The organism is Labrenzia sp. 5N (assembly GCF_012395805.1).
GTDB classification, from domain to species: Bacteria; Pseudomonadota; Alphaproteobacteria; order Rhizobiales; family Stappiaceae; genus Roseibium; species Roseibium algicola.
This window is the reverse complement of the sequence record NZ_JAAZTM010000014.1, coordinates 55,702-171,044: the sequence shown is the minus strand read 5'-3', so window position 1 is coordinate 171,044 and position 115,343 is coordinate 55,702. Positions and strand designations below refer to the sequence as shown.

General features: G+C 59.6%; 89 protein-coding genes and 1 tRNA gene (2 of these 90 only partly in view). 51 read left to right on the top strand and 39 right to left on the bottom strand.

The genetic code is table 11. The features are described 5' to 3' along the window. Nucleotides 1-786 carry the 3' portion of an S-methyl-5-thioribose-1-phosphate isomerase gene (gene mtnA / locus HEP89_RS14340; protein ID WP_075284768.1) on the top strand. Its footprint begins 321 nt before the window's first position, so 786 of the gene's 1,107 nt are visible here — the last part of the coding sequence; the start codon falls outside the window, past its left edge; its stop codon occupies nt 784-786. 58 nt (nt 787-844) lie between these two features. Here the strand turns inward: mtnA and HEP89_RS14335 are convergent, their stop codons facing one another. Continuing rightward, nucleotides 845-1,456: a GNAT family N-acetyltransferase gene (locus HEP89_RS14335; RefSeq protein WP_168692331.1), complete on the bottom strand. Its 612-nt coding sequence runs from the start codon at nt 1,454-1,456 to the stop codon at nt 845-847. Between the two features lie 144 nt (nt 1,457-1,600). Between HEP89_RS14335 and HEP89_RS14330 the strand changes: the two genes are divergently transcribed. Together HEP89_RS14330 and HEP89_RS14325 are read left to right on the top strand one after the other, a co-directional pair. Beyond that, entirely contained in the window at nt 1,601-1,876 is a 276-nt protein-coding gene (locus tag HEP89_RS14330) for a hypothetical protein (RefSeq protein ID WP_062487580.1), read from the top strand. 148 nt (nt 1,877-2,024) lie between these two features. Further along, entirely contained in the window at nt 2,025-2,300 is a 276-nt protein-coding gene (locus HEP89_RS14325; protein WP_168692330.1) for a flagellar biosynthesis protein, read from the top strand. A 67-nt stretch (nt 2,301-2,367) separates the two neighbouring features. Here the strand turns inward: HEP89_RS14325 and flhA are convergent, their stop codons facing one another. From flhA to HEP89_RS14280, 9 genes are all read right to left on the bottom strand, one after another. Beyond that, nucleotides 2,368-4,545 (bottom strand): flagellar biosynthesis protein FlhA, encoded by a 2,178-nt coding sequence (flhA, locus tag HEP89_RS14320; RefSeq protein ID WP_152509845.1) that lies wholly within the window; start codon nt 4,543-4,545, stop codon nt 2,368-2,370. 77 nt (nt 4,546-4,622) lie between these two features. Beyond that, entirely contained in the window at nt 4,623-5,975 is a 1,353-nt protein-coding gene (locus tag HEP89_RS14315) for a sigma-54 dependent transcriptional regulator (protein ID WP_055655957.1), read from the bottom strand. A 12-nt stretch (nt 5,976-5,987) separates the two neighbouring features. Next, nucleotides 5,988-6,323, bottom strand: a complete 336-nt coding sequence (gene fliN, locus HEP89_RS14310; RefSeq protein ID WP_022998153.1) for a flagellar motor switch protein FliN — start codon at nt 6,321-6,323, stop codon at nt 5,988-5,990. Then, nucleotides 6,320-7,012: a FliH/SctL family protein gene (locus HEP89_RS14305; RefSeq protein WP_209014710.1), complete on the bottom strand. Its 693-nt coding sequence runs from the start codon at nt 7,010-7,012 to the stop codon at nt 6,320-6,322. The genes fliN and HEP89_RS14305 overlap by 4 nt, the downstream gene beginning before the upstream one ends. A gap of 38 nt (nt 7,013-7,050) precedes the next feature. Next, nucleotides 7,051-8,097 carry a flagellar motor switch protein FliG gene (gene fliG, locus HEP89_RS14300; RefSeq protein ID WP_022998155.1) on the bottom strand — a complete coding sequence of 349 codons (1,047 nt, stop codon included), beginning with the start codon at nt 8,095-8,097 and terminating at the stop codon, nt 7,051-7,053. A 2-nt stretch (nt 8,098-8,099) separates the two neighbouring features. Next, nucleotides 8,100-9,713, bottom strand: coding sequence for a flagellar basal-body MS-ring/collar protein FliF (gene fliF, locus HEP89_RS14295; RefSeq protein ID WP_031268276.1), 1,614 nt, complete (start codon nt 9,711-9,713; stop codon nt 8,100-8,102). A gap of 310 nt (nt 9,714-10,023) precedes the next feature. Continuing rightward, nucleotides 10,024-10,299, bottom strand: coding sequence for a DUF1153 domain-containing protein (locus HEP89_RS14290; protein ID WP_022998157.1), 276 nt, complete (start codon nt 10,297-10,299; stop codon nt 10,024-10,026). Between the two features lie 381 nt (nt 10,300-10,680). Continuing rightward, nucleotides 10,681-11,340: a flagellar hook capping FlgD N-terminal domain-containing protein gene (locus HEP89_RS14285; RefSeq protein ID WP_152505750.1), complete on the bottom strand. Its 660-nt coding sequence runs from the start codon at nt 11,338-11,340 to the stop codon at nt 10,681-10,683. Between the two features lie 31 nt (nt 11,341-11,371). Continuing rightward, nucleotides 11,372-13,492 carry a flagellar hook-length control protein FliK gene (locus tag HEP89_RS14280; RefSeq protein WP_168692328.1) on the bottom strand — a complete coding sequence of 707 codons (2,121 nt, stop codon included), beginning with the start codon at nt 13,490-13,492 and terminating at the stop codon, nt 11,372-11,374. 308 nt (nt 13,493-13,800) lie between these two features. Here HEP89_RS14280 and mnmA point away from each other — a divergent pair, with 308 nt between their 5' ends. After that, nucleotides 13,801-14,979 (top strand): tRNA 2-thiouridine(34) synthase MnmA, encoded by a 1,179-nt coding sequence (mnmA, locus tag HEP89_RS14275; RefSeq protein WP_035909942.1) that lies wholly within the window; start codon nt 13,801-13,803, stop codon nt 14,977-14,979. 114 nt (nt 14,980-15,093) lie between these two features. Further along, nucleotides 15,094-15,170: transfer RNA gene (locus HEP89_RS14270), tRNA-Met, on the top strand. Nucleotides 15,171-16,108: 938 nt separating this feature from the next. On the opposite strand, the gene HEP89_RS14265 is transcribed toward HEP89_RS14270, so the two are convergent. Next, on the bottom strand, nt 16,109-17,800 hold the full coding sequence (locus HEP89_RS14265; protein WP_168692327.1) for a CHAT domain-containing protein: 1,692 nt from the start codon (nt 17,798-17,800) through the stop codon (nt 16,109-16,111). Beyond that, nucleotides 17,800-18,717, bottom strand: a complete 918-nt coding sequence (locus HEP89_RS14260) for an HTH domain-containing protein (protein ID WP_168692326.1) — start codon at nt 18,715-18,717, stop codon at nt 17,800-17,802. The genes HEP89_RS14265 and HEP89_RS14260 overlap by 1 nt, the downstream gene beginning before the upstream one ends. Nucleotides 18,718-19,197: 480 nt before the next feature. Between HEP89_RS14260 and HEP89_RS14255 the strand changes: the two genes are divergently transcribed. Both HEP89_RS14255 and HEP89_RS14250 read left to right on the top strand, forming a co-directional pair. Further along, nucleotides 19,198-20,394, top strand: a complete 1,197-nt coding sequence (locus HEP89_RS14255) for a mandelate racemase/muconate lactonizing enzyme family protein (protein ID WP_168692325.1) — start codon at nt 19,198-19,200, stop codon at nt 20,392-20,394. A gap of 348 nt (nt 20,395-20,742) precedes the next feature. Further along, the gene (locus tag HEP89_RS14250) at nt 20,743-22,269 is read left to right on the top strand and encodes a phospholipase D family protein (RefSeq protein ID WP_168692324.1); all 1,527 of its coding nucleotides are present in this window, start codon (nt 20,743-20,745) and stop codon (nt 22,267-22,269) included. A 93-nt stretch (nt 22,270-22,362) separates the two neighbouring features. Here the strand turns inward: HEP89_RS14250 and HEP89_RS14245 are convergent, their stop codons facing one another. Further along, complete coding sequence (locus HEP89_RS14245; RefSeq protein WP_168692323.1) at nt 22,363-23,049, bottom strand: FadR/GntR family transcriptional regulator; 687 nt, start codon at nt 23,047-23,049, stop codon at nt 22,363-22,365. A 173-nt stretch (nt 23,050-23,222) separates the two neighbouring features. On the opposite strand from HEP89_RS14245, the gene HEP89_RS14240 reads away from it, so the two are divergent. The 6 genes from HEP89_RS14240 (at nt 23,223) to HEP89_RS14215 (ending at nt 28,852) form a co-directional block, all read left to right on the top strand. Then, complete coding sequence (locus HEP89_RS14240; protein WP_168692322.1) at nt 23,223-24,017, top strand: ABC transporter substrate-binding protein; 795 nt, start codon at nt 23,223-23,225, stop codon at nt 24,015-24,017. Nucleotides 24,018-24,089: 72 nt separating this feature from the next. Then, nucleotides 24,090-24,761, top strand: coding sequence for an amino acid ABC transporter permease (locus HEP89_RS14235; RefSeq protein WP_168692321.1), 672 nt, complete (start codon nt 24,090-24,092; stop codon nt 24,759-24,761). Beyond that, the gene (locus HEP89_RS14230; RefSeq protein ID WP_152505740.1) at nt 24,761-25,498 is read left to right on the top strand and encodes an amino acid ABC transporter ATP-binding protein; all 738 of its coding nucleotides are present in this window, start codon (nt 24,761-24,763) and stop codon (nt 25,496-25,498) included. Before HEP89_RS14235 ends, HEP89_RS14230 begins: the two co-directional genes overlap by 1 nt. 27 nt (nt 25,499-25,525) lie before the next feature. Further along, the gene (locus tag HEP89_RS14225) at nt 25,526-26,809 is read left to right on the top strand and encodes a cysteine desulfurase-like protein (protein WP_168692320.1); all 1,284 of its coding nucleotides are present in this window, start codon (nt 25,526-25,528) and stop codon (nt 26,807-26,809) included. Further along, on the top strand, nt 26,806-28,233 hold the full coding sequence (gene hydA / locus HEP89_RS14220) for a dihydropyrimidinase (RefSeq protein WP_168692319.1): 1,428 nt from the start codon (nt 26,806-26,808) through the stop codon (nt 28,231-28,233). Before HEP89_RS14225 ends, hydA begins: the two co-directional genes overlap by 4 nt. 31 nt (nt 28,234-28,264) lie before the next feature. After that, entirely contained in the window at nt 28,265-28,852 is a 588-nt protein-coding gene (locus HEP89_RS14215; RefSeq protein ID WP_168692318.1) for a hypothetical protein, read from the top strand. Between the two features lie 2 nt (nt 28,853-28,854). Here HEP89_RS14215 and HEP89_RS14210 read toward each other — a convergent pair whose 3' ends face one another. Beyond that, a complete protein-coding gene (locus HEP89_RS14210; RefSeq protein ID WP_168692317.1) occupies nt 28,855-29,532 on the bottom strand; it encodes an SDR family oxidoreductase in 678 nt (225 codons plus the stop codon). A 50-nt stretch (nt 29,533-29,582) separates the two neighbouring features. Next, nucleotides 29,583-29,759: a hypothetical protein gene (locus HEP89_RS14205; protein WP_023003345.1), complete on the bottom strand. Its 177-nt coding sequence runs from the start codon at nt 29,757-29,759 to the stop codon at nt 29,583-29,585. Between the two features lie 245 nt (nt 29,760-30,004). Between HEP89_RS14205 and HEP89_RS14200 the strand changes: the two genes are divergently transcribed. From HEP89_RS14200 to HEP89_RS14185, 4 genes are all read left to right on the top strand, one after another. Further along, nucleotides 30,005-31,318, top strand: coding sequence for a hypothetical protein (locus HEP89_RS14200; protein WP_168692316.1), 1,314 nt, complete (start codon nt 30,005-30,007; stop codon nt 31,316-31,318). 17 nt (nt 31,319-31,335) lie between these two features. Continuing rightward, a complete protein-coding gene (locus HEP89_RS14195) occupies nt 31,336-32,172 on the top strand; it encodes a hypothetical protein (RefSeq protein WP_152509825.1) in 837 nt (278 codons plus the stop codon). Then, a complete protein-coding gene (locus tag HEP89_RS14190) occupies nt 32,169-33,068 on the top strand; it encodes a hypothetical protein (RefSeq protein WP_062487545.1) in 900 nt (299 codons plus the stop codon). The genes HEP89_RS14195 and HEP89_RS14190 overlap by 4 nt, the downstream gene beginning before the upstream one ends. A 150-nt stretch (nt 33,069-33,218) precedes the next feature. After that, nucleotides 33,219-33,452 carry a hypothetical protein gene (locus tag HEP89_RS14185; RefSeq protein WP_168692435.1) on the top strand — a complete coding sequence of 78 codons (234 nt, stop codon included), beginning with the start codon at nt 33,219-33,221 and terminating at the stop codon, nt 33,450-33,452. Between the two features lie 146 nt (nt 33,453-33,598). On the opposite strand, the gene HEP89_RS14180 is transcribed toward HEP89_RS14185, so the two are convergent. Continuing rightward, entirely contained in the window at nt 33,599-34,066 is a 468-nt protein-coding gene (locus tag HEP89_RS14180) for an ABZJ_00895 family protein (protein ID WP_168692315.1), read from the bottom strand. Nucleotides 34,067-34,415: 349 nt separating this feature from the next. Here HEP89_RS14180 and galE point away from each other — a divergent pair, with 349 nt between their 5' ends. Next, nucleotides 34,416-35,444: a UDP-glucose 4-epimerase GalE gene (galE, locus tag HEP89_RS14175; protein ID WP_023003336.1), complete on the top strand. Its 1,029-nt coding sequence runs from the start codon at nt 34,416-34,418 to the stop codon at nt 35,442-35,444. Nucleotides 35,445-35,520: 76 nt separating this feature from the next. Here galE and HEP89_RS14170 read toward each other — a convergent pair whose 3' ends face one another. The 14 genes from HEP89_RS14170 to HEP89_RS14105 form a co-directional block, all read right to left on the bottom strand. Next, nucleotides 35,521-36,312 carry a glycoside hydrolase family 16 protein gene (locus tag HEP89_RS14170; RefSeq protein WP_286201052.1) on the bottom strand — a complete coding sequence of 264 codons (792 nt, stop codon included), beginning with the start codon at nt 36,310-36,312 and terminating at the stop codon, nt 35,521-35,523. Between the two features lie 33 nt (nt 36,313-36,345). After that, nucleotides 36,346-37,689, bottom strand: a complete 1,344-nt coding sequence (locus HEP89_RS14165) for a polysaccharide pyruvyl transferase family protein (protein ID WP_062487535.1) — start codon at nt 37,687-37,689, stop codon at nt 36,346-36,348. A gap of 41 nt (nt 37,690-37,730) precedes the next feature. Beyond that, on the bottom strand, nt 37,731-40,532 hold the full coding sequence (locus HEP89_RS14160) for a glycosyltransferase (RefSeq protein WP_168692313.1): 2,802 nt from the start codon (nt 40,530-40,532) through the stop codon (nt 37,731-37,733). A 6-nt stretch (nt 40,533-40,538) separates the two neighbouring features. Continuing rightward, nucleotides 40,539-42,068, bottom strand: coding sequence for a DUF6212 domain-containing protein (locus HEP89_RS14155; protein ID WP_077291995.1), 1,530 nt, complete (start codon nt 42,066-42,068; stop codon nt 40,539-40,541). A gap of 234 nt (nt 42,069-42,302) precedes the next feature. Next, nucleotides 42,303-43,490, bottom strand: coding sequence for a polysaccharide pyruvyl transferase family protein (locus tag HEP89_RS14150; RefSeq protein ID WP_031270444.1), 1,188 nt, complete (start codon nt 43,488-43,490; stop codon nt 42,303-42,305). 19 nt (nt 43,491-43,509) lie between these two features. Continuing rightward, entirely contained in the window at nt 43,510-44,847 is a 1,338-nt protein-coding gene (locus HEP89_RS14145) for a glycosyltransferase family 4 protein (RefSeq protein WP_168692312.1), read from the bottom strand. Next, entirely contained in the window at nt 44,844-47,105 is a 2,262-nt protein-coding gene (locus HEP89_RS14140; RefSeq protein WP_168692311.1) for a hypothetical protein, read from the bottom strand. The genes HEP89_RS14145 and HEP89_RS14140 overlap by 4 nt, the downstream gene beginning before the upstream one ends. A 6-nt stretch (nt 47,106-47,111) precedes the next feature. After that, nucleotides 47,112-47,906, bottom strand: coding sequence for a hypothetical protein (locus tag HEP89_RS14135; protein ID WP_145903541.1), 795 nt, complete (start codon nt 47,904-47,906; stop codon nt 47,112-47,114). Between the two features lie 10 nt (nt 47,907-47,916). Next, nucleotides 47,917-49,173, bottom strand: a complete 1,257-nt coding sequence (locus tag HEP89_RS14130; RefSeq protein WP_197923220.1) for a glycosyltransferase family 4 protein — start codon at nt 49,171-49,173, stop codon at nt 47,917-47,919. Then, nucleotides 49,173-50,012: a class I SAM-dependent methyltransferase gene (locus HEP89_RS14125; protein ID WP_168692310.1), complete on the bottom strand. Its 840-nt coding sequence runs from the start codon at nt 50,010-50,012 to the stop codon at nt 49,173-49,175. The genes HEP89_RS14130 and HEP89_RS14125 overlap by 1 nt, the downstream gene beginning before the upstream one ends. Further along, nucleotides 50,009-52,219 carry a glycosyltransferase family 2 protein gene (locus tag HEP89_RS14120; RefSeq protein WP_168692309.1) on the bottom strand — a complete coding sequence of 737 codons (2,211 nt, stop codon included), beginning with the start codon at nt 52,217-52,219 and terminating at the stop codon, nt 50,009-50,011. Before HEP89_RS14120 ends, HEP89_RS14125 begins: the two co-directional genes overlap by 4 nt. Nucleotides 52,220-52,318: 99 nt before the next feature. Beyond that, nucleotides 52,319-52,921 (bottom strand): calcium-binding protein, encoded by a 603-nt coding sequence (locus HEP89_RS14115; RefSeq protein ID WP_023003324.1) that lies wholly within the window; start codon nt 52,919-52,921, stop codon nt 52,319-52,321. Between the two features lie 534 nt (nt 52,922-53,455). Further along, nucleotides 53,456-54,850: an HlyD family type I secretion periplasmic adaptor subunit gene (locus HEP89_RS14110; RefSeq protein ID WP_209014708.1), complete on the bottom strand. Its 1,395-nt coding sequence runs from the start codon at nt 54,848-54,850 to the stop codon at nt 53,456-53,458. After that, nucleotides 54,847-56,595: a type I secretion system permease/ATPase gene (locus HEP89_RS14105; protein WP_023003322.1), complete on the bottom strand. Its 1,749-nt coding sequence runs from the start codon at nt 56,593-56,595 to the stop codon at nt 54,847-54,849. The genes HEP89_RS14110 and HEP89_RS14105 overlap by 4 nt, the downstream gene beginning before the upstream one ends. Nucleotides 56,596-57,035: 440 nt before the next feature. On the opposite strand from HEP89_RS14105, the gene HEP89_RS14100 reads away from it, so the two are divergent. The 3 genes from HEP89_RS14100 to rfbA are packed head-to-tail and all read left to right on the top strand — an operon-like array spanning nt 57,036 to nt 59,665. Beyond that, on the top strand, nt 57,036-57,470 hold the full coding sequence (locus tag HEP89_RS14100) for a MarR family transcriptional regulator (RefSeq protein ID WP_228148025.1): 435 nt from the start codon (nt 57,036-57,038) through the stop codon (nt 57,468-57,470). Between the two features lie 15 nt (nt 57,471-57,485). Next, on the top strand, nt 57,486-58,760 hold the full coding sequence (locus tag HEP89_RS14095) for a glycosyltransferase (RefSeq protein WP_168692308.1): 1,275 nt from the start codon (nt 57,486-57,488) through the stop codon (nt 58,758-58,760). Continuing rightward, entirely contained in the window at nt 58,757-59,665 is a 909-nt protein-coding gene (rfbA, locus tag HEP89_RS14090; RefSeq protein ID WP_168692307.1) for a glucose-1-phosphate thymidylyltransferase RfbA, read from the top strand. Before HEP89_RS14095 ends, rfbA begins: the two co-directional genes overlap by 4 nt. A 6-nt stretch (nt 59,666-59,671) precedes the next feature. Here rfbA and HEP89_RS14085 read toward each other — a convergent pair whose 3' ends face one another. Further along, a complete protein-coding gene (locus tag HEP89_RS14085; protein WP_168692306.1) occupies nt 59,672-61,441 on the bottom strand; it encodes a ShlB/FhaC/HecB family hemolysin secretion/activation protein in 1,770 nt (589 codons plus the stop codon). A 6-nt stretch (nt 61,442-61,447) separates the two neighbouring features. Then, complete coding sequence (locus tag HEP89_RS14080; protein WP_168692305.1) at nt 61,448-66,835, bottom strand: filamentous hemagglutinin N-terminal domain-containing protein; 5,388 nt, start codon at nt 66,833-66,835, stop codon at nt 61,448-61,450. A gap of 171 nt (nt 66,836-67,006) precedes the next feature. Between HEP89_RS14080 and HEP89_RS14075 the strand changes: the two genes are divergently transcribed. The 14 genes from HEP89_RS14075 (at nt 67,007) to HEP89_RS14010 (ending at nt 87,948) form a co-directional block, all read left to right on the top strand. Next, entirely contained in the window at nt 67,007-68,521 is a 1,515-nt protein-coding gene (locus HEP89_RS14075) for an ATP-binding protein (RefSeq protein ID WP_168692304.1), read from the top strand. Then, nucleotides 68,518-69,213 (top strand): response regulator transcription factor, encoded by a 696-nt coding sequence (locus HEP89_RS14070; protein WP_152505720.1) that lies wholly within the window; start codon nt 68,518-68,520, stop codon nt 69,211-69,213. Before HEP89_RS14075 ends, HEP89_RS14070 begins: the two co-directional genes overlap by 4 nt. A gap of 163 nt (nt 69,214-69,376) precedes the next feature. Next, a complete protein-coding gene (locus HEP89_RS14065) occupies nt 69,377-70,639 on the top strand; it encodes an ABC transporter substrate-binding protein (RefSeq protein WP_168692303.1) in 1,263 nt (420 codons plus the stop codon). Beyond that, a complete protein-coding gene (locus tag HEP89_RS14060) occupies nt 70,632-72,677 on the top strand; it encodes an ATP-binding protein (RefSeq protein ID WP_168692302.1) in 2,046 nt (681 codons plus the stop codon). The genes HEP89_RS14065 and HEP89_RS14060 overlap by 8 nt, the downstream gene beginning before the upstream one ends. Further along, nucleotides 72,661-73,998, top strand: a complete 1,338-nt coding sequence (locus tag HEP89_RS14055; RefSeq protein ID WP_209014706.1) for a sigma-54 dependent transcriptional regulator — start codon at nt 72,661-72,663, stop codon at nt 73,996-73,998. Before HEP89_RS14060 ends, HEP89_RS14055 begins: the two co-directional genes overlap by 17 nt. A gap of 149 nt (nt 73,999-74,147) precedes the next feature. Then, nucleotides 74,148-75,470 carry an extracellular solute-binding protein gene (locus tag HEP89_RS14050; protein WP_023003311.1) on the top strand — a complete coding sequence of 441 codons (1,323 nt, stop codon included), beginning with the start codon at nt 74,148-74,150 and terminating at the stop codon, nt 75,468-75,470. 86 nt (nt 75,471-75,556) lie between these two features. Beyond that, the gene (locus tag HEP89_RS14045; protein ID WP_055656025.1) at nt 75,557-77,293 is read left to right on the top strand and encodes an iron ABC transporter permease; all 1,737 of its coding nucleotides are present in this window, start codon (nt 75,557-75,559) and stop codon (nt 77,291-77,293) included. A gap of 27 nt (nt 77,294-77,320) precedes the next feature. Beyond that, nucleotides 77,321-78,379, top strand: coding sequence for an ABC transporter ATP-binding protein (locus HEP89_RS14040; RefSeq protein ID WP_023003308.1), 1,059 nt, complete (start codon nt 77,321-77,323; stop codon nt 78,377-78,379). 488 nt (nt 78,380-78,867) lie between these two features. Further along, nucleotides 78,868-81,252, top strand: a complete 2,385-nt coding sequence (locus HEP89_RS14035) for a methyl-accepting chemotaxis protein (RefSeq protein WP_168692301.1) — start codon at nt 78,868-78,870, stop codon at nt 81,250-81,252. Between the two features lie 111 nt (nt 81,253-81,363). After that, the gene (locus tag HEP89_RS14030; protein WP_077291979.1) at nt 81,364-81,942 is read left to right on the top strand and encodes a histidine phosphatase family protein; all 579 of its coding nucleotides are present in this window, start codon (nt 81,364-81,366) and stop codon (nt 81,940-81,942) included. Nucleotides 81,943-82,148: 206 nt separating this feature from the next. Further along, on the top strand, nt 82,149-83,561 hold the full coding sequence (locus tag HEP89_RS14025; RefSeq protein ID WP_168692300.1) for a caspase domain-containing protein: 1,413 nt from the start codon (nt 82,149-82,151) through the stop codon (nt 83,559-83,561). Between the two features lie 47 nt (nt 83,562-83,608). Next, nucleotides 83,609-84,175 (top strand): hypothetical protein, encoded by a 567-nt coding sequence (locus tag HEP89_RS14020; RefSeq protein ID WP_023003297.1) that lies wholly within the window; start codon nt 83,609-83,611, stop codon nt 84,173-84,175. 111 nt (nt 84,176-84,286) lie between these two features. Then, a complete protein-coding gene (locus HEP89_RS14015; protein WP_168692299.1) occupies nt 84,287-84,952 on the top strand; it encodes a hypothetical protein in 666 nt (221 codons plus the stop codon). 434 nt (nt 84,953-85,386) lie between these two features. Beyond that, nucleotides 85,387-87,948: an FAD-dependent oxidoreductase gene (locus HEP89_RS14010; protein WP_168692298.1), complete on the top strand. Its 2,562-nt coding sequence runs from the start codon at nt 85,387-85,389 to the stop codon at nt 87,946-87,948. A gap of 135 nt (nt 87,949-88,083) precedes the next feature. Here the strand turns inward: HEP89_RS14010 and HEP89_RS14005 are convergent, their stop codons facing one another. The 5 genes from HEP89_RS14005 to HEP89_RS13985 all read right to left on the bottom strand — a co-directional run bounded on the left by HEP89_RS14005 (nt 88,084) and on the right by HEP89_RS13985 (nt 93,893). Then, nucleotides 88,084-89,319, bottom strand: coding sequence for a Tm-1-like ATP-binding domain-containing protein (locus HEP89_RS14005; RefSeq protein WP_168692297.1), 1,236 nt, complete (start codon nt 89,317-89,319; stop codon nt 88,084-88,086). A gap of 8 nt (nt 89,320-89,327) precedes the next feature. After that, the gene (locus tag HEP89_RS14000; RefSeq protein ID WP_168692296.1) at nt 89,328-90,815 is read right to left on the bottom strand and encodes an aldehyde dehydrogenase; all 1,488 of its coding nucleotides are present in this window, start codon (nt 90,813-90,815) and stop codon (nt 89,328-89,330) included. An 8-nt stretch (nt 90,816-90,823) separates the two neighbouring features. Then, entirely contained in the window at nt 90,824-92,344 is a 1,521-nt protein-coding gene (locus tag HEP89_RS13995) for a tripartite tricarboxylate transporter permease (RefSeq protein WP_168692295.1), read from the bottom strand. A gap of 7 nt (nt 92,345-92,351) precedes the next feature. Then, on the bottom strand, nt 92,352-92,891 hold the full coding sequence (locus HEP89_RS13990) for a tripartite tricarboxylate transporter TctB family protein (protein ID WP_077291971.1): 540 nt from the start codon (nt 92,889-92,891) through the stop codon (nt 92,352-92,354). Nucleotides 92,892-92,957: 66 nt separating this feature from the next. Then, entirely contained in the window at nt 92,958-93,893 is a 936-nt protein-coding gene (locus HEP89_RS13985) for a tripartite tricarboxylate transporter substrate binding protein (protein WP_031270417.1), read from the bottom strand. Between the two features lie 269 nt (nt 93,894-94,162). Between HEP89_RS13985 and HEP89_RS13980 the strand changes: the two genes are divergently transcribed. The 8 genes from HEP89_RS13980 (at nt 94,163) to HEP89_RS13945 (ending at nt 106,401) form a co-directional block, all read left to right on the top strand. Further along, a complete protein-coding gene (locus tag HEP89_RS13980) occupies nt 94,163-94,948 on the top strand; it encodes an IclR family transcriptional regulator (RefSeq protein WP_075282357.1) in 786 nt (261 codons plus the stop codon). Next, complete coding sequence (locus tag HEP89_RS13975) at nt 94,938-95,618, top strand: HAD-IA family hydrolase (protein ID WP_077291970.1); 681 nt, start codon at nt 94,938-94,940, stop codon at nt 95,616-95,618. Before HEP89_RS13980 ends, HEP89_RS13975 begins: the two co-directional genes overlap by 11 nt. Further along, the gene (locus HEP89_RS13970) at nt 95,615-96,970 is read left to right on the top strand and encodes an aminotransferase class III-fold pyridoxal phosphate-dependent enzyme (protein ID WP_077291969.1); all 1,356 of its coding nucleotides are present in this window, start codon (nt 95,615-95,617) and stop codon (nt 96,968-96,970) included. The genes HEP89_RS13975 and HEP89_RS13970 overlap by 4 nt, the downstream gene beginning before the upstream one ends. An 842-nt stretch (nt 96,971-97,812) precedes the next feature. Continuing rightward, nucleotides 97,813-98,955 (top strand): LuxR C-terminal-related transcriptional regulator, encoded by a 1,143-nt coding sequence (locus HEP89_RS13965; protein ID WP_062487478.1) that lies wholly within the window; start codon nt 97,813-97,815, stop codon nt 98,953-98,955. A gap of 25 nt (nt 98,956-98,980) precedes the next feature. After that, entirely contained in the window at nt 98,981-101,236 is a 2,256-nt protein-coding gene (gene bcsA, locus HEP89_RS13960; protein ID WP_168692294.1) for a UDP-forming cellulose synthase catalytic subunit, read from the top strand. A gap of 11 nt (nt 101,237-101,247) precedes the next feature. Next, nucleotides 101,248-103,530 carry a cellulose biosynthesis cyclic di-GMP-binding regulatory protein BcsB gene (locus tag HEP89_RS13955; RefSeq protein ID WP_168692293.1) on the top strand — a complete coding sequence of 761 codons (2,283 nt, stop codon included), beginning with the start codon at nt 101,248-101,250 and terminating at the stop codon, nt 103,528-103,530. A 1-nt stretch (nt 103,531) separates the two neighbouring features. After that, nucleotides 103,532-104,629, top strand: coding sequence for a glycosyl hydrolase family 8 (locus tag HEP89_RS13950; protein ID WP_168692292.1), 1,098 nt, complete (start codon nt 103,532-103,534; stop codon nt 104,627-104,629). Next, a complete protein-coding gene (locus tag HEP89_RS13945; RefSeq protein ID WP_145903543.1) occupies nt 104,608-106,401 on the top strand; it encodes a hypothetical protein in 1,794 nt (597 codons plus the stop codon). The genes HEP89_RS13950 and HEP89_RS13945 overlap by 22 nt, the downstream gene beginning before the upstream one ends. A gap of 175 nt (nt 106,402-106,576) precedes the next feature. On the opposite strand, the gene hpaR is transcribed toward HEP89_RS13945, so the two are convergent. Further along, nucleotides 106,577-107,029, bottom strand: coding sequence for a homoprotocatechuate degradation operon regulator HpaR (gene hpaR, locus HEP89_RS13940; protein ID WP_023003267.1), 453 nt, complete (start codon nt 107,027-107,029; stop codon nt 106,577-106,579). A 102-nt stretch (nt 107,030-107,131) separates the two neighbouring features. Here hpaR and HEP89_RS13935 point away from each other — a divergent pair, with 102 nt between their 5' ends. The 8 genes from HEP89_RS13935 to HEP89_RS13900 are packed head-to-tail and all read left to right on the top strand — an operon-like array spanning nt 107,132 to nt 114,832. Then, nucleotides 107,132-107,518, top strand: a complete 387-nt coding sequence (locus HEP89_RS13935; protein WP_168692291.1) for a 5-carboxymethyl-2-hydroxymuconate Delta-isomerase — start codon at nt 107,132-107,134, stop codon at nt 107,516-107,518. 3 nt (nt 107,519-107,521) lie between these two features. Continuing rightward, entirely contained in the window at nt 107,522-109,033 is a 1,512-nt protein-coding gene (gene hpaE / locus HEP89_RS13930) for a 5-carboxymethyl-2-hydroxymuconate semialdehyde dehydrogenase (protein WP_168692290.1), read from the top strand. A gap of 41 nt (nt 109,034-109,074) precedes the next feature. Further along, nucleotides 109,075-109,929 carry a 3,4-dihydroxyphenylacetate 2,3-dioxygenase gene (gene hpaD / locus HEP89_RS13925; protein WP_168692289.1) on the top strand — a complete coding sequence of 285 codons (855 nt, stop codon included), beginning with the start codon at nt 109,075-109,077 and terminating at the stop codon, nt 109,927-109,929. 20 nt (nt 109,930-109,949) lie between these two features. After that, nucleotides 109,950-110,930, top strand: coding sequence for a 3,4-dihydroxyphenylacetate 2,3-dioxygenase (hpaD, locus tag HEP89_RS13920; protein WP_023003263.1), 981 nt, complete (start codon nt 109,950-109,952; stop codon nt 110,928-110,930). A gap of 29 nt (nt 110,931-110,959) precedes the next feature. Further along, on the top strand, nt 110,960-112,378 hold the full coding sequence (locus HEP89_RS13915) for a pyridoxal-dependent decarboxylase (RefSeq protein ID WP_077291963.1): 1,419 nt from the start codon (nt 110,960-110,962) through the stop codon (nt 112,376-112,378). After that, a complete protein-coding gene (locus HEP89_RS13910) occupies nt 112,375-113,229 on the top strand; it encodes a fumarylacetoacetate hydrolase family protein (RefSeq protein WP_077291962.1) in 855 nt (284 codons plus the stop codon). Before HEP89_RS13915 ends, HEP89_RS13910 begins: the two co-directional genes overlap by 4 nt. Further along, nucleotides 113,226-114,032, top strand: coding sequence for a 2-oxo-hept-4-ene-1,7-dioate hydratase (gene hpaH / locus HEP89_RS13905; protein WP_209014695.1), 807 nt, complete (start codon nt 113,226-113,228; stop codon nt 114,030-114,032). The genes HEP89_RS13910 and hpaH overlap by 4 nt, the downstream gene beginning before the upstream one ends. An 11-nt stretch (nt 114,033-114,043) precedes the next feature. Continuing rightward, nucleotides 114,044-114,832 (top strand): HpcH/HpaI aldolase/citrate lyase family protein, encoded by a 789-nt coding sequence (locus HEP89_RS13900; RefSeq protein ID WP_077291961.1) that lies wholly within the window; start codon nt 114,044-114,046, stop codon nt 114,830-114,832. Between the two features lie 353 nt (nt 114,833-115,185). Here the strand turns inward: HEP89_RS13900 and HEP89_RS13895 are convergent, their stop codons facing one another. Continuing rightward, nucleotides 115,186-115,343, bottom strand: partial view of a L,D-transpeptidase gene (locus tag HEP89_RS13895; protein WP_023003258.1) — the final stretch only. Its footprint extends 505 nt past the window's final position; only the last 158 of its 663 coding nucleotides appear in the window; its start codon lies off the right edge, out of view; it ends in the stop codon at nt 115,186-115,188.

Here is a 115,343-nt window from a genome sequence, read left to right as displayed (position 1 = left end):
GTCCGGCTGGCACCTGAAATCCGCGAGGAAGCTGCCTTCAAGCTGGCCAATGACATCTGCGACGAGGACATCGCCATCAACATGGCCATCGGCATGCACGGGATGGAGCTGATTGCCGCGATCTCGCGGCTGAAACGCGCCGGTGAGCCGGTCAACATCCTCACCCATTGCAATGCCGGCTGGCTGGCCACCGTCGACTGGGGCACTGCGACAGCGCCGATCTACATGTCCCATGACGGCGGCATTCCCGTTCATGTCTGGGTCGATGAAACCCGACCGCGCAATCAAGGGGCTTTCCTGACCGCCTGGGAGCTCGGTCAGCATGGTGTCCCGCACACCGTGATTGTCGACAATGCCGGCGGACACCTGATGCAGCATGGCGAAGTTGATATCGTGATCACCGGAACGGACCGCACCACGGCCACCGGTGATGTCTGTAACAAGATCGGTACTTATCTGAAGGCACTGGCAGCAAAGGACAACAGTGTGCCCTTCTACGTCGCGCTGCCGTCACCGACCATCGACTTTTCCCTGTCGGACGGTATCCGGCAGATCCCGATCGAGGAACGCGGCGGCGAAGAAGTCAGCCGCATCACCGGCCGCACCAGCGCCGGCGAGATCGAGACGGTGGACATCGTTGCGGACGGATCTCCTGTCGGAAATCCGGCCTTCGACGTCACCCCTGCCCGTCTCGTGACCGGCCTCATCACCGAGCGCGGCGTGCTGGAGGCAAACCGCAAGGCCATTGCAGATGCCTTTCCGGAGCGGGTTCGGGCAAGTGCCTAGACGGGTGCGCTTGCGAGCGGGCAGCCCCATTCCTTCGAGATCGCGCTGAAGCGCGTCCTCACTCGATCACAGGCACATGCGGGGCGCGCTTGCGCCCGAGAAGTCCTTGCAGACGCGGGTCTTCGGCAACTTCGATAGCGCGCTTGTAGGGTTTGAAACCGCAGGCCTGGTAAAAGATCAGCGCCTGCGGGCTGTCGCCGGTGCAGGTGTGCACCCAGAGCCGTTTCGTTTCCGGGCGTGACCAGACGATGTCCAGCGCCTGGGCCATCAGCCAGCGGCCAAGTCCGCCACCGATCGCGCCGGGGACCAGACCGAAATAGGAAAGTTCAGGCTCTTCCGAGTTGGCAAAATCCAGCTCCAGCGTACCGACCGGCTTGCCATCGATGATCGGCAGGTAGTTCTCGCGGGCAGGCTCGGCGAGCAACTGCTCCAGCGTCTTGTCGTCATGAACCAGCCGGCCAAACCAGATCCAGTCTTCACCGACCTCCCGGAAAAGCTTGCGATAGCTGTCGAGATCCGGCGTCTGCCACCGCTGCAATGTCACGTCGCTGCGTGATGGCGCAATAGGCTGTTCAGGTGCCTGAAGCATTTCCAGGAACGTGACCACGAAGGCAACCTTGCCCTCCGGAATATCCGTGTAGCCATCGAGGTTAAGCGCTTGCGTCGACATGAAAACTCCAGAATCTCGCGTGTTTTTCCGGGCTTAACAGCTGGAACGTTTGTCGCCAAGCCGCCCTGTGCTTATTGCGCTGATTTAAGGGCTTGTTAACCATCTTCGCACACAGTCTGTTCAGATCTCCAGGAAGGAGCTGCCATGGCAAAGGTCGGAAACTACGTCCAGCGGGACTACCACAAAACTTTCAGCACGAAGCGGCAGTCAACCTGGTCTGACTACAACAAGGCCTGGAACGGGCGCCGTCAGGCGTCGTCGCAGAAAATGCAGCAGCTTCGGAACCTGGCATCCACCTTCGCGACCATCAATACGCAGGCAGCTCAGACGAACACCCTGTTTGTCATGCAGAACCAAGGCCGACTGGGTGGTTATGCGAACCAGACCGCCGCGATGGCCCGCATCAATGTGCTCGTCTAAAAATCCTGGATGAACCGCCGGGCAAACGCCTGGGCCGATGATATTTTCTCAAGAAAAATTACGTAGCGTTTTCCGGAGAAACGCGCGTTAAGAGCTTGTTCATTCCTTCGGGAGCTATGCTGTTTCAGTCTTTTGAAAAGGCAAACGCATGGCCAAGGTCAGCAACTACTTCCAACGAGATTATTCCAAACGTTTCAGCTCCAATCGCAAGGTGTCCCTGGCCGACTACAACAAGGCCTGGACAAAGCGGCGTCAGTCAGCCGCAAAGCGTATCGACCAGCTGAATAACCTCGCTTACGTGATGCAATCGATCAACACGCAGGCCTCCCAGGCCAATTCGCTGTTTGTCCTGCAAAACCAGGGCCGGCTGGGCACATACGCCAGTCAGACCGCCGCCATGGCCAGGATTAACGTGGTCGTCTAGCACACCGGGCATGACATCAGCGGGTGCTCAACAGAGCCTTGTTGAACGCGCTGATGATTGCCCCGCCTCAGATCGAACCGATTGTCTTGAGCTTGATCCGCGGGTGCACTTCCGCCTGGCTCATGATCGTCGTATGGGCGCGGAAACGCTCGACGATGGAGCGAACGAACGGCCTGGTCTGCGGGGATGTCAGCAACACGGGAACCTCGCCCTGCTGCGCAGCCTGCTCAAACGCATCGCGGACCCTGCCGACGAATTCCTGCAGCTTGCTGGGTTGCATCGCAAGCTGGCGGTCGTCCCCCTCGCCGATGATGGATTCCAGGAAAGCCTGCTCCCATTGCGGCGACAGCGCGATCAGCGGCAGATAGCCACCGGGCGCCAGATTGGCGGCGCAGATCTGCCTGCCAAGACGGGTGCGCACGTGCTCGGCAATGGTGTCCGTATTGCGGGTCATGCCGGTTGCTTCGGACACGCCTTCCAGAATGGTTCCGAGATCGCGAACCGAAATCCGCTCGCCCAGGAGGGTTTGCAGCACGCGCTGGACACCGGACACGGTGATCTGCGACGGGATAAGGTCCTCAACCAGCTTGGCCTGCTCGCCCTTCAGCTCCTTGAGCAGCTTCTGCACGTCGCCATAGGTCAGCAGTTCGCTGATGTTGGCCTTGATCGTCTCGGTCAGATGCGTGGACAGAACGGTTGCCGGATCCACCACGGTGTAGCCGCGCAGGGAAGCATCCTCGCGGTACTGGGCCTCCACCCAGGTTGCCGGCAAGCCGAACGTCGGTTCCGTGGTGTGCGTGCCCGGCAGCTTGACCTGCCCACCTGCCGGATCCATGACCATGAAGTGGTTCGGGTAAAGCACGCCGCGGCCGGCTTCGACTTCCTTCACCTTGATGACGTAATCGTTCGCGCCAAGCTGAATGTTGTCGAGGATGCGCACCGGCGGCATGATCACGCCCATGTCGCCCGCGATCTGGCGGCGCAATGCCTTGATCTGCTCGGTCAGAACATCGTTGTCGCCCGTTGCCTTGCCGTTGATCAGCGGCAACAGGGCATAGCCGAGCTCGATCCGCAGTTCGTCCATCTTCAGGGCGTCGGTAATCGGCGGTTCTGGCGGCGGCTTAGGCGCGTCTTCCACGGCCTTGACCATCTCGGCCTTTGCCGCGGCCTTCTTCTTCTTCGACCCGACGGAAAAGGCCAGGTAACCGGCAAGACCTGCAAGACCGAAGAACGGGACCATGGGCATGCCCGGAAGCAGCGCCAGGATCACCATAACCGCGGCCGACATGCCGAGCGCCTTCGGATAGCCGGTGAACTGGCTGGTCAGCGCCTTGTCGGCAGCGCCATGCACACCTGCCTTGGAAACAAGAAGGCCGGCCGCCGTGGAAACGATCAGTGCCGGGATCTGGGAGACAAGGCCATCGCCGATGGTCAGCAGCGTGTAGTTGTTGGCGGCCTCGGTAAAGGTCAGCTCCATCTGTGCAACACCGATGAAGATGCCGCCGAGAATGTTGATGAAGGTGATCAGAAGGCCGGCAATGGCGTCGCCGCGCACGAATTTGGACGCACCGTCCATGGCCCCGAAGAAGGCGCTTTCGTCTTCGAGCGCCTTGCGGCGAGACTTGGCTTCGGCTTCGTCGATGAGGCCTGCGGACAGATCCGCATCGATCGCCATCTGCTTGCCCGGCATGGCGTCCAGGGTAAAGCGTGCCGCGACTTCCGCGATACGGCCGGAACCCTTGGTGATGACGACAAAGTTCACGATCACCAGGATTGCGAAGACGATGATCCCGATGACGAAGTTCCCGCCCATGACGAGATTGCCGAAGGACTGGATGACGTTGCCCGCTGCCGCAGTGCCTTCATGCCCGTTTGCCAGGATAAGCCGGGTGGAGGAGATATTGAGACCCAGCCGCAGCATGGTCGCAATCAGCAGAACCGTCGGGAAGGACGAGAATTCCAGCGGCCGCTGGATGAACAGGCCCGTCATGAGGATCATGACGGAAAAGATGATCGAGACCGCCAGGAACGTATCCAGCATCATCGGCGGCATCGGCAGGATCAGGAGCGTCAGGATGACGAGAATGCCGGTCGCCAGACCGACGTCACCCCGGCGCAGGGTATCTACAATCTCCTGAAGGACGGGGAAACCTGCAAGACCGGTGGCCGCGGCGGGCGCAGCCGTCTGCTGCTCCGCTGCGGGGCCTTCCGGTCTGCGCTGTTCGCCTGCTGCCGTGTCCGACATGTGTGGTCTGATTTCCTGTAACCGCCGCCCGGGTCAATCAACGGGCGTGGCCTTCGTTATGGTTCCTGCCGGTGCGTTCAGGCCCGGGCTTCGCCCGGTCCCGGAACGCTTATTCCTTCATCGGTATATTGATTCAGCTTGTTGCGCAGCGTCCGGATTGAAATACCCAGAATTTTTGCAGCATGTGTCCGGTTGCCCAGGCAATGATCCAGCGTGTCGAGAATGAGATCACGCTCGACATCGGCAACCGTGCGTCCGACGAAGGATCGCGTCACGGCTTCTGCCGTCTGTGCCGCCCGCTCCGCAGCGCCCTTGGAGACGCTCAGCGGCGTGCCGTCCGGCATGCGGATCGCCTCGACGCCGATTTCACCACCCGAGGCCAGCAGCACCGCGCGGTGCATGGTGTTTTCCAGTTCGCGCACGTTACCCGGCCACGGATTGGACATCAGCGCCTGACGAGCTTCGACGGACAATGGCCGAACCGGCACACCGTTGGCTTCCGAGTAGTGCTTGATGAAGAACAGGGCGAGTTCCATGATGTCCGCCGGCCGCTCGCGAAGAGCCGGCAGCTTCAGGTTCACCACATTGAGGCGGAACAGAAGATCTTCGCGGAAATGGCCCTGACGCACGCTTTCGGCAAGATCCCGGTTGGACGTTGCCAGAATGCGGATGTTGACCGGAACCGGGCGCGTGCCGCCGACGCGGTCGATCACACGCTCCTGAATGGCGCGCAGGAGCTTGGCCTGCAGGCGAACGTCCATTTCCGAAATTTCATCAAGCAGCAGCGTGCCGCCATCGGCTTCCTCGAACTTGCCGATCCGACGGGCAACGGCGCCGGTGAAGGCGCCCTTCTCGTGGCCGAAGAGTTCGGATTCCAGAAGATGTTCGGGAATGGCCGCGCAGTTGATCGAGATAAACGGCTTCGAGGCCCGGTTCGAGCATTTGTGCACATGGCGGGCAATGACTTCCTTACCCGTGCCGGATTCACCGGTGATCAGCACCGAAGCGTCAGATGGCGCGACCTGTTCGGCAAGCTTGACCACCGATGCCATGGCATCGTCCCGGTAGATCAGGTCGCCGCGTTCCTGGGCAACAGCCGCCAGAACGGCTGCGATCAGCTCCGGATCGGGCGGCAGCGGGATATATTCCTTCGCGCCTGCCCGAATGGCAGACACCGCTGCCTGTGCATCCGTTTCCACGCCGCAGGCCACCACCGGCACATGCACGCGTTCGTTCTGGAGTTTCTGGATCAGCCCGGCAATGTCGAGATGAACCTCGACCATCAGGAGGTCCGCTCCGCGCCCGGACCGAAGCACCCTAAGGGCACCTTCGATATCGTCCGCATGGGTGACCTGGGCCCCGCCCTGCATCGCGATCTTGGAAGCCGTCGTCAGCTGACCGCCGAGCGTTCCGACAATTAACAGCCGCATCCGTTACTTTCCCTATCGATCCGTCTTGATGATTTCAGTCATGGTCACGCCGAGCTTGTCTTCCACCAGGACGACTTCGCCGCGGGCGACCAGCCGGTCGTTCACATAGATATCGATGGCTTCCCCCACCTTCCGGTCGAGTTCCAGAACCGTTCCGGATGCCAGTTTCAACAGGTCCGAGACATGCATTCTGGAATGCCCCAGAACGGCGGAAATGCGCACAGGAACATCGAACACGGCCTCAAGGTCAGCCGCGGATTGCGGTACATGCATTTCGCCATCGTCGAGCCGGCGCTGCGGCGCCTCGAGCTCGTCGAGCGGGATATTGTGATCTTGCTCGTCGCTCATGCCTCAGTTTCCTTTTCCGCCGACGTGTCGGAGGTTTTGCCGCGTCTTTCCGCGCTGCGCCCTCGCAGGTAGGAACGAATGCTGGCATCGATTTCGGCTTCGATCGCCTTGCGGTCGCGTCTGATGCCGCCGTCGGCCCACTCGATATGGCAATCGCCGCGGCCGATTTCCGGCTCGCCGAGGATGACCAGCCGCCCTTCGAAGCCCTTTTCGTGAATGATCGGATCCACCTGGGCCTTCAGCGCCTCGACATCCTTCTCGGCGATGCGGATGACGAGATGCGGCGCCTTGCGCAGCGGTCCCAGGCATTCTGACACCAAAGCCACCGTCTCGGCCAGCGGCTGACGTGCGATCAAATGGGCACACAGACGCCTGGCCACAAGAAAAGCGAGACTGATGGCATCTTTCTCACGTTCCGCCACCTGCCCGTCCAGGGTCTCCAGCACCCGCGAAACCGCCCCGGCCAGATGATTGACTTCCGCCGTCAGCAAGGTCTCCTGCTTGGTCTGCAGGTCCTGAAGCGCCTTCACCCGGCCTTCCTCGAAGGCCTGAGCCCTTGCCTTCTTGAGCAATTCCTCATGCTGGGCGACCGGAATCATCGGTATCTCCGGCTCGACGGGAGCGACCTCTTCCGGCTCTTCAGGCTCGGAAAAGTCGACGTTGAACAGAAATTTCGATGGGTTGGTCATGCGTCCCATTCTGCTGTAAGTGCCTGTCGTTTGCCGCATCAGTAGATAATTTCATCCTCGCCCTTGGACTTGGAGATCATGATCTCGCCCTTGGCTGCCAGGTCCTTGGCCTTGTTCACCATGCCAGTCTGCGCTTCGTCCACGTCACGCAACCGCACGGGTCCGAGCGCATCCATGTCGTCCTGCAGAAGCTTTGCGGCGCGCGACGACATGTTGCCGAAGAAGAATTCCCTTGCCGTATCCGTGGAGCCCTTGAGTGCAATGGCCAGGGCGTCCTTTTCGACGTGCCTGAGCAATGTCTGTGCACTGGCTGCGTCCAGCTTCAACAGATCGTCGAAGGTGAACATCAGGGTCTTGATGCGGTCGGCAGCTTCCCGGTTGTCCTCTTCCAGGGCTGCCAGGAAGCGGGCTTCGGTCTGCCGATCGAAATTGTTGAAGATCTCCGCCATCATCTCGTGGCTGTCGCGCCGCGAGGTGTTGGTGAGGTTCGACATGAATTCCACGCGCAGCGTCTGCTCCACCTTCTCCAGAACTTCCTTCTGTACGGCATCCATGCGCAGCATGCGGCTGACCACTTCCAGCGCCAGCTCCTCCGGCAGAATGCCCAGCACCCGTGCCGCGTGGTCGGAATTGATCTTCGACAGCACCACCGCGACCGTCTGCGGATATTCGTTCTTCAGATAGTTGGCGAGAACGTTCTCCTGCACGTTGGAGAGCTTCTCCCACATGTTACGCCCGGCCGGACCGCGGATTTCCTCCATGATGATGGAGACCTTCTCGCCCGGCAGGAAGCTGGCCAGCAGCCGCTCGGTCGCATCGACGTTCCCTGTCAGTGATCCCTTGGAACTGACGCGGCGCACGAAATCCTTGAACAGGTTCTCCAGCATGTTCGGCGTGACCGGACCGAGGTTGGCCATCGCAGCCGAAACCTGGCGCACCTCGATCTCGTCAAGCTTTGCCCAGATCGGCGCGCCATGGGACTCGCCAAGCGCGAGAAGCAGAACGGCTGCCCGTTCCGCTCCCTTCAGCTCGCGCTCTTCTTCGTCCGCGCTGACCTGCAGCTGTTTCTGGAGTTGATCGCTCACCGTCAGGCCGCCTGTTCATCCAGCCAACCGCGAACGATGGTCACCGCTTCGGTCGGATGGTCCTTGATCATGTCGCCTACCTTGGCAATCGAGCTTGCCTGCATGGCCCCTTCCTGCTTGGCCTGTTCCAGCCATTCGATCACGAATTCGTCTTCAGCCGATTCTTCTTGTGGCACTTCCGTCTCCACTACCAGCGTCCCATCCGGACCGATCATCAGCTCCTGAGGTTGCTTTTCTTCCGGTGTCACGATGCGGCGCAGCAGCGGGCGAACCACGAAGAGCAGCAGCATCACGGCGATCAGGAACAGCACACCCAGCTCGGCAAAACGAATGATGTCGTTGCGGGTGAAATCGAACAGGCTGTCACTTTCAGCCAGCAGGTCGTCCTGCGGCGGCAGGGCGAACTGCAGGTTCACGACTTCCACAACGTCGCCCCGCTCGGCATCGAAACCGACTGCGGAGCGCACCAGAACAGCGATCCGGTCCAGAGTTTCCTGGGCGCGCGGTGTATAGGTGCTGCCGCCATTGCCGTCCGGCTGGTAGGTGCCGTCAACCAGCACCGCAACGGACAGACGCTTGATCTTGCCAGCTTCGACAACTTCGGTCCGGGTCGAGTGGGAAATCTCGTAGTTGACGATTTCCTCGGTAATGGACGACGTGTCGCGCTCTGCCTGCCCCTGACCAGCATCGGCGTTCGGAAGCTGGTTGGCAACAGTAACCTGCCCGTTCCGGGACACGGCGGAAGAAGCTTCTTCCTTGGACTGGGTCGAACGCACCACCTGCCCGTCCGGATCGAAGGTCTCGGTGGTCTCCGTCAGGCGATTATAGTCGACTTCCGCGTTGACGCGAACCCGTGCCCGTCCAGGGCCGACGACGGAGTTCAGAATTTCCTCGATCTGGTTGCGCAGCCGGCCTTCGACCTCGACAGTCCGCTCCTGCAGCGAATTCGTCATCAGGCCGTCTTCGTCGTTGCCCGCGCCGGAAGCCAGCAGACGGCCACTTTCGTCGACAATCGAGACACGGTCCGGCTCAAGTCCGTCAACCGCGGTGGCAACCAGATGCTGGACAGCGCGGATTTCGCCCGGGCCGAGGGCACCACGAACGTTCAGCACGATGGACGCTGACGGCGGACGACGGTCTCTCTGGAACAGCTGGCGCTCCGGGATAACCAGGTGAACGCGGGCGGCACGGATGCGGTCGAGGGAGCCGATCGTGCGCGACAGCTCGCCTTCCATGGCGCGCAGGTGATTGATGTTCTGAACGAAGCTGGTGGCGCCAAGAGTGTCTGAACGGTCGAAGATCTCGTAGCCGATAGAGCCGCCGGTCGGCAGGCCTTCAGCGGCAAGCTGCATGCGCAGGCGGGCGACCTGCTCGTTCGGAACCAGAATGGAGGCACCCTGACGGGCGATCTCGAATTGCACGCCCTGGCTTTCCAGCTGGGAAACGATCGATGCGGAATCCTCAAGGGTCAACTCGTTGTAGAGTGTCGTCATCTGGGGTGCCGTCACCCGAAAGATGATGAAGGCGAAGACGCCGACGAGGATGGCGGCAACTGCCCCCATTGCAGCAATGCGTGCCGCCCCCAAGGTTCTGATGAATTCTACAAGTCCGTTCACGAATGCCCGCCCGCATTTGAAACATGCCCCTGCCGTTATTATTGGAGTCGGCTGGGCACGCCACACCTTCGATGGGCAAAATTTGCCGCCCAGGTGGTTAACAAGTGGTTAACAAAACCTTTCCGATAGGGGCGGATCGGCGGGTTTCCGCCATTTCGATTAATGCAAACTGCAACTGAGGTGGGGAAAAACTGCCTACCTCATTAATTTTTGGATAAGTTCCGTACGGACAGCAAGACAAATAAAAAGGCCGGCAGTGCCGACCTTTTGATTGCGCCCCACCGGCGCATTGCAGAAACCGTGTTCCGGGTCAATTTCGATATTGCTGGACCCGGGTCGCTCGAAGCCCGGCAAGACCGTGCTTTTCAATCGAGCTTTGCCAGGAGAGGAACTCCTCAACTGTCAGAGTGTATCTCTGGCACGCTTCTTCAAGGGACAACAAGCCACCGCGAACTGCGGCAACCACCTCTGCCTTGCGGCGGATGACCCACCGCTTTGTCGAAGTCGGAGGCAGGTCCGCAATGGTAAGCGGGCTCCCGTCCGGTCCGATGACATATTTTACACGCGAACGAATGTGTTCGGTCATTGTACTCTCACACTAACCATGACCAAGGCTGATTTGAGACTACAAGATGACGCTTAACAAACGCCTAAAGCAAAATTGTGTTTTTATTAACTATAAAATCTAAATTTAGTGAATGATATTTAGGATTTCGCAAAGATAAAGGGTCCAATTCTAAATAGTATTATATGAAATCGTTAACCATATTTACCTGACCGTGCAATTTGCAAGGCAATTCGATTAACCTGAAAATTGCATCCCTCCTCCGGCCACACTTCATTCTTGTTTTTTGTGCCGGCAAATGTCCCGCTGATTACCCTCATCCCCTTGAAACATCGAGAAAACGCGAAAAACCGCCCCGGAGCCCTCCGGAGCGGTTTTCAAAAAATGTGAATGTGTGGCTGATCAGGACGGCCGGGCGACCGATACCACGGAACTGACCGGAAACTCCTGGCTGCCAACCTTCAGCACCGCTTCGCCGCTCGACCAGTCCACGCTGTCGACGATGCCCGATACGGTCGTCTTGACGGTTTCCGGCCGGCTGGAGGCGTCCTTAACATCGAAGGAGATGGTGTAGAGCCCGTTCACGGCCTGCTGGCCGGAATCAGTCTGCCCGTTCCAGTAGAAGGTGCCGTCGCCTGCTGCCAGCTCGATGTCACCGCTATAGACGATGGAACCGCTGGTATTGCGGATCTCGAAGGTGCCAGTCGCATCTTCCGCCACATTATAGCTCCAGCTGGCCTGACTGCCTGACAGGGTCGTCGTGGAAGCATCAGCAGTCACTTCATTGCCGATATAGCTGACGTAACTCATGCTCTGGTTGCTCGTCAGCGAGGCAATGATTTCTTCAAGGTTCTGGTTCTGCTTGATGGCCTGCTCGACGCTCGAATACTGAACCAGCTGATTGGTGTATTCGGCCGAGTCCAGCGGATCCAGCGGATCCTGGTTCTGGATCTGCGTCGTCAGGATGCTCAGGAACAGTTCGTAATCGGCGATGAGGCCGGCCTGGCTGGTTGCCGAGCCGGTCTGCGACGATGCAGAGGAAGTTGGAGAAACGGTTGTCATTTTTTCACTCCTGAGGCAGCAACTCGCCCCGTTACACTTTCATGTCCAGGCCGCCGCGCTGTTCCGCGATGGTCATTCTGACAATGTCTTCAAGCATCGGATCGGCTTCCGCGGAAACCGTGCCTCCGCCACCACTCGAGGCCGGCTGATGTCCATCCCCTCCCTGTTCGGAGCCGAACTGCTGGCCGCCGTCCTGTCTCAGGGAGAATTGCAGGTTGTCTGAATCCGGGTTGAGCCCTGCCGCTTCCAGCGCGCGCTCCAGGCCGCGCTGATCACGAAGGAACATGTCCAGCGTCTCCGGCCGGTCGACACGCAGATGGGCCTGGACCTTGCCATCATGAGAAACCTTCATCTCAACCTCGACTCGGCCGAGCTCCGGCGGGTCGAAACGCATCTGGAAACGGGTCTGACCATCCTTCAGATTGCGTGCAATCTCGGCGGCCACCTGGGTAGCCACCTGGCCGGACTGGCTCTGGCTCGGCATCTGCAGGCTCTCGGTCCGCATTGCCCCTGCCAGATCGCCGCCGCGTACCGTTGCCGCACCGAACTCGCCGGAAATGCTGGTGTGCTGCAATTCAGCAGGCATATCCGCTTCGTCAGCCGCAATATTCGACAGCGCCGCAGCAGCGACAGGACCAGCCAGGGCCGCGCCACGCGGCTCAGGTCCCGTTTGCTCCGCGCCCTTGGCAGCAGGTCCGGCAGCAGCATCTTGCGTATTGCCTGCCCCCTGCGGACCAGACGCTTCACCCGTGACCGGCTTGACGAGACCCGTACCTTCCTCGGCAACAGGCTCACCAGCCAGCAACTGTTCAGACGACACCGGCTGCGGCGTTGCCTGAACCGGCTGCTGAACAGGAACGGCACCCGCATTCACGGCGGCAGCAACCTGCGTGGTGGCCGCACTCATCGCGGTTCCTGCCTGTGCGCTCGCCTCACCCGTTTGCGTGTTCGCCGTTACCGGCTGGGCTGACGTCTCACCATCCACTACGGGTGCGGCAGGCACTGCAGGAACCTGCGTGCCTTCAGATGCCGCAACAGCCTTGGCGACAGCCGAGACAGACGCAGCAACAGTTCCGGCAGGCGTTGCCGCGGCGACCTGGAGACCAGGCGCTTCACCAGCCCCCTGCCCCGGCGCTTGGCCGCCAACCACCGCGCCGGCCAGCACGCTTGCCTGGACAGGCAACGTCACGGTCGGCTGCTGGCCGGCTGGCTGAGCAGCGGGCGTTACCGACGCCCGAAATTCTTTCGGCAGCTCGCTCTGCCAACGGCGCTCTGTCGTGACAGGCGCTGGCCGGGCAACTGCCGCCTGCACCTCCGCCGCTGTAGCAGGTGTTGCCTGCCCGGCCGCTTCAGGCTGCGCAGCACCTGCCTCAACACCGTTCAGCGCGCCGGCAAAGCTCGGTGCCGTAGCCGGTGCAGAACCTCCGGAGTCCGTACCGGCTCCGGCATCTGCCGCGGGAACAGGCGCAGCCCCGCTCGCGGCACCAGCGGCAGGCACCGCTGGAACGTTGCCTGCAAGACCTGCGCCTCCAGAAAGAGCTGCACCGGACGCACCTGCATCGGCAGAGGCAGGCGTGGTAGCCGCGCCTTCGCCAGCAGGAGCCGGAACAACAGGTGCAACAGGAGCGACCGGCGCAAATTCTGCAACCAGGGCAACGTCGGCGGTTTGCGCTGCCTCATCTCCTTCAGAGGGAAGCAGACCCTGATCCGTATCACCGGGTTGCCCCGCGTTGAGCGGCGGAGTGCCGGCCACGATATCGCCGGAAAGAAGAGGATCGGTAACCGGGACCGTCGGATCCACCGCAACGGCGGGTGCAAGTTCGCCTGTCACCACGGAGGTCTGGATCTGCGCGGCAACCGCCCCCGACTTCACCGGATCGGCCGCCCGGCCGGCCTTGGTGGAAACCACGGCACTGACCTGACCCTTGTCTTGCCCTGCGCTCTTCGCAGCGCCCTGCCCCGAGATCGAGCTCAGCTCGTCGGCAAATCCGTTTGCCTTGCCCCCAACAGAGGAAGCAGCCGCACCTGCAGAAGCCTGCCCGCCAGCAAGTGCGCTGCCCGCACCCGCTGCCAGCGCCCCGGCAGAAACATCCGTTGTCAGTCCAAATGGCAGCACGCTTGCCCCCAGATCCCGGCCCGCACCGGCGGGCATATTTCGTCACCGGAATAGAAAGCAAACATCGGGCCAAACGTTAAACCCTGTCAGAACCTTTGATTTTGCTCATCTTTTTCAAAGACGACGCGAAACCACCTCGGGTTTCGGGCGGCAAGCTTTGCCGGTCCGGCAAAGCGTGCCTGCCATGCGGGGGAAGCAATTGGCAGCCGCTCTCCTTATCTGTATAGTGCCGCCAACTTTGAATAGGGCCCTTGATCGCCGCCCGCCCGGCAGGGCGTGGAAGGCTCGGGACGGACAACCGCCCCGCCTGCGCGATCGGCCAAAAACTTCTGGAAGTACACTGGATGCGAAACAGTCTGGATCTGCCCGGCCGCCCGGAAGACACTCGCGTTGTCGTCGCCATGTCCGGCGGGGTCGACAGCTCGGTCGTGGCCGCCCTCATGAAGGCCGAAGGCTACGACGTCATCGGCGTCACCCTGCAGCTTTATGATCACGGCGCCGCCGTCAGCAAGGCAAAGTCCTGCTGCGCGGGCGTCGACATTCATGATGCCCGCCGCGCGGCCGAAACCATCGGCATTCCCCATTACGTGCTGGATTATGAAAGCCGGTTCAAGGAACAGGTCATGGACCGTTTCGCCGACAGCTACATCGCCGGCGAAACCCCGATCCCTTGCGTCTCCTGCAACCAGACGGTCAAGTTCACCGATCTCCTCAAGACCGCGAAGGATCTTGGCGCCGATGCACTGGCGACCGGCCACTATGTCCGCTCCGCCCAGCAGGGCAACAAGCGCGCACTTTTCCGCCCGGCCGATCTTGACCGCGACCAGAGCTATTTCCTGTTCGCCACCACGCAGGACCAGCTCGATTTCATCCGCTTTCCGCTTGGCGGCATGCCCAAGTCGAAGGTGCGTGAGCTTGCAGCCGAATTCGGCCTGACCGTCGCCAACAAGCCGGACAGCCAGGACATCTGCTTCGTGCCCAACGGCGATTATGCCGAGGTCATCCGCAAGCTGCGCCCCAATGCGGCCGAACCGGGCCAGATCGTCCATATGGACGGTCGCGTGCTGGGTGAGCATGACGGCATCATCCACTACACCATCGGCCAGCGCCGCGGCCTTGGCGTTGCCACGGGCGATCCGCTCTATGTGGTGCGCCTCGACCCGGACGAGCGCCGTGTCGTCGTCGGCCCGCGCGAGGCACTGGCGACCCGCACCATCCTGCTGCGCGAAATGAACTGGATCGGCGATCAGCCGCTGGACGAAGGCGACGAGATCGAGCTCTTCGCCAAGGTCCGCTCCACCCGCCCGCCGGCACCTGCCACCTTGCGCATCCTGAACGGCAAGGCGTTCGTGGATCTTGCCAACGGCGAAACCGGCGTCGCCCCGGGCCAGGCCTGCGTCTTCTTTGACACGGATGACGAAACAGCCCGTGTTCTGGGCGGTGGCTGGATCCACAAGACCGAACGCACGGGCGACTGGGCGATCGATTTTCCACAGGTCAAAGCCCCGGTTTCCGCGGCCTGAGGCCAGACAAAAAACTTTGCGGCCGGACGCCAATTCAACGCTTGACGCCCGCCCGCCGCCTCACTATAAGCACCCCACGTCGCGCGGGCCACCCAGGCCCGGATCGCACGGGATGGCGGAGTAGCTCAGCCGGTTAGAGCAGCGGAATCATAATCCGCGTGTCGGGGGTTCGAGTCCCTCCTCCGCTACCAACATCTTGCAACGAAATCCCCGTACCTAGTCGCAGCATGATCGCAGGCTAACTCTGCTTGCGGCCAGCAAGAGCGCGAAAGCAATTTCTCAGCTACTTGTGGTCAGGCATCGCAGCCAACGGCTCGGTTTCAACACCCGCCGAATTGATCACGACCCAATTTTTCACCAAGGACCACAAACGTCCTGGGTGGGACCGACTGGAGACGGTTTGTTCATGATGGTGATCCGATCACGAATAACTGACATTCATCGGCCCTAGTTGTGGTGACGCTTCCGGCGCAAAGCTGCCATTGGACGTGTGCTCAATCAATGGCAGCATCGCGCCCTCATGTCGGTCGTTTAAGTTTGCGAGCGCTATACCCGAAAGCGGACGACCACTTTAGGTGGGCAGCGTCAACTAAACCATCCACTGCTCAAGGGAGACTTACGCCAAATCAGCAATACTCAGTCGCTATTCCGGATGTAATCGCGGTCCCAGCCCTTACCGCGCTCGATGCCGCGTAGCAGTCCCATCTGAAATGGGGTTCGACCAGCTCGCGTTGCGGGTTGGGCGGGAATAGCAGGCATCGCCACAGCGCTTCCTCGCACCGCGCGAAAGCCTTGTCGGAAACCCTCGCTAAAATCTGTGTCGTCGACCATGTTGATTTGTCCACTAGCGCTACGGTCTACTAAAGAGCCTTAGCCTGCCAGACAGTTACCCGCTGAGCAAGTAACCAGGATAGAGCTTTGCTGGATGCCCAGACTCTGGCAATTAGCACAGCCCACAATGTGTCGCAGCTCCCCGTATTGGTGGTGCAACGGTATAACCAAAGTTCCTGAATGCGGACAATCAGGGGAGCATGTCACAGACACTGCAATGCGGTTGCGGAGCTGTCGGCCCGCCCGTGGAAGGCTGAACTGAACAGCAGTCGTTTCCAAGGCGATTCTTCAAGCGTACTCACCCTGCTGAGATAATAGTGTATTTTTGAGCTTCTTTTTTTTGTCCGTTTAAGGCGAGGTCGTTCTTCGCTAAATCGAAGGACCTGCGGACGGTTTCCCCGTGCGCGAGGGCCCGATAGAATGCTCGAGTAAACAGGATCGCGGCGGTGTCACCAATCGATACATCGCACCCGATCACCGCCTCGACATGTGGCGCGACGAGTTTAGATACAGAGTCCGAGAAGCAAGCGTTGAGCACCACGCATTTGATCGTAGGCATCAACTCGATGAGATCCGCAATCGCCTCACCCGCAACTTCAACGGCGTTTCCTGATAGATCCTCAAAAATCAGCATGCCGGTGTCGCCGTGCCCACTAAAGTGTAACACCTCCGGCTTTGCGTTGAGGACCTCGCGCTGTAGTTGGTCGGTGCGGATCGCCCATGCATGTTCAACGTTGACCGCGATCTTGGCGTCGCGCACTAGGGCAAGCTGCTCCTTGAGATCGCTTGCCTCTTGGTCAATTTTCAGGCGCGCCTCATCCAAGGGGTTGGCTGCGAGGAACAGAACCTTCATTGGTGGCGCCTTTTTCAATATTTCGTTTGATTTCTGAAACATCGTGGTGAGGTCCGAGGGAGTACCGAACAGATCACCCATCCCACTCGTGCGGTCCAAACCTTTGATCTTTCCATACAGTTCTTTCCCTTCTGCACCAAGTAGGACTCTTTCGGTGAGCTTCGGATCCGCCTCGACGATCTCCAGGGCCTTCTCAAAATAGGGAGAGCAATCGTCCGAGAAACGGGCGAAATGCTCCGCGACCAGAGCGAGGACATCCGGATTTTCCTCGACGTCGTACCAATTAATCGTCAAGTCTTCGAGACCCTCATAGTAGGTGCGGACAAGACCTTTTGCCAAACCGATCCTCGCCTCGTGCGAGGCGTTGAAAGTACCATCATGAATGATTTGATGACGCGCTTTCAGATCGTTCTCACGCTCTGCAGCGAGTTGCAGTAGTTTCGCTTGAACGTTGGTCGGCTGGGCTTCGATGGTGTCGAAGGGTATACCTAAGTCAGCCAAGCTTAGGCGCTTGTTCTCCATGACCGACCAGACGCTATATTGTCGTACGATGCGATCATCATGCTGCCCTAGTTGTCTAACGATGGTACCGTTTGAATGGCGGGGATGGAGAAGGTTTTGGATGTCCTTATTCAGCCCCACGACGAGCAAGGCGAGCTTCAGGACTTCCTTATCCGACTTGTCGATGTCGATGGTAAGTCCCGAAAGGTCCAGCCTACGGACGTCCGTCGTCTGCATCGCGGCGAGGATACGGATGGATGGGTCCACGACGGACAATTCGGGCACGGCTTCGAGACTGCCTCGGTACATGTGAGAAAGGGCGGCAACCGCCGCTGCGACAATCTCTGGTTTCTCTTCGTACTGCTTCATGGCAGCGGCAACGTACCGGCTGCTACCCTGGAGCGTCCCAAGTCTCGCCAGCGCGTTTAGGCACCATCGCACGACCTTAGGGTCACCGTCGCTAAGGACGATGCCGTTAATGGTCTTCTCGAACGAATTCTTGCCCTCGGCGTTTAACTTGTCGCCCTGTCGATACCTGTGCGACAGGTCCTGAAGGGCGGCTTTCCTGCGCCTTGCGTCGCCATTTTCGATCTCGAACTTAAGGAAGGCAGTTCGGCCTGGAGAAATGATCGCCACTAGCGAACGCAAACCTCGTCGAGAGCGTCTAGGGTCGCCTTCGTCCAAGGCTCGAAGTCGTCGATGTCGTTCGGTGGAACCCTTAAGTCGAGCCAACGGGGATCATTGAGGGACAGGCGCCGCGTCGTCGGCTCGAACCAGGTCGGGCATGTCCAATCCATGACGATCAAAAGCACCTCCTGCTCATCGTCACGACGCACCCGCATCGCGAAGCGCGGCTCCGGATCGGGAAGCTTCTCGCCGTGAACGGCCACTGCTGAAATGTCCAGGTCGGACAAAATGGCGCCGAGTGCGTTCTCCTTAGCGCCGTAATCGCCATCAGAGAATAGCGTGCAGTCAAAGAAGCTGACGACACCTGGAAAGCCGATGGTGCGCTTATTTGCGAAAGTGTCCGCGTCGCTACGGTATCGCCCAGTCCGATACGAAAGGACCTCCGTGCCGCGCCGAACGACAGAGAAGGTCCACACAACGAGCGCCCCGTCGGTCTCTTTCCGCGATTGCAGGTAATGGAGGGCGTTGCAAGACTCGGCTTTTCTGACGAAGTCGTGCCAATCAGACAGTAATCTCTTCCCGTATTCGGCGACGAAATCCGCGTCCACGGCCAGAAAAGGGGCGATGTACAGGTCGCGTGTCCGACGCCTAGCTTCGAACTTCTCCTTGTACTTGCTTGGGATGGTGGGGTCGCTCACGAGCTCGTTGAGGAAAAAGTAGCCAGGTTCTGTACGGAAGAACGCGGAATATTGACTGTGCAGAACGTCCTCACTGAGGCGCGCACCGAGCGTTTTCACCTGCGTTTTGCCGTAGAGGTGCTTCGGAACAATCGCAGCTGCATATGCTGCCTCTAGGATGCCAGCGGCGGTCATTGGCCGTCGCGACGCCCTAAGAACCCGTTGAGCAATTTCAAGGTAGGAATCCATGGACCCTCCCGTCGGAGACTTTAAGTACGGACGCTACACTCCCAATGAGTATGTAGCAAGAATATGTCAAGGAAGACTCAACGCGGGGTATCAGAGAAGGTCCGCGCATCCGGCTACCGAATTATTGAGATCGGAAGCTGTAGATCGTTCTCAGCAGAGCGAATGGCAGCAATAGCTAGCCACCAGCCAAAACCCGTCAGTCTCCTTCCGGCCCCGTTTCAGACATTTGTTCCGTCCGCAGCAAATGTCCACTTCCCGCCCTCAATAGACCCACACTCGTCCATAACTAACGGCAGCTTAGCAATTCAGGCCGAAATGCCGCCTCTATAGAGACTACCCCGCCGCCCAATTGGACTCTGAAAATTGTCAAATTGGATATGTTGGCCAGACCAATTCCTTTCTAGCGTTCACGCAACAGCCGACTGTTCTCCTGATGCTCCTGGATCCTTCAGGCAGCGCCCCCTTTTTAATGGACCGAACATGCAAGTGCTTGACCGCGTTGAACTCTACCTTGTGAAATCACCCCTGCCCGCGCCACATGCGCCGTCGTGGATTCCTGGAACGATCCGGACCCATGTCTCCATGTGCATCGTCCGGTTCATCACCGATGACGGTGTTGAAGGATGGAGCGGGTTTCCGGCTGCGGGGCGCGAGCGCGCCGGGCTGGGCGACCTCTTGGCGGGTCTGTTTCTCGGCCAGGATGCAGGCGATATCGAAAGGCTTTCCGAGCGCATCCAGATCATGGCGGCGGGCGGCAATTTCAACTGGTGGCTTGAGCCTGCCTTCTGGGACATCAAGGCCAAGAGCGCGGGCCTGCCGCTCTACAAGCTGCTTGGCGGAACGGATGACCGCATCAGGCTTTATGCCTCATCCGGCGAGCTTCGGGCCCCGGGCGCGCGGCGCGAGGAAGCCGAAGCCCGGCTTGCCGAAGGGTTCGACACGATGAAAATTCGTGTCCATGACTTCGATGAGGCCGTTGATATCGACCATATTTCCGATATCGCCCGTCACATGCAGGGACGGATGAGGATCTCGGTCGACTGCAATCAGGCCTTCCGCCTGACGCAGAACGGCGATGCACCGCTCTGGTCGCTGGAGCGGGCCAGGCGCTTTGTCGATGCCGCCGCGGATGTCGGCCTTGCCTGGGTGGAAGAACCGCTGTTTGGCGAATGGCACGAGGAAATCGCCAGACTGACCACCTATTCGCGCGTTCCTGTCGCCGGTGGCGAACTTCATGTCATGGGCTACAGGGAACTGGCGCGGATGATGAAGATGGGCTGCTACAATATCTTCCAGCCCGATGCCATGTGGGCCGGCGGGATTACACAGTGCCTCAAGGTTGCCGCGCTGTGCAGACAAAAAGGCATCAGGTTCACGCCGCATTGCTGGTCGAACGGCTTCGGTTTCATTGCAAATGCGCATGTCTTTGCCGCCAGCGGCTTTGCCGGTGAGGAGCTGTTTGAATATCCGATCTCACCACCGGGCTGGACACCGGAAGGCCGCGACCAGATCTTCTTGCAGCCGTTCCTGCACGAAAACGGCTGGTTTGCCATGCCGCAGACACCTGGCCTCGGCTTCGAGATCAATCAGGAAACCCTTGAGAAATACGGGCAGTGTTTCTTCAAGGCCAGCCGCAACTCCACGCACTGGATGCCTGAAGCGCTGCCTGCTCCTTAAAGGTCTCCCCCACGTCTGGCGTGCGCCGTTCACGCGATCTTCGCCCCGAAGGCACAGGACAGGTTTCTGCCACCTCGGTGAGGGAAACCTCCCGCGCGGAAGCATCAATCCGAACCGTGCGTCTTTGCATGTCATGTCCCGAGGCGCACAGGAAAAAGAAGCACTGCGCGGCAGGCGCCCGAGCGCGCCTGTCAATCTGCACAATGGACCGGCGTGCAGGCATGAAGTAACAATTCTGGGTAGAGTTTGCCGATAGCCCCGGTCCTTGCCTCAGTCACCAAGGTCGATCCTTGATCGCCGGGCGGGAACGGGGGCCCTTGGCAACCTGTGTCCGTCATGCGGGGAACGATGCGAAGCTGGGCCTGCCTTCTCTGTCTTGCAACGCTGCTTCTGGCAGCCTGTTCGACGCTGAACACAGACTATCCGCGCGTCGAGACGAGTGCCTTTACGGCCTATCGCAGCACCTATCTGGGCCGCCTGTTCCGGGCCGCGGAAAAAAGCCATCCGGGCAGATCGGGTGTCTCGCTGGTCACGACAGGGCGCAACGCCTTTGCCATCCGGGTGGCCATGACGGAGCTCGCCGAGCACAGCCTCGATCTGCAATACTACATCTGGGATGCGGACCAGAGTGGGCGCATCCTCGCGCAGGCCCTTTTGCGCAGCGCGGATCGCGGTGTGCGCGTCCGTCTTCTCATCGACGATATCAACGTCAACGGACGCGATGAAATCCTCGCCAGTCTGGACGCCCATCCGAATATCGAGATCCGGTTGTTCAACCCCTTCGTGAGCCGGTCCTCGCGGGTCTTCAACCTGATCGGTGACTTCGACCGCCTGAACCACCGCATGCACAACAAGCTGATGATCGCCGACAATGCGGTTGCGCTTCTCGGCGGGCGCAATATCGGCGACCACTATTTCGACGTCTCCGAGGAATCCAACTATCGCGACCTGGACATTGCAGCGGTCGGCCCGGTGGTGCGGGATGCCTCGAGCGTCTTTGATTATTTCTGGAACAGGGACTGGTCGGTGCCTGTCGCAGCCAGCGTCAACCGGACCTTTGGCGAAACCGACCTGAAAGCGGCCCGGGTGAAACTGGAAGAGACCATCGACACCGAAGGATATCCCTATCCTTTCCGCCAGAGGGTCACTGCCGTCCGCCAGTCGATGTCGGCGCTTACAAGGCAACTGGTCTGGGCACCGGCCTTTGTCGTCTGGGACGATCCGGCCGATTTCATCGCGGGAAAAAGCGGCGGCAAGATCCTCAAGGCACTTGCCGGCAAGGTGGACGGGCTCAAACGCGAACTACTGATGGAAAACGCCTATTTCGTTCCGACGCAGGCAGGTGCGGACAAGCTGAAGCAGCTTACGGCGCGCGGCGTGAAGGTTCGCGTTCTCACCAACTCGCTCAGTTCAAACGATGTGGTTGCGGTTCACGCCGGCTATTCGAAATACCGCGCGGAACTTCTGGAAGCCGGCATAGAGCTGCATGAAGTCAGGGCCGATTCCGCCAGGGTCCAGCAAACGCTTTTTTCGACAGACTCCAAGGCCGGACTGCACACCAAGGCCGCGGTCTTCGACGGAGCCTCGATTTTCGTCGGCAGTTTCAATCTGGATCCACGATCAGCCAACCTCAATACGGAGATCGGCCTCTACGTGGAAAGCCCCGAACTTGCCCGCAGGCTGACAGTTTTCCTGAATGAAGGCGTTTCGCTGAAAAACAGCTACCGGCTCGAACTGGACGACAACGGCAGGATCGTCTGGAAGAGTGAAGAAGATGGCGAGTTCGTCACCTTCACCTCGGACCCGGGATCGACACTGGGCCAGCGCTTCACCTCAGGCATCATCGCAACGCTTCCCGTCGAAGGCCAGTTGTAGGCTGGTGGAAAGGGTTAGCAGGCTCCTCTCCGCCAACCGCCCCCGCCCCCAGCGTTCCGATACAAGCTGGAAACGACGACGGCGCTTCGCACGTCAAGCGATCTCGAACCCGGCACACAGCGCGGTGTTGGCGACATGGCTGCGCATTGCGGTTCGGGCGGCTTCCGCGTCGCCCTTGCGCAGTTCGGCAACGATGACCCGGTGCTCAGCCAGCGAGGCCCGCATGCGCAGCGGATCCGTGATCGGGATCGGCTGGCGCTGGGTTTCCGTCAGAAGTTTCCGGACCTGATCGTAAAGGCCCGCGATCATGCGGTTCCTGCACCGCCGGGCAATCAGGTCGTGAAACTCCAGATCGGCATCCACGTTGCTGAGAAAATCGCGATTGGACCAGGCCTGTTCCATCAGGTCGGTCAGTTGCGAGAGTCGGTCGAGATCTTCCTCCGACAGTCGCCCCGCTGCATGAGCCGCAATCTCACCTTCAAGGACAAGCCGGGTCTCGAAAACTTCCCTTAGGGAATGTTCCTCGGCGAACTTCCAGTCCGACATGGTCTTGCCCGAACCGGTGCCGACGACAAACGTGCCCCTGCCCGCTTCCGTCTTGATCAGGCCGATGGTTTCAAGGGTCAGCAGGGCTTCGCGCAATGAGGCCCTGCTGACACCGAACTCCTCCGACATTTCCCGCTGCGAAGGGATCTTCTCCCCGCTCTTGAGCGCTCCGCTGAGGATCATCTCCTGAAGCTTGCGGGCGATGCTCTGCGGAACCGGCGTGCGTGTAATCATTGTGTCTTTCATGGTTCGTACGGCGCGTGTGCCGTTCTGCCTTTCTTTTAGCCCGCCGAAACGCGATCAGCATCATTTTAACGCTTGCATCCCGTTTGATCGATCTGTTTACTGGTCTAACTGGTCAGACCAGTCATACCAGTTAGACCAAGAATAATCACCAGGGGAATAAAATGTCTCTTCACTCCTTCATCAAAACGGCTGCAACCGTAGGCTTGCTCACGTTTTCCTCCATGACCACCGCCATGGCCGCAGACCTGACAGTCGGCGCCAACATCGGCAACGTTCCGTGGGAATTCCAGGATGAGTCGGGCAAGACCGTCGGTTTTGAAATCGATCTTGCAACCGAGGTCGCAAACAGGCTCGGAAAATCGATCGAGTTTGAAAACATCCCGTTCAACGGGCTGTTTTCCGCAGTCCAGTCGGGCCGGATCGACATGGCGGTGTCCTCGATCACCATCACCAAGAAGCGTCTGGAATCGGTCACTTTCGCCCAGCCTTACTATGACAGTGACCAGTCCCTCACCGTTACCGCCGACAGTGGCCTGAAATCGGTTGCCGACATGAAAGGCAAGGTCATCGGTGTCGACACGGGCTCTACCGGCGACATCTGGGCCACCGAAAATCAGGAGAAATACGGCTTTGGTGAAATCCGCCGCTACGAAGGCCTGGCCCCGGCCATGCTCGACCTGACGGCGGGCCGCATCAACGGCTACATTAGCGACATCCCGGCGCTGCTTTATTACACCAAGGACAAGCCGAACCTTGCGGTCGTCGAACGCATCACCACCGGCGAACAGTACTCCATGATGTTTGCCAAGGACGCGGAACTGGCAAGCCAGGTGAACGACGTCCTGTCCGAACTGAAGAAGGAAGGCGTCGTGGCTGACTTGCACGAGAAATGGTTCGGCTCTCGCGCCGAAGAAACCACCTCGACAGTCACCATCCTCGACATGCCCAAGCTGTAAGCAAAGCACGCGCGGGCCGCCTTCGGGAGGGCCCGCGCCTTCCCTGATTCCAGCCATTCTTCCGGACTTTTCATGGACCTCTTCGAAACGTTCTTCAACGTTCCGGTCTTCATCCGAACGTTTCCGCTCCTCATGAGCGGCCTTGTCGTAACCTTGCAAATCGGGGCAACCAGTATCGTTGCCGGCCTTGTTCTCGGGCTTTGCCTTTCCCTTGTGCGCATGTACGGCTCCCCCTGGATACGTGTACCGGCCGCCATCTATATCGACATCTTCCGGTCGATCCCGCTGCTCGTACTCCTGATTGTCGTCTACTACGCCCTTCCATTCGTCGGCATCAGACTGTCACCATTCCTGTCCGCCACGCTCGCGCTGACGCTCGTGTCCGGCGCCTATACCGCAGAAATCTTTCGGGCGGGCATTCAGGCGATTCCCGCCGGACAGTTTGAAGCCTCGCGCGCACTTGGCCTGTCCTACAAGGACATGATGGTCGACGTCGTGCTGCCGCAGGCCATCAAGATCGTTATCCCGCCACTGACGAACAACTGCATCAACGTGATGAAGGACACCGCATTGGCCTCCGTCGTTGCCATGCCGGACCTTCTCAAGCAGGCAACCCAGGCCCAGGCCCTTGCCGCCAACCCCACGCCCCTGATCGGCGCTGCCATTATCTATCTCGCGTTCCTGTGGCCCCTGGTTGCCCTGGTCTCGCGCTTTGAAAACCGGCTCGGGCGGAGGAGTGCGTGATGCGAAACATCATCGAAATAGAGAACGTTACCAAGCACTACGGCGCCTTTGCCGCGCTCAGCGACATAGACCTGGCGATCGGCGAAGGCGAGGTTGTCTGTGTCATCGGCCCGTCCGGGTCCGGCAAATCCACGCTGATCCGGTGCATCAACCTTCTGGAGAGCTATTCCGACAAGGGCAGCATTCGGGTCGACGGCATTCCGGTGCAGCCCGGACCGACACTGGGCCAGGTCCGCGCGGAAGTCGGCATGGTGTTCCAGTCGTTCAATCTTTTCCCACACATGAGCGTCCTGAAGAATGTGATGCTGGCCCCCATGCGCGTGCGCAGGACACCGGCTGCGGAGGCTGCCGCGAAGGCTCGCGAACTCCTGGCCCGCGTCGGCATTGCCGAACAGGCAGACAAGTTTCCCGGCCAACTGTCCGGCGGTCAGCAGCAACGTGTTGCAATTGCCCGCGCACTGGCAATGGAACCCAAGGTGCTCCTGTTCGATGAACCGACCTCGGCGCTCGATCCGGAAATGGTGGGCGAAGTTCTCGACGTCATGCGCCAGCTTGCCGGAACCGGCGTGACCATGGTCGTGGTCACCCATGAAATGGGCTTTGCCCGCCAGGTGGCCGACAGGGTGATCTTCATGGATGGCGGCAGGATCGTGGAAACCGGAACGCCGGCGCAGATTTTCGACACCCCGAAAGAACAAAGAACCCGCAATTTTCTAAGCGCGGTCCTCAACCACTGAAATTTACTGCCTTTGCTGGAGCCAACCATGCCAAACAATGCACAACTGGACATCGCCTGGGTCCGGGATCAATTTCCGGGACTGAAATCGGACTGGGTCTTTTTCGACAATGCCGGCGGATCTCAGATCCTCAACCAGGCAGTCGAGCGAATCAAACAGTTCCTGCTCGAAAAAAACGTTCAGATCGGCGGTAGCTACGAAGTTTCGAAGGCCGCGGCGGCAGCCCTCCTGGAAGCGCGCAAGGCCGGTCAGCTTCTGGTCAACGCCTCCCGTCCCGAAGAGATCGTCTTCGGCCATTCCACCACCGTGCTGATGCAGAACCTTGTCGAATCCATGCGCCGCCAATTGGCGCCGGGGGACGAGGTGATCGTGACCAACGCGGACCATGAATCCAATATCGGCCCCTGGCTGCGGCTCGAGGAATTCGGCATCAAGGTGATCTTCTGGCAGCTCGACAAGGACAGCCTGACCCTGCACCTGGATGATCTCGGCAAACTGATGAACGAACGCACCAGGCTCGTTGCGGTCCACCACGTTTCCAACATCCTGGGTGAAGTCAATCCCGTTCGCGAAATCGCCGATTATGTGCATCACAGAGGTGCCAGACTGTGCGTCGACGCGGTCGCCTATGCGCCGCACCGGGCGATCGACGTGCAGGAACTGAACGTCGATTACTACATCTTCAGCCTGTACAAGACCTTTGGCCCGCACATCGCGATGATGTACGGCAAATACGACCACCTTCTGGAGCTGGACACGCTCTACCACTATTTTTACGGCAAGGACAAAGTCCCGGGAAAACTGGAAGCAGGCAATCCGAATTATGAACTTGCCTATTCGCTGACAGCCATCACTGCCTATCTGCAGGAACTCGGGAAACGATGCGGAGCCCCTGCCTCGTCCGATCCGCGCGCCCTGATCGAGACCGCCTTTTCTGCCATCGCGGCGCAAGAGATTGCCTTGACCAAGCGCTTTCTCGACTGGGCGAAGCAACACCCGGACATCACGATTGTGGGGCGTGACACGGTTGGAAACGGCAACAGGATAGCGACCATCAGCTTCACGGCAAAAGGCTGGGCGCCGGAGGCACTGTGCCGAAAGATCGACGAATACCATGTTGCGATCCGCCATGGTGACTTCCATTCCCGGCGCCTGATCGAAGACCTCGGGCTGGCCGAAGCCGGAGGCGTCGTGCGCCTGTCCATGGTCCATTACAACACGCTTGAAGAAGTCGATCGCCTGACCAACGCCCTGGATGAAACCCTCGGTCAAAAAGCGTCCGGAACAGCACCTGTGAAAGCATCGGCATGACGGCACATTCCTTCGACACAGTGGTGCGCGGTGGCACCATCGTCACCGCAGCCGATGTCTATCAGGCAGACATCGGCATTACGGATGGCAAGATCGTGGCAATCGGGCGTGATCTGCAGGAAGCGGCCACGACCATCGACGCGACCGGCTTGCTCGTGATGCCGGGCGGCATCGACAGTCACGTCCATATCGCCCAGCCGTCAGGCGAAGGCATTGTCATGGCGGACGATTTCGAAAGCGGAACAAGGTCGGCGCTTCTTGGCGGGAACACGACAGTAATGCCTTTCTGCCTTCAGCAGAAAGGCGACACCCTGCGCGAGGCGTTGAAGGGATATCATGCCCTTGCGGAGGGCAACTGTTTCACCGACATCAGTTTTCACATGATCGTCTCCGACCCGACGCCCCATGTGCTTGGCCAGGAAATGCCGGCGCTTGCGGAAGAAGGCTATACGTCGATCAAGGTGTTCATGACCTACGAAGGCCTGCGCCTTCGCGATGACGAGATCCTGGCCACGCTGGACGCGGCCAAACGCTCCAGACAGGTCGTGCTGGTTCATTGCGAAAACGAAGATGCCATCCGCTATCTGATCGGACGGCGTGAAGCAGATGGCGACACCGCCCCGTACCACCACGCCACGTCTCGCCCGATCGCGGCAGAGCGAGAGGCAACACACCGGGCCCTGTCTCTGGCCGAAATCGTCGATACCCCGATCGTCATCGTCCATGTTTCGAACCGCGAAGCGATGGAGGAAATCTCGCGCGCAAGGCTGAGAGGCCAGAAGATCGCCGGTGAAACCTGCCCGCAATATCTCGTTCTGACGGCAGACGATCTGGATCTTGAGGATTTCGAGGGTGCGAAATTCGTCTGCTCGCCTCCTCCCAGAGACAAAGAAAGCCAGGACGCCTGCTGGTCCGGTCTGGAAAACGGCGTGTTCGACCTTTATTCTTCCGACCACTGCCCGTTCCGATTTGACGACCCTGGCGGCAAGAAGACCGAGAAGGGAATGCAGTCCTTCAGATGGATCCCGAACGGCATTCCGGGCGTTGCGACCAGACTGCCGATATTGTTCTCCGAAGGCGTCAAGACCGGCCGGATCGACCTCAACCGATTCGTTGCGCTGACGTCCACCAACCACGCCAAGCTGTATGGTCTCTATCCGCAGAAAGGCACCATCGCGGTCGGTTCGGATGCCGATCTGACCCTGTGGGATCCGGAACTCAGGAAAACCATCACCAACGACGACCTCGGCCATGGCGCCGACTACACGCCTTACGAAGGCATGGAGGTGACCGGATGGCCCGTGAAGGTTCTTCTGCGCGGCGACCTGGTGATGGAAAAAGGTGTGCCCGTTCTTGGCAAGGGCCGGGGCAGGTATCTTCCCCGTAAACGGAGCAATCTGATCAACGGCGAAACCAGCCTGTAAGTCCTGCCCGGCATCATCCGGCGTGTCGCTGTTGGCGGCTGATGATGCTGGGCCACAAACCGGAAAAAGAAACGCAGACCATTTCACCCGGGCAGGGATCTGGATTGACACCGACGGTCAGGTCGGCGAGGATTTTCAGATGATCCGAATGTCTGCTTTAGCCTCCCGGCTAAAAAGGCGGCTCCTGCCTGTCGACAGGCCGCCTGATCAGTTAGTGGGTGATCCGGACGCCCCGTATATTTTCCGCTGGCGCTTGTGGCCGAAGAACCCGCTCATCAACGCGTATTTACACAATGTCGTACGGGCTGACGACGAGGCAGCCCTGCACGACCACCCCTGGCCGAGCGTGTCGATCATGCTGGCCGGCACGATCGACGAGACTTTCGCTGCCCGTAAAGGCGAGAAGGTGCGCAAACTGCGTGCCGGAGATGTCGTACTCCGTAAATCCCGCTTCGCGCACCGTCTGTCTCCCGTCCTCACCGAACCGGCCTGGACCCTCTTCATCACGGGGCCGCGCGTGAGGGAATGGGGCTTTCATTGTGCCCAGGGCTGGCGTGACTGGAAGACATTCGTCGAGGCCAGAAAAGGTGGCAAATACAACGGCTGCGATGATCCATAGGATTATTCGGAAGGCGTCTCGTCCAGAATGACATCGGTTCCGGCGCAACCGGCTGCCCGCTGCAGGATCAGCTCATGAATGCATTGGGCAACATGTGCGGGCGGAAGCCCGGTGCCCCCGGGCTGAAGCTGCAATTGGCCCGGTATGACGGTGTGCAGGGCAATACCCAGTCCCTCCACCTCTGACCGCAAGGCCTGGCCGAACGCGATCATTCCAGCCTTAGCTGCGCTGTAGACAACGGCTTCAGTAACGGGCCGAAGACCGGCGGTAGACGCGATCTGCACGACGACGGCGTTGTTTGAAAGCTTCAACGCCGGAATGGCGGCGTGGGTCAGAAGGATGGCGGACTGAAGACTGGTTTCCAGCACGCGCAGGAGCAGCTCCGGTGAAGACTGTGCGAAGGGCCGGAACCCATATGCAGCCGCACCATGGATCAGGACGTCGAGCCCGCCCATTGCAGTTGCCGCCTGCTGGACAACAGTTTCGGGTGTGGTTTTTGAAGAGAGATTTGCTTCAATGATATGGGCGGTTCCGCCCCTGGCGTGTATCTCATCCGACAATTGCCGAAGAGACTCCGCACTGCGCCCGACCAGGGCAAACTCGAATTCCGGGCTGGCAAGGCGTTCGATCAACGCTCGCCCAACCCGACCACTTGCGCCTGTCAGCAAAATTCGTGACATGCGTTTATCGGTACTGATTCAACCGGGAAGCCAAAACGGCAGACCCGGTATCAGCGACCTGTGGTTTTATCCTCGTCGCAGCCAAATCCGACCACACGACCTGCTTCTTGCCCCGTCAACTGGCGCGGCGTGGAGCCGGCAAGTGCAACGGTTTCCGACGGATCGACAAACTCGATGTCGGCTTCAACTTCGGTATTGCGCTCGATATTTGCTTTCGCTTCAGACATATCTAGTGCTCCTTGTTTGCAATTTGCAGTTTCAATCCTGCACTCATACCTACTAGATTGTCCAGAGCGAACTCGCGATGTGGTGAATTTTCTAAAAGCGACTTCAGCTGCCAGACGGCGATAGACTGATAAATTGCAACCGGAAACGATCAACAGGAAGACTGCGTGTCGAAGGCAACTGACGGGCTCGAATTTCAACGGAAGCGGCACGTTTTGGCGTGGATGCCGATATCGCGGGTCTCTGCATGACATCGAGACCAGTACAATTGGCCGTGATCAGCATAGCCGGCTACGGGTTGGCTCTCCTGACGAACCTGCTTCTGTCCAACATGCTCGGGACAGAGCTCTTCGGAGACTATCAGGTTGCATTCGCCCTCTTGTCCCTGCTGGCCTCCCTGTCACTGTCCGGAACGGATATGGTGGCTTCACGCTACCTTCCCACCATGCGTAAAACGGTGAACCTCGAGGGTATTCGGGCTTACTGTGCCTGGAACCGCACCCGGATACGCTTCGGCTTTTCAATCATCCTGGCAGTCTATGCAGTGTTTCTGGCAATCGCACTTGCAACACATCTGGCCGATTACAAGCGCTTCGAAGAGTACCATCTGGCTTTTCACAGTATCTGGATTGCCCCGATTGCCGCACTTTCGCTTCTGACCGACCGATATCTCGTCGCCAGCGGGTACCCGCGAACCGGGAGCATCCTGGGCTCGCTGGCCCTTCATCTTGTGCTGCTTTTCTGTGTCGCCGCGGCAGTGTACGGGCTGCGGCTGTCGGTCTCGAGCAGCAGCGTCATGATCGGTATCCTCGTGGTATCGTTTGTGTTCCTGGGGCTCCTGCATGCCTTCATCTTTCGGACCGTTGAGCCCGAGATATACGGTGCATGGTGGACACCGGCGCGGGGCGCATCCCCCGAACACCACAGGGCCTGGTCACGGACCAGCAATCGAATGCTGATCATGCGGGTCAATTCACTGATGTTGTGGCACCTCGACCTCTTCATAGTCGAAATCGCCTCGCCGAACGAAGCCGCCACAAGTCTATATGCGGCAGTCCTGCTGGTGGTGCGCATCATGCAGCTTATCCCGACCACCATATCCTTCATGATCCGCCCGTTGTGCGGTGCTGCCGCCGACGACCGGTCGCAATGTCCCAAATTGCAAAAGGCAATCAACGAGTCGAATGCCGTCGTCCTGGGGGCCTGCTCGCTGCTCCTGGCCGGAATGCTTATCGGTGGACATTTCATTCTGAATGCATTTGGCCCGGGGTTTTCCGAAGCAACGACTGCACTCGCGATGGTTGCCGCCGGAGCCTTCATTGAAGCCTTGACGCGGCAGTCCGTCGTGATGCTGCAGACCATGGGTCACGAACAGGTCGCGACCCGTATTTCGACGGTCAGTCTCGTTATCGTGCTCGGGGGCGGGTTCATCGCCACCTACCTCTTTTCATACAACGGCATGGCCGCCGTGACCGGTTTGGTCTTGGCGGGCAAGGGTTTGATATCCTATGCTTTTGCTCGAAGGCGGCTTCCGGAGATCCGTCCTCTGAGCGTCATTTGAAACAACGCGGAGGTGTGATGATGAAGACAGACAATCCATATCAACACTTGATCGAGGCCCTTACCCCACCTTCTGGCGAAATAGATTCATTCATCGAATTGGGCAGCATTCTGCGGTCACTCGATCCGCAACGCATAAACGGCCTGTTGCTGGATCTGCTGCACGTTGTGCGCGAACGCGGCAGCTTGCCGGCACAGCGGGAAGGCAACGTCTACCTGTGCCGAACCGATCAGTTCAGCCTGATGCTGCGCTTCAGTGGACAAGGTGGCCGGCAACCGGTCTACACCGCCAACGAGTTTGATGCCTTCGTGTTGAACCTGTCACCAAATGATGTGCACATACCGCGGCTGGAGTGCGGGCTGGATCGCAACAACCTTCATCAGCGCCCGCCCAGCCTCAAGCGCCGGGAAAGCGACCTCGTGCTGAAGGCACATGACGTCTATGACGCCCCGGCGTTCGGCGACATCATCGACATTGCCGCCGCCACGCCGATCGCGCCGTTGTTGATCGTGCATTCCCCGCCACGGGCCCACAGCACCTGGACCTTCGACCGCGAGACACTGGAGCCACTGCAGCAGGTCAGCACCGATCTGCATGCCTCGCGCATGCAGATGGTTCTCCAACTGCTTCAGGCCATGCAACAGATCGATGGACTTGAAGAACCGCTGGCCAAAATGGTGCATTCGAACATGGCAGGTTTTGCACGCTGGGATGCCTTGAAGCTGCTTCATCGCTGTGCGCCACAGCAGGCTCTCACCGCTTTGCACCAAATGGCGCACAGTGACCGCGATGCGTCGCTTCGCGAAGCGGCGCGAGCAACCCTTGCAAGAACAATGGACGGGGATGCGGCATGACCGAGACATATTTTCCCGAAGGGAAAGAAATCCTGACACTTGATCAGTTCGTTGAAAGGCTGGAGGCATCGGGCATTGTTCCGGATCTTCGCGCCTCCCGCTACACTCCGGAAGCAATGTCGCGCGTTGCCGAATGGATGGCTGCATTGGCACGCGATCCAGATGTGCTGCGCGGTCTGCTTGTCGATGGTCTGGCGGATTTTCTGAACTACCAGGTCGACAACGATTTCAAACCGTCAACCTTGATGCTGCACAAGGGCGACGGGTATTCCCTACGTGCCGTCCTGTGGATGCCGCCAAGCCCTCAACATCCCCCTGAAATCTTTTCCTATTACGAAACCCATGATCACAGCTTCGATTTCTTCACGGTCGGCGCTTTCGGTCCCGGGTACCGCACCCAGTTGTACGACTACGAATACGAGAACGTGCGCGGCGTCCCGGGAGAACTTGTTCCCTTGAGGTTTCAGGAGGAAACCGGGCTGCCGCCAGGCAAGGTGATGTACTATTACGGCAGCCGCGATATTCACACGCAGCTCCCGGCGCCTTCGATCTCCGCGTCGATCAACCTGCTCCTGCCCAAGACCTATCCGGCACACCGCCGGCAATACGAGATGACCCTGGAAGAAACGCCGGAAGGTGTCTTCGGCAAACTCATTGCCGGGAATGTCGATCGCCAGGCGCAGGAGCGCGCGTTATTCGAAACAGCAGCGGCTATGGGCGATACCGATCTTCATGAGGCCTTGCGCGACATTGCAAGACATCATGACACGCCGCAGGTGCGGGCACTGGCCTGGCAATCCCTGTTGCCCAACAGCAAGCATCTCGCCGAGGATGTCGGCCTGGTCCGCGACGATGGAGACCCCCATGTTCGCGCCGCCCTTTCGCAGTGGGTGTAGAGCGCTGAGATTTACCAGCCTGGCAATGTGGTGCCTGCGCTGCTTTGCCAGCAACCATCCGAAGCCGTGCAGGTTGGGAAGGATCAACTCCCTTTGGAACAGGTCGGAAAGTGTGGTAATCGCCAGCTAAACAACATCGGGAATGCACCATTGAGCGAACTGACCGTAGCGGAAGCAACGAACCGCGTTTATGAATCCCTGCAGGCTGACAACGAAGATATCGACCTGCATATCGCAGCTCTCAAGGAAACGTTGAAACGCGAGGGCCAGAAGGAAGCCGTTTTTGATCCGGCAAAGCTCGTCCAGAACAACCGCTCCGGACGCAAGCTTTTGCAAGCCTACTTTCGCCAGCGCGGCGTGAAGGTCACCTTCGCGGCTTCCTGACACGAAGCTGCCATTGGGCTGCCTGCCTCACTGAACCCTGTATCGATGCTCCGGACGTCCGACCGGGTAATCTCCACTGGAGCCGCCGCCTTGGTTTTCACCTGAAGGCGGCGGCACTGTGCGAAGTCCCCAGACACGTTTCCACCTCACTCGAAAACAGTACTGCTCTGTTCCTGCTTTCTCAGGTGGGCTTTTTCTGCATGTCGAGCGCCGCTCGTAAACATGTACCGTTTCGCAACCAGGGAAATTGCGAACACAAAGATCAGCAGCGGCACCACAATGACCATGAGGGAGCCGAGCCCGTTCGCAAGTTCGCCTTGCGAAAGAAGAAACCATACGAACACCCCGGCAATAGCTACCGAAATGGCCAGTTCAACAAGCGTCATCTGAAAAGCGGCCCGCCAGGCGAAACCGCTGTCGGGGATGATTTCGTACTTTTTGTAAAAGTGTCGCCCTGCGTCGCTTGAAGCGCCCAATACGGCACCAATCTGGTTCACCGAACCGCTCACGCTGATGCCGGTTAGCGTTTCCAGAATGACACTGAAAATAGCCAGGGCGATCAACAGCCCTGTGTACACCAACGCAAATCTCACCAATCCAACAGTTTTCTGCACAATGACCCCCAGGACTTGAAAACACTTTTTTTGATAGCACCGGGACAGGCAAAACATGCCCCATGCGGTCCCGCCCCGGCATTCCATAGTGGAGAATTCCAGCGACGGCCGTCCGGCTTATAGAAGCTAAATCTTAAGTTGCAATTTCCAGAAACACTTGCATTGACGACAAAACCGCCAGGTAACACTTCAAAACGCCACGAAAATATGTTCATTTTGCCTCGATCTTGAGGCCTTATTTCAGCCCAACAAATACTGATGAATGCATGACATCGAACAACAATAATCGTTTGATATTCTGGGCTGAATTTCCTTTCCGTTTTCTCCGTCGAAGCCAAAAGAGGTTTGGATGACTGTACTCATTACCGGCGGTGCCGGTTATATCGGCTCGCATTGCTGCGTGGCTTTTCTTCAGGCCGGGCACGACATCGTTGTGGTGGACAACATGTCCAACGCGAGCCAGGTCAGTCTCGAGCGGGTAGCGGCCATCACCGGCGCGAAGGTATCTCTGGAAACAGCCGATATCCGGGATCAGTCGCGGATGGAGGAAATCCTCAAGCAGTACCGCTGTACGGCGGTGGTGCATTTTGCCGGCCTGAAAGCGGTTGGTGAATCCACCAAGATCCCCCTCGCCTATTACGACAACAACGTCGTGGGAACTCATCGCCTGCTGTCGGCGATGGCCAATTGCGGCGTGAAGCAAATGATCTTCTCGTCCTCGGCGACCGTTTACGGCGACCCGCAATTCCTGCCCCTGACCGAAGATCACCCGACGAGCGCCGTCAATCCCTACGGCCGCACCAAGCTGATGATCGAGGAAATGCTGCGCGATGTCGCCGCCAGCGACCCCTCCTGGCGCTTCGGCATCCTGCGCTATTTCAACCCGGTCGGCGCGCATGAAAGCGGGCTGGTGGGCGAAGATCCGCAAGGCATCCCGAACAATCTCATGCCGTTCATCACCCAGGTCGCGGACGGTCGCCGGGAGGAGCTTTCGGTCTTCGGCAACGACTATGACACGCCGGACGGAACCGGCATCCGCGACTACATCCATGTCATCGACCTGGTCGAAGGCCATCTGAGGGCACATGAAGTGCTCGGATCAGGCTCCGCCCCGTCCAATTGTTTTGCGGTCAATCTTGGCACCGGCAATGGCTACAGCGTGCTGGAGATGGTCAAGGCATTCGAGCGGGCCTCCAACAGACAGATCCGCTACTCCATCGCTCCCCGCCGGGAAGGCGATGTGGCACAGTGTTTCGCGAACACGGAATTTGCGGAAAAACTGCTCAACTGGAAGGCCGAGCGCGGCCTTGAGGACATGTGCCGAGACACCTGGAACTGGGTCTGCAAGAACCCGCGCGGCTACGAAACCGTCGCCTGACCAGGACTGACGCCTGACATGTTTGAGCCGGCAAGCGGTCTTGCCGGCTCAATTCATTGGCAGATGCCACTCGTTTCTAGGCTGAAGTGTTCTGAAACACTCTCACGGTGCGGATGCTGGTTGCAGCTCCGGCAACGTCACCATCGTTCTTGCCGGCAAAGGGCGCGACCGCATTGCTGAGAAGCAGCAGCGCTGGCGTGTGAGCAAAATCGTTGGGTGCGTCAAAGACTTCCATGTCGTCGACATAGAAACGAAATCCCTGCCGGGTCCAGAGCATGCCATAGCGGTGAAAGGTGTCGTCCAGCCGAATATGCGCCCGGTAACTTGCGGCAAGCACCTTCTTTTCCGGGCGCCACCGGCGGGCTGAAACCTGAACGATGTTCGGATATTTGACTTCGGCCACATCCAGCTCGAAATGTGTGTCGCCCTCCGTCTCGCGATCGGATATCAGCCAGAAGGCATTGTTGACACCGGCCTCGCGCGCAATGCGCATCTCGCACTCGAAATAGCCGTAAGTCTGGCGGAAGGTCCGGGTCCGAACGTAGCCTCCCGTGAAAGGCCGTTTCGGATCGGCCTGATGGCCGAGCTTGAGGTCGAGTTCGCCTTCCCGCATCACCACGTTTCTCGGGTAGCGCATGGTCGGATGACCGTCCCCTCCGATCCGCATGCGGTCCCAGGTTTGCTGAAACCGGTGGAGGTCGTCGAAATCATCCTGGAAGGTCAGTTGCCAGTCGCCGTCCATCCGCTGCAGAGGGGCAGGCAGGTCGTTCGAGGTCAGGGCCAGCAAGCTGCGGGGCGACGCAAGAAGCGCCGCACCCGCCATGCCACCGGCTGCCGCGCCGGTCAGAAACCGGCGACGGCTCAACACAGGTCCGGGTCGTCTCATGATCCCGCGAACCGGTCAGCTCGCCAGTTTCGCGCCGGCGTCCGGCGATGTCTTCTCGCGAAGCTTCAGCTCCAGGTTCCACGCGCGGCTGCGCAAGGTCTCGATCTCACCGGTCATGAAATCGACCTCGCCCCGGAACCAGTCCGTTACTTCCTCGGTCGTCTGGTCGATCTTCACAAGGTTCGGCTTGACCAGCGGCTGCTCAGGCGGCGAGGCCACCGGTTTTGCGAGCACGTGGTTGAGGCCGTTCTCGGTGAGGAAGCGATGGTACTCGGCATAATTCAGCCGGTAGACATGCTGAACCTTGGAGAAGTCGGCGCTCTCGAAGATCTTTTCCAGGTTGATCGGCATGTAGTCTTCGATCTCGACGGAAGGGATCGCGAACAGCGTCGACAATTCGCGAATGCGGGAATCGTAGGTGAAGAACACCGCGGGAATGCCCTGGTGCAGGCCGATGACGTTGCCGTGCAGGCGGAAGCCGACCAGAACGTCGACATTGTCCCGCGCATCTGCCGCCCATTCATCAACGTCGAAGAATGCCTGCATCCGCTCGCTCATCAGCGCCTCGACATCCTTGTCGCCCTCCAGATTGTACTTTCCGAGGATCGAGCGGATATGCTTCTGCTTGGCTTCACCGGTCTCGAAAATTGCCAGCGTTTCCTCGCGCTCGCCCTGGGAATAGAGACGATTGGCCGGTCGCTTTGCCACAGCCTCGATGAGCGCCCGTTGCATGCGGTTGGTCTTGGTGGCGTTGGACGCATAGTCGGCGGAAAGATACTTGTTCAGCGTCAGACCGACACGAGCGTTGGCCGGATCCAGCGGCTTGATCTCAATGGACGGCCTCAGATTGCGGTAGAAGCTCGGGCAGCCGATGATCCGGATGTTCTTGATGCCGATGTCGTTGAAGACCTCGGCGCTGTAGACACCGCGTACGCCGATCGTTTCGCATTTGTCGGCGATGATCTTCCAGGCCTCGATGCTGCCTTTCGGCATTTCCAGCTTCTTGTATTTCGCCGCCTGGGCGCCGACACCCACCGGGACGATCGGTCCCTTGAGCTTCTTCAGGAGCGGAATGACATTGCCGATATCAACCGTCTCTGTGAGGTAGTTGGATCCGCGAATGACGGTGGCGTCATAATCGTCGGTCGGCCAGAGTTTCTCGTCGGCCGCATGGGCGAACTGCACGTTGGTGATCTGGTCGTAGGCAAGTGCCTTCAACATCGCGTCATAGACGAGAACGTCGCCCGTGTTGATCCCGCCGCGTGCAAAGGTCGACAGGGGATCATCGATTTTCAGAAATGCCGACTTGTTGCCCGGCTTGACGGCAGCGCCGCCGTTGAGAACGAAGAGCTTCTTCATGTGAACTGCACCTTTCAAAAATGTGGGCTCGGGCCCTTCGATTACCGGACGGACGTCTGACGTCCGCGTTGCTGCCAGAGCGTTGCTCCGTCAGCGGCACTCCCCCGGACGGTCGTTTCGGATGAACTGGAAATCTGCGCCACCGGCGCCTTGGTTCGGCGGATGCTTTGCAGGCGATCCGGGAACCAGTTGTGCAATTGCCGCAGGAACGGCTGCAGGCTCTTTTCCCAACTGCGCTCTGCACTGCGCTGTGACGCATTGGTCGAAAGGGTTCGAAGCAGCCTTTCCGACTTTGCCAGTGTTTCGAGCGCCGTGATCAGATCATGGGTCACCACGCCATCGTCAGAGGAGCGCAGCAACAGGCCATCAACCTTGTTCTCGATCAGCTCGCTTACGGCCCCCACATCGGTGGCGACAGGCACACAGCCAAGACGTTGTGCCTCGATGATCGTAAGCGGCGCACCTTCCCATCTGGACGGCAACACGAAGGCATCGGCCCAGGCCAGCAGTCGGCTGAGCCTTCGACTGTCATAGATCGGCGGATCGACGCGGATACCAAGTTCGGCAAACCGCTCCTTCCAGGAACCGCCTGCCCCGGCGTCCATGACGTCGGAACCGACAATGCGCCAGTCGATGTCGACACCCTTGCGCTTCAGGGCACGAGCCGCAGCAAAGATCCGCTCGATGCCTTTCTGCCTGTCCAGCCTGCCCAGGAACACGGCCCGCAGGCGGCCATCGCGGTCTTGCTGACGGTTGTCCGACAGCCGTTTGGCCTCTTCCGGTGCCATCGGGTAACCGGCGGCATTCGGAATATGAAGCAGCTTGGCAACAGGCACGCCCATGCCGTGCAGCCACTCAGCCATGTCCCGCGAACAGGTCAGCACGCTGTCGTAGATGTGCTCATAGGCAAGCGTCAGATAGGGATGGCCTGCCGGACGGCCGAGTTCGGAACTGTCCAGCACATGCACGTAGTTGACGACCTTGACCCCGCGCCGGCGAAGTTCGCCGAAAATGGCATTGGCCGGGGCAAGCTGGTTGTTGATCACCACATCAAGGCCGGACAGGAACCCGAGAACCTGTTCGGCCCGCGCGTTTTCGTCATGCCCCATCAGCAACTCGTGGCCGGAGAACATGTTGGGACCACCCCACAGAGGATAGTCGTCGGCCAGAAAGTTGATGGTGTCGAACACCCCGTCGTTGTCGGAGATGTGGTTGTAGACCGGCTTTCCGAACACATAGAGGTGGACTTCGCACCCGGCTTTTTTCAGAACCCGGGCAGCCGCGTAGGCAACCTTCTCGACACCGCCGAACGTGGCGATCGGCAACAACAGACCGACCCTGAGGGGCGCGCCCTCACGGCCAAGACGCGGCATGATCGGGGCTGCTCCTGCACTGTGCCGCAGCAGCTCGAAATACTTGCTGCGGTTCGGGAAGTAGGCAGAACGCCAGATCCAGCGTTCACCGGGCCCGTGGCGATAGCCGGACTCGCGCAAGGCCCCCAGCGTAGCCAGAAGGCTGTTTGTGGCAGACAGGGCGGTGCCCTGAATGTCTTCCGCCGAGAACGGTCCACGCACGACGACTTCGGCTATCTTCGGTGCCGGATTGGCACCTCTCAATGTCCGGATCCAGTCGTCGGACTTGTCCTCGACACATTGCTTCATGATGTCGAGCGAACACATCCAGCCAAGCGGCTTCTTGGCAAGTTCCTTGCCTTCGCCCAACTCGTTCACCTCGATGGCCAGCCGGTCCTTGTCGCTTTCGAACCGAAGCGCGACAAAATGATGGGACGCCGACAGGCGCTCGGTCAGCCACAAGACGTTGTGCAGCAGACCGCAGCTTTTCAGTGCTTCCCTGTGTGCCGGCGACATCCACAGCCAAAACGGAGGTACGCCGTAGGTTTCCGGTTCGGCCTGCGCTGCCCAGAAGGTCTTCACGAATTCCTCGATGCTGCGCTTCTTGTGCGCAACGACAGGATCGGTGAAGAGATCGACCAGGTAGGTATCTGCTCCGAATGCGACGAACCGTGGTGCTTCCTCGTGCTCCCAGCCAAGCAGCGTCTCGGTGGAGAACAGCTTCTTGTGCTTGTCCTTGATGTATCCAAGGATGCTGTCACGGGTACGGTTGGAATCGCGCAACATGCTTTCGGCGCGCTGGCGGTACTCGAAGCCGAAGAAGGGATAGTTCGCTCCCTTGAAGCCATGAGAAATCGCCTGCAGCCAGAAATCCCAATCCTCGAAGCCGGACTTCATGCTCTCGTCGAAACGAACCCCGGCGTCGAGGAGGGATCTGGAGACCAGGCTGCCGGCCTCGCAGATATTGTCGAAGGTAACGTGCAGAAGGCGCGAATATTCCGCCGTATAATTGCCGTTCCACTCGATCCCGAACTTGTCGATATTGGGATAGACCCAATCCACGCCATCACTGGATTTCATGAAGTCGAGAAGAACGCGGATCGCCGAGGGCGTGATCCGGTTGTCGGCATCCAGGAAATAGACCGCTTCCAGATCGGAGAAACTGCGCAAGGCAAAGTCGATGCCGTAGTTGCGCGCAGAACTCAGACCGCCGTTGGCCTTCCGCAGGTAATAGACATTGTCGTAGGCGAGCGCATAGGCCCGCCCCGTTTGCCCCGTTTCGGGAAAGGGGCAACCATCGTCAACGATCACGACCGCGATGTTGAACGGCGCCTGCTGGGCCAATGCCGCGTCGATGGCCTCGGTCAGAAGGACCGAGTGCTTGTAGACCGGAATGACGATGGCGACCGTGGCCGAGGCCGTGCCGGAGCCGCCGAACTGTGCGTAACGCACATTCGGCAAGCCCGGTCTTGAACCAGTGTGCTGGAGCATGCCGGCCTACCCGCTCACGACAGCGCGGAAGTTGGCAAATTTCGCCCAGGCAAAATCGTTACCGGTCGCTTCGTTCATCCGGGTGGCAAAATAGACATTCTGCCAGACCCCGATCCGCTCGCCTGCAAAGGCGCTCAGATGTGCCGTCTCGCCGTAGCTGACGGTTTTCCAGCCGGAAAACGCCTCGCCGACCGACTGTTCACGTTCTCCCTTGAAGAGCGCCTTGGCCGCGCCAAGGTCCTTGGCAACCACAATGGCGAAATCGATATCGGCGGCGCGGCTGTTGTCGATGAATGCCTTGGCAGACATGCGGATCACCTGCGGCGGACAAGCTGCCGGAAGTTGCCCGATGGTCATGCCTTCCGCAGGCGGGTGACAGCCGATGGCACGTTCCGTCGGCAACGGCATGATCGCTTCGAAATCGAAGGACACCTCATCGGAATTGGCAAGGCTTGCGTGCTCCAGGATGCCCGGGGCGATCGGCATGTCACGGAAGCCTTCGTCCAGGTTCACCTGTTGCGACTGCGCCGGAATGTAGTTGGCGTGTGGCGGCATGGAAACGCCCGGAATGCCACCCCACACCTGAAGGGCGAGGCTGTTCTTGAGGACCGACAAGCCGTTGGCGGCATCGCGCACATGGAACATTTCGACCGGCTGCAGACCACCGACTGACAGAAGCGGTACCTCGTCCTCGGTCTCTTCAACCTGCATGCGGAACTCCAGCGTTCTGCGCAGGCCCGCAGTCGAGCGCGACAGGCCGAAGATGTTCCAGCCCGTGGACAGATCGCCACTGGAGAAATGCCAGGTATCAACGATCCTCTGGTCCTCCAGCGTCATCAACTGGGCACGCAGCTTGATGTCGGGACGGCTGCCGGTCTGTTCGACATGCACCGCCACTCCGCTGACACCGGAACTGGGCACCGGCAGGATCTGGCTGACACCATCGACGGAGGCACTTGCCAGCACATTCGGATTGAGCGGGTTTTCGGCCGGTTCGTTGCTGAACAGGAGATCCAGCGGCTGCAGACCATGCCGGTTGAGGAACGCTTCAAGTGCGGCAAACCGGTTCTGCAGGTCGTCGTTCAGGCTGCGAAGTGTCTTCAGCTCCTTGCTGGACAGAACCAGGCGCCGTGCACCCGATTTCACATGATCGGCAACCAGCCCGACCATCGAGGAAACAGCCTCCACTTCACCGCCACGACCCCAACCGATAACCGGTGGCAACTGAACCACACCGCGTTGCTGCATCCATTTGTGCAGTTCGTCCTTTGCATCCATTGCAGCCGGATCCACGATCACGGCCAGTGGCAGAAGCGGCGCTTCCGACACCTGGTACCGGCCGGCACTCTCGTCGGAAAACAGGGCGTAGTCGTCTTCGACACCCTCGAACCAGACCGTCTTGACCGCCTCGAGCAACGGCCCGGGAATGTCCTGCCTTGATACGCCCACGACGATCAAGGTCAGCTCCTTCAGCAGCAGCATCTCACGCGTAGCGTTGTGAACGGGAAACGTGTCTTGTGTAGCCACGACTGTCATGCAAGCCCCCATCTGAACTGTGAAGCGTCCCCCTGCCGGAGATCCGCTTGCTCAACTAATATACATGCACAAGATTTATGTTTGTTTGTGACAATAATGCGGCGCAACATAGAATTATGTAAATATATTTATCTACTTATTGCTTTTCACAAAATATATATGCATTTCTATCGCAATATTACTCAAATAATACGAATAAAATACTTCAAAATTCGAAATGATATTCTTATCAAATCACATGAGAGCTACCACCTTCCGCTGCTGCGCCGGCGCACGCTCCCGCATGACATGCGGCACATTGTTTTCGCTCAGGAAGTCACCCATGGCGTAATAGGTGGCCTCATAGGCGCGGTTGAACCGGTCAAAGAGGCCCTGATCCCAATAGTCGCTCAGGCGGAACACCTTCTCGCTGAAGACGTCGAAGCTCGGGATCCGGAACGTCTCCGCAAATTCGCGCGTGCGGCTGTCGTAGGTGAAATAAAGCGCCGGGACGCCATTGGCCAAAGCCATCAGGTTGCCATGGAGGCGATATCCGAGCACCAGGTCGCAGGCTTTGACGCAGGCATCATAGTCCGCAACAACGTCGGAATAGAACATGGAGTTGCGGTAGAGGCACTCGATGTCGTCGTCCAGATACCACTCGCCAACCCAGGCATTCTCCCGAAGCGAGGAGATCGCCTGGTCCTTTTGCGCAGGCGTTCCAAGTACCAGCTTCTTTTCCTCCAGCTCGCCCTGAGCCATCAGAACGGTATCGAAGCGGGCCGCAACCGACTTGATCAGGTCGCGATGGAACGTGAGATACTGCCGGATATCTCTGGCGTATGCCGGCGACACTTCGCGCCGCACGGTCAGGCCGACTTTCCGGATACGGTCGATCTCGGGCAGCGTAATCCTCAGACCGGGATCGTTGTGGCGAAATGCCGTCGGGCAACCGATGATCCGCGTGTTGGAAATTCCGATATCTTCCAACACCTCGGCGGTGTAGGCACCGCGAACGCCGACAGATGTCGTCGAACCTGCAATCAGGCGCAGGACATTCTTCGTGGCATCCGACAGCACAAGCTTGCCGTCCACCGGCGCCTGGGCACCAATTCCGAAAGCCAGAACCGGAAGCCCGAGCCGGCGCAGCACCTGCTCCGCCATTTCCCAGTCCATCTCGCCGTGAATGTAGTTGGACCCGCGCAACACGACATAGTCGAATTCATCCCGCAACCGGTCGACTTCCGCCGGGTTGAATTCGCGGATCGTCAGGGTTTCGAGCCTGTCGTACTTCAGCAGTTTCAGCGAGGAATCGAAAACGAAGGCATCGCCGATATTGTGATAGTGGTTCAGGTTGCGCTGAATGTCCTGATGGCTGTACCAGCGGACATTGTTGTGATCGTAGACTTCGCCGGACGGTATCATCACCAGAACGCGTGTCATTCCATATTCCTTTGTCTTCTCAGGCGCTTTGCATGAGGGCACCGGGACGAGACGCGAGGCCGCCATCTAGAACCTCGCGATAAAGGGTCACGTGCTCGCCGGCACTTTCGAGATGCGTTTTGGGTGGCCTGATGCCCGTCCGCAGACGTTGCCACAGACCCGGATCGCGCAAGGCCTCCGCCATGCGGTCAGCCAGGTCTTCCGGGCTTGCCGGCCGGGCATGCAGACCGTCGACCTTGTCGCGAACCTTTTCGGCCATGCCACCGATGCCGCTGCAGATAACCGGACGTCCATGGAAGAACGCTTCCTGGATGATCACAGGTGAGTTCTCCCACCATACGGACGGCATCATCACCCAGTCCGTTTGCCGGATCAGCGACGGCATATCCTTGTTCTGGTAGCTGCCGGCGAAACGCACGCGCGATCCGGCCGCTTCCAGAAGCTCTGAAATTCGACTGCGAAACGCTTCGGGCTGACGTTCCAGATTGCCGCCATGAATGGTCAGCGTGGCATCTTCCCCCCAGATGCTTTCGGGAACTCGCTGGACTGCATCCAGAAGTACATCCACCCCCTTGTAGGGCGTCATCTGGCCGAAGAACGCGAAACGGTTCCGCCGGCCACCGGCTGCCACGGAACGCTGCGCCGCCTGCTCGCTCACGTTCAGGCCGTTTTCGATAACGGTCATCTTGTCCGCCGGCAGCCCCCAGGCGACATAGCGGTCCGCCAGGAAACGGCTGGGCGAGATGTAGCCATCGGCAAGCCCGAGCATGGACTTGATGAACTGCCGCCGGCGCAGGAAACTGGCCGGCGAAATCTCCGGAAAGCAACCGTTGCAGGCAATCGGTGTGGCTGCCTCGCAGAGTTTGTGGCCACCTGCTTTGACCATTTGCCCATGATGATGGCAGATGGACAGGAACTCGTGGAAAGTCACCAGAATGGTGGCGTCCGGCAAGGCGTCGCGCACCGTGTAGAGTGTCTCTAGCCCGAAGCCGATGAAATGATGGAAATGCACCACGTCCGGACGCAGGGTGCGCACAAACCGCCGCAGGTCCCTGTGCAGGTCTCCGGTGTTGCGGTTGGACACCAGGAACGGATCGTAGTCGTCGGCGTGAAAAAGCAGCTCGTCATCGGCGTCATCGACACCCATCAGCGCGGACTGGCCGTGCCGCGGATAGCCGTCACCTACCCGCGCCAGGAAGAACGACTGTGTTCCCGGCAGGGTCTTCAGGCCCTGGTGCAGATTGTAGGAAGCCACTTCCGCGCCGCCGAGTGACAGTGTCGGATGGCCGTGAGAAATGACGAGCACGCGCAGAGCCGCGGCCTTGGAAGGTGTTCTTTCCTCGTGAGCAGCCGTCATCGGATATCCTCTGCCAGGTCAGCAAGAAACGGAGACCAGGTTCGCTCGAAACTGCGGCGATCGAGTTCGGAAACCAGTTTTTTCCAGGACCGCTCTCCCGGGCGACCGTCCTCGGCGTGGATCATCTCCACCTGAGGCACCCAGAGCGAACCGATGCCCGACAGTTTCAGCCGCAGGGCGGCATCGAGCCCTTTCTCGTCCGTGCCAAGATATTTCCTTGAAAAGCCCCCTGCTTCCGCGAGGGCCGATCTCGGCAGCACACAGCAATCGAACGGTGCTGCGGCAACAGGGCTGACATCCGCGCCATGAAGTGTCCGGCGCGGGTAACCGAGATAATGTTGCTTCAACAGATAGCGACCGTCTTCCGGCTCGATCCAGGCACCACCCCATCTGATGGTTTCGTCTTCATAGAGCAGCGTGGGCGCTGCAATACAGCTAGCATCCTGTGCCTGAAACGCCGCAAGCAGCGGCTCCAGCCAGCCCGGACCGCGCGGCAACACGCCGGAAGACAGACAAACAACCGTCTCCGCCGGTGAGGCCTCGACGCCCGCCTGAAGCGCATCGAGCGCGTCCTCGACGTGGTCCGCCAGCACCAGGCGGACGGCGAGACCGTAGAAACCGGCAAGTTGCCTGAAGTCTTCAACCTGCTCCAGCGCATCATCCTGCGAGGCAACCAGGACTACCGGCGCGCGCCGCAGCAGCGGATCAAGCGCACACAGCGACAGCAGGACACGTGATTTCTCGAAATTTCGGTCGAGACCGATCACAACGGCAAAAGCGGCGTTTTCATTCACTGCCCCGAAGTCGATCGTCTCCACGATGGCTGGTTCGGGCACATCATTGGCCTGCAACACCGGCAGAAGATGGCGCTCCAGAAAATCAGGACGGAATGCTGTTGCCGGATCCAGCCCGGAAAGAAGTCGCCTTAGCGCGGAACGCGGCGAAGCCCTGCCAAGCGCCAGCGGAGCAAAGGCGGACCTGCCATCTTTCAGCACGATCTCCAGATACGTACCCTCGGTGCCGGACATTTCCTCGGCAGGCACATGAACAAGGAACCCGTGCCGTTGCAGTGCATCCGGCCCGTTCAGAAAGGGTGACAATGTTTCGAAAGCGCTTGTCACGTCGGGCCGCAGCTGCGTCGTCCAGCGCGTGTCGAGGCGACAACTCATGCAGCCCGAACGCAGGAAGACCGACTCGACACGGTCTTCCGGATTGAGCAGCCAGCCCGACAACAGGACGCCGGCCCGATCCAGTGAAGCGCTGAAATCGATACCGACACGAACCGGGACGTCGAGCTCGCTAACCGTTTCCCGGCCATCGAACCGCCGGCCCGCCAGCTCCAGCCGGGCCCTGCCGTCACCCGCGGGGGAGAGCTTCGGCAGAAGGGCCCGTATGTGGGAGGGAAGAGCCCGGGCCGGCGGCATCGTCCTGTGTTCATGAACCTCGACCACGCTCCATCCGGCGCGGCCACGAAAGAAAACCTTGCGAAGTTGCGGGGTATCAAGACCGCCCTCAACCTCGAGCAAACCGGCAAAACCATGTGCCTTGCCACCGGTGTCCTTGCGCTCGAAAAGACTTCCGGCCAGCTGACCGAGTTTTAATGCGCCGTCGAAAACAAACACCCGGCTGGTTCCCACCGGCATGCCCTTGGCCCACCCCTGGAGGTAGATATCTCCGGCGTCGAAAACACCCAGCACCTCGATGAAACCGTCGCGTCCTGCGACAGCATCGACAAGTCTGGCGGCCGTTTGCATTGCCTGAGGTGTGGTTCCCGCGCCAAGCAATGCCTGGACCAGGCCGTCAACGATATCGGGCACCGATTGAGGCGACAGCTCACCGACACTGTTGAGGAAGCTCTTGAGATCTTCTGCCTGGTGCCTGACGCCATAGGGGTAGGCATGCCCCTGGCTGCGGATCGTCACCCGGTCAGGCCGGGAGGCAGAACCTGGCACCGGAGACAGGATAGCGATGAACGGACGCTTTTTTCCCGAAAGGCCGTTTCCGGCAGGCAGCACCGTCACCGTGCAGGGTACGACCATCTTCGGGTCTTCGTTGAGGATAGCCGGCACCCCGCCGGCAAAGGCTTCCCCCACCCCGGCGATCAACAGAGTTTCGCGGTCGAGGTTGACGTAAAGAACCGAATGACCGTCGAGTGGAACCTGCGCCCCTGCGCTCCCCTGCGCCTTCAGCGCAGGTGCCTGCCGCTCCGCTCTCGCGGGCAGCTTCTTCACGCCTTCCAGGGTGACGACAGGCTCCATCGTTCCTTACCTCCAGAGACCGCCTGCGGCGGCAAACAGCATGCCCCCGACAAACCCGAGAAGGATCGCCAGCAGCAGGATATGAACCTTGAGGTTGTTGCGGCTCTTTTCTCCAAGGACCTTCAACCGGTCATCGAACCCCTTCAGCGTCGTATCGAAACGCAGCAGGAAAACTTCCAGTTCCTTGACCTTCTGGGAGAGGTCGCCCTGGCCGTTTTTCAGAAGGGACATGGCTTCGCCAAGTTCACCCTCGTTCGATGCCAGCGCATCGATCCGCTGCACCGTCTCGCGCAAGACCGCCGTTGCATCACGCTGGCCAACAGCGCTTTGGCGCTGCGCCACGATCAGCCGGTCGACTTTCTCCATCACCACTGCCAGAGGCATGGCGACGGCAGCTTCCGCGGCGCGTTCTTCTGCGCTCGGGCGCGGCAGCTTCAGTTGCGCTTCCCCCTTGGGGGTTTCCGCCACAACAGTCAGACCGCCAGGTGCTGCGGCAACGGCCTGGGGCAACTCGATGTCGAATGCATAATGGCCGTCGCCGATGCCGTTGCGCTTCAAGTCGATGCGCTGGGTTTCGGCAACCTTGCTGAGAACTCGCTCACCGTCGTGGAAGACGTGGATGGTCATGCGGTCGCTCGGGCTCGACGCATCCCAGGCCCAGCCAAGCAGCCGGCCGTTTTCGAATGCATCGACACGCCCCTGAAGCCGCGCGGAAACGGCTTGTTCCCTGGCCTCAGCAACAGCTTGCGGCGGCTTGGCGTCCGATCCGGGTTTTACCTGTTCAAGAGGGGTTACACTCATTCCGTTTTCCTCAGGCAGCAGGTTCACGCGCCGCGGTTTGCCGGTCGGCAAACAGGCGCAGATATTGTTCGGCAACAGCGCTGACGGACGGCGGCTTGCGGATGTTGGCTGCAAGTTTCCGGTACTGCGCGGCATCTCCGGCAGCTGTCGCCATCGCGATTGCCAGGCCGACCGGATCGTTCTTGCGCACATGCAGGCCATCGACGCCGTCCCTGACGGCCTCGGCCATGCCGCCGACACCGCTGGTGATCACCGGCCGTCCGTGCTGCTGTGCTTCTGCAATGACCAGCGGTGCGTTTTCCCACCACAGAGAAGGCACGACGACCCAGTCCACGGGCTCCATGAGACCGGCGACATCATCAGGTTTGTAAGCCCCCAGGCGCTGCACTCTGGGTGCGGTTTCCTCGAACAGCTTTTCGATGCGTTTGACGAATTCCTGGTTCTGGAAGGGAGCACCGCCATGGATCCGCAGCTCGAAATCCATGTCCTTTTCCACCAACAGCTTTGCCGCCTGCAGCAGAACCTCGACACCCTTCCAGGGGGTCAGGTTTCCGAAATAGCCGAACACGGTTTTGGGCGTGTCGTCAGCCGACCGGCTCTTGGCCGGTGCCGCGTCCGGTCTGCCATTTCGAATGATCCTGATTTTCTCCGGCGGCAGGCCCCAGCGCACATAGACGTCACGCAGAAACGCGCTTGGAGATACGAACTCGTCGACGGCCTCCAGATGCGTCTTGATGAACCGCTCGCGTAGACGCATGTCGTTCGGCTTTGCTTCGGGCAGGCACTTGCACAGCCCTCCCGACCCAAGCGCGGCACAGGCTTCGTCCGGGCTTTTCATCAGAACGCCGTCGTTGGCGCAAATCGCGTAATAGTCGTGCAGCGTCATAACGATGCGCACGTCGGGCAGCACCCGGCGGATAAGAACCGGCAGTTCGACACCGAACAACAGCAGATGGTGGATATGGACCACATCCGGCCGAAAGCTTTCCAGCAGTGTCCGCATGTCCGGTACAAAGGCTTGCAGATCGATCTGGCTCATGTTGAACCGGTCGAAATGACCAGCCCACATCAGCAACTCGTCACCGCTGTCGCTGATCGCCTGAAAGCTGGTACCGGGATGCGGTTCGCGGTGCAGGTGGTTGGTCGCACCGACAAACAGTGACTGGTGCCCGGCCTTGCGATAGGCCCTTGCCAGGTCAAGCGCGACCGTCTCCGTCCCGCCGGGGTGAAGATCCGGATGATTATGCGCGAAGACAAGGATCCGCATCAGGATACCCCCCGCGACGTTTTCACGGCAACGAAAAAGTCCTGGTAATGCGGAGCCCCGTTGCCGCCGCGCCAGTGCCCGAACCGCTTCAGGGCGATTTCGAATCCGGCCGTCTCCAACGCCCTGTCGAGGAAACCATCATCGAAGGCGACCGCTGCGAGCGGCGCTTGCGGGTTGCCGTACCAGGCAGGCCCTTCGCCGTCGCGTCGAAACACGACACGTGGGATCAAGCCTTCCCCGCGGTCCGGCGCAATCACGAAAGCCGACAGAAACAACCTGCCTCCCAGCTCCATGAGGCGCGAGATTTCGCGAAAATAGGGCAGGATCTCTTCCGACGGCAGATGGGTGACCACCGAGGTCATGATGGCAAAATCGAACGAGCCGTTGGCGAACGGCAGGGCAATCTCCGTGCCGCGGATATAGCCGTCGGGATTGTAGAGAGCGTTTGCGATATCGAGATGCATGAACCGGAAATTGGGATAGACCGACCCGATGTTGCGCGTGCACCATTGAATGCCCGCCGATGCCGGATCGATACCCACATACCGGGCGGTGTCCGGATCCAGATACTGGGTCAGAGGCACTGACATCCGGCCAATGCCGCAACCGACATCAAGCACCCGCTCATGCGCGCGCAAGCCCCCAAGGTCGATAAAGTGGCCCAGAAACTCCGTGCCGATGGCAAGATAGTCACCATCTCCGACGAAGTTGTCCTCGCTCGGTGGAACCGGCAGGAACCTGTTACGGCCGATGTAACCTTGCAGGTCTGCAATCCGCTCACTGCCGAGTGGGGATGTGACCAGACTGGTGGCATCCTTGATGAGAACCGGCGAATTCATGCACTCAGCCCTTTTTCACGCCGCTCCGCAGCTTCCATCAGGGCAACGATGTCGTCCTGCCAGCGGGACTGGTGGAGCCAGCGATTGTATTGAGAGGCGACACCGCGCGTGTAATCTTCGTTCTTGCGAATGGAAACACGCTCGAAGTGGTAGAGTTCGACGTCGCCCAGATAGTAGATCTTGCGATTCAACTTGCGGAGTTTCAGGCACAGGTCGCTGTCTTCGTAGTCACCGACGATGAAGTCCGTCGTGAACCCTCCCACCGTCTCGAAATCGGCTTTCGACAGAACGAGGCAAGCACCGGTTACCCCCGGCACCTCGCGGGAGGTGCTGGCTTCCGGAAACTGACGCGGGAAACCCTTGTAGTAGTGATGGTTGAACCAGCGGCCCTTGTCGTCCTGGATAAACTTCAACCCGGCATGCTGAATGGCGTTGTCTGCATAGAGCAGCTTGCCGCCTACTGCCGCGACCTGCTCGTCCATCATCAGGCTGGCACACAGCTGTTCGAGCCAGCCGGCCTCGACCGGCACGACATCGGAATTGATCATCGCCAGATAGCGCCCGCGCGCTGCTTCCGCACCTGCATTGCAGGCAAGCGCATAGCCGCCGTTGCGTTCCATCACGACGAGCCGAACGGGAAGGCCATAAAGAAGATGGAACCCGGCGAGCAGGTCCTCCACATGGGTTACCTGTTCGGGGGAGTCGAGCACGAAAATCACCTCGGCGTTTTCCGCCAGCCAGCTGTCGGCGGAAAACGCCGCAAGCTGCGCCTTGATGAACTCGAACACCTTGTAAAGCGGGATCACGATCGACACGGTCGGATCGGTTAGCGGTTTGCCGAACAGAACTTCGGACGGTTCACCGACTGATTGCCGGAAACGCGACTGAATATCGGACAAGACATTCGACAGACAGGTCGCCAGAACTTTGTCGCTCGCATGGCGCGGTGTCACGACGGAAAGCGCCTTCGCCCTCGTGTCGGGGATGTCACCCGGCTGCGGTGGCGGCACCAGCAGTTCCCGCTCCCCCGATGCCAAACGGACTTCGAACCGGGGCTGCAGATTGTGTTGAAGCGCCCTGCCGACCGGCGCAAACGCGACAAAGCGCTTTATCGCATAACCGCCTTGGGTTTCCGGCAGAACGCCATCGAACGTGTGTAGCTCAAGCGCAACCGGACCGGCGTCACCGGCAAGAATATCGAGCCCCTGATAGACACGGGCGGGATCGCGCAGCCAGCCACCGACCAGGACACCGGCTTCGCAGGCGACAGCGGTTTCCACTGCACAGAAGGAGCCGGTTTCTGACAGCGAGCCATGCCGGCGCGCCGGCAAGGGATCGCTCACCTGCAGGTCCCGTATGGCTGCACGCGCCTCATCGGATTTGGCGCCGACGTCCGACACCAGGTAGTCCCGCACTTCCGGCAGCTTGCGCGAATTGGTGGCCCACCATGCACCGACAGTGCGCTTCACGTTGTCGGTAGCCAGTTTCCGGATCGCCAGACCCCAGCTTCCGGACAGCACCAGAAAACCGTTGGCAGGCGGCTGCGGCATGTCGACGGCACCGAGGAACAATCTGCTCTTGCCGCCATTGTACGGCGTGTTGCACGTTCCGCTATCCAATCGCAGAACACCCGTATCACCGATCACGACCGCTGTTTTGATGTCGGTGCTGTCGCTGTTGATGAGAGTTTCCAGCAACCGGACGGAACCGATGCTCGCGACAGCATCCACAACCGGCGGCGCATCGTTGACGGAGCGCAGCAGCTCTCTTGCAAAATTGACGAAACTGCGGGAACGCCCCAGCCGGAACATGCCGGACCAGGCGCTCAGGAAAGTCGTGACGAAAACTGCGCAGGCGGCCTGACTGAGCCCGTTGGTAATGGCAAAGGCATCGGCGGCAGGACCAGGCTTTGCGGCGTCGACAGAAAGCGTCGCCTCGGACCCGACCGCGCCGGCGCTCAACTTCAGACTGAGCCTGGTTTTTTCCTTCAGCGAAACAGCCCATACGACTCGCGACTGGCCATCAAGCCGGTTCAGCCGGACACTCGCAATGGAGCCGAAGGACTGACCGCCCTGCTCCACAAGCCGGGGCGCAGCATTTACCTGATGCGCCGGATCCCAGACAAGAAGAAGAACCTCCGGCGTAAGTTGGAAGTAATGCGGGGACTCAAAGTCCGCCTCGGCGTATTTGCCCAGGGTCTCGAGCATCTTTGTCCATCACTGTTCTAAGGCCTGAGTTGCGGACGGCCACAGGCCAAAGGCCGGTACCCGGGCACACGGACGACCGCGTGCCCGGGTGCGGGATCATCAGGAAACGACGATGTAGCCGTCAGGATTGTCCTGAAGATCGTCGGCATCGACGTTGTTGAGCGTGACGGTATCGCCGTTGCCGAGATCGATGACCGTGTTGTTGCCAACCTGGGTCGCCCGTGCGGCGACATCGGCAGCAGAGGAAACGCCGGTATCGTTGATGTTGCTCGAGATCTGCACCAGATCGCCGACCTGGAAATCCATGACGATGTCGTTGCCGCCACCGCCGGAGAACACGAAGACATCGTGGTCGCCACCACCGAACATCAGATCGTTGCCGGCGCCGCCGTCAATGATGTCGGTTCCTTCGCCACCGAAAATGATGTCGCCGCCGGCACCGCCTTCGATGTAGTCGGAGCCCGCTCCGCCGAAGATGGTATCGCTGCCTTCACCACCAAGAATGACGTCTTCGCCACCTTGCCCGAAAATCTTGTCGGCACCCTCTCCGCCGACGATCAGATCTCCACCTCGGCCGCCGAAGAGGAAGTCGTCCCCTTCATTGCCGAGCAGAACATCCGATGAGCCCAATCCGAATATGAAATCCTGAGCATTTGTACCTTGCAGGAAATCCTGAAAAGCACTGCCTTCAATCGTGGCCATGTAGCTAACTCCTGAAGTTCGCCTCGTTACATTTGACGCCCCGCGAACCGCGGCACACCGCACTGCACAAACCCCGTATTTTTGCAGCGCGAGAAGTACAATACACAATTACTAATCTCTTCAAAGGGATGAATAGTGAAAAAAATATGGCAATATTTTGAAGGAGATAAACTAATTCTACTTTTCATTTAATAGTAGTTCGAAAATACAATTCCTTTACGTTTATTTTATTTCGAAATTCAAAACAAAATCAATGAAACCACATGATCCCCCATAGATTGAAATCCAATTTCTGCGATTTTTCAGATGCTTGAAACCGCCCGCACTTCATGCAGAAACAGCACTCAACCGCCTCGCCGGAAAAATAAACGACATGGTGGTTTTGCAACGCACTAATCGCGTTAAAGGTGCAATTTTCGCACTGCACCAGGAAAATGCCCCCACGCTCGGAATGGACCGGGCTTCGAAAAAGCAACGGGCGGTCAATGCCGCCCGTCGTTAAAAAAATTTGTTGGAGCACAAAAAAATTGCGCCTCAGTCTTCCCGGAAAGCTCGATCAAGGCTTTGCGTGATCGGCTCGAGCAGATAGTCCATTGCCTTGCGAGCACGCCGGATAATCAGGACTTCCGCCGGCATGCCCGGGTAAAGCGTCAAGGCGGGCTTGCCGTCCAGCTCTTCAGAAAGAACCTGTGCGCGCACGATGTAGAAGGCCGCTTGTGTCTGGGGATCGACGGTCTGGTCGGCAGCGACATAGGTCACCTCCCCTCCCAGCGGGCTGGTGTTCTGCCGGTCATAGGCGGTCAGCCGGATGCGTGCCTCCGAGCCGACGCGAACGGTATCGATGTCGTTCAGGTTCATCCGAACCTCGACAAGCATCTTCTCGTCTCGCGGAACGATATCCATGATCGCCTTGCCGGGCTCGACCACCCCTCCGGGTGTCCGCATCTCGATCCTGGAGACAATACCGGCCTGTGGGGAATGGACCACCAGCCGGTCGAGGACATCCTGCGACGAGATGATCTGTTCGTTGGTGAGGTTCAGCTCAAGCTGAGCCTCGAGGATCTTTCCGGCAATGTCGCTTTGCCATTCCTGTTCGGCCTGCAACAGGGCAACTTCCGCACCCTGGCGCGCCTTTTCCGCACGCGCCTTCTGGGCCTCCAGCTCACCGCCGTCGCCAATCATCTCGCTCAGTTCCAGCTGAACTTCGCTAAGCATGGCTTTTGACGTGAACCCTTTCTTCTCCAGGCCACTGAGGGCGTCGACACGCTCCTCAAGCAGCTTTCGCCGGTGCCCCGTGGCTTCGATCTGGGCCTGATTGGCCTCGATCTGCGCCACATACTGCTCCATCTCCTTCTGCTGAAAGGCGATCTTGCCCTCGTAGACCTGGCGGCGTTTTTCGAACACCCCCTGTTCGGCCGCCACCACTTCGGCGATCAGGGGCTCGCTGCTGTTCTTGAGCTCTTCCGGAAATACGATTTCTTCCGACAGGTCCCGCTCGGCCCTGAGGCGGGCCAGTCTCGCCAGCAAACTGGTCCGTTTGCCATGGAGCTGCGCCAGCTCGGCACGTGCCCGCGTGTCGTCCAGCTCCACCAACGGCTGGCCGGCATCCACGAAATCCCCTTCCTGCACGAGCAACCGGCGCAGGATTCCGCCTTCCAGATGACTGATGGTCTTGCGCTTGCTGTCGACAATCACCTTGCCGGTGGCAACCGCCGCACTATCGAGATCGGCCGTAAATCCCCAAAGCAGAAATCCGCCAAAGCCGATCGAAACGGCCAGAGCTGCCGCCAGAAGCGGTTTGCGCAAGCTTGGCGGGCGCGCATCGTCCGCCTTGAGGGCGGCCATCCAATAAGCCTGGCCTATTCCGGTCGCCGCCTCGGACGAAGGTGTGGCAACCGGCGGCCTTGCCTGCTCGGAACGCTCGCTCATGCCACTTCTCCACTCGTCGGCAGGGCACGGGGTGCGGCAGGTGCCGGCAGGCGCCTTGAAATACTGCTGACGACATCCGTCCGGTCACCGAACTGGCCGATCCGGCCATCTTCCAGCACCAGGATCTTGTCGGCCGCTTCCATGATCGCTGGCCTGTGCGCGATGACGATGACGATGGCGTTGTCTTCCTTTGCCTGCGAAATGGCACGCAACAGGGCAACCTCCCCTTCCGTATCCAGGTTGGCATTGGGTTCGTCGAGCACGAGCAGGCGCGGCCGTCCGAACAGCGCACGCGCAAGGGCGACACGCTGCTTTTGTCCGCCAGACAGGGTGTAACGGTTGTCACCGACGGGCGTATCGTAGCCGAGTGGCATCCGGCCGATCATCTCGTGAACGCCTGCAGCACGTGCCGCATCGATCACCATCTGAGGGTCGGCATCATACATGCGCGAGATGTTGTCCCGAACCGTTCCATCCAGAAGTGACACCGACTGCGGCAGATACCCGACCATCGCACCAAAGGACGCCCGCTCCCACAGATAGGCGTTGTGCCCGTCAAGAAAGACACCGCCCGTCGTGGGCTGAAGAACTCCTACAAGCAGACGGGCCAGGGTCGACTTTCCGGCTGCCGACGGGCCGACAATGCCAAGTACGTCACCGGGTTCGAGCGTGAACGAAATGCCCTTGATAACAGGCACCGGTGCGTTGGGCGGCGCGTAGACCAGCTTGTCGATCTTGAGCGATCCCTGGCTGGGCGGGGTCGGCACGGTCTGGCGAAGCGAGGAGTGGTTCTCCAGAACCTCGCGCACCCGGCCCCAGGCGGTTGATGCGAACACCCACTGGCGCCAGTTTTCCGTGAGATTGTCGAAAGGGGTCAGCAGGCGCCCCATCAGGATACTTGCGGCGATCATCGTGCCGGCAGTCACCTCTCCCTTGATGACGAGATCTGCGCCAAGCGCCAGAACCGCGATCTGCATGCCAAACCGGAGGCTTCGCGTCAGCGCGTGGATTGCCTTGCCGCGCCGGCTTCCCATTGCCATCAGTTCCGTGGCATGGAGCTGCCCCTTGCGCCAACGGCGCGTCAGGGCAGGCATCAACCCCATTGCCTCGATCGTCTCTGCGTGGCGAAGCGTGGAGGCGATCGTCGCGACATTCTGCAAGTTGGCGGTGTTCGCTTCCTTCAACAGCGAGCGTGTCGTCATGTCGGACAGGAGGTTGAGCCCGATCAGCGTAATCGCTGAAACAACAGCCAGCAGCCCGTAAAGCGGATGCAGGGCAAACAGCACAATCAGGAACAGCGGCACCCACATGGCTTCCAGCGGTGCGCTGATGGCGTTGCTGGTTATGAAGGTGCGAAGGTCGTTCAGGTCCCGCAGCACTTCGGAGGCCATACCGCCCCCCTTCTCCAGCGAGGATTTCACCCCCGCCTCGATTGCCGTCAGGTTGAGACGCCGAACCAGTTCGCTCCCCATCACCTGGAAAATCTGGCTGCGGATAAATTCGAGAATCGCAAAAAGCATCAGCCCGCCACAGGCGATGATCAGCAACATTGTCAGGGTATCGAGGCTCTGACTGTTCAGAACCCGGTCATGAACCTGCAGCATGAACAGCGGAACGATCATCTGCAGCAGCGTGATGAACCCGCTCAGAAGCGCCGCTGCGGCGAGACCGGTTGCAAAGGTGACTCGAGCCTCTCTTATGAGACGGAACGGATCGATTGCGTCCGGTGTTGTCTTTTCAACCATTCAAGATTCTCCGAAGCCTCAACCGATAGGTGTGTTCGCACGTGCGAAAAAAAGAGCGATTGCCCAGAAAACGACACATCTTTTCCATAGGAATGACGAAAGCATATAGACTAACTTGGGGTATCTAGTGCCTTTAATTATGGCAATCGATTGGCAAAGAGAAGAAATGCAAAAACAAAACTAATAAATGCATCAATGTGCATAGACAGGGAGCAGAATAGCGATGAAATTATTTCGAATTTAGTTCGAATGTAGGTGGGAGTTTGGGGCAAATGCACAAAGTCTTAGAAGACGCAACAAGGGACATGAATGGGCACGTTTCGCGGACTGAACCTATGGTTGAAGAATCCATCAATCATTCAGCATACGGGGAAAGGGAAAGGATCGCGGCTCCGGCGTCGCAAGCGAACCATTTCGAACTCGTAAGGGTCATCGAACGAATGTATCGGCGCTACCTTGACCGCCTCCGCGTCGATCTGATCCGAATAGGCGCGGACGACATCTCTCCCGCCCATGCCATGTTGCTTTTCACCATCGGTGACGACGACCTGTCCGTGCGGGATCTGATGGACCGCGGTCACTATCTCGGATCGAATGCGTCCTACAGCCTCAAGCAACTTGTCCAGTCCGGCTACGTCGACCGAACGGCTTCGGCACGGGACCGGCGCTCAGCCCGTATCCGTCTGACCGACAAGGGAAAGATGCTTTGCAGAGCCGTGAAGGCAGCCGACGAGGTCAATCAGGACCAGATCGTGCGGTCCGAACAGGACCTGAAGGCTCTCGAGGAAACATTCGCACTGCTGCGCAAGCTTGAAGTCCTTTGGGCAACGGACCTTCAACAATCCCCCTTGCGTCTGGACGGCACCCGTTTCTGATCGAAGGTTTGGCACATGCATATCGTGTTCGTGCACCGGCATGGGCCCGGGCAGTTCGTTCATCTTGCCCGACGTCTGATCGCCGATGGCTGGACTGCCACGCTCATATGCGAATCCCTGGACCGGCCGGTGCCGGGCCTGCGTGTGCTGCGCTATGCCGGTGACACCCGGCAGGCGGCCAGCACAGGTGGACGGCCTTCCGTTCCCTACATCGAGGCGGGCCGCAAGGTTGCCGATATCCTGCACAAGCTGGACCTGAACGGCCACAAGCCCGACATTGTTATGGGACATATCGGTTGGGGCGGCATGATGTTCGTCAAGGATGCCCTGCCGCATGTACCTGCCATCGGTTTCTGCGAATATTACTTCCAGCCGCAGGGCGGAGACGTCGGGTTTGCACCTTCCGACGAGATGTCGCTGCAGCAGCGCCAGACCATGAGGCTCCGCAACGCCATCCAGCTGTCCACTCTGGACCAGCTCGATGCCGGCATCAGCCCGACGGCCTGGCAGAAGAGCCGCTATCCCGCAGAATACCGGTCAAAGATCCTCGTGCAGCATGAAGGCATCGACACCACCCGGGCTCGCCCCGACGCGATGGCCGGATTTCGCCTGCCGGACGGTAGGCACCTGACCGCGGGCGATCCGGTGGTCACCTTCGCGGCACGTGACCTGGAACCCTACCGCGGGTTTCCCCAATTCATGCAGGCGGCAGCACTGGTCGCCCGCGAAAATCCGGAAGCCAGGTTCGTTGTTGCCGGTGGCGACGGCGTCAGCTACGGACGCGCACCGTCTCGTGGCGACACATGGCGCAACCGGCTTCTTCAGGAAACCGGCCTTCCACCTGATCGGATCCATTTTGTGGGCCAGATTCCACACAAGGATCTCCTGAGCCTGTTTCAGGTCTCTGCAGCCCATGTCTATCTGACCTACCCGTTCGTGCTGTCCTGGTCATTTCTCGAAGCCATGGCCTGCGAGGCACCTGTCATCGCGTCCAAAACCGCTCCGGTTCAGGAAGTCGTTCGAGACGGGGTCAACGGCAGGCTCGTCGATTTCTGGGATACGAAGGCAATCGCTGCCGAAGTTTGTTCGGCGTTGCAGTCTCCGGCAGACCGGCAGGCCATGCGCCGGGCAGCGCGCCGGACCGTTGTAGCCAGATACGAATTGTCAGCCTGCGTCCTGCGCCTGCAGGCGCTCTTGAGCAAGCTGCCGAACCGTTCGGCGCAAGGGCAGCCCCGCCTTGGACCAGTCGCCGGAAGGCGCAACGTGGTGACGGAGTGGAACCGGGTATGAAGGGAATTGTTCTTGCCGGCGGCGCCGGGTCTCGCCTGTTTCCCATGACGCTGGCAAGCTCGAAGCAGCTTTTGCCCGTCTACGACAAACCAATGATCTACTACCCGCTGACCACGCTGATGCTCGCCGGCATTCGAGACATTCTGATCATCTGCACACCGCGGGACCTGAGCGCGTTCCAGCGCGTCCTCGGCAAGGGAAACCGCTGGGGCCTGAACCTGTCCTACGCTGTCCAGAAACACCCTGCTGGCATTGCCCAGGCATTCCTGATCGCGGAAGACTTTCTGGGTGGGGAACCGTCGGCCCTCATCCTGGGCGACAACATCTTTCATGGCACCGGCCTGTCGGAAAAAATGCTGGCGGCCCGCCGAAACGAGACCGGCGCAACCATATTCGCCTATCAGGTTCATGATCCCGAACGATACGGCGTTGTCGGCTTCGACAGCGCAGGCAAGGCTGCCTCGATCGTTGAAAAACCGGTTGCCCCGCAATCGGACTGGGCGGTGACCGGCCTCTATTTCTACGATGCCAGGGTTGTCGACATCGCCCGAACCCTCAAACCATCCGCCCGCGGCGAACTTGAGATCACCGACATCAACAGGGCCTATCTGGAAAGCGGTGACCTCAGCGTCCAGATGCTGGGCCGGGGCTATGCCTGGCTGGATGCGGGAACGCCGGAATCGCTCCTGGAAGCAGCCTGTTTCATCCAGACACTGGAATCCCGCCAACGCCTGAAGATTGCCTGTCCTGAAGAGGTCGCATTCTACCAGGGCTGGATCTCAAGAGGTGATCTCGAAGCGCTGGCGAGCGAGATTTCAGGCACGACCTACGGCCGTTACCTGAACTGGATCGCCAGGGAAGCGGCAAAAGCGCAATATGAACCGGCAAGCGCCCTGGCCTCGTGAGAAGCATCAGAAGCGCGCCGTGATCGAGGCCTGCAGATTGAGGTCCCCGGCTTCCGTTTCTCCTGCGTCCTGCAGGGCAACGCCCGCAATCAGGTTTGCTGTCAGATTGTCTCCAAGAGCATAGTCGAAGCCGGCGCCGACACCGGACAGTGTCGCATTGTCGTCTGTGGCGTGATCGATCCCGAAGCCGATATCGGCAAACAGATAAGCCGACAGACTGTCGTTTGTCAGTGATTGCGGCCAGCTTTCAGGCAGGTTGCCGGCAAGCGGCGAGAAGGACGGCAGACGCAATTCGTTTCGCCAGATGACACCGCTGTCCACGCTGGCATCATCGTAGTTATAGCCACGCACTGCATGCCGCCCACCAAGCGAGATCCGCTCCGTATCCGGCAGCACCTGTCCGGCGAGCGTGCCCGAGAGGGCGCTTACCCAGAAGAACCTGTTCGGAAGAGACGCTGTGCGGCTGATGTCCGCCGCAAGATACGCATAGTCGACCGACTGGACACGCCCGTTGGTAAAGGTTTGCCAGGTGGTTGCCGCATTTCCCTGAAGAACACCTCCCGGATTGGCCTTCACCCTGACATCCACTGCCGTGCGGCCAAGACGGTCATCGAACGAATTGCTCCAGCCTAGCACCATCTGGAACAGATCCGCGGCACCGTCGGCAACCGCGACGCCATTGAAGAAGGTTGTCCGTTCCAGACGTTTCAGCTCGACACCCGTGTAGATATCCCCCCAATAGCGCCCCGGCAGGAGATTAGAGACGGCAGACCTATAGATGATCGGCAATTCGTAGGTGGTGTTTTCAAAGTCGAAAAAACGGTTCGGCGTCTCGCGTGACGCAACCAATGCCGGTGCGATTTCAAGACTTTGCCGGGCCCACGTCGGAATGGTGAGCCTGCCTGCATGGGACACATAGGAGGGGTAGTCGCCTTCACGCGGAATGACAATCCCCGGATCGCTCCAGATGTCGTCGCTGGCCGTCATCTGGTAGGAAAGCCAGGGGCCGCCCGGAAAGGGAAGACGCGCATTGCCACCCAGAAAATACCGGTCGCGTCCTGTGTCCTGCGATCCGGAATTGGACCACCCCGCAAACACCTGCCACGGCCTGCCGTCATCGATCGTGACTTCGAGGTCGCTGAGCGCAGCATCCTCGCCCGGGCGAAAGACCCCACCCGCCCGCCTGTAGGGGGAGCGGTTCAACCAGCCGAGATCCTCTTCCAGTGCGCGCGCATCAATGCGCCCACCGGGGTTGATCCGCAGCCTTGCGCGGATCTCCTCGGCGTCGCGCTCGTCGAGCCCCTGAACCGTCACGTTGCCCGACTTGAACTCGATCACCCTGACCTGCAGCACCCCGCCGGTTATTTCCTGCGGTGGCAGGGTAACGGATACGAACGGATAGCCGGCATCCTTGTAAACGCGGGCTATGGCAGCCTGGATTTCCCCCGCAAGGGCGAGGGAAAGCGGCTTGCCGAGATACTCCGACAGCACGGCATCCAGTGCAGCCTGATCGAAAGCAGCCGCCGGACCGCCGATGCCCTTTGGAGCTCGGCCTGCCACATCGTCGGACTGACCGATCAGATAAACGCCGGCCAGGTCAACGCCGAGTGGTGACCTGTCGGTGGCACCGAAGTCCTGGGGAGCGACGTCCAGCGAGACCGGCTCTCCGGGTTCGGCAGCAGGCAGGTTTCTCTCAAGAGCCTGCTGGGCGAATGAACCTTCGGAAACGAGCGCAAGACCGGCCACCAGGGCCGCAGTTATCGTATGTCTTGTCATGCCGGACTACTCTGCCGCCGCACTGAGCCAGCGACCGAACGAGCGGTTGCAGGGGTGAACGGCACCTTCGCCGCCGACCACTCCCGGCTCGCAGGCAGAGGGATTGTCTTCAAGTGCCTCGTCGGTATCCGGGGTCTGCAGCCGGTTGCGCTCCAGCACCTGCTGGCGGGGATCGGTGGAAGACTGTCCGCTGCCGGAAGAACCAGACGTTTCGGAAGGACTTGTGATCGTCAACGTGCCATCGACGCTGACAATGTCGTAGCCGAACTGATGCGAATAGAAACTGTTCCCAATGGCATAACTTCCGGCCGCGGTTGCCGTGACGGCGGCACCGCCATCGAAACTTCCGAGGAGGCTCGCTCCGGCAGACGACAAGGCATAGGTGAACCCGCCGGAATACACCGTTCCGTCATATACTTTCGACTTGTCGTCACCCGTTACCGTAATTGCGGTCAGGAAACCTCGCAGGAGCGGAGTTGTCTGCCCCTCGTAGATGCGCCAGGTGTTCGCCGTGCCGCCCTGGTCGTCAATTCCAAAACCGGCTGAAACGAACGTGTCGAGCTGCTGCATGGCACTGCTGGTGACACCGGAAACATTGGTGACCGAACCGCCAAGCTGATTGCCGACTGCATTGTTCAGCCCGGTAGTCTGTGTATCCCAGACACTGTTGGTGAGCGTGATCGTACCTGCGTCCATTGTGCCGACCAGGCCGCCGCCGTTCAAACTCGCGGAGACGGCACCGGTTGCGTAGGAACGGGTAACGGACGACCCGTCAAGCATCCGCCCGACAATGCCGCCGATCTCATTGCTGCCAGACACGTCCCCAGTGGCGTAGCTGTCGGAAATGCTGCTGGCCGTTACGCCGACGAGCCCGCCGGCCATGCTGCCGGTGTGGATCACGTCGCCAGTCGCAAAGGACCGTGTGATTGGCGCTCCGACGGAGTGGGCAACCAGCCCACCGAGACGCGTCGCGATGCTGTCGGAACTTTGCACGGTCCCGGTCGCATAAGAGAGATCGACCGAGCCCGAATCAATGGAGCCGATGAGACCGCCTGCGCCATATGGTGTGGTGGTACCACCCGTGTTATCGGCAAGGAGCGTGACAGTTCCGCTGGCATGAGATCTGGAAACGTCGACATTTGACACCCGGCCCATCAGTCCACCGATGTCATAACGGCCACTGACGTTGCCGGAAGCGGACGAACGGGTAACCTGCGATGCATCAGAGACCTGGCCGTTACCGATAAGGCCACCGGCAGCATAGGCCGTGGTGGTGACATCCGCCGAGGAATGTGTGTCTGTAACGGAATACTCCGACGCCATAACTCCGGCAACGCCGCCGACATTACCTGCGCCTGTCACCGTGCCGCCGACCGAAACATCCGATACCGAGACCTTGCCACCAACGGCAGCGCCGATCAGCCCGCCAACACCGATCCCTCCCGCGATGTTGACGTTCGTCAGTTTGAGATCATGAATGGAGATATCCTGACCATCGGCTCTAACGACGCCAAACAACCCGATCGTGTTGAAGTTACCTGTCGAGGTCAGGCCATCGATCGTATGGCCGCCACCGTCGAAATTGCCGCGAAGGCTTGTCGACGCAAAGCCGGAACCACCGTTCCAGGCAGCTGTTCCCGAAGCGTCGATATTCCGGGTCAGCACATAGTTTACCGGCGTGGTGCCGGAACCTGACTGTATGCCCTGAAGACTGTAGACATCGAAGATCTGGTACGGGTTGGCCTGCGATCCATCACCACCAAGCGCACGTATGAAATGACCGCCCTGGATATCGAAATCCCGGGCATAAAAGTCCGGCAAACTGCTGCCGACCTGCAGCCAGGCGGTATCGGACTGGAAATCGGCGACATGGATATCACCCGTCGCCGTTGAAGTGACATTCGTTGCGCTGCTCGTCCGGTCCACACGCAGCTTGCCGTTCGCCGCGGTGACGGAGCCGTTGATCTTGATGGAGGCGTTGCTGGCGTCGGCGTAGAGAGAAAGCTGGTTGCTGTTAGACCACGCGACATCGCCGTTCACTGTCAGGTCACCGTCATGGGCCCACAGGATGGCGTTGCTGTCGCCGACCGAAAATGTGCCATTCGTTGCAACAGTCAGGTTGCCACCGGCGTAAAGATTGTTGTCGAGATTGAAGTTGGACGTCGCATTCAAATTGAAGTCGAGACTGTTGCCGTTCCGGTCGGTTCGCACAACCGCCGACGTGTTGAACAGGAAGTCGAGATCGGTGTCGCTGAACGCGCCGATGGTCGTGTCCAGAGCGGTGACCACGTCCGTCATGGCCGCCGCACCGGTATTGATGTTGAAGGCATCGCCCCAGATATCGGCTCCGGAGACGCCGGTCGACGTTACTGTGTCGGCGAAAGTCGCCGCTTTGGCGCTTTCACCGTCCAGATAAGACAGGACCCCTGCGGAATTGAGCGATCCGGCCGTGGTCAGGATGTAATAATACCCGTTTGCCCCGGTCACAGCGCTGCCGACAAGATTACCGCCGGAAAGTGCGCTGACATTTGCCCCGGTTTGGGCCGTCGTGCCCGCATCACTGTAGACGATACCCGAGACGGCCTCGGGTGTGGCGGCATACTCCCACTTGAAATAAGGGAAAAGTCCGCTGCCAGTGCCCCAGATGCTGCTGTCCAGGGTAAAGCCACCCAGGGTCAGCGATCCCTGCATCTGGGAAGTGGTCAGGCCGCTCGTGTTGGTCACGGTGGGGGTATAGGAATTCGTGTAACCGATCACCTCGGTTTGTCCGGTCGTTTCAGTATCCCAGGCCGTGTCGGTTATTGAAACGCTTGAGTCGGAGACTTCAGCGACCAAAGCGGCTGCATATCCTTCAGCCTCTACAAGACCCGTAACAAAGGAGTTCTCAATGACTGTGTTCCTGTCGGCCGTACCGATGAGCCCTCCAGCCGCGGCACCGTTTGTGCCGAGCACCTGACCGGCAAAATACGAGTTCGAGATCGTAAGATCTTCTGCGTACCCAACCAGTCCACCAGCCTCCCGAAAGCTCCCTGACGAGGTGACTGTCGCCGTCGAATAGGAATTTTCGATCCTGTTGTCGTTGTCGTCTGTGGTGCCGACAAGACCACCGACCTGCCCTCCGGTTATCGATCCAGTCGAGCTGGAATTCGATATTATCAGCCCTTCACCCATAATTGCGACGAGGCCGCCGGTAGCACTGCCCCCATCCGTCGTCGTGACGGAAACATCGGCATGAACATTGGTCATGGTCGACTGGTCGATGTTGCCGTAATACCTGGCCACGACGCCTGCGCCCCAGGAATTCGCCTGAACGGTTCCACTGACAGTCACATTCGACATGTTGTGACCGTGATAGTTCCCACCACCTGTGTCGCCGATCAGAATTGCCGTCTGGTTGTCGCCGGTAACAGACGCGTTCGTAAGTGTAAGGTCCTTTATCTCCAGGTCACGTCCGGAAGTGAAATAGTTGTCTTGCCAATAGCTTATGAGTGCGACATTGCTTTCGGACGGCCGGTTGATATAGAGGCCGTCTATCGTATGTCCCTTGCCATCCAGACTTCCGGAAAAGGAAACGGGGTCAAAGCCAGCACCGTTATTCCAAGATGATGTCGTCGACGCGTCGATATCGTTCGCAAGTTCATAGTAGAGGCTGATATCGCCGGACCCGCCACCACGACTGTCATGGGTCGTTATCCCTTGCAGGCCGTAAACGTCAAATAGCGCATAGGGGTTGGAAAAAGTGCCATCGCCACCTTGCGCCCGGATGAAAGTGCCGAATCCAACACTCAGTGCGTTCGTGGCAAAGTCTGGCAGGCCCGTGCCGACCTGATCCCAGACACCCCTTGTGAGAGCGAAATTGTCGACATCGACCGCGCCGGCCGCTCCCGTCGAGATCGTGCCGACAGCAGCCGTCCCGCTGTTACCGTAAGCCAGCAGGGTCAGCCCACCGTTCTGGCCGTCGATGGCCGCATTGATCGCGATGTCGTTATAGGCGTTGAGCGTGAGTGTGTTTGTGCTCGTCCAGGTGATGCCGGAATTGATGGTTATGTTGCCGTCGCCCGCACTCTGGTTGCCCGGACCGCTTGCCGACGAGTTGGTGGTCTGCAGGCTGACGTTGTTGCTGGCGAGGTTGGAAGAGATCGTTGCCGCCGCCGCCGCATCGACCGTCAGGTCAACCGGGTCGATCAGCCAGAGGCCGGTCTGACCGCCTTCAGCCGAGGTGTCGACCGCAATTCCGGAAAAATCGATCGTGTTTCGGGCAGACGTTTCGACAAAGCCGCCTTCACCGCCCACGCCACCCCTGGCGCTCAACGATCCGGAAACACTTGCCGTGTCCTCGGCAAACACCACGATTTCACCACCCTTGACGCCGCTTTCTTCCGCCGAGGCGTCGAGCGTACCGGTGATCGTGATTTCTCCGCCCGTCACCGTGATGGCGCCACCCTCGGTCGCCGGCTTTACACCCGGAACCGGAACGTTCTCCGCCAGTCTGCGCGACTTGAGCTTGCCACTGACCTGGACCTTGCCCGTATTGCCCGCCGTCAGGAATATCCGGCCACCGGAAGTGCTGACACCGGTTGCCTTGACGACACCATCCGTGTTTCCAGCCAGCGCAAAGACATTGCCGCCATTCGCGCGGATTTCAGCGTTGGCTGCCGAGATGGTTCCGGAATTGAGTGCTTCGGTATCGGCTCCGCCAAGCTTGACCGACAACAGGCCGTCTGCATCGGCGACGTCTTTCATCAGGACTTCGTAGCCAGCGGCAAGGGCTGCGGTCCCGTTGGGCGCTTCAAGCGTGCCACTGTTTTCAACGCGGCGCGCAATCAGTGCAATGTCACCCTGCGCAGACCGGATAGTGCCCGCATTTACGACTTCGGCACCGCTCGTGCCGGAAAAGGTCAGGCCGCCACCATTCAGAAAATCGCTGTCGGTAACGTCCTGCGTCGAAGCGACAAACGAACCACCTGTCGACACAAGGCCGCCGCTGCCAACCGCAACTCCGGCGGGATTGACGAGAAACACGCTGCCCGTCGCGCTGAGGTTGCCATCGATACGGCTCGGCACATTGCCCGTGACCCGATTGAGCGTGGCACCGGCGCCATTGTCGAAATGAACCTGATTGCCGGAGCCGATGGAAAAGCTGCCCCAGTTCACGATACCGGCATCGCTTGATTGCTTCACATCAACCCGTGAATCACCTTGCGTAATGGTTCCGTTGCCATGCGTGAAACTGCCCCCTTGCGGCAGGGCATCGCCTGAAAAGGCTGCGGTGGGGACAAGAGCTGTCGTCAGCAGTAGAGATGCGGCAAGGGAGGCTGTCCGGTTTGAGCCGGAGGGAATGGCAGGCTCAACCGTTGCGCTTGAAACGCCGGTGTTTCGGGTCCTGGACGCCATTTGTATCATTACTCCCGCTGTTGCGTCGTCTTGTGCCCACGACGGTCAACATTGGTGTAAATACAGATGGCGAGTGATCGAATTCCACCTACCAATACTAATCAATTCTGACAGATTCTGACGAGACTTGCTTCCTTTGGGTGACACCTGTCTGAAATCGAAGCTGCCGCAATGAAGGCCTCGAAACTGTTACTTGAACAGGCAGGCCGCTTCCGTCATCACAAGCGCATGCTCGATCTCAAGACCATGTTGCTGCTGGAATTCGCGACAACCGCTTTCATGTCAGTTGCCTGGCTTCTCGTCTGGTTCGTCTGGCGCCAGATCTATGAACTGAAGGTCATCGCGGCCGGTTTCTTCGCCATTGCGATTGGATTGTTTCTCTATTTGCAGCGCGGTCCGGACCCATCGCTCTTTCGCGTCGTAACGGACAACATGGTGATCAAGTTTGGCCTGGTCCTGTGGGCCGACGGCCTGGCGCGCTTCCTGGGACAACCCCGTTTTGTCGGCATCAGCGCGTTCTGTCTCGCGGCACAACTCCTGTTCTGGATCTTCGCCGTTATCTACGATCCGACAGACCTCGGCCTGCGCATTCATGCCTCCACTGCCTTCACGGTGGTGATGATGGCACTGATGATCCGGACGCTTTACCGCGACCGCTCCCAACCCCCTTTCCTGCGCTGGATCATGATCTTCCTGCTTGGGGAATATTCCGCCGCAAGTCTGCTGCAGAGCGCACTCGTCTACATTCAGCCATCAACGGTCGCCAATCCGGTGATGACCAACATCAACACATGGTACTTCTTCCAGGGACACATCTTCATTGTCGGCTTTTTCTTCTGCCTGATCTTCATGGTGGGCATGCGCCTGTCCATGGATTTGCGCGACCGCAACGCTGCGCTTGCGCGCGAAGTAACATTGCGACGGCGTCTGGAGGGAGAACTGTCCGCCAGTCTGGAAGGGGAGAAGGCCGCCCGCCAGGACCAGCGCCAGTTGATGCGCATGGTCAGCCATGAGTTTCGCACCCCCCTGGCCGCAATCCGCTACGCTAGCGACATGCTCACCCTGATGCTGGAACGACCGCAGCAGGCTGTCGCCCAACGTCTGAAAAGCATCGACGAGGCCGTTTCCCGCATGACGATGCTGATCGATCGTTTTCTTGCAAGCGAGCGGCAGGATGAAGGTGTGCTTAAGATCGAGCAGGTGGATTTCCCGGCCCTTTATGAGGACGTTCAGCGGCACTTCGACCATGCCGGCCTTGGCGAACGCCTCAGACTTCATCCCGTTGCGCCGATGCCGGCATACCGGGGAGATACCGAGATGCTCCGCACGGTGATCGTCAATCTGGTCGACAACGCGCTCAAATACTCACCAAAGGACGCTGAGGTCGAGATCACGATAGGGGTCCACAACGGTGATATCGTTCTGGAAGTGAAGGACCGCGGGATCGGCATTCCGGATCGGGACCTGGCGCAGATCGGCAACCGTTTCTACAGGGCCTCGAACACTGGCGGAACCGGAGGCAGCGGGCTCGGCCTGCATTCCTGCCGGCAGCTTGTCGGCTATCACCAGGGACATCTGGATTTGAGTGCAAGACAAGGCGGCGGCACGCTCGCCAGGGTTTTCCTGCCGCTTCCCGGATTTGCGCGAGCGGACTCTGAGACCATGCAGGAGGAGGAACCGGCATGAACAGGATTTTGATCGTGGAGGATGAAAGTGCTCTTCGCGCCGACCTGTTGGATTATATGCGTCTCAACGGCTTTCAGGTCAGCGGCGCGGGCGGCGCAGCTGAAATGTGGACCGCGCTGGATGATGCCGACCGACCGGATGTCGTGATCCTGGATGTTTCGCTGCCGGATGGAAACGGCTTCGACCTTGCAGGTGACCTGAGGGCGAAAATCAATTGCGGCATCATCATGCTGACCGCACACGGAGACAGCGAAAGCCGTGTCCGCGGGTTCGACAGCGGTGCGGACATCTATCTCGTCAAGCACACCAGCCTCAGGGAAATACTGGCTGCGGTGCAGAGCCTCATACGCAGACTGTCCGGTGCTTCATCAGAAGGCAACAGCACTGCAGAATGGGTGCTGGACAATGTCTCCTGGAAGCTTCTGCCACCGGACGGCGACGCCATAAAGTTGACCGCAACCGAAAGGATCTTTCTGGAAGCCCTGGTCTCCAATTCCGGCGCTCCTTGCGCCCGGGACGATCTTTCCCGGCTTCTTTCCAATCGCCAGACCCAATTCGACAACCGGCATCTGGATGCCGTCGTCAGCCGCCTCAGGCGCAAGATCCAGGATCAGACCGGGGTGGAATCGCCCATCAAGTCTGTCTATGGCGTCGGGTATTCCTTCAGCGCCGCCTGCAAGATGGACAGCTAGCCCGGCTTGTCCCGCTCTGGCTGCCGAACACGTGGCGGAACCCGAAGGGTCTGGCAACACCGCCGTGCATATTTCCGTCGACATTCGGAATTCTGATATAAGGTGCCTCCAAATGAGGCAATCCGGGATGTCAGGTGCAATCAGTTTTCAGAAAATATCCGTCATGCCGGCCGTCATTGCGATGTCCTGCCTGGCGACACTCCTGCTGTTGACTGCCGCAAACGCGCGGGATCTTCGTGTCCTGACGTCCTTTCCGGACTATTTCACGAAGCCCTTCGTCGATGCGTTTTCGAAGAAGTATCCGGCGATCAACGTTACCGTCCTGAACAAGAACACGGTTGCCTCGGTCGAGGAAATCCTGCTGGAAAACCCGCGCGGCTTCGACCTGTTCTGGTCGTCGTCACCGGAGGCCTTTTCCCTTCTCGAGAAATTCGGCCGCCTGCGGGAACGCTCACAGGACAGCAGCCAGACCTTTGTCGATTTCGCCTATTCCGGTGTCGGCTGGTGCTGGATGGAAGACTTTGAAGGCAGGCCGCCCACAAGCTGGAACGATCTGCTGGACGCACGTTTTCAGGACAGGCTGGCCATGTCCCACCCTGCCCGGTCTGGGTCCACGCACATGCTGCTGGAAGTCATCCTTCAGGACCGCGGCTGGGATCGGGGCTGGCAGTATATCTTCGGCCTGTCCCAGAACCTCAAGACCATCACCGCCCGCAGTTTCAGTGTCATAGAGGGGCTCAAGCGCGGCCGCTTCGATGTTGGTCTGTCGATCGATTTTCTCGCGCTGACGGAAGCCGACGACGGCGTTCGCTTTCAATATGGTCAACCGGTCATGATGGCCCCTGCCCGGATTTCCGTTCTCAACCACGGTTCCGCCCATGAGGAGGCGGGCCTGTTCATCGATTTCATGTTGAGCAAACCTGCGCAGGAACTGCTGACACAGCCTGACATCCGCAGGATCCCGGTGGACACCACTGTTCGCGAACAATCCCTGAACCAGTTCCCCAGGGAAGTGCAGGCTGCGCTGAAATTCAGTTGGTCCACCTATGACCCCAATCTTGCCGAAACCCGGTATCAGGCAGTCAACGACCTGTTCGACATCTTCATCACCAGAAATCTGGTTCAGCGCAGAAACCTATTGCGGCGCCTGGAAACGTTGAGCCGTCAGGCGCCTCCCGATCTCGTCCCTTCGCTGATCAAGATTAAGAAGAAGCTCAACCAGCTTCCCGTGTCCGAGATAGATGCCGTGCGCTCGGAACGCTACCGGGACGCACAGGAGGAAGGCGCGAACTCGCTTGTCGGAACAGGCGAGGAATGGAGCCTTGCCACCTGGCGCGTTGCCGCCAGGGAGCAACTGGCGGAAGTCGATGCCATGCTGACCGGGCTCGAGGCAAGCATCCGGAATGGTCTGGCTGTCAATGACTGAGACGGCAAACCGCGGGCGCGGCACGATATGGTTTCGATTGCTGCTGTCCATCCTCACGATCGCCGCGATCACCTGGATCATCCTGGCCATCGGCGTGGTCTTCTTCACTCAGGCACGCAGCGATTTTGGCGAGATCACCGAAAAGAGCATTCCGGAAATCGCCCTGGCCTCCGAGCTTTCCGAATATGCGACACGCCTTGCCGTCATCGCGACCGAGATTGCCGCGCAGACCCGGGAACGCGAACCGGAAGCCATGCGCGAGGATGTGGAAGCCGCAAGCCAGGGCATTTCGGGCCTTCTGGAAACAAACATCCTGAGCGACACGAAAAACACCGCGAAGATAATCGAGGCGAAGGAAACCTTGAGCGACAAGCTCGGGTCCTTCCTGCAGGTCTCCCGGGATCTGCAGGCAATCAACAGATCGCTGGAACACTACCAGGTGGAACTGCGCTGGCTGCAGATCGATATCCAGACCGAAGTCGCTGCCCGCATTCAGGACCTGTCCTTCAACATCGACAGCCTGTCGTCAGAAATGGTCCGCTCGCAGTCGCGCACCGACCGGGTCGCGGCTGCCGCGATCATCCGGCAGGAAACCCTTCTTCGCGAACAGATGCAGACAATCGGGTCAAGCACGGCGACGGCGATTACCTTCCTGCTGCAGGCGCTTTATGTCGACACGGCGGAAAAACTCGCACAGCTCGAAGATCTGAATTTCGACGCGCTTGAAAACCTCCAGGGCATGCTGGCGGAGGTCCCGCAAAAGGCCGACACCGAGACGCTGGTGTCCTCGCTGGAGCGGCTGCAGGCCTTCGCCTATGACGAAACGGGGGTCTTTGCAGGATCGCGTGACCGGATCGAGCTGCAGCAACAGGCACTTGGCGACCTCAGCACCGCACAGGCCGCCGTCGCAGATCTTCAGGCAGCCCTGGTCGAGTTGGGCAGGGAACGCCGTCTTGCCGCCCTCACCTTTACCAATCAGGCAGCCGAACGGCTGCGCATTGCCTCTCTGCTGCTGGCCGTCGCAACTGTCATCTGCGGCGTCATCTGCGCCGGCATTCTGCTGTTTTATGTCCGCAACCAGATCGTTGCCCGATTGCACCGGCTGGCAGAAGCCCTGATCGAGATCGCTCAGGGCAATCTCTCCACGCCGATCCCCACCCGCGGCAACGACGAGATCGCCCGCATGGGGGCAGCGACGGAGATCTTCAGATCCTCCGTGGTCGAACTGAACAGAACCCACGAAAACCTGCAAAAGGAAATCGTGGAGCGCAAACGCGCCTTCGACCAGTTGAAGCAGACCCAGCGCGAACTTGTTCAGGCCGGCAAGCTGGCGGCTCTCGGCCAGATGTCTGCGGGCATCAGTCACGAACTGAACCAGCCGCTCGCGGCCATGAAACATCACCTGCACAATCTTCGACTGCTGCTTGCCAAGGGCAAGAGCGAAGCGGTCGAAGCCAAGGTCGACGTCGTTGAAAACCTTGCCGAGCGGATGTCACGCGTCATCAAGCACCTGAACGGCATAGCCCGCCGTTCGGACTACGCGGTCAAGGACCTGACGCTGGAACAGGCCCTGGAACCTGTCGTATCGCTGTTCGAGCGGCGCCTGGAGGAAAGCAGCGTCGCGCTCAATGTCTCCGACGCTGCCGGCAAGCTGCCCCTCCGCGCGGATCCCGTGTTGCTGGAACAGGTCCTGATCAACGTCATAGGCAACTCGGTCGACGCCATCGACATGAAAGCGGCAGGCCGCGGTGAAATCCGCATCGAGGCAGAGCAAACCGGCGGTGACGCGACCATCCTGATCGCCGACAACGGCATCGGCCTTCAGGGACAATCGGCAACGCAGCTGACCGACCCGTTCGTGACCACCAAGGAAGTCGGCAAGGGTCTCGGTCTTGGATTGACCATCTCCTTCAACATCATGCAGGACATGGGCGGGCATCTGGAACTTGCGGAAAACGACCAGGGTGGCGTAACCGTTCAGCTGAGGCTGCCATGCGCGGCACAGAACAAGGTGGGGCAGCTTGAGCACTCGGTTTGAAACGGGCGAAATCGTTCTGGTCGACGATGATGCGGATCTGCTGGAAGCAATGCAGGAAACGCTCGAGCTCGCCGGGTTCAGCGTACGTTGCTACGCCAACGCCAATGTGATTGCCGAACAGATCCAGCCAAACTGGAACGGCATCGTCATCAGCGATATTCGCATGCCCGGCAGAACCGGCATGGAGTTTCTGCGCCTGATCCAGGAAAATGCCCCACAGGTCCCCTTCATCGTCATTACGGCACACGGCGACGTGAAGACCGCGATCCAGGCGATGAAGCACAACGCCTATGACTTCATCGAGAAATCCACCGAACCGCAACACCTGATCGACACGGCCCGCCGGGCACTTGAAAAGCGCAGGCTGCAACTCGAAAACCTGGCGCTGCGGCGCAAGGTTCAGCGCATCCGCGATCCTCAGGGTGAGCTTATCGGCAGTTCGCAGGTCATGGCTGACCTGCGGTCGACGATTTCGCGCATCGGCCCGCTGAATGTCGATGTGCTTCTGCACGGCGAAACCGGCACCGGCAAGGACCTGACCGCACGCTGTCTGCATCAACTGTCCCCGCGCGCGCCGGGACCGCTTGTGACGATCAACTGCGGTGCCGTCACGGAGATGGACATTGACCGCGAACTGTTCGGCTTCGAAACCGAAAACGGCTCCTTCCCGGGGCGGATCGAACGGGCGCAGGGCGGAACACTTTATCTGGATGAACTTGATTCCATGCCCAATGCGCTGCAGACGCGGTTTCTGCGTGTACTGGAAGAGCGCAAGATCACAAGGCTGGGCGGCAGCGATGCCGTCCCGGTCGATATCCGCGTCATCGCCGGCGTGAAGACCAATCCTGCCGCCCTCGTTCACGATGGCCGCCTGCGGGGCGATCTCTATCACCGGATGAATGTCGCAACCCTGTCCCTCCCGCCGGTGCGTGAACGCGGCAGGGATGTCATCGAACTGATGGAACACCTTCTGGATCAGGCCTCGGAAAACCACGGCCTGCCGCTTCCGAAACTGTCACAGCGCCAGAAAAAGCAGTTCCTCACCTATGACTGGCCCGGCAATGTTCGCGAAATTCGCAACATCGCTGCACGGCTTGTCATCGGCCTGGAGGCTGACCTGCAGATAGGCAGCGGCCAGCCCATTGAGGTCTCCACAGGCTATGAGGCGGCCATGACCGCCTTCGAAACCGAGCTCTTGCAGAACGCTCTGCTTCAGACCGGTGGCCGCAAGGCAGAAGCCGCCGAACTGCTCGGCATCCCGCGCAAGAGACTTTACCTGCGCCTGAAAAGCTGCGGTCTTGCGGAGGAAGACGGGTCATGATCGACACGTTGAACGTGTCAGTTTTGACACAAAAATATCAATAAATTCAATAATTTGACTCGAAAATTTCGTCAGTGATAGCGTTTCCTCGCTGAACGAACAAGGGGCTGGATCACCCCCTTGCGTCAGAATGGAGGAGACATAATCCAATGAGGAAATTACTGGGCCTGACGGCACTGGGACTGCTGGTGTCTGCCGGCGTGGCGAATGCTGCCGACAAGGTGGTCGTCGTGACATCCTTTCCGAAGGAACTGACCGATGCATTCGAAGCCGCCTTTGCTGCATCCAACCTGGACTACGAGCTGGAGATCCTGAGCAAGGGAACATCCGCAGCCGTCAAATACATTCAGGAAACCGCCGGAAACAACACGTCCGACCTGATGTGGGCATCCGCCCCCGATGCATTCGAAGTGCTCAAGGGCAACGACCTGCTTGCCAAGGTCGAAATCAACGCCGAAGGCATTCCGGAAAAGATCGGCACGTACCCGATCAATGATCCCGACGGCTTCTACTACGGTTTTGCCGCATCCGGTTACGGCATCATGTGGAACACCCGCTATCTGCAGGCCAACGAGCTGGAACCGGCAAAGGAATGGGAAGACCTGGCCAAGCCGGAATATTTCGGTCATGTCGGCATGTCCGCACCGTCCCGCTCCGGCACCACGCACCTGACGGTCGAAACGCTTCTGCAGGGCGCCGGCTGGGAAAAGGGCTGGGCCGACTGGAAGTGGATTTCCGGTAACATGAACACGGTCACCGAGCGCAGCTTCGGTGTGCCGGATGGCGTCAACTCGGGCAACTTCGGCCTCGGCGTCGTTATCGACTTCTTCGGCTTCTCGTCCCGCGCGTCCGGCTTCCCGGTCGACTTCGCCTATCCGTCGGTCACTGCCGTTGTACCTGCCAACATCGGTGTCGTGAAAAACGCTCCGAACCCGGAAGGTGCAAAGGCGTTCATCGAGTTCGTGCTGTCGCCGGAAGGCCAGCAGGTCCTGTTCGATCCGGCCATCATGCGTCTGCCGGTCAACCCGGCGGCTTATGCGACCGCACCGGACGGCATTCCGAACCCATTCGAAGGCGATGATGTGAAGGCATCGGTCAACTTCGACGCCGACCGCTCGGAAAAGCGCTACAACGTCGTCAATTCCCTGTTCGACGTCATGGTCACCTACCGTCTGACCGAGCTGCGTGAAGCGGTCAGGGCCGTGCAGCTTGCCGAGATTGCACTTGCCGACAAGGACAATGCGGAAGCCAAGGCACTGATCGCCGAAGCACGCGCACTCATCGACGCTACCCCCATCACCGAGGAAGAAAGTCTCGACCCCTCCTTCGCCGCCGTCTTCCAGCAGAAACGCAAGAAGGAAAGCGACGTCATCGAGGGCCGCCAGGCAGAAGTCGAGCAGCAGTGGGATGCCTTCGTGGTCGAGAACTACGCAAAGGCCAAGGCTCTGGCGGAAAAAGCCGCCAGCCTCTGACGGAAAACCAAAAACAACATCACGTCGAACTTGCCGCACCGCCCGGAACAGGGAAGGTGCGGCCTCTTCCCCGGAGTCCATAGCCGATGACTACGAGCAATGCAGCGACTGCGCCTGCAAGGCAGTGGCGCATATTTCCCGAGCTGTCCGGCACCGCAATTGCGGGCGTCGCGATCGCCATCTTCCTGCTGGCGTTTCTCATCCTTCCCGTCCTGAAGGTGACCTATGTCGCCTTCCAGGATCCCCACACAGGAGCCCTGACGCTCCAGAATTTCGGCGATTTCTTCCGCTCGTCGCTGTTCCGCAGTTCCTTCGTGAACTCCTTCTACGTCTCGGCGATGTCCGTGGTCGTGGCAACGGTTATCGCCCTGCCGCTGGCCTATATCACCACCCGTTTCAACTTCGGCGGAAGCGCGCTGATCCAGAGCATCGGCGTCATCCCGCTGATCATGCCGCCCTTCGTCGGCGCCATCGCGATGCAGCTCCTGTTCGGCCGCAACGGCACGGTCAACCTTCTGCTGTCGCAATACCTTGGCTTCAAGATCCCGTTCATGGAAGGTCTGAACGGCGTCATCTTCGTCCAGTCCCTGCACTATTTCCCGTTCATCCTGATCAACCTGTCGGCGTCGCTCCGCAACATCGACAAGGCAATGGAAGAATCGGCGCAGAACCTCGGCTGCACGGGCTTGCGCCTGTTCCGCCGGATCGTGTTCCCGCTCGCCATGCCCGGTTACATTGCCGGCGCCGCGCTGGTGTTCATCAAGGTCTTTGACGATCTCGGCACCCCGTTGCTGCTCAACGTCAACAACATGCTGGCCCCCCAGGCCTATCTGCGCATTTCCTCCGTCGGCATCAGCGATCCGATGGGCTACGTCATTTCCTTCATCCTGGTGGCCTTCTCGGTCTTTTCGCTGTGGGCGTCCTTCCTGTTCATGCGGGGCAAGGATTACGCCACGGTTCAAAAGGGTGGTGGCGGTCTTGCCCGGCGCGACCTGTCGCGCGGCGAGAAGATCGTTGCCTATGGCGTCGTCGTCTTCATCCTGCTTCTGGTCCTGTCGCCGCATTTCGGTCTGACGCTGCTTGCGTTCGGCACGATCTGGTCGTTCAGCCCGCTGCCGGACGGCTACACGCTGGCCAACTTCGCCACCGTGTTCGAACAGTCCCTGCAATATGTGGTCAACACACTGATCTATGCAGGCCTTGCCGCCGGCTTCGACATCATCCTGGGAACGGCAATCGCCTACATCGTGCTGCGAACCGGCATCAAGGGCCGCAAGATGCTCGACTACATGGCGACCGCCGCGCTTGCCGTACCCGGCGTCGTGCTCGGCATCGGGTACCTGCGCCTGTTCCACAGCTTCGAGGTGCCGGTCATCGGCAAGCCGCTGGCGTCCTGGTGGGTCATCATCGTGATCGCCCTGACCGTGCGCCGCCTGCCCTATGCGCTCAGAGCCTGCATGGCCGCGCTTCAGCAGGTCAGCCTGTCGCTTGAGGAAGCAGCGGAAAACCTCGGCGCCTCCAAGGGCCGCTCCATCCGCAGGATCGTCGTTCCGCTGATGGCCGGGGGGATCCTCGCCGGCTTCGTCACCAGCTTTGCCACTGCCGCAGTCGAACTGTCGGCAACCATCATGCTGGTCTCCACCAGCGACGACGCTCCGCTTTCCTACGGGATCTACCTCTACATGCAAAGTCCGTCCGGCCGGGGTGCCGGCGCGGCACTCGGCATCCTCGCCGTCGTGATCGTCGGCCTGGGGACGTACCTGTCGAACCGCATCATCGAGAAGGACCGGGCCCGCAAGGCCGAAGTCCGCGCATCCCACTGAGCGTTCAATTTCGAGGAAACACTTCCAATGACCAGAAAAGCAGTCGAAATACGGATCGAGGACCTGCATCTCTCCTTCGGCACCACCGAAGTCCTGCGCGGCGTCAACATGACCATCGAACCGGGTGAATTCTACGCCTTCCTTGGCCCGTCGGGCTCCGGCAAGTCCACCCTCCTGCGTGCCATTGCAGGCTTCGGTCCTACGCCCAGAGGACGCATTCTCATCGGAGGCCGCGACATTGCCAAGCTTCCGCCCTGGAAACGAAATGTCGGCATGGTGTTCCAGTCCTATGCCCTGTGGCCTCACATGTCGGTTCGTGCCAACGTCGCCTTCGGCCTTGAGGAGCGGAAAGTCGCGCGCAAGGACATCGGTACCCGTGTGGAATCGGCGCTGGAACTCGTCGGCCTCCTGCATCTCGCCGACCGCATGCCTTCCCAGCTTTCCGGTGGCCAGCAACAGCGCGTGGCTCTTGCCCGTACCGTCGTCGTCGAGCCGGATGTCCTGTTGCTCGACGAGCCGCTGTCGAACCTTGACGCCAGCCTGCGCATCCAGATGCGCCGGGAACTTTTGTCCCTTCAAAGGAAGCTGGGCCTGACGACCATCTTCGTCACCCACGACCAGGAAGAGGCCAACACCACCGCCGACCGAATGGCCGTGCTCGACGGCGGTGTCATTCAGCAGATGGGCACGCCGCAGGAGCTCTACGACACGCCGGCAAATCTGTTTGTGGCAAAATTCCTGGGAACCGCAAACATCATCGACGGCACACTTCAGCGTGGCGACGGCGGAAATACCTTCAAGATTGCCTCCGGCGAAGTGCTTCATCTCGGTGCAGGCAGCCCCGACGGTTCTTCGCTCGTGCTGCGGCCGCAGAACATCGAAATCGTCACCGACCAGAACCACCCGGACCTGATTACGGGCAAGGTCAAGCACCGGGAATTTCTCGGCAGCCAGACGCGCTACCTGGTGGAAGCAGCAGGCAGTGAGCTGATCATCGATCAGAAACATGTGGGCGGTGTCGACTGGTACGAACCCGGCATGGAAGTGAAGATGAGCGTCAACACCCGGAACGCCGTGTTGCTCTGACGTTTTTCGGCATCAGGCCAGCACGGGATCGTGCCGGCCTCCTGCCCGGTGCAGGTGTCTTCACGCCATTCAGATCCGGTGCCCGGCCCAACCTCCTCTCACCCTTCTCCCTGCGGGCGGCCGCCACTGCCGGCTGGGAGGAGCTGAAAGCCCAAGGTTCGGGCGTCGGGGCCCGTGAGCGTCAGTTCACGGGCCATCTTTCGCAGAAACACTTGCCAATATGACGCAAGGTCAAGTTTTTGATATCGGAATCGCGATACAGGTCTCGCAGCGCGAAGAAAATCGCAACGCCTTTCAAGCAATTCAGCGGATCAAGGAAGGTTCCGATAACCGGCGATATTAGTCAACTTTGGCTAGGCACTTGCCTCACCGATAAAACTGACCTGGTCATAAATAGTTTGGTAACAACTACCACCTAGCTTTCCCGGATTACTCCTGTGGCGGCATGGAGTTCAGTGAACCACTGAAACTCGATTCATGGGGGAAACATGAGAGCCGCCGGCAATCTTCCGATATCGATGAAACTCGCCATCTGCATGGCTGTTTCCGTTCTGCTTACAATGTCCGTTGCGGTCGTCGGCTATGTCGCGACCCGCCAGATGGGCGGGGCAATTCAAACCTCCCAGACTACGGGCTCTGCCCTGATGTCCATGGCCCAGCTTAACCGCCTGAAAGCGCGTTACGTCGAATCCGGCGATCCGGATGACGTCTCCGTGGTGAAGGACAGCATGACCGACATCTCCGCGACGCTGTCCGTTCTGCAAGCAGGCGGAGAAGACGTTGCCTCGGCGACCGGCAACATTGCGGCATTCTCGACTGCTTTCGACACCCTGGTTGCCTCAGAGGAAGAAATCGAACGCAAACGCCTGCAGATGACGACATCCCTGGAAAACCTGATGGCGATCGGCCACAGCGTTGCCCAGGCGGCAGCGAAACGCGAACAGAAACTGGTCGACGAGCTGCAATCGTTGAGAACAAGCGGGGAAGCAGCCAGTGAACTCGCGCAGGCAGCAACACTTGCCAGCGCCCACTCCATGCAACTCAAGCTGGATCTGGAGACCCTGTTTCGACATCCGGACGCAGCTCACATGAAGGCGGTCAGCAAGTCCTTCGGCAAGTACTATCTCCTGATCCGCAAGCTGACGTCCTCCGCAACCGTGTCGGAAAACCTGCAGCCCGCACGTGACCTTGCCGAAGGCGCCAACGCCATGCGCGCCCTGCTCTCCGCCGTCCAGAAGGATCCGTCCCAGGCCCTGTCCAGGAGAGACGCTCTGACCAAGGGCTTTGATAGCCTTGCCGGACTGACCGATGCCGTGCGCAATGACCTTGGCCGCGCCTTCAAGACGGCCCACGGCGACATGCTGGCGATCGAGGGACTTGCCCGCTCCGCTGTTGCCGAAGCCAAGGCCGGCGACGACTTTGCTGCCGAAGCCCGGGTGTTGTCAGATGCGTTCTGGCAGTTCCAGGTCAACCGGTCGGATCTTACCCGCAAGGCGGTGCTCGACAGTATCGCGGCCCTGCAGATGCAACAGGAACAGGTGTTGTCCACCATGCTGACGGGAGCCGATGCGGTCGCAGCGCGCACCGCAATCGAAACCCTGGGCAGCGCCTTTGCGAAACTGTCTTCAGCCATGGCAGATTTCCGGGTTGCTCTTGCTGCTGCCGACACTGCCGAGACAAAGTTTGCCGAAGGCATTTCCGCGCTCAACGCAAGGCTGGAAACCAGTGCCGCCAGTACGGAAGCAAGGTCGACACTCATCCTGTTGGCGGTGTCCGCGATCGGGCTGGTGTTCGGCATTGCGGCGGCAGTTGCACTCTGGTTCACCGTTGCCCGCCCCGTGTCCGTTCTGACAGCTGCGACCCGTCGCCTGGCTGACGGCGAAGTCGATGTCACGATCGACGGTGCGGTCACGCGCGACGAGGTTGGGCAGCTCCGTCAGGCACTCCTGATTTTCCGTGACAGCCTGCTGGAAAACCGCCGCCTCGGCGAAGAACGGATGCAAAGCCAGTTGGCCAGTGAGGAGCGCCAACAGCATATAGACAAGCTGGTGGCCGGGTTCCGCGATGACATTCAGGACGTCCTGAAGAGCCTGTCCGAAAATGCCGGACAGATGCAGGACACTGCCCAGTCCATGACGGTGATTGCCGAAACGGCATCTTCCCTCACCGGCAACGCCACCGGTTCCTCGAACGAAGCCTCCGGCAACGTTCAGGCCGTCGCGGCTGCCACCGACGAGATGGCTGCCTCGATTGCCGAGATCGCCCGGCAGGTGGAAACGTCAAGCCAGATCGTCAGCAACGCCGCGGACAACGCCAACCGGACCAGCAGCAAGATCACCGGCCTGGCGGAAACCGCACAAAGCATCGAAGGCGTTGTTTCCCTGATTTCCGAGATCGCCGAACAAACCAACCTGCTGGCGCTCAACGCCACCATCGAGGCGGCTCGTGCCGGGGAAGCCGGCAAGGGCTTTGCCGTTGTGGCGGCAGAGGTCAAGTCGCTGGCAACTCAGACCGCAAGAGCGACAAACGAAATCGCCTCGCAGATTGCGGCCATGCAGGCGTCCGCATCGGAAACGGTTACGGCCATCGGCGAGATCGTCGCGATAATGCAGGACGTCTCGGAGTGCACCAGCGCGATTGCCGCTCCCGTTGAGCAGCAGGGCTACGCAACAAACGAAATCGCGCGAAATGCCGCCCTCGCCTCCAATCGAACCATGGCGGTCGTCGAAGACATGTCCAGCGTTTCGGATGCGATCGGCGACACCCGGAAATCCGCAAGCGATGTTCTGAATGCCTCCGACGATCTGAACCAGCAGACAGCACGCATTCGGTCGACCGTGACGACATTCCTCAACGAAGTGGCGGCAGCCTGAGATCAAACGCCTGCCGGGCGGGAGCACCGACTGCTGCCCGCCCAGTTTCCCCCCTGTAAAACCGGTTCGACCCGAACGGACCGCCAACATGACACTTAAGAAGACAACCCGATGACCCATCCGAAAATCATCTTCATGCGCCACGGCGAAACAGAATGGAACCTGATCGGCCGTGCGCAAGGCCGGCTGGATTCTCCCCTGACTGCAAAGGGACGCGAGCAGGCGACTCTCTTGGGAAAGATCCTCGCCCGCGAACTGGTATCAGCCGAAGGTTACGACCAGATGGTCAGCCCCTTGGGCCGAACTCTGGAAACCTCGCAGTACCTGCAGCAGAACTTCGACTTTTCGCCGGTTGAAACCGACCTGCTCGTCGAAATCGATGTCGGCGGTTTGAGCGGCCTGACAAGGCCCGAGATGTTCGAGAAGTATCCCGAGCACATGAACGGCAAGCCCGGCAACACCTGGTATTTTGATGCGCCGGGTGGCGAGACACTGCAGCAGATGCGTGAGCGCGCCGGAGCCTGGCTTGCAGGCCTGACGGGACCGACAATCGCAGTGGCCCATGGCCAGATCGGCAAGGTTATTCGAGGTATCGTTCTTGGCCTCGATGACACCGGGATCCTCAGCCTCAAGGAACCGCAGGGCGTGGTTCATGTGCTTGAAAACGGACAGGAAACGGTCTGGAGCTAAAGACTGCGGGCGTGCCCCCGTTTTGCACGCCCAGCACCTTCCCCCGCGAAAAATACAAGACCAAAACCGGAAGACAGGACGAACCCGTCACTTTGGCAATGGTCTTCCTCCATTGACGCTGTGGACAGGAAACCGGTGCTGCAGCTATACAAAGGAGAGTATTCAGCAAGAACTCCTTTATTTCATTCACTTAGCGGGGGCTACAAGTGAACTATTTGCTGCCAGCACATATTATTCGTTTGGGCGTCATTTTAACGGCCATCGTATTTCTTCAAATAATTTCCAGTACAGGATCCGCCTTTGCGGGTAAGCGTGTCGCGCTCATCATCGGCAATTCGAATTACGAACATATTCAATCTCTGAAAAACCCTGAAAACGACGCCCTCCTCATGGCAAAAACCTTGGGCGATGCCGGTTTTGAAGTGAGGCAACTCATCGACGGCAACTACAGGGATATGAAGCGGGAACTTCTCGAGTTTGGTCGCACCTTGCGGGATTCGTCGATCGAAGCAGGCCTGATCTACTACGCCGGGCACGGTGTGCAGGTACGCGGGGAGAATTATCTCATCCCGGTGAACGCCCTTCTGGCGGATGAGGACGAGGTCGATCTTGAGGGCATCAACGTCAACGACTTCCTCAAGGTGATGAACTCGTCCAGCAGTCCGGTGAACATCGTCGTACTGGATGCCTGTCGCAACAATCCCTTCAAAGGCTCGTTCCGCTCGGCCACCCGTGGCCTTGCCCCCATCGATGCACCCATGGGCACCCTGATCGCCTATGCGACGTCACCCGGGCAGGTCGCGATGGACGGTTCCGCCGGAAATTCCCCCTACACGGCCGCCCTCAGCCGCGCCATTGAGACCAGTCCCGGCGAGCCGATTGAATCCGTCTTCAAGCAGGCCAGGCGCGATGTTCTGGCCGAAACCGCCGACCGGCAGGTGCCTTGGGAAGTCAGCTCGATCACCGGTGATTTCTACTTTTATGAAGACGGTCCGCTGCCAGACGATACCGCCGGAGAAGCCGGCAGCCAGGGCAGCCTCGACGTCGCCTACTGGACCGCCATTCGCGACAATCCTTCCATCTCGGAACTGCGCGCCTATCTCGCCCAGTTTCCAAACGGCCTTTTCGCAGGTGTCGCCGCCAACCGACTGAAGGACCTCGAAGACAAGCCGCAGGTCCAGGCAAGTCTTGCACCGAGCGAAGCCGAGCAACCGATAAACGAAGCTCCGGTCCCGTCCGACCCGAAGGAACTGACGAGGGCCGTCCAGGTGGAACTCAACAGGCTTGGCTGCGACGCAGGTTCGCCAGACGGTGTCTGGGGCCCGAAAAGTGGCCGCGCGCTCGACACCTTGAGGAACGAAGCCAAGCTTCAGCTTGCGTCCTTGTCTCCCAACGCGGCTGTCCTGAAGAAACTTCGGCAGCTCGACGGCAGGATATGTCCGCTGACCTGTTCCGCCCGCTACGTATTGAAGAACAACGAGTGTGTTCTGAAAACCTGCCCGGCCGGACAACTGCTCTCTTCAGCAGGGCAGTGTTACACGAAGTCGAAACCCAGTCCCCAGTCCTCCTCATCCGGAGGCAACTGCTTCACGTTCAACGGCCAGCAATATTGTGACTGACCTGGCAGAGCGGCACACGTGCTCGAGTTTCAGATGATCGGGGCAAGATGGGGTTGATAAAAACTCTGGCAGCCAGCCTGCTTCTTGCGGCCGGCTTTGCAGGAAACGCAAGCGCGGACGACATGTCCGGCAAGACCATAACGATCGACATCACCATGCCGATCTGCGGTTTTGCCGACGGCACACAGTCCTGCGTCTGGGAACACAGCGCGTGGTTCTATCTCGCCGCCATCTTCTTCGCCGGGAACGACGACCTGTTCTATTCCTTTTCGTTTCACTCGAACTTCGAAACGGAAGGCGTCCGGATACCAACCGGCACGGGATCAGGTGAGAGGGTCAATAAAACCAAATCCGGCGACCCGATCGTCCATTTCGTGGATGTTGAGCGGCTCTCCGCAAACCGTCTTCATGCAGTCCACACCATGGAAATGGTTGAAGACGGATACATCCGGAAAAACGCATTCACGCTGGAAATGAACGGCAAGGAGTGCCGGATCCTGGAGTTCAGGCAGGAGCACTTCTCCAACACCCAGCTCAAGTACGCCTATGGAAAGCCGACCTCGCTCATTTGCAAGGTTCAGGACGGTCCGCAAACCGATGTCTATGGAAAGTGACGGCATGGACAGCGCACCGGCAAACCCGCAACCACAGCTCCAAACAAATCCATCAACATCGAATTTCAAGATCCTCCAGATGGAGGGCATTTTCCCGGAAGGAGACTTATTGTGAAGAAGATTTTGTTCCTGGCATTGACGACCTCAATGCTGGGTATGGCCGGTTGCCAGTCGACGGCACCGGAAGGCGCCTCCCCGGCCCAGAGTTCCAAATCAGCTCCCGCGACCTTCGATCTCGGCAGCAAGAAGATTTTCCTGAGCTCGAATATCAAGATCGAGCAGAAGGACTATTATTCCAACACCAACAAGGGTTCGTTCACCGAAACCAACAACCGCACAGGCACCACGGCCGTTCTGATCCGCCAGAACGGCGACAATCTGCTGGTCGCCGATCCGGACAACCAGGCGGGAACCGTGTTTGTGAACGGTAAAAGCGTCAAGACCTCCGGCAGCATCTCCGGCAAGGGCAGGACCAACTGCGTCAAGCTGGAAATCGAGGAAGGCTACAAGCGGAATATCTGTTCGCGCTACACCTACAGCAACGGCATCGTCGAGATTTCCGAAGAGGAAAAGGACCCAGCCGAGGACCGCACCACAAAGCGGACCTACAAGTTCGCCTATGACGGCAACAGCTGCCGCTTCATCAGTTTCTCGGAGTTCTCGAACGCAAAGCGCGGCTATTGTGACGGCCCCTGCCTTGGCTACTACGGCGGCAAGACCAAGTGGCGCTACACAATCAACAGCACATCGACTTCAGGCAACTGCAGCATTCGCTGATTGGACCTGACGCGTTGCCCCGGGCCGCCGCTTTCCAGCTTACGTTTCCCCGGGGCAACCATCCTCACCTGACGGATATGATGGCCGGAGCGCAACGCGGCGAACGCCTATCATTTGCCGCCACTCGCTTCCGGCGTGGCGCGCTTGCCGGACACTTCACCACGCACCCGAAACCCTGACATTTCCCTGATAATTCGCGACCGTTTTCGTACCGTGCCGCGTTATCGAAACACGACCAGCCTGTCGCAATCACAAGCCAGCTTTTCCTGACGATTTGAACCACCGTGTCGTGGCGCTTATGCCGCCATGACGCAATTACGCTATTTTGCCTGTCGATCAGTCGCGATACTGCCGCCACGAAACGGAAATCCGGTGCAGTCGCACGGACCGGACGCAGGCGGACTGCGCTCCGGTCGATGAAAAAGGAATGAGACATGTCAGCATTTCCTGACAAGGCACAGATCGTCATCGTCGGTCTCGGCGGTATCGTCGGCGCGTCGATCGCACATCACCTCATCGAACGCGGCTGGACCGACATTGTCGGCATCGACAAGTCCGGCATTCCGACCGACATCGGTTCGACGGCCCATGCGTCCGACTTCTGCTACACCACCAGCCACGATTATCTGTCCGTCTGGACTACCCAGTATTCCATCGATTTCTTCGACAAGATGGGCCACTACGCCCGCGTCGGCGGTCTGGAAGTCGCGCGCACCGGCGACGACACCTGGATGGAGGAAATCAAGCGCAAGGTCACTTCGGGCAAGGCCTTCGGCACCAATGTGCGCCTCGTAACCCCGGCCGAGATCAAGGAAAAGTTTCCGTTGATCGAAGAGGACATGGTCCAGGGCGGCATGTGGGATCCGGATGCAGGTCTCGTTATCCCGCGCTCGCAGACCGTTGCCGGCAAGCTGGTCGATGAAGGCGAAAAGACCGGCAAGCTGAAGGCCTTTGCCAACACCCCGGCCCAATCCCTCATCGTCGAGGACGGACACATCAAGGGCGTGAAGACCCACCGCGGCACGATCATGGCCGATCATGTCATCGTCTGCGCCGGTCTCTGGGGCCGCCTGATTGCCGAAATGGTCGGCGAAGACCTGCCGGTGATGCCGGTCGATCACCCGCTGACCTTCTTCGGTCCGTACAATGAATTCGCAGGCACCGGCAAGGACATCGGCTATCCGCTGCTGCGCGACCAGGGCAACTCCGCCTATATGCGCGACACGGGCGATCCGAAGACCGCAGAAGGCGGCCAGATCGAGTGGGGGTACTACGAGCCGACCCACCCGCGCATGTGCCACCCGCGCGATCTCCTGGAAAAGGATCAGGCCCGCCTGTCCCCCTCCCAGCGCGACCTGGAGATGGAACAGGTCATGGAGCCGCTCGAGCGCGCCATGGAACTGACCCCGATCCTGGGCGAGATCGGCTACAACGAAAGCCATTCCTTCAACGGCCTCCTGCAGGTGTCCGCCGCAGGCGGCCCCTCCTGCGGCGAAAGCCAGAAAGTGCGCGGCCTTTGGTACTGCGTTGCCATCTGGGTCAAGGACGGACCGGGCTACGGCAAGCTGCTGGCAGACTGGATCACCGATGGCCGGACCGAAATCGACCATGCGTCCATCGATTATTCGCGCTTCTATTCCCACCAGCTGACCGAGAAATACATCGAGGACCGCTGCTACGAAGCCGCACAGAAGATCTACTTCCCGGCGATCCACCCGCGTGAGCCTTACCTCACGAGCCGCAGCGTGAAGCGGTCTCCGTTCTATGACCGCGAGGTCGAACTCGGCGGCTACTTCATGGAACTGGGCGGCTGGGAACGCGCGCATGGCTATGCCGCCAACGAGCACCTGCTGGAAAAATACGGCGATCGGGTTCCGGTTCGTGAAAACGAATGGGACAGCCGCCATTTCTGGCGCGTTTCCAACGCCGAACAGCTCGAACTCAGCGAAAACTGCGGCATCATCAACCTGTCGCACTTCTACATGTTCGATGTCGAAGGCCCGGACCACGTGGACCTGCTGGAGTGGCTGTGTGCCGCGAAGATCGGCGGCGATGCCAACATCGGCAAGGGTATCTACACCCACTTCCTTGATGACGAAGGCAACGTGCGTGCCGACCTCACGGTCTTCCGCATGGCCGACCGCTGCCGCATCGTCGACGGCGCCGACGCCGGTCCGCGCGACTATCACTATGTGAAGCGCATCGCCGAGGACAAGGGCTTCGACGTCACGGTGACCGACGTCAGCGAGCAGTACACCACCATCGGCATCTGGGGCCCGAACGCCCGCGAGAACCTGAAGAAAGTGGTTGCCGACCCGGCAGCGCTCGATCCGGAAAACTTCCCCTTCGCAGGCATTCGCCAGATCGAGATTGCCGGCAAGTCCGTCATGGCCCTGCGCCTGTCCTATGTCGGTGAACAGGGCTGGGAACTGCACATGAAATACGAAGACGGCCTGGCCGTCTGGGACGCTCTGCGGTCAACAGGTGTCATCGCGGTCGGTGTCGAAACCTACGCCAACTCGCGCCGCATGGAAAAATCCCTGCGCCTGCAGAACGCCGACCTTCTGACCCAGTACAACCTCTATGAGGCTGATCTCGCCCGTCCGAAGGTCAAGGAAGCGGATTTCCGCGGCAAGGCAAAGCACGTCGAATACCGGGAACGCGACAAGCAGCCGGCCATGCTCTGCACGCTGGTGATGCTTGAAAACACCGATGCGAAGGGCGTCAAACGCTACCCGGTCGGCGCGATGCCGGTTCAGGATCCGGACACCGGCAAGACGCTGGTCGACAGCCTGGGCCGTATTTCCTACACGACGTCGGTCGCCTACGGCCCAACCATCGGCAAGAACATCGCTCTTGCCTACCTGCCGCAGGAATACTGCCAGGTCGGCCGCAAGCTGAATGTCGAGTATTTCTCCGAAACCTACCCGGTCGAGGTTGCCGGTGTCGGCTATCAGCCGCTCTACGATCCGGAAAACCTGAAGCCGCGGTCCTGATGATCAGGGCCCGTGGCAGGCAACGGCTTGCCACGGGCTGACCTCAGGTCACAAGAACAAGCTAAAGCCCCATCTCACGACCCCAAAAAGCGCCGCTCGCCGGCGCTTTTTCCTTTCGTGGCACGTGCGGCGGCCTTAACCGCCCCGCATGACAATCCCTTCGTCGACCCATCTGTCGAAAACGCCAAGCGCTGCATCCGCGAAGGCGTGGTCGTTGATATGGGCCGACACCTCGCTAATCTCGACACGGCCGGGAAAGACCGTCCTGACTTCATCGATGAAGGCCGCCAGTCCGTTCGGATCGTGCGCCTCTTCGCCTTCCTTGTCCCAGGCCTCGATACCGCCAAGCGGCAACAGGAAATGGGTCGGCCCCTTGGCCGCCTCCAGCCGGTCGGCAAGTACGTTGGCCCACTGCCGGCGCTCCTCCCGGTTGAAGACGGAACTCTTGATCAGTCGGTTATGTTCGTGGAACGGCCGGTCGGCATATTGCGCCGGGATCTCCTGCCAGCCGGCAAAGTCCACCAGATCAAGCGCGCCTGGCGCCACGATCTGCGGTGTACCCTGCGCGCCCGCATTCTGCAGCCGGTCCGGCCCGCTGCTGACCAGCGACCCGGCCAGCAGATTGCCGAATTCCTGCAGGCAGAAATCCATGACGCAGCAAAAGGCCCCTTCCCGCGCAAGGCTCTCGAAAGCCATGCCGCCCATGCCGGTGGAATGGAAGACCGCCACTTCGTACCCGCGCTCTTCCAGCGCAGGTTTCAGCAGTTTCATGTAGGATAGGCAACTGGAGCCGAGTGATGTCATGCCGACCAGCGGTTTTGAGCGGTCCGGCATCTGTGCGGCTTTCGCAGCCCCCAGCACGGCGCCCGCGGCCTGCGCCAGCGACGACTTGCAGATTTCGTTCAGACCATAAAGACCACCGGCCCACAGGATCATCTGGATATCCGGGGCCAGCCGTTCCGGCGGGATCAGCGGCGAGAAGCTGACCGTGGAGACGATGAATTTTGGCACACCCATCGGCAGCGCCTGGGCGCAATCGAGTGCCAGATCCGTTCCCATGGTTCCGCCAAGCGCAATCATGCCGTCGATCCGGCCCTGCGCATAAAGGTCGGCGACAAGCTTCGCCGCGCCCTGCGCCATCACCTGAAACGCCTTGTTCTCGTCGCCTTGCGCGATCACATCCTCGATGGACATGCCGCCCGCTTTGGCAACCTCATGCTTGGAAATGCCGGTCGGACTGGCCGGATCGCCCAGCACGCTGACATCCATCGTCAGCACCGCGCCGCCCTGATCGCGTATGGTCTGCTCGATGAACTCCAGTTCGGCATTCTTGGTGTCGTAGGTCCCGATGGACAGGATCGTCTTGGTCATGTCTATCCTCAGAGCTGGATCCAGGCTGTCTTCAGGTCGACATACTTGTCGAGCGCGTGCAGCGACTTGTCGTGACCATTGCCGGACTGCTTCATGCCGCCAAGCGGCACGGTCATGTCTGAACCACCGTAGGTGTTCACATGAATGACGCCGGACCGGACACCGGCAATCATCCGGTGCGCCCGGCCGAGATCGGATGTCCAGACACCGGCGGCGAGACCGTATTCGGTGCAATTGGCGATCCGGATCGCCTCTTCCTCGTCCTTGAAGGCCGTCAGGGCCAGAACTGGGCCAAACACTTCCTTTTGCGCAATCGTGTCCTGCGGCTTGACCCCGGTCATGACGGTGGGCGCCATGTAATAGCCGCCGGTCTCCGTCAGGATTCGCATTCCCCCGGTGCGGCGCTCCGCGCCCTCGGTTTCTGCTGTCTCCACGAACCTCAGGTCGGCTTCCAGTTGAGGCAGCGAATGCACCGCGCCGATCTGGCTGGAAAGATCCAGCGGATCGCCCACCTTGAAAGCTTCCGCTTCCCGGCAGATCGCGGCAACGAAATCGTCGTGAATGTCCTCCTGCACCAGCAGGCGCGAACCGGCGACACAGACCTGGCCGGAATTGCGGAAGATCCCCGCCGCCGACACCTTGGCTGCTTTTGCCAGATCAGCCGCATCATTGAAGACAATGTTGGGGGACTTGCCGCCAAGTTCCAGATAGCAGCGCTTCAGGTTGGATCTGGCGGAATATTCAAGAAGCCGTCGCCCTGTCGCACCAGAACCGGTGAAGACCAGGATGTCGACATCCATGGATAGGGCCAGGGCTTCGCCGACAACCGCACCGGGCCCGGTCACCACGTTGAAGACACCGTCCGGAACCCCTGCCTCGGACGCCAGCTCGGCAATTCTGAGCAGGCTGAGCGAGGCTGTTTCCGCCGGTTTCAGCACGATGGAATTTCCCATGGCGAGCGCCGGCGCAATCTTCCAGGCACCGATCATCAGCGGAAAGTTCCAGGGAACGATAGCCCCAACCACCCCGACAGGCGCCCGGTGGATGAGACCAAGCACATTGTCTGCAGTCGGTGCGATCTCGCCATAGATCTTGTCGAGCGCTTCGGCGTAATACCGGAAGGTCCCGGCGGCCGACAAAGCCTCGGCCTTGAAGGCCATGTTGATCTCGGTGCCGTTGTCGCGCACGCCGAGAACAGCAAGCTCAAGCGCTTTCGCCTCGATCAGGTCAGCGAGCTTCAGCAGCACCTTCTTGCGATGCGCCGGAGCGGCCTTCGACCAGCGGCCATCCTCGAACGCCTTGCGTGCGCCCTCGACGGCAAGCGTCACATCGGCGGCCGTTCCGCTTGCGATCTTCGTCAGCAGCTTGCCGTCGATGGGGGAAAGCACCTCCAGCGTTGCCCCGTCCCGGGACGCGGCAAAGGCCCCGTTTACAAAATGCCCCTGCTCACCAACGGGCTGGTCGCGCAAGGCATCGATTGCGGCCTGATCAAGCATCTTGGTTGTTACCCTTGCTGGGTTGAAGTTTCGGAACTGTCCTCTTCACGCTCCAGCCGCACCTTGTGCTCGCGGATGACCGCACGCACGTGCAGGACGAGAATGAGAATGATGGCAATGAAGAGAATGGCGGCGATCGGTCGGTCGATGAAATCGAACGGGGAATTCACCCGCGCCATGGCGCTGCGCAGTTTCACCTCCATGATGCCGCCGAGCACCATGCCGAGGATGATCGGCACGATGGGAAGGTTGAGCCGCTTCAGCACCAGACCGAAGACCCCGAACCCGGCGGCAATCGCGCAGTCGGTCACCGAGTTGCGCAGCGAGAACACGCCGACAAAGGACAGCGTCATGATCATCACCCCCAGGAACCGCGTCGGGATCTGGATGATCTTGAGCAGCAGCCCGGTGGAGGACAGCAGGAAGATCAGCACGATGATGTTCAGCAGGATCAGCGCCAGATAGAGCGCGACCACGAAATCGAGCTGCCCCTGGAACAGCTGCGGGCCGGGGATGACGTTGTGGACATAGAACACCGACAGCATCATTGCCGTCAGTGCCTCGCCCGGAATGCCAAGCGCAAGCAGCGGGATCATCGCCGCACCGGGCACCGCATTGTTGGCAGCTTCCGATGCGATCAGTCCTTCAGGCGAGCCCTTGCCGAAAAGGTCCGGATCCTTAGAGGTTTTCTGCGCATAGGTGTAGGACAGGAACTGGGCCGTGAATTCGCCGACGCCGGGGATCATGCCCATAAGCACGCCGAAGCTGGAAGAAACGGTCGCCACCCGTTTGAACGCGAACAGCTCCTTGAGCCCGGCAAAGAGATTGCCCTCGACCTTGGCCGATCCGGGTTGATGTTCCTTGTCGACCAGCAGCAGCAACGCTTGCGAGATCGCAAAGAGACCGAGCACCACCACGATGAGATCGACACCGGAGGTGAGCCAGCTCTGGTCGAAGGTGAAGCGCTTGGTGTATTTGGCAGGCTCCAGGCCGATGGTGCTCAGGAAGATGCCGAAACAGGCCAGCATGCCGGCGGCAAAAACCTGTCCGCGGTGCGCAACCACAACCAGGATTATGCCCATTAGTGCGGCCAGGAAGATCTCGCGGCTGCCGAAATGCGGTGCGATCATCGCCAGCACCGGCGAGAGGACGATCAGGCACAGGATCGAGAACATGCCGCCGAAGAAAGAAGCCGAATAGGCGAGCGACAGCGCCCGATGCCCTTGCCCCTTCTTGGTCATGGGATAGCCGTCATAGGTGGTCAGCGCATTGACCGCCGTACCCGGTGTGTTAATCAGCACCGCCGGAATGGCACCGCCATACATGGATGAGCCATAGACTCCGAGTAGCAGGGTCAAGCCGACGATAGGTTCGAAGGAAAAGGTTGCCGGCAGCAGTATCGCGATGGCAACGGCAGCTCCGACACCAGGAATTGCGCCGATGATGACACCACCGATGGAGCCGATCACCAGGGCCGCAAGAACGTCCCATTGGGCAAGCATGGACAGGCTGGAGAGGATCAGTTCCATTCTCGCCTCACAGATAGGTCAGGGCAAAGGCGCGGATGCCGTCAGGCAGCGCCTCGTAGATATGGCCGGCGGGAACCTTGACCTGCAAAAACGCGCGGAAGATCACCACCACAGAAATGCTGAAGGCAACCGCGGCACCCAGGTTGAGAGGCGTTGCCTCGCCAATCCGGACACACAGAAACAAGGTGAAGGCGAGTGTTGCCGGCAGGTAGCCGAGTTGCGGTACCAGGAGCACGTAGATCAGGAAATAGGCCACGAACTCGAACGACTTCATCCAGAAGCCGACCTCGCGCCATCGGCCCGGAATGCGCTTGGAGCAAAGCGAACCAATGAAATGCAGGCTGGCGAACAGCACCATGCCGCCGATAGCGACTGTGGGCCAGAACCTTGGCTGTGCGAACCACTTGGTCCGCTTGGCCCAGACCGTCTCACCCGGGATCTGCGACAGAAGAAATAGGGAAAATGCCAGGAACAGGATTGCAAACACGATGTCGCCGGGCCGGCGATAGCGTTTGAACAGTTCCTGCAGCGTCTTGATGCGCGCCAAGCCGAACCCTCCTTGGAACCCGAAAGCAACCGGCCGGCGCGAGATGCGCCGGCCGAAATAGTCGCCTTACTGTTCGATCAGCTCGGAGATTTTCTGAAGCGCCGCCGCATCAGCCTCGATCTGCTGTTCGGACTGAACCGGGTCCTGCCAGTAGATCAGGACGCCGGTCTGGCCGATCAGCTCGAGCGCCTGCGGCGACTTGAGCGCAGCTTGCGCAGCTTCGGAAATCTTGATCCGCGCATCTTCGGGAACGTCCTTGTGAACGAACAGCCCGTTCCACAGCGCAACCGACAGATCCGGGTTGATTTCCTGCATGGTCTGCACGTTCGGCGTCAGGGACGTCCGTTCCTTGCCGATGCTGGCCAGGATCTTGACCTCGCCGAGGCACGGCTGGATCTGCTGCAGTGTCGTGTTGATGACGTCGACATCGCCGGAGGCCAGCGTGTTGCAGTTCAGCTCGTCAAAAGCCGCTTCGCTGGCAAAATCGAAGCCGGAGGTCTTGGCGGCAGCGAAGGTGATCTGGGTGGGCGGCAGGAACGAACCGAAATGGCCGAGAGCGATCTCGTTTTCCTTGGCGTAATCAGCCAACTCCGCCCACGTGGCGTAGGGCGCGTCTGCGCCAGCGGCAATCACGAACGGATAGGTCATGAAAATGCCGATCGGCTCGAACGGGTTCGGCGAAAGTTCGGGAATTCCGATCTGCGGACCACCAATCGGCACGTCGGTCACGAAAGAGCCGACCGTATAACCGTCGGCAGGCGCCGTTGCGACTTCCACTGCACCAGGGAACGGACCACCGCCGCCACCCGGCTTGTTCACGACCGCTGCCGGCACGCCGTACATTTCCTGGAACTTGTCCGCGATCAGACGGGTCAGCACGTCTTCCAGGTCCCCCGGAGGCCACGGAACGATGAACGATACAGGCTTTTCCGGATATTCAGCCAGAGCGGCCGTTGCCGACATCAATGTCGCGGCCGTCAGGGCGATCACTTGCTTCTTCATTTCAACAGTCCCTTTTCTGGTCAGGTGACAGCCGGACTTTGCGCCGGTCTTGGTCATTTTTTATTTGCTTTGTTAATTATTGTGATCTTAAATAACAAGATGTCAACCTTCAATCGAAGCGCTGACGCTTTTGTTTACCTCGCAAAACGGTTCAAATAACAAACCATCGGTTTAAAAATATATTGTTTCAAATGAAACTACATGTCAACATCGTCCCGTCGAATGCCGGAGCTTCAATCCGGCACCTGCGGGAAAGGAACTGCTGAAGCATGGGCACGATCACAAAAGCGCTGAGCCTGCTGAACCACTTTTCCGCCAGCCGTTCGGAAATCGGCCTGACCGAGTTCCGCAACCTTTCGGGCCAGGACAAGGCAACGGTTCACCGGCATCTGACCGAACTCACAGCCAACGGTTTTCTGGAGCAGAACCCGGGCACCAAAGGCTATCGCCTGGGCCCCGCCATCCTGCGTCTTGCGGCAGTCCGCGAACGACTGTTCCCGGCAAGAAGGCTTGTCGCTCCACTGGTGGAACAGTTGGCTGGAGAACTCGGGGAGCTGGTTCATGTCTCCTTGCGGGAAGGCAATCATCTGTCACCGCTCTATCATCATGACGCACTCATTCACGGCACGCGGGTCTATTTCGACGAAGCTGAATTGCTGCCGCTGCACGCAACTGCCTCCGGTCTCGCAATGCTGGCCTTCGGTCCGATCGATCTGCTGCCGAAGCTTCTGAAGACGAAGCTCAAACCCTCCACCGGCTACACGATCACCGATACCGAGCTTTTGAAACAGACAGTCGAACAGGTTCGAAACGACGGTATTGCCTTTATCGACCAGGGTTTTGAAGAGCACGTCTCTTCCTTTGCCTCGCCGATCTTCGGCGACTTGCCAGAGGCAGTCGGCACCATAGCCGTTGCCGCCCCCACCGTTCGCATGACCGATGAGTTGAAAGCAAAAATCCGAATTTCCCTGCCGATCGCGGCGACGGAAGTCACTGAAAAACTCGGCGGCGTTGTCCCGGTCGATTTGAGAAGGATCTGGCGCGATGCCGCATGACACGAAGGCTCTGGTGCTCGATTTCGGCGGGGTTGTCACTCGCACGATGTTCGAGACCCACGATCTGACCGAACAGGCCCTCGGGCTCGCCCCCGGCAGCCTGACCTGGCGTGGCCCGTTTGATCCGGCAACCGACAGTCTTTGGCAGGCAATGCAGCGGGACGAGATTTCCGAACGCGACTACTGGCAGCGGCGCACGCAGGAAGTTGCCGAGCTGACAGGCAACAGCTGGACGAAAATGGCGGACTTCGTGAAGGCTGCGCGCGGCGCTGATCCCGATGCCGTCATGCGCCCGGAAGCCCTGGCCGCAATCGAAATTGCCCGGCAGGCAGGCTGCAAGCTTGCGATCCTGTCCAATGAGCTGGACCTTTTCTACGGTGCGGACTTCAGGAAAAAGCTCGCTTTTCTGGATGATTTCGACGTTATCGTCGATGCCACCTACACCAGGATCCTGAAGCCGGATCCGCGTGCATATCAGCTGTGCCTGGACGAACTCGGCCTGCCCGCATCCGCCTGCGTCTTTGTCGACGATCAGCTGCGCAACATTCGCGGCGCGGAGACGGCCGGTCTGCAGACGGTTCACTTCGACGTTCTTTCCCCCCGATCTTCCTATGACCAGGCACTTTCGTTGCTCGGCCTGCCAAGTTTATTCCAAGGAGACATGACATGAAGGATTCCAACTTCCTGAAGGAAAACAACGCCCGCCATGTCTGGCATCCGATGGCTCATCCGGCCGACAGCCAGACCAATCTGCCGACGATCCTGACAGGTGGCCGCGATGTTTTCATCACCGACGTCGACGGGCACGAAGTTCTTGATGCCGTCGGCGGGCTGTGGAACGTCAACCTCGGCTACTCCTGCGAGCCGGTGAAACAGGCAATCTCCGACCAGCTGAACGCCCTGCCCTACTACTCGATCTTTCGCGGCACATCGAACGACAAGGTCATCGAGCTTTCCTACGAACTGGCCGATTTCTTCGCCCCGGACGGGCTGACGCGCGCCTTCTTCACCTCCGGCGGCTCGGATTCGGTCGAAGTCGCCCTCAAGCTCGCCCGCCAGTATCACCGCATTCGCGGCGAAGCCGGCCGCACCAAGTTTCTCAGCCTGAAGAAAGGCTATCATGGCACCCATTTCGGCGGCGCCAGCGTCAACGGCAACGGCAAGTTCCGCAACGCTTACGAGCCCCTGCTGCCGGGCTGCTTCCACATTCCGGCTCCCTACACCTACCGCAATCCGTTCAACGAGAGCGATCCGGCGAAACTTGCCCAGCTCTGCGCAGCCGCCCTCGAAGACGAGATCGCCTTCCAGGGAGCCGGCACCATTGCCGCCTTCATCATGGAGCCCGTCCTCGGCGCCGGTGGTGTCATGCCTCCCCATCCGAGCTTCATGCCGATGGTGCGCGAGATCTGTGACCGCAACGGCATCCTGCTGATCTCCGACGAAGTCATCACCGCCTTCGGTCGCACCGGCAGCGAGAGCGGTGCGCGCCACTGGAGCGTACAGCCGGACTTCATGTGCACGGCAAAAGCCATCACAAACGGCTATTTCCCGTTCGGCGCGGTGATGATCGCCGGGCATGTGGCCGAAGTCTTTGAAAAGGACACCAGCGGCATCGCGTCCATCGATACCGGTTACACCTATTCCGGCCACCCTGTCGGCGCCGCAGCCGCTCTGGCTGCCCTCGCAGAGATCCGACGTTTGAAGGTCCATGAAAACGCCGCCGCACGCGGCAAGGAACTTCTTGGTGGCCTGAAAGGGCTCCAGGAACGTTTCGAGGTGATCGGCGACGTGCGCGGCGAAGGACTGATGTGCGCCATCGAACTCGTCTCCGACCGCGCCAGCAAGAAACCTTCGGCAAAGGATGTCCCGCTGAAGCTGCAGCAGGCCGCCTATGAGGACGGCGTCATGATCCGGGTTTCCGGAAACAATGCCATCTTCTCGCCGCCGCTGATCGTGACATCGGACAACGTCACGAAAATCCTGTCGGCAGTCGAGACCGGACTGAAAGCCGTTTCCGGCTAATCCCTCGGAAGCATCTCCGTAACACGCAAACCTCAACGGCCGGTACCACCACGTTGCCCTGAAGCCCTCTCAAGACCTCGAGGGCTTCGGATCCTCTAAAGGCCACTTGCCATCAGAAGACCAGCACGCGGCGCGCAAACAGCCAACGGGATTTGCGCGCCCAGGCTCTTCTGTTCGCCGCACCAGCAAGCCGCCGCCCCTATTTCAGGTCGAATTTCTCTAATACTTTCAACCACTGCGCGACATATCTGGTCGCCGCGTATCAAGTTTCGAAAAATTAGATCACAAATCCGGGAAGGCAAAACGCCCAATTCCTGAGCCTGAACTCAAATTAGCCAAGTCCGCCTAATTTGTCGGCAATCTGAATAGTTAAATCAAACAAGACAAAATTTTATCTCAAACAGATTTCACCGGGCATTTCGCGACATCGCCTCGGGACATTTCGTCGCAAACAGTAGAAATCGAAAAACACGACAAATGCTGCAGCGCAGCAATACACGCATGCACACCACCCCCACTTGCATTTATCAAATTCAACGAAAACCATCTCGTGATTACAACTCGATGATCTTAATGTATTCATCGATATATCTCATTTAATACTGAAGCATATTCTACAATTTTCTTAGAGTTATAAATTAACCAAGACTACAGTTGCTTTAAAATTGATGCAATTGCACTAGAGCAACGGCATGAAGTTTCCGGTATAAAAGGTTTAATAATTTATTAACCCCCTAAGAAACCAATCGATCGATTTAGATAAATCCAATTTTTGAAAATGAACCGAGCCAGAACTTAGATCATCGCCACGAATAAAATCCATTTCTACCTGGGAGCAAAAAATGTATTTTGCAGGAAGGGACTTTAACGAAAGTGTTTTATACGGTGGCCAGACAAAAGAACGCCGCAACCGAAGCAATTTAGACTTTCCTTATGCACTGGCAAAACGCTTTGAATTTCTTCTCTTCAGCATCTTTGTTCTGGATGCAAGAAGGAAGAAGATCGAGATCTGCTATACAATTGATGACAATCGTCAAGCCTGGGAAGCTGAACATCTTCTTGGGAACGAAATAGACACGTTCTCCCAAGTAAAAGCCAACTCCTGCACCCCCGTTACACACGACACCGAGATCCTGCATTGCACCGCAACAACTCCCGATGGTTTGTCGCGCGATACAACCCTTGAAACCAACCGTGCGGCTGTTCTCATGGTCGAATTGGGAATGGGTTTGCAGCTCTATCTTGCCGCCCACGTTCCAGTCGGCTTTTCAGACAGTCTTTTCCAAGGTGTTGTTGCTTATGCGGATGACATCTTCGGCGGCTTCGAGGCCTATGCCGAGGATCTCGTTTACGGGCGAAACCGCACCGAACTGACAAGCGCGCAATACTGGATCAAACACATCAAGTCGCCAGCGCTTGTGTTCTTCGGCAACGGCTCAGTCCTTGTCAAAAACCCGGCGATGGAAAAGGTCCTGCAGAAAGGCGGCGAGCTTCGCCTCATCGACGGCAGGATCCAGGCACCGTTGAGCCTGGCACCGTTCTTTGCCCGCCACTCTCGCGACTTGCCCGTCGATGCCCCGGCAAACACCGGATCAACTCGGCAGGACCAGGCACGGGTCATGAGCATTGCCGGTGGCCCCCGCTACTTCGTGGAGGCCATCCCGTCCCAGGTGTCCGACGAGGAAACCCGGGATCCCGTCAGATCCTATTTCCGCAAGAAGGTCCTGATCACCGCGGACACCGCCTCCAACGAGGTAAGCGCCGAGACAATCAAAGCCGCCACCGGGGTCACGCATCAGCAGGCGCGCATCATCAAGAAAATAATAGACGGCAAAACCGTAAGACAAGCCGCCGAGGAAATCGGGATCAGCTACAACACCGCAAGAAATCACCTTGCGATGGCACAGCAAAGAACCGCAACAAGCTCACAAATAGAGCTCGTCAACTCGGTGACGAAAGCAATTCAAATAGCACCAGACCAATAACGTACAAAGTACAGGAACTTAGGCTATGCTGAACTTACTTTTATACGTATTCGCGACGATAGCGACCATCGCTACATTTTTCATCGTCACGCTGCCGCTTTCGGTTGAAGTTCAACTCTTTCTCGGCCTCTTCGTTCTGGTTGCCATGCAATTCACGAAGGTCTTGCCGGGCACTCTGGGACGCGTCACGTTTCTGACGCTCGGAGGGTTGCTGGTCGGTCGTTACGTTTACTGGCGCGTGACACAGACGGTTCCGCCGATCGAGAACTTTTACGACTTCGTTCCCGGCGTCCTGCTGCTTGTTGCTGAGCTCTTCTGCATCTTGATGTTCTTCCTGTCGGCGCTCATCGTCTCCGACCGTTATGAGCGTCCCCGCAAGGTGCAGAACTCCGACGCCGATGCTCCGACCGTCGACGTGTTCATTCCCAGCTACAACGAGGATCCGGGCCTCGTCGCCTGCACCATCGCCGCCGCCAAGAACATGGACTATCCGAAGGACAAGTTCCGTGTGTTCCTCCTGGACGATGGCGCAACGCTTCAGAAGCTGAATTCCACGGACCAGAAGGCCGCCCTTGCCGCCTATGAGCGCAGCCAGGAATTCAAGCGGATCTGCGAAGATCTCGGTGCGACATATCTTGCTCGTGAACGCAACGAACATGCCAAGGCCGGAAACCTCAACTACGGCCTGTCGCGGTCGGAAGGTGATCTCGTGGTGGTCTTCGACGCCGATCACGCACCGTCACGGGAGTTCCTGCGCGAAACCGTCGCCTACTTCAAGGACCCTGAACTGTTCCTGGTTCAGACACCGCACTTCTTCCTCAATCCGGATCCGATCGAGCGCAATCTGCGCACCTACAACATCATGCCCTCGGAGAACGACATGTTCTACGGCATGATCCAGAAGGGTCTCGACAAATGGGACGCCACCTTCTTCTGCGGCTCCGGCGCTGTCCTGCGGCGTGCAGCCCTCAATGAAGTCGGCGGTTTCTCGGGCGTCTCGATCACGGAAGACTGCGAAACCGCTCTCGAGCTGCATTCACGCGGCTGGAAGAGCGCCTATGTCGATCGTCCGATGATCGCCGGCCTGCAGCCTGACACTCTCGCCTCGTTCATCGGCCAGCGGTCCCGCTGGTGCCGGGGCATGCTGCAGATCCTGATGCTCAAGAACCCGATGTTCAAGCCGGGCCTGAGCTTCATGCAGCGCGTCGCCTACATGTCCAGCGCCATGTTCTGGCTGTTCCCGTTCCCGCGGCTGGTGTTCCTGCTGGCGCCGCTGATGTTCATCCTCTTCAACATGAAGATCTACATCGCCTCGCCACAGGAATTCCTGGCCTACACGATGACCTACATCCTTGCGGTGGTGACGATCCAGTCCGGCCTCTATGGCAAGCTCAGGTGGCCCTGGATCTCCGAACTCTACGAGTACATCCAGTCAATCTACCTGTTCCCGGCGATCTTCTCCGTGCTGATGAACCCCCGTGCGCCGAAGTTCAACGTCACGACCAAGGGTGAAACACTCGAAGAAGAACAGCTGTCGGTCATCGCATGGCCCTACATCATCGTCTTCGCGGTCATGCTCCTCACGACCGGCGTGCTGGTCTGGCGCCTGCAGAACGACACCGGCCAGACTGCCCTGCTTGGTGTTGTCGGCATCTGGCATGTCTTCAACCTGATCATTGCCGGTGCAGCCCTTGGCGCCATCCTGGAACGGAAGGAAGTCAGAACCGCACCGCGTATCCGGGTCCATCGCAAGGCGACGCTCCGCCTTCGCGACGAAACCATCCCCGTCAATCTGGTGGAATCCAATACCAACGGTCTGCTCATTCAGCTTGAAAGAGCACCAACTTGGGGGAACGTGCTCGGCGACAAAGGCCACCTGACATTCCATCCCCGTCAATCTCTGGACCGGTCAGCCGATGCAACGCCGGAACCTGACGCCGCGCTTGCCGAAACAGGCATCAACATTCGCGTCGCCTCCCAGCGGGCCGGCTCGAAGGGAATTCTGATCGGCGCCGCCTATCTCGATACCGTCGCAACGCGAGCGATCGTTTCCAGCGACGTGATGTTTGCCGACCTGACAATACCGAGAGCCCTGCACAACAGGAAGCTGACGGGATCCTCGGTGATCGCGGGCATGATGCGCCTGACCAGATGGGCACTTTACTACGGCATTCGCGTCCCGGTCCTCGGCCTCATGACAGCCCTGCGGTCCGGCCTGAAACGCAAGCCGGCACCTGTCGAGCAGGACCTGCCTGAATCCGTCCTCGCACCTGCAGAATGAGGATTGAAGCAATGAAAACTCTGTATCACCTCAAAGCCGCAACCTGCCTCAAGGCAGCGCTTGTCGCCTCAACCTTGATTGCTCTGCCTGTTTCGGCAATTGCCCAGCAGCTCGACGTATCGGTGCTGGACACCAAGTCCGAAGAACGCAGCACCATCCGCCGCCTGACAGCAACCGCCGACCAGCTCCGGATGGAAGGCGAACAGGCAGAAATCCGGCTGGCCGTCTACGCTCCCCGGGACGAGGTCCTTCTCTATCGCAAGCTGCAGGTGGACTACCTGACCGCGGTTTCGACCGCCCCGGAACATTCCAGCATGAGCATCATGGTCAACGGTCAGCCCGTTGGCGACATTGAACTCAACGCAGGCGCTCAAAGCTCCATGCGCAGCTTCGACCTCCCTCCCGGTCTGATGGTCGAGGGGTTCAACGAAATCCGGTTCGTTGCGAAACACAAGCACCGTGTGGACTGCACGATCCCCGCCACCTATGAACTGTGGACGGTGCTAAACCCGGCAAACACGGGTATCGTGTTCGATCCGGGCCCGGACAACTCACCGAAACTGTCGGCCAGCCTTGAACTCCTGCGCGCGGTCCCGAACGACAAGAGCGGCGCCACCAACATGCGCCTGCTGCAACTGGGCACGGCGAGCGCCGGAAATCTAGACCGGGTCCTGGCAGTTGCTCAGACTGTCGCGGCTTTCGGGAAATACCATAACCCGGACATTCAGATCAGGAACGAGCCGGGCAACGATGCCGGCCTGGATATCATAGTCGGCACTCGGGCCGAGCTTTCGCACGCAGGCTTTGCCGTTGGCGACACGGGCTCGGAAATCCCCGGCCTTGCTATCGTCCACCGGCCGGATACGGGCAGGGTTTCCCTGTTTCTCGCGGCAGAGAACCGCCCGGCTCTGGACAAGTCCATCGAAGCCTTCAAACAGGCCCTGCAGGCCAAGCCGATGCTGGGAAGCCGCCGGGGCATTGCCGCCTTCGAAAACAAGTTCGGTTACGAGATCGAACCCGGCGAAACGGTTTCCCTGGCAAAGATCGGCGTCAGCAGCAAACGCTTCGACGGCCGGCTTCTCCGGCAGGACTTCTCGATCCGCCTGCCGGACGACTATTTCGTCGGAGACTATGGCAAGGCCAAGCTCAGCCTGAACATCGATGCGCTGGCAAACCTGTCCAATGCCAACCGGCTGCAGGTCTTTGCCAATGGTGCCGCACTTGCGTCTGCGGAACTGACGCGTGACGGCATTTCTTCCCGCAATCCACTCGATATCCCGCTTGGCGGCTTCTCGCCCGGCTTCAACGACCTGCGCATCGAAGTGTCTTCCCTGACAGAAGATGATGCCACCTGCGATGTCGCGACCGGCCTCAATGGCGACCGGCTGTCGCTTGATGCGGACACATCGACGATCGAGTTCGATGCACTTGCCAGAATGCGCGTGACACCGAGCCTGTCTCCTTCCGACCTTCTGCCGAAAAATCCTGCAGAAAACCGGCCGACCACCATTCAGGTGCTTGCCGACGACCCGAAAAGCCTGGAGGCCGCTGCTCAGCTTGCCGTGGCAACGGCAGCAATCACACAGCAGGTCCGGCCGATCGCCATCACGACGGCCTCCGCCTCGGTCGGCAATCAGCCGGGGCTGATTGTTGCCCCGGTCAATCGCCTGTCGGGCATGGCCAAGGAAGCCTATCTGGACACGCTCGACCCGGAAAGAACGCAAGGCTCGCGCAGTCAGGTGGGCCGCTTTTTCGGGCTGAAGTCTGTTGACGAAAACGACACCAGCCTGATGGCAAGCATCCAGCGATACGCCGGATCCGCCTGGCGCAGCGTCGGCTTCAAGCTCAATTCCGAAGTTCCGTCCGACCGCAGCTTCGCGCTGCAGGGCAACAGCATCCTGATCGCACAGCGAACCAAGACGCTGACATCCAAGGAAAGCTGGGTTGCCTTCATGGGAGCCCCGGTCAAGCAGGACACCTGGACTGTCGTGACCGGCCTGACGAGTGACGACATCAAGGCCAGCACGGAAACGATGCTGCGCGAAGGCAGGCTTGCCTGGCTCACCGGCGACACGTCGCTCTATAACGCGACCACCAACAGGTTTGCATCCGAACGCCTGTCCGATCCGAACTACTTTGCCTCGCTGGCAAACCCGTCCGAGTTCAGGAACAGCCGACTCGTCGTGGCAGGATTGGTCTCGCACAACATGCTCGACTTCGTCGTGTTCATGCTGGCGTTCTGCCTGATCCTCGGCTTCAGCTACTACGTCTCCCTCAAACGGTCCGGACGCTGACATGCTGAGGCTTTGCATGACAACCGGCATGGCACTTTTCCTGTCGCTTGCTCCCGCTCACGCCGAACCGGTGTTCGGCGCCAGCGCCCGCAGCAAGGAAGCCGTGTCGCTCTGGCTGGGGTCGGCGTGGCGGGACTATACGAGCCGCCACATGACCCCGGAAGGAGCCGTCATCGACGATGCCAATGAAGGCATCAGTCACAGCGAAGGCCAGGGTTACGGCATGGTTCTGGCCGTCGCGGTGGATGACCGCGAGACCTTCAAGCTGATCCGCGACTACACCTACGAGAACCTGCAGGTGCGCAAGGATCACCTGTTTGCCTGGAAGGTGCTGCACACGCCGGAAGGTCCCAATGTCGCCGACACCAACAACGCGACGGACGGGGACCTGCTGATCGCCTGGGCGTTGATCGAGGCCTACAAGAACTGGGGAGACCCTGAAGACCTTGCCTCGGCAAAGGTCGTTCTGGCGGATATCGCCGCATCGCTCCTTCAGCAAACCGCCCTCGGACCGGTTCTTGTTCCCGGCAGCGAAGGGTTCGTCTCCGGCGATCATCAGACCGTCACGGTCAACCCGTCCTACTGGGTCTATCCGGCCCTGGAAACCATCGCCGAGTTCGATACGTCCGCGAACTGGGGCGAGGTTGCGGTTGTCGGAGAGGACGTCCTGGACCTTTCCCAGAGGGCTCCAAGCTACCTGCCACCGGATTGGGTCGATATCGGCGGCCTCAAGCTGGTGCCTTCCGATAAGTTCACACCTGAATTCGGCTACAATGCCATCCGGGTTCCGCTCTATCTCGCGCTCTCCAGAAATGCCCTGCGCGTGAAAAAGGCGGCGGATTTTTCAACGCTACGCGGCTTTGCCGATCCCCGCGGCCCATCGGTCACGCAGATCGTCACGGGCGAGCCGAAGAGTGTCATGGGTGGCATCGGTTTTCGCGCAATTGCCGCCCTGACCAGATGCATGGACAAGGCCGAGCCATTCCCGTCCGAACTGCTGCAGATCGGCACCGACGACTATTACTCCACAACACTTCAGATCTTCACGATTCTCGCAATTGCAGAGAGGTATCCGCAATGTCTTTCACCAGAATGGTAATTGCCTCCTTCGCGCTGGCGTTTGCGACCAACGGTTCCCTGGCGCAGTCCGCTCCGTGGGAAGCCGCGCCGCAACAACAACTGCCCGGCGGCTCTCCGTTTGTCCTGCAGGCACCTGAAACCGGTGTTTTGCCGGTCCAGCAGGCCAATGTTTCGCCTTTCGCGCTTTCGGTCACCCAGCCAGGGGCCGCACAGTCCGCGGCCCCGGCGGCCCCCGCGGCTGCCAAGGTCGATGAAACGGCCCTGCGCTACTATGCACAGAACGGCGAGATCGGCCGTGTGTCTGCCGAAATCAAGCGGCTGAAGTCTCTTCATCCGGACTGGCAACCGCCGGAAAACATCTACGACCGCAACCGGATCGAGGTGAACGAACAGCCGCTCTGGGATCTCTTCGCCACCGGCCGGACCCAGGAGCTCTACGCCAAGATCCGGGAATACATAAATCTCTACCCGGGCTATGAGCCTTCAGCCGAATTGCGCCGACAGATCATCAATGCCGAAGCGCGAAAGACCCTCATCCAGGCGTCCGAACTGGGCAACGCCCAGGAGGTCATCAAGATAGCGGTGAAGAACTCCGATCTTCTGACCTGCCAGGAAATCGACATTATCTGGCGGACAGCCAGGGCCCTCAACGAGACCGGTCAGGACGTCAAGGCGCTCGAAGCCTACAAGTACATCCTTGCCAACTGCGCCAATGAGGACGAGCGCAAGGCCACCGTGCAAAAGGCTGCCGAAGTACTGCCGCGCAACGCGGTGGAGCAGCTTGTCGCCTACGGCAGAACCGGATTGGACGGTCGCTCGGAATTCAACGAAATTTACCTGGACCTGTTGCGTGGTGAAGTTGGCGAAGGCGCCACCGATCCCGCCATGCTGGTCGACAAATCGGATCTGGACGCACTCGCCAATTCGGCTGCAAAACTCCAGAACCCGAACGATGCCGAACTTCTGGGCTGGTATTACTATTCCCGCGAAGAGTTCAAGACCGCCACCAAATGGTTCCAGACAGCCTACAAGCTTCGCCCCTCGCCAAAGGCCATCGAAGGCATGGTTGTTTCCATGAAAGAAGATGGCGAATACGAGGAAGCCGAGGAACTTGCCTACAAGAACCGGCGCAAGGATCCGCTCATCCTCAAGGCATATCTGGAAGTCGTTTCGATTCAGCTTCTGGAAGGCTATGGCACCGAGATGGATTTCAAGCGCCTGTCGAGATTTGCGAACGTCGTCCAGGATGCGCAATCGCCGATTGCCGCACAGGTGTTCGGCTGGCACTTCTACAACATGCTTGAACTCGATGAAGCTGAAATCTGGTTTGCCAAATCGATGGAGTTCCAGCCAAACGAATCCGCGGCCGTCGGCCAGATCGTGGTTGCTCAGCGCAAGAAGCAGAAAGCCCGCGAACGACAGTTGATCGCGCAATGGTCAACCAAATTCCCGGCGATCAAGACCCTCGGCGGCGCACAGCTTGCGTCCGCTTCCGAAGAACGCAGCCGCTCCTCTGGCGGATCGCGCTCCTCCGGGTCTTCCTACCTGCGCTCTGCCGAACAGGAGATCAGCACCGGAGATTATGCAGGCGCTCTGCCGTACCTTGAAAGAAACGCAATGAGCGGGCGCGAAAGCCGCAAGGCAAAACTGCTTCGGGCCTGGGCGCTGTATCACACGGGCCGGTCGAAAGAGGCGCACAAGCTCTTCGCGGAAGCCGACAAGGCGGGGTCCACGACCGAAACCCGCCAGGGCAAGTGGTTCTCCGAAAAGAAGATGTACCGCTACAACTAAAACAACTGGTCTCTTCCCGCACGAGACCAGAAGCCCGGGCTCTTTTCCAGCTATGCAAGCTGAAGGGAGCCCGGGCCGTTTCCGGCCAATAGCCGGCATCCGGTGCCGGGCCCTCACCGCGATAACCGGCCTCAATCCATAATCTGTCCCAGCCCCAGGCTCAGTCCCAGGCCTCTTACAGCTTCTGGAAATCCTCCAGAATGTCGAGCAGCTGTGTCAGTTTCTCCTTGCCGATGACCTCTTCTATGCGCGCCGCGATTGCCTTGGCGTCATCGAGCTTATCCTCGATGATTGCCTGTCCGGCCGGCGTAATCGCCACCGTTTGCTTGCGCCGGTCCTTCTCGTCCGCCTGACGGGTCACCAACCCCTTTTCCAGAAGCGTCTGAACGATCCTGGTCTGGCTGGGGAGCAACAGACAGGCCCGCTCTGCCAGGGTCGAGGCATCCTGTGGACCGAATTCTTCCAGCACCCGCAGGATGCGCCACTGCTGTTCGGTGATGCCGCAGTCGGAGAGCATCTCTCGGATCGGGCCCATCACCTTCTCGCGCGCCCGGATCAGCGCAATCGGGATGGAGCGTCTTGTGGACGGCAGCGCCGGGCCGTCAGCGGGTTCAGTGTCGTCGATCATGCAAGGTCCATAGCGAATTGGCAGATTATTAGACACAAAAAGTTTGACAGTTTCGATCTCATATATTTAACATAGCAAATATTGCACTGTTAAGGAAATCCCATGCCGCACATATCGCTGGAATATTCCGCCAATCTGGAACAGCGGGCCGACATAAAGGCCCTGTGCGAGCATCTGCGTGCGCAGGCCGCAACCATCGATGCCCTTCCCATGCCCGGTCTGCGGGTGCGGGCCATCCGGTGCGACCACTATGCAATCGCGGACAGCGACGCGAAACATGCCTTCATCGACATTTCCGTACGCCTTCGCGCCGGACGGCCGGACGACGTCAAGCGCGATGCAGCGGAGCGTCTGTTCAAGGCCGCAAAGGCTTTCCTGGAACCGGTCCTGGCCACCAGTTCGCTCGCGTTATCGCTTGAGATGCGCGACATCGACCCGGACCTTTCGCCCAAGACGGGCACCATTCGCGACCATTTGGGGACTGTCTGACCCATGTCTGACCTTCAGAACAACATTGAAAAACTTGAGACCTACCTCGCAAGGTTCCGGGAGACCGGCGTGCTGAACCAGATCGGCGGCAAGGCCTGCCCCGCAGCCTCCGGCGCGACTTTCGAAACCACTTCCCCAGTGGACGACAGCCTGATCTGCAAGGTTGCCAGGGGGGATGCTGCCGATATCGATGCTGCAGCCAGGGCCGCCAAGGAGGCCTTTCCGGCATGGCGCGATTTGGCCGCGACGGAGCGCAAGAAAATCCTTCACAAGATTGCCGACGGCATTGTCGCCCGCGCCGAAGAAATCGCCTTTTGCGAATGCTGGGATACCGGTCAGGCCTTGCGTTTCATGTCGAAGGCCGCCCTGCGCGGCGCCGAGAACTTCCGCTTCTTCGCTGACAAGGCGCCAGGTGCCCGCGACGGTCAGGCCCTGCCATCACCGACCCTCATGAACGTCACGACGCGTCTTCCGATCGGACCGGTCGGTGTGATCACGCCCTGGAACACGCCTTTCATGCTGTCGACCTGGAAGATCGCGCCGGCGCTCGCAGCAGGCTGCACCGTGGTCCACAAGCCGGCGGAATTTTCTCCAGTCACTGCACGCATCCTGATGGAAATTGCAGAAGAAGCCGGCCTGCCGAAAGGTGTCTGGAACCTTGTCAACGGCCTCGGCGAAGAAGCCGGCAAGGCCCTGACAGAACATCCTGGCATCAAGGCCATCGCCTTCGTCGGCGAGAGCCGCACCGGGTCCATGATCATGCGACAGGGGGCGGAAACCCTGAAGCGGGTGCATTTCGAGCTCGGCGGCAAGAACCCCGTGATCGTTTTCGACGATGCCGATCTCGGCCGGGCGCTGGATGCCGCAATCTTCATGATCTATTCGCTCAACGGAGAGCGCTGCACCTCGTCCTCGCGCCTTTTGGTGCAGGACACGATTGCCGATGAATTCGAGGCAAGGCTCATCGAGCGGGTGAACAACATCAGGGTCGGTCATCCCCTCGACCCAAAGACCGAAATCGGCCCGCTGATCCACAAGACCCATTTCGACAAGGTGACCGGCTACTTCGAAACCGCCCGCCAGGACGGTGCAACGATTGCCGCTGGCGGCAGCCGCGTCGGGACGGAAGGCTGCTTCGTACGCCCAACCCTCTTCACCGGCGCGAACAACTCGATGAAAATCGCCCAGGAAGAAATCTTCGGCCCGGTCCTGACCTCCATCCGCTTCGGGTCGGAAGAAGAAGCACTTCAGATCGCCAATGACATTCCCTACGGCCTGACCGGCTACGTCTGGACCAACGACCTGACGCGGGCGCTGAGGTTCACCAACAGTCTGGAAGCGGGCATGATCTGGGTGAACTCGGAAAACGTCCGTCACCTGCCCACCCCTTTCGGCGGCGTCAAGGCCAGCGGCATCGGCCGCGACGGCGGCGACTGGTCGTTCGAATTCTACATGGAGCAGAAACACATCGGCTTTGCGACCGGCCAGCACGCCATCCCGCGCCTTGGTGCGTGAGGAATGTGAACGACATAAGATCGCAGTAACGGGAGGAGACTATGGGAGAAATCGTTCTCGCGGCCAAGGTCACGCATGTGCCGACCATGCTGATGTCGGAAAAGCCCGGACCTGTGGAGGGCAAGCGTCAGCCGGCTATCAACGGTCATTACGAAATCGCGCGCCGGGCAAAAGCGCTCGGCGCGACGACGGCGATCGTCTGCGACACGCATTGGGTGATCAACGCAGGCTTTCACATCAATGCCAACAAGCGGTTCGAAGGCCTGTTCACCTCGAACGAATTTCCGCATTTCATCCAGAACCTGCCTTACGCCTACGAGGGCAACCCGGAGATGGGCGACGCCATCGCAAGAGAGGCAACCGAGCGCGGCGCTTTCACGCTCGCCCATCATCTCGACAGCCTGGAACTTGAATACGGCACGCTGGTGCCGATGCGGTTCATGAGCCGGGAACACGACATGAAGGTCGTCTCGGTCGCCGCCTGGTGCACGGTGCACGGCCATGACGAGAGCCGTATCGTCGGCGAAGCGATCCGGGCGGCAGTCGAAGCCAGTGACGAGAAGGTGCTGCTGCTTGCCTCGGGATCCTTGTCTCACAAGATCTGGGCCAACAAGGACTACGCCGCCAACAACGGCACATTCACCATCTCATCCGAGTTCAACCGGCAGGTCGATCTGCATGTCCTCGACATGTGGCAAAGGGGCGATCATGCCACCTTCCTGAAGATGCTGCCGGAATATGCCGACCATTGCTGCGGCGAAGGCTCCATGCACGACACCGCCATGCTCTATGGCGCGCTCGGCTGGGACAGCTACACCGCCGAATGCGAGGTCGTGACCGACTATTTCCCCAGTTCCGGCACCGGACAGACCAACGTCATCTTCCCGGTCCAATAGGTTTATCGCAGGAGCCTTCCATGCCCATTCCGGCCCCCAATCTCTATCCACCCTTCAACATCATCCGGCTCAGCCATGTGGAACTGGGCGTCACGGATCTGGCCAAGAGCCGGGCCTTCTATGTCGACACGCTCGGGCTTCAGGTCACGGACGAATCCGATGAGGCGATCTATCTGCGCGCCATGGAAGAACGCGGCCACCATTGCCTTGTTCTGCGCAAATCGGCAGATGCCGCTGCCCGTGATCTCGGCTTCAAGGTGTTCGACGAGGAAAACCTCGACAAGGCCGCGCACTTCTTCAAGGGCAAGGGGTTGCCGGTCGACTGGGTCGAGCGGCCCTATCAGTCGCGCACATTCCGGACCCGCGATCCGCATGGCATTCCGCTGGAGTTCTACGCCAAGATGGACCGCCTGCCGCCGATCCATCAGAAATACGCGCTCTACAAGGGCGTGAAGCCGCTCCGCATCGACCACTTCAACTGCTTCTCGCCGGACGTCGATGCTTCCGTTGCCTTCTACAACGAGCTTGGCTTCCGGGTGACCGAATACACGGAAGACGAGGCAACCGGCCGTCTGTGGGCCGCCTGGACCCACCGCAAGGGCGGCGTCCACGACATTGCCTTCACCAACGGCAAGGGCCCGCGCCTCCATCACACGGCGTTCTGGGTGCCGACCCCGCTCAATATCATCGACCTGCTCGACCTGATGGCAACCACTGGCTGGGTATCCAATATCGAGCGCGGCCCGGGCCGACACGGCATTTCCAACGCCTTCTTCCTCTACATTCGAGACCCGGACGGCCACCGGATCGAGATCTACTGTTCGGATTACCAGACGGTCGATCCGGATCTGGAACCGATCAGGTGGGACCTGAAGGATCCGCAGCGGCAGACCCTTTGGGGCGCGCCAGCTCCCAAGAGCTGGTTCGAGGAAGGATCCCTGTTCGAAGGAACCGAAGTTCAGGCCCCCAGCCTTGCCGCACAACCGATTGTTGCGCCATAGGTGAAACAGACAATGGTTGGAAGAATGCGATGAACTGGACTGACTTTGCCGGCTGGGGCCGGAGGGTGGCCGACTGGGCCGCAGACTATCACCAGACCCTGCGGCAGCGGCCTGTCCGTGCCCAGGTGAAGCCGGGTGAAATCCTCAACGCCCTGCCCGAGGCACCTCCCGAACTTGCCGAGGAGATGGAGAAGATCTTCGCGGACTTCGAGAAGATCGTGCTGCCGGGCATGACCCATTGGCAACACCCGCGCTTCTTCGCCTATTTCCCCGCCAATGCGTCCCCGCCATCAATGCTGGCGGAATATCTCGTTACCGCCATGGCGGCGCAGTGCATGCTGTGGCAGACCTCTCCGGCGGCAACCGAGATGGAAACCAGGATGATGGACTGGCTGCGCCAGGCCGTCGGTCTGCCCGGGTCCTTTACCGGAGTGATCCAGGACAGCGCCTCCACCGCAACTCTGGCCGCCGTCCTGACCATGCGCGAGCGCGCCCTTTCATGGGATGGCAACAAGGCCGGCCTCAGCGGGCAACCGCGCCTTCGGGTCTATTCCTCCAATGAGGTCCACACCTCCATCGACAGGGCAATCTGGATCTCCGGCATCGGCCAGGACAATCTGGTGCGTATCCCCGTTCTGGGCCCACGTCGCTCCATGGATCCGGACGCGCTGCGTGCGGCCATCGAAGCCGATCTTGCGGCTGGTTTCCGGCCAGCCGGCATCATCGCCTGCACCGGTGGCACCGGCGTTGGCGCGTCGGATGATGTTGGAGCGGTCGTCACGGTCGCGAAGGACTTCGGCCTCTATGTGCATCTTGATGCGGCCTGGGCAGGCGCGGCGATGATCGTCCCCGAGTACCGCGAGCTCTGGGAAGGCGTCGACGGCGTCGATTCCATGGTCTTCAACCCGCACAAATGGCTTGGAGCCCAGTTCGATTGTTCCGCCCATTTCGTTCGCGACCCGGAAGACCTTGTGCGTACTTTGGCGATCCGGCCGGAATATCTGAAGACCCACGGCCACGACGGGATCGTCAACTATTCCGAATGGTCCGTTCCGCTTGGCCGCCGTTTCCGGGCCTTGAAACTCTGGTTCCTGATGCGTTCCTACGGTTTGGAAGGCCTGCGAGGGCGCCTGCGCAACCATGTCGACTGGTCAACCGCTCTTGCCGAGCGTTTGCGCGCAGAACCGGATTTTGAAATCACCTCCGAGCCCGTCCTTTCCCTGTTCAGCTTTCGCTTTGCCCCTGAAGGTGCAAGGGACCTCGACACGCTCAACCAGCGCCTCGTCGATACCATCAACGACGATGGCCGGATCTACCTGACCCAGACCCTGCTGGATGGTGCCAAGGTGGTCCGCTTCCAGGTCGGGCAGTTCGACTGCACACAGGAAGACGTCGCCTTTGCCTTCGACGTCATTACCGAAATTGCCAGAAACATGGAGACCGCATGACCCGGCTCGCAACCTACAGCGCCGACGGACAACAATTTTACGGAGCCGTCACTGATACCGGCATGATCGCCCTGTCGCCGGACTTTCCGCAGTGGCCGACGCTTTACGACGCCATCCGCGCCGGCGGTCTGCAGGATCTCGTCACTGCCGCAAAGGACAAGCCGGTTACGCATTCCGAGTTCACTTATGAAATGGTGCTGCCGGACGCGCCGCGGATCCTGTGTGTTGGCGTCAACTTTCCCGACCGCAATGCGGAGTACAAGGACGGCAGCACCCAACCGAAATACATGTCCTTGTTCCCGCGGTTTGCCAGCGGGTTCACCGGCCACGACCGTCCGCTGATCCGACCGCCCGAAAACCACACACTCGATTACGAGGGTGAAGTGGCCATCGTCATCGGCAAGACCGGCCGACGCATCAAGGCGGAAGATGCCTATGACCATATCTGCGCCCTGACCCTGTGCAATGAAGGCACCATCCGCGACTGGGTCCGGCACGCGAAATTCAACGTCACCCAGGGCAAGAACTGGGACTGCTCCGGTTCTATCGGTCCCTGGCTCGTGCCTTTCGAAAAGGCAGACCAACTGGATGAGGCCCGCATTCAGACCCGCGTCAACGGAGAGTTGCGCCAGGACGATCACCTGAAGCGCATGACATTCCCGATCCGTGAGGAAATCGCCTACATCTCGACTTTCATGACACTTCAGCCCGGCGACATCATCGTCACCGGCACGCCGACAGGTGCCGGCGCCCGGTTCGACCCTCCCCGCTATCTGAAACCCGGTGACGTGGTCGAGATCGAGGTCGATGGCATAGGCATCTTGCGGAACGGGGTGGAGGATGAAAAATGAGCCTGAGCGAAGCAGACATCTCCAAAGCCGCAAATGATCTCCTGAACGCGGAAACGACGCTCGAGCAGATTGGTCTTCTCACCCTGCGCCATCCGAACCTCGACATGGACGGGGCCTATGCAATCCAGAAAGAACTTGCCCGGGCGAAGCTTGCCGAAGGCCGCAAGATCATCGGCTGGAAGATCGGTCTGACGTCGAAAGCCATGCAGGACGCGCTCAAGATCGACATTCCGGACAGTGGAGTCCTCTTCGACGACATGCTGTTTGAAACCGGAGCCACGGTCCCCAAGGGTCGGTTCATCCAGCCGCGCATCGAAGCGGAAATTGCCTTTGTCATGAAGGCCTCTCTCGGTGGCGCCAACGTCACGCGCCAGGATGTACTTGCGGCGACGGATCACGTGTGTCCGAGCCTGGAGATTCTCGATACGCGCATCCAGCGCGTCGATCCGGAGACGGGACAGACTCGCAAGATCTTCGACACCATTGCCGATAACGCCGCCAATGCCGGCCTGGTTCTGGGCAACGAAAAGCATGATCCCGGAGCGGTCGACCTCCGTTGGGCCGGCGCCATCGTCACCAGGAACGGTGAAGTGGAGGAGACCGGCCTTGGTGCGGGCGTCCTCAACGATCCGGTCGAGAGCGTCGTTTGGTTGGCGCGGCGCATGGCCGATTACGGACAGACAATCGAAGCCGGACAGATTATTCTGTCCGGATCCTTCATCCGGCCAGTGGAATGCCCCTCCGGTTCGAAGGTCCACGCCGACTTCGGCCCGTTCGGGTCTGTATCCTGCTCCTTCGCCTAATAGGGAATACCATGCCAGCGCCTCAAAACGCCTTCAAAGCCGCCTTGAATTCCGGTCAGCCGCAGATGGGCTGCTGGGTCGGGCTTGCCGATGCCTACACGGCGGAGATTACCGCGAGTGCCGGCTTCGACTGGCTGTTGATCGATTGCGAACACGCGCCCAACGACCTCAGATCCATGATGGCGCAGCTGAAAGTGGTCGAGGCCTCTGGCAGCAAGCCGGTCGTGCGGGTACCCATCGGCGAGACCTGGATGATCAAGCAGTTCCTGGATGCCGGTGCGCAATCGCTGCTGGTCCCGATGGTGGAAAGCAAGGTGCAGGCAGAAGAGCTCGTCAGTGCCGTACGTTATCCGCCGGTCGGTGTGCGCGGCGTTGGATCCGCGCTTGCCCGCGCGTCCGGCTTTTCCGCCATTCCCGACTACCTGACGACTGCCGACGGTGAGATCTGCCTGCTGGTTCAGGTGGAAAACCGCGCTGGCTTGGCAGACCTCGACGGCATCCTGTCGGTCGACGGCGTTGATGGTGTCTTCATTGGGCCCTCGGATCTGGCCGCCGATATGGGCCACCTCGGTGACCCGATGCATCCTCAAGTCGTTGCCGTAATCCTCGACGCCATGAAACGCATCAAGGCTGCCGGCAAGGCACCGGGTATCCTGACCACCAATCTGGATTTCGCCCGCACCTGTCTGGAGCTTGGCGCAACCTTCGTTGCCACGTCGATCGACGTTACCCTCTATGCCGCGGCCATCCGCGGTGCAGCCCGGCAGGCAAAGGAGTTACTTGGGTCGGTCGAAGGCTAAAGGCCAGAGGCTCGATGCAGTCTCTTGAACAAGGTGCCCATCCTTCGAGACGGGCCTGAAGGCCCTCATCAGGATGAGGCCTTGGGGTGGTAGTATGAGCTGTCCTTGACTGACCGGATCCGAGACGCCTGCCTGCCAGAACCCCGGTAACTACGTCAGACAGGTCACCATGTCGGACTTTCCACCCCCGGGAGCCCTTTCACCGAAGAGCCTCCCAACCACCCTCCTCATCCTGAGGAAGCGCGAAGCGCTGTCTCGAAGGATGGGCCGCGTGAACGAAAAAGAGCCGCCAGTCCATCTGTGGGGACCTGCGGCTCTTCAAACATGAGGCCGTAGCGGACGGTGCCGAAAACCTAGCCCAGCACAACCACCTTGGCGCCGACATTGACGCGGTTGTAGAGATCGATGATGTCCTGATGCCACATGCGGATACAGCCGCTGGAAGCATTGGTACCGATGCTGGAGGGCTGGTTGGTGCTGTGGATGCGGTAGAGCGTATCCTTGTTGCCTT

Excerpts from the sequence above, each read along its gene's own strand:
- HEP89_RS14060 (WP_168692302.1), top strand. The coding sequence starts at position 70,632 with ATGACTGAGACGGCAAACCGCGGGCGCGGCACGATATGGTTTCGATTG.
- HEP89_RS14070 (WP_152505720.1), top strand. The coding sequence starts at position 68,518 with ATGAACAGGATTTTGATCGTGGAGGATGAAAGTGCTCTTCGCGCCGAC.
- HEP89_RS14255 (WP_168692325.1), top strand. The coding sequence starts at position 19,198 with ATGCAAGTGCTTGACCGCGTTGAACTCTACCTTGTGAAATCACCCCTG.
- HEP89_RS14125 (WP_168692310.1), bottom strand. The coding sequence starts at position 50,012 with ATGAATTCGCCGGTTCTCATCAAGGATGCCACCAGTCTGGTCACATCC.
- HEP89_RS14050 (WP_023003311.1), top strand. The coding sequence starts at position 74,148 with ATGAGGAAATTACTGGGCCTGACGGCACTGGGACTGCTGGTGTCTGCC.
- HEP89_RS14245 (WP_168692323.1), bottom strand. The coding sequence starts at position 23,049 with ATGATTACACGCACGCCGGTTCCGCAGAGCATCGCCCGCAAGCTTCAG.
- HEP89_RS14155 (WP_077291995.1), bottom strand. The coding sequence starts at position 42,068 with ATGACAGTCGTGGCTACACAAGACACGTTTCCCGTTCACAACGCTACG.
- HEP89_RS13980 (WP_075282357.1), top strand. The coding sequence starts at position 94,163 with ATGGGCACGATCACAAAAGCGCTGAGCCTGCTGAACCACTTTTCCGCC.
- HEP89_RS14085 (WP_168692306.1), bottom strand. The coding sequence starts at position 61,441 with ATGACAAGACATACGATAACTGCGGCCCTGGTGGCCGGTCTTGCGCTC.
- HEP89_RS14105 (WP_023003322.1), bottom strand. The coding sequence starts at position 56,595 with ATGGTTGAAAAGACAACACCGGACGCAATCGATCCGTTCCGTCTCATA.
- HEP89_RS14165 (WP_062487535.1), bottom strand. The coding sequence starts at position 37,689 with ATGAAGAAGCTCTTCGTTCTCAACGGCGGCGCTGCCGTCAAGCCGGGC.
- HEP89_RS14005 (WP_168692297.1), bottom strand. The coding sequence starts at position 89,319 with ATGACCAAGACGATCCTGTCCATCGGGACCTACGACACCAAGAATGCC.
- HEP89_RS14330 (WP_062487580.1), top strand. The coding sequence starts at position 1,601 with ATGGCAAAGGTCGGAAACTACGTCCAGCGGGACTACCACAAAACTTTC.
- HEP89_RS14000 (WP_168692296.1), bottom strand. The coding sequence starts at position 90,815 with ATGCTTGATCAGGCCGCAATCGATGCCTTGCGCGACCAGCCCGTTGGT.
- HEP89_RS14080 (WP_168692305.1), bottom strand. The coding sequence starts at position 66,835 with ATGGCGTCCAGGACCCGAAACACCGGCGTTTCAAGCGCAACGGTTGAG.
- HEP89_RS14285 (WP_152505750.1), bottom strand. The coding sequence starts at position 11,340 with ATGACAACCGTTTCTCCAACTTCCTCTGCATCGTCGCAGACCGGCTCG.
- HEP89_RS14010 (WP_168692298.1), top strand. The coding sequence starts at position 85,387 with ATGTCAGCATTTCCTGACAAGGCACAGATCGTCATCGTCGGTCTCGGC.
- HEP89_RS13915 (WP_077291963.1), top strand. The coding sequence starts at position 110,960 with ATGAACTGGACTGACTTTGCCGGCTGGGGCCGGAGGGTGGCCGACTGG.
- galE (WP_023003336.1), top strand. The coding sequence starts at position 34,416 with ATGACTGTACTCATTACCGGCGGTGCCGGTTATATCGGCTCGCATTGC.
- hpaR (WP_023003267.1), bottom strand. The coding sequence starts at position 107,029 with ATGATCGACGACACTGAACCCGCTGACGGCCCGGCGCTGCCGTCCACA.
- HEP89_RS14075 (WP_168692304.1), top strand. The coding sequence starts at position 67,007 with ATGAAGGCCTCGAAACTGTTACTTGAACAGGCAGGCCGCTTCCGTCAT.
- HEP89_RS14240 (WP_168692322.1), top strand. The coding sequence starts at position 23,223 with ATGTCTCTTCACTCCTTCATCAAAACGGCTGCAACCGTAGGCTTGCTC.
- HEP89_RS14120 (WP_168692309.1), bottom strand. The coding sequence starts at position 52,219 with ATGCTCGAGACCCTGGGCAAATACGCCGAGGCGGACTTTGAGTCCCCG.
- HEP89_RS14095 (WP_168692308.1), top strand. The coding sequence starts at position 57,486 with ATGCATATCGTGTTCGTGCACCGGCATGGGCCCGGGCAGTTCGTTCAT.
- HEP89_RS14110 (WP_209014708.1), bottom strand. The coding sequence starts at position 54,850 with ATGAGCGAGCGTTCCGAGCAGGCAAGGCCGCCGGTTGCCACACCTTCG.
- HEP89_RS13945 (WP_145903543.1), top strand. The coding sequence starts at position 104,608 with ATGTCTTTCACCAGAATGGTAATTGCCTCCTTCGCGCTGGCGTTTGCG.
- HEP89_RS14045 (WP_055656025.1), top strand. The coding sequence starts at position 75,557 with ATGACTACGAGCAATGCAGCGACTGCGCCTGCAAGGCAGTGGCGCATA.
- HEP89_RS14205 (WP_023003345.1), bottom strand. The coding sequence starts at position 29,759 with ATGTCTGAAGCGAAAGCAAATATCGAGCGCAATACCGAAGTTGAAGCC.
- HEP89_RS14290 (WP_022998157.1), bottom strand. The coding sequence starts at position 10,299 with ATGACCGAACACATTCGTTCGCGTGTAAAATATGTCATCGGACCGGAC.
- HEP89_RS14030 (WP_077291979.1), top strand. The coding sequence starts at position 81,364 with ATGACCCATCCGAAAATCATCTTCATGCGCCACGGCGAAACAGAATGG.
- HEP89_RS13910 (WP_077291962.1), top strand. The coding sequence starts at position 112,375 with ATGACCCGGCTCGCAACCTACAGCGCCGACGGACAACAATTTTACGGA.
- HEP89_RS14200 (WP_168692316.1), top strand. The coding sequence starts at position 30,005 with ATGACATCGAGACCAGTACAATTGGCCGTGATCAGCATAGCCGGCTAC.
- HEP89_RS13935 (WP_168692291.1), top strand. The coding sequence starts at position 107,132 with ATGCCGCACATATCGCTGGAATATTCCGCCAATCTGGAACAGCGGGCC.
- HEP89_RS14020 (WP_023003297.1), top strand. The coding sequence starts at position 83,609 with ATGGGGTTGATAAAAACTCTGGCAGCCAGCCTGCTTCTTGCGGCCGGC.
- HEP89_RS14160 (WP_168692313.1), bottom strand. The coding sequence starts at position 40,532 with ATGCTCCAGCACACTGGTTCAAGACCGGGCTTGCCGAATGTGCGTTAC.
- HEP89_RS14225 (WP_168692320.1), top strand. The coding sequence starts at position 25,526 with ATGCCAAACAATGCACAACTGGACATCGCCTGGGTCCGGGATCAATTT.
- HEP89_RS14130 (WP_197923220.1), bottom strand. The coding sequence starts at position 49,173 with ATGCGGATCCTTGTCTTCGCGCATAATCATCCGGATCTTCACCCCGGC.
- HEP89_RS14230 (WP_152505740.1), top strand. The coding sequence starts at position 24,761 with ATGCGAAACATCATCGAAATAGAGAACGTTACCAAGCACTACGGCGCC.
- HEP89_RS13965 (WP_062487478.1), top strand. The coding sequence starts at position 97,813 with ATGTATTTTGCAGGAAGGGACTTTAACGAAAGTGTTTTATACGGTGGC.
- HEP89_RS14315 (WP_055655957.1), bottom strand. The coding sequence starts at position 5,975 with ATGCGGCTGTTAATTGTCGGAACGCTCGGCGGTCAGCTGACGACGGCT.
- HEP89_RS14260 (WP_168692326.1), bottom strand. The coding sequence starts at position 18,717 with ATGGATTCCTACCTTGAAATTGCTCAACGGGTTCTTAGGGCGTCGCGA.
- hpaE (WP_168692290.1), top strand. The coding sequence starts at position 107,522 with ATGTCTGACCTTCAGAACAACATTGAAAAACTTGAGACCTACCTCGCA.
- HEP89_RS14100 (WP_228148025.1), top strand. The coding sequence starts at position 57,036 with ATGTATCGGCGCTACCTTGACCGCCTCCGCGTCGATCTGATCCGAATA.
- HEP89_RS14195 (WP_152509825.1), top strand. The coding sequence starts at position 31,336 with ATGATGAAGACAGACAATCCATATCAACACTTGATCGAGGCCCTTACC.
- HEP89_RS14115 (WP_023003324.1), bottom strand. The coding sequence starts at position 52,921 with ATGGCCACGATTGAAGGCAGTGCTTTTCAGGATTTCCTGCAAGGTACA.
- HEP89_RS13985 (WP_031270417.1), bottom strand. The coding sequence starts at position 93,893 with ATGAAGAAGCAAGTGATCGCCCTGACGGCCGCGACATTGATGTCGGCA.
- HEP89_RS14145 (WP_168692312.1), bottom strand. The coding sequence starts at position 44,847 with ATGACGGCTGCTCACGAGGAAAGAACACCTTCCAAGGCCGCGGCTCTG.
- HEP89_RS14040 (WP_023003308.1), top strand. The coding sequence starts at position 77,321 with ATGACCAGAAAAGCAGTCGAAATACGGATCGAGGACCTGCATCTCTCC.
- hydA (WP_168692319.1), top strand. The coding sequence starts at position 26,806 with ATGACGGCACATTCCTTCGACACAGTGGTGCGCGGTGGCACCATCGTC.
- HEP89_RS14135 (WP_145903541.1), bottom strand. The coding sequence starts at position 47,906 with ATGAGTGTAACCCCTCTTGAACAGGTAAAACCCGGATCGGACGCCAAG.
- bcsA (WP_168692294.1), top strand. The coding sequence starts at position 98,981 with ATGCTGAACTTACTTTTATACGTATTCGCGACGATAGCGACCATCGCT.
- mnmA (WP_035909942.1), top strand. The coding sequence starts at position 13,801 with ATGCGAAACAGTCTGGATCTGCCCGGCCGCCCGGAAGACACTCGCGTT.
- HEP89_RS14150 (WP_031270444.1), bottom strand. The coding sequence starts at position 43,490 with ATGACACGCGTTCTGGTGATGATACCGTCCGGCGAAGTCTACGATCAC.
- HEP89_RS14305 (WP_209014710.1), bottom strand. The coding sequence starts at position 7,012 with ATGACCAACCCATCGAAATTTCTGTTCAACGTCGACTTTTCCGAGCCT.
- HEP89_RS14335 (WP_168692331.1), bottom strand. The coding sequence starts at position 1,456 with ATGTCGACGCAAGCGCTTAACCTCGATGGCTACACGGATATTCCGGAG.
- HEP89_RS13950 (WP_168692292.1), top strand. The coding sequence starts at position 103,532 with ATGCTGAGGCTTTGCATGACAACCGGCATGGCACTTTTCCTGTCGCTT.
- hpaD (WP_023003263.1), top strand. The coding sequence starts at position 109,950 with ATGCCCATTCCGGCCCCCAATCTCTATCCACCCTTCAACATCATCCGG.
- HEP89_RS14190 (WP_062487545.1), top strand. The coding sequence starts at position 32,169 with ATGACCGAGACATATTTTCCCGAAGGGAAAGAAATCCTGACACTTGAT.
- HEP89_RS13975 (WP_077291970.1), top strand. The coding sequence starts at position 94,938 with ATGCCGCATGACACGAAGGCTCTGGTGCTCGATTTCGGCGGGGTTGTC.
- HEP89_RS14235 (WP_168692321.1), top strand. The coding sequence starts at position 24,090 with ATGGACCTCTTCGAAACGTTCTTCAACGTTCCGGTCTTCATCCGAACG.
- fliN (WP_022998153.1), bottom strand. The coding sequence starts at position 6,323 with ATGAGCGACGAGCAAGATCACAATATCCCGCTCGACGAGCTCGAGGCG.
- HEP89_RS13955 (WP_168692293.1), top strand. The coding sequence starts at position 101,248 with ATGAAAACTCTGTATCACCTCAAAGCCGCAACCTGCCTCAAGGCAGCG.
- HEP89_RS14065 (WP_168692303.1), top strand. The coding sequence starts at position 69,377 with ATGCCGGCCGTCATTGCGATGTCCTGCCTGGCGACACTCCTGCTGTTG.
- HEP89_RS13995 (WP_168692295.1), bottom strand. The coding sequence starts at position 92,344 with ATGGAACTGATCCTCTCCAGCCTGTCCATGCTTGCCCAATGGGACGTT.
- HEP89_RS14280 (WP_168692328.1), bottom strand. The coding sequence starts at position 13,492 with ATGCCCGCCGGTGCGGGCCGGGATCTGGGGGCAAGCGTGCTGCCATTT.
- HEP89_RS14210 (WP_168692317.1), bottom strand. The coding sequence starts at position 29,532 with ATGTCACGAATTTTGCTGACAGGCGCAAGTGGTCGGGTTGGGCGAGCG.
- rfbA (WP_168692307.1), top strand. The coding sequence starts at position 58,757 with ATGAAGGGAATTGTTCTTGCCGGCGGCGCCGGGTCTCGCCTGTTTCCC.
- HEP89_RS13970 (WP_077291969.1), top strand. The coding sequence starts at position 95,615 with ATGAAGGATTCCAACTTCCTGAAGGAAAACAACGCCCGCCATGTCTGG.
- HEP89_RS14140 (WP_168692311.1), bottom strand. The coding sequence starts at position 47,105 with ATGGAGCCTGTCGTCACCCTGGAAGGCGTGAAGAAGCTGCCCGCGAGA.
- hpaD (WP_168692289.1), top strand. The coding sequence starts at position 109,075 with ATGGGAGAAATCGTTCTCGCGGCCAAGGTCACGCATGTGCCGACCATG.
- flhA (WP_152509845.1), bottom strand. The coding sequence starts at position 4,545 with ATGTCGGACACGGCAGCAGGCGAACAGCGCAGACCGGAAGGCCCCGCA.
- HEP89_RS13900 (WP_077291961.1), top strand. The coding sequence starts at position 114,044 with ATGCCAGCGCCTCAAAACGCCTTCAAAGCCGCCTTGAATTCCGGTCAG.
- HEP89_RS14035 (WP_168692301.1), top strand. The coding sequence starts at position 78,868 with ATGAGAGCCGCCGGCAATCTTCCGATATCGATGAAACTCGCCATCTGC.
- HEP89_RS14325 (WP_168692330.1), top strand. The coding sequence starts at position 2,025 with ATGGCCAAGGTCAGCAACTACTTCCAACGAGATTATTCCAAACGTTTC.
- HEP89_RS14250 (WP_168692324.1), top strand. The coding sequence starts at position 20,743 with ATGCGAAGCTGGGCCTGCCTTCTCTGTCTTGCAACGCTGCTTCTGGCA.
- hpaH (WP_209014695.1), top strand. The coding sequence starts at position 113,226 with ATGAGCCTGAGCGAAGCAGACATCTCCAAAGCCGCAAATGATCTCCTG.